Genomic DNA, 86247 nt, shown 5'->3' with positions numbered 1-86247 from the left:
TCGCGCGGATGATCTTGCTCGCGCTGCATCGTCGCCAGAATCGCATCGAGCGCCTTTTGGAAATCGGGCGTGAAAATCGATTCGTCCCCGGTGGTTTTCCAGTAGCTCCACGAGAGGGTGACCGGATAGGCGAGTGAATCCAGTTCGAATTTTTCTTCCCAAACGCGATAATCGAGCGTGAACGCGTTGGCATAGGGGTCGATTTGGATATATTTCACCATTCGGGCGATGATCGCGCGCAGTAGCTTGCGCGTATCGGGATCGTCTTTTGCGAAAAATAGATATGGACGTGCTTGGGCGCTGGCATCACGCAGCCACTCGGCCGGAATGTCGCCGGTCTTGATGTACGCGGTGCCGTCGGGTGCGTACTCGGCCAGTTTTCCGGTATCGAGCAAGGCGGCGCGGAACATCTCGGCCAGATGCGCGTTGGGATTGTTGTAATCGGCCGCGGCGCGCGCGATCGACTGCAACTCGAGCGAGTTTGCACGCAGCGGCAGCATCGCCGCGAGGAGGGCACAAATCAGCGCGCACGCGCGCATCGAGCGGTCAATCACGGCCACGATCCATGAGCATAAAGGGCTTGCAACTCTCGGTAGCGACCGCGGTAGTCGAGTCCGTAGCCGACCACGTAGACGTCGGGAATCTCGAACCCGCGGTACTTGACCTCAATATCGGCAATTCTGCGCGTGGGCCGATCCAGCAAGGTGCACACCGCCAACGAGGCAGGCGACCGAGCGGAGAGCGACTTGACCACGTATTGCAGGGTCATGCCGGTGTCGATGGTATCGTCGACCAGGATAACGTGCCGACCCTCAATAGACGCTGAGGTATCTTTGAGAAATCGTATTCCCTCGACCTCACTGAACTTGGTGACGGCAATCGCGTCAATCTCGCAGGGAATGCGCACCGCGCGCGTCAGATCGGCGAGGAATGTTGCCGCCGCGTTGAGGACCCCGATCAACACCGGAACGCGACCGTCGTAGTCGCGCGATATCTGCTCGCCGAGCTCGTGGACGCGCTCGGCGATCGCCGGTGCGTCGAAGAGCAGCTCGCCGATCACGCCGCCGGAGAGAGGCGCGCAAAGAGCCGCTCGACGTCGCGCCGGGTGAAGAGCTTCACGCGCACCTGCGGATGGTGCCGCGCCATCAAGCGCAGCTTACGGTTTTTGCGTGTATTGAGCGATGGCTTTGCGACGGTCATCTCGATGTACAAATCGTATTCCGGCAAGTAGAAATCGGGCGTAAAAAAAGCGACAGGTCTGCCGCATGTATCCCAAAGAATCGGAAACGAGCGAGGTTCGTATTCCCAGGCGATTCGATAAAAATCGAAGAGCCTGGCGAGAGCCGATTCGCTCTCGTGAGCAAAAACAGTCCGTGACGTCGCCACGGACTACGTTCTACGACGGATCGGGTCTCGATTCCGCTTTGCCGGCGGGAAGACGAATGACGAATCGTGCGCCGCCCAGCGGCGACGATTGCGCGTTCACGCTCCCCGCGGCGCGCTCGACGATCGTGCGCACGATCGTAAGACCGATGCCGGTCCCCGGCGTTGCCCGCGCGGACCCGCCGCGCGCTCGATGCTCGAAGATGCGCTCGCGCTCGTCGGCCGGCACGCCGGGACCATCGTCGTCAACCGTCACCTGAACAAACGGGTCCTGGCGTTCGAGCGAGATCGCGACGCGACCGCCGGGGGACCCGTATTTGATCCCGTTCTCGATGACGTTGAGCAAAACGTGCATGCAGCCGTCGGCGCCGATTCGCGCGAAGAGACCCTCGCCGGCGCGAAGCTGCATCCGCACGCGTGCCTCGCGTGCGATTGGCGCGAGCGCTTCGAGGGCGGCGCGCGTCGCCGCGCCCATGTCGGTGACCCCGGGAGCCGGCTGCGGTCCGAGATCGAGCAGAGAAAAATCGAGCATACCGTCGACCAATCGCCCGAGGCGCAGCGCTTCGTTCCGCGCCACTTGGAGAAATCGTCGAGTCGTGCGCCGGTCCAGACCATCGTCCAGAATGGTTTCGATGTAGCCGCGGATCGAGGTGAGGGGCGTGCGCAGTTCGTGACCGACCATCGCCAGGAATTCGAATCGCTCGCGTTCCCGCGCACCTCGTTCGAGCGCGCGCTCGATCGTAGACTCGAATGAATCGAGGTCGCCTCTCGAAGCGATCGGCCACCATCCGGTCTCCATGCGTCTGCCGATCACCAGCGACATCGTCGCGGCGATGCGCTCGAGTGCCGAACGCGCGTCCAGCGTGAGCTTGGCCGCCCCTCCCCGCGCCGGGGCGAGCATGGCGATCGCGAACCAATTGCTGCCCGGTTCATGGACCAACGGGTCGCCTTTGCGCACGATGCGCTCGGCGGCGCCGAGAAAAGCGTCGAGGGTTTCGCGCTCCGCGTGCTGCGCGCGCTCGGGAATGCGAAGGACCAGCAGGGGAACGTTCGGGCCGTGCTCGAGCGAGCGGAGGACCCTGGGCAAAAGCTGCGCGACCGAGTGGACCGGCCGTTCGCGCACGTTCATGCGCGCACGAACTTGTAGCCGTACCCATGAATCGTTTGCACGATCGGCGGGAGGCCGGCGTCTTCCTCGATCTTGGAGCGCAACCGGCGCACGTGAACGTCCACCGTACGCTCGTCGCCGTCGAAATCGAATCCCCAGACCCGTTCGAGCAAACGCTCGCGCGAGAGCGCGACGCCGGCGTTGACCGCGAGCTCGAGCAGCAGCGCGAACTCTCGCGGCTTCAAATGCACGTCGGCGCCGTCGACACGGGCTTCGCGCGCGGCTTCATCGATCTCCAACCGCCCAAAGCGCAGCGCCGCCGGCGCGGCATCGAGCGTTCGGCCGGAACGCCGCAGCACGGCGCGCACGCGCGCCACGACCTCGCGGGGAGAAAACGGCTTGCAAATGTAATCGTCGGCGCCGAGTTCGAAACCGACGACCCGATCGATCTCGTCGATGCGCGCGGTCAGCATGACGATCGGCACCGCTCGCTCCTCCCGCCGAAGCGCGCGCACGACGTCGAATCCGTCAACGCCGGGGAGCCCTATATCGAGAATCATCAGGTCAGCGCAATATCGCGCACTGCGAAGCGCGGCATTGCCGTCGCAGACCGCGACGACGCTGAAGCCTTCGCGCTCGAGATGATGGGCAAGCAGATCCCGAATAGCACCGTCGTCTTCGGCAACGACGATCGTCGGAGCGGCCATATGCTCCCCAGTGCCCGAACGCTCGCGACGCAGGACGTAGGCCCGAGCGGCCTAATCGAGATCGATTCCGGCCAACACTCCCGAGTTTGCGGCAACATCACGCAGGACCGCATAAATGGTCGAAGCCGGGAACCCCAGACGCTCTAAGCGGCGCGCGGCGGCCGGATAGCTGGGCGCGGCCCGACGCGCGAGTTGATCGAACGCTCGGGCACAGCGCGCGCGCTCGCTCTCTTCGAGCGCGGATACCGCCGCATAAGCGTGGTCGCGGTCGATGCCTTTGCGAACCAGTTCGCCGACCAGGCGGACGTCGCCGATGGCCTTGCGCTTGCGCTCAACGTAGAGTTGGGCGAAGAGTCGATCGTCGATGAAACCTTCGCGTTTGCAGCGTGCGATCACGCTGCGGACGGATTCGTCGTCGTAGCCTTTCCGCTGCAGACGCTCCCACAACTGCGCCTGCGTCAGCCTCCGTCGTGCGAGCAGCCCGAGCGCATACGACCAGGCGCTCACTCTTCCGTGACGACGGCGATGGAACCGCTGCTGTGTCCGTTTTTCGAAACGGCCTTGGACAGCGCTTCGCGAATCTTCGTTTCGATTTCGCCGGCGAGATCGAGATGCTCCTCGAGGAACGCCTTTGCGTTCTCGCGGCCTTGCCCGATGCGCTGATCGCCGTAGGTGTACCACGAGCCGCTCTTGCCGACGATGTTTTGCTCGAGCGCGACGTCGAGGATCGAGCCCATCTTCGAGATGCCGTGACCGTAGGTGATATCGAACTCTGCTTGACGGAACGGCGGCGCAACCTTGTTCTTGACCACCTTGACGCGCGTGCGCGAACCGACGACGTCTTGCCCGATCTTGATTTGCTCGAGCTTGCGCACGTCGAGGCGAATCGATGCATAAAACTTGAGCGCGCGTCCGCCTGAGGTGGTTTCGGGACTACCGAACATCACGCCGACCTTCTCGCGCAATTGATTGATGAAGATCATTACGGCTTTGCTGCGTGAAATCGCGGCGGTGAGTTTACGCAGGGCCTGCGACATCAGACGCGCCTGCAGACCGACGTGCGCATCGCCCATGTCGCCTTCGAGTTCGGCTTTGGTAACGAGCGCCGCGACCGAGTCGATCACGATGACGTCGACCGCGTTGCTGCGGATGAGCATCTCGCCGATCTCGAGCGCCTGCTCACCGGTGTCCGGCTGCGAAACGAGCAAGTTGTCGAGGTCGACGCCGAGGGCGGCGGCGTAATTGGGATCGAGTGCGTGCTCGACGTCGATGAAGGCCGCGGTACCGCCGGTCTTTTGCGCTTCGGCGATCGCGTGCAGCGCGAGCGTGGTCTTTCCACTCGATTCGGGCCCGTAGATCTCCACGATGCGTCCGCGCGGAAATCCGCCGACGCCGAGCGCGAGATCGATCGCGATCGATCCGCTCGGGATGACCTCGAACGCCATGCGTTCTTGAAAGTCGCCCATTTTCATGATCGAGCCCTTACCGAATTGCCGTTCGATCTGGGCGAGGGCATTGCTGAGGGCGATTCCTTTTTCGTCTTGCGCTGCCATTGCGGTCCTTTCTTTTACCGGCCTACCATTTACCGGCCTACCATTTACCGGCCTACCATCACGCTCTCACGCGCGAGTGACAAGTGTGTGGCACGAATATTTCACGTACGCACGGATTCCGGGGCATCGTCGAAGAGGGCTTGGGTGAATTCGGCGGCAACGAACGGGCGCAGCGCGTCCGCGCTCTCGCCCAGGCCGATGAACTTGATCGGAATCTCGAGTGTATCGACGATCGCGACCAGCACGCCGCCCTTGGCGGTGGAGTCGAGTTTGGTCACGACCACGCCCGTCAACTGCGTCGTCTCATTGAAGAGCCGGGCCTGCGAGATCGCGTTCTGGCCGGTCGTGCCGTCGAGGACGAGCAACGTTTCGTCGGGCGCGCGCCCGAGTTCGCGATCGACGACGCGGCGGATTTTTTTCAGTTCTTCCATGAGGTTGGTCTTGGTCTGCAGCCGGCCGGCGGTATCGATCAGGATCACGTCGACGCCGCGTGCCTTTCCCGCTTTGACTCCATCGAAGATGACCGAGGCGGGATCGGCGCCTTCCGCTCCGCGGACGATCTCGCTCTTCGAACGATCCGCCCAGATCGCAAGCTGTTCGGCCGCGGCGGCTCGGAACGTGTCGCCCGCGATCATGAGCACGCGTTTGCCCTCGCTGCGCAACCGCGTCGCGAGCTTGCCGATCGTCGTGGTTTTGCCGCTGCCGTTGACGCCGACGATGAGAATCACCGCCGGCCGGTCGTTGCCGAGCTGCAGCTCCGAGCCCGGAAGGGTGAGAAAGCGCTCGACGTCGCGGTGAAAACGCGCGATCGCTTGATCGGTGGTCGTCCACGCTTCCTGTTTGGCGACGGTCTTGAGCCCGCCGACGATCTTGGCGGTCGTCGGAACGCCGAAGTCGCCCATGATGAGCAGGTCCTCGAGCTCTTCCCAAAACTCTGCGGTCAGCGGCTTGCGCCCCCGCCCGAGATTCTGGACCGCTGCGAAGGTGTCGCGGGCCTTGCCGAGCGATGCCCGCAGTCGTTGCAACCAGCTCACGGACCCTCTACTTTCCTACCCAAGCATCGAACTCCTGTTCGGGTTTGTCCCGACAAAGCTAAAGCTTTGCGGGCCAACCCCCCGCGGCTCGCTCCGCTCGCTCACGGCCCCTCCGTGTCACCCTGCGGTGCGAGGCGCCTGGGTCGTGCCGAGCGCGCAAGGGTTCACGACGCTCACGGCCCCTCGATGTCACCCTGAGGTGCGAGGTGCCTGGGTCGTGCCGAGCGCGCAAGGCTTCACGACGCTCACGGCCCCTCGATGTCACCCTGAGGTGCGAGGGCGAAGCCCGAGCCTCGAAGGGCGCGGTCGGCAGGTTACCCGAACAACGCAGTAATCGCCGATTAGGCGATTCCCACCGACCGCGCGGTCGCCGGTTTCCGATGGATGAAATCGCCTGATAACGTCAATCGTCGGCTTTGCGTTCGCAGCGGCCTCAACGCAGGCCGCCCGCATAGCGACGCTCTTGCATCCGCACATCGCGAATCAGATCCCCCATGTAGAGATTGGCGTCGAACTCGTGCAGACCCCATGCCGGCGGTAGCATCGGGTGGAGCACCGGGCGCGTGTCTCCGGAAACCGCCTGGCGTTCTACGTCGAGCCAAGTCTTTGTCCGATTTGCACGACACCTCGCCGTGTAGAGGTCGCGATATTCCAACCAAGGCGTTGTGATCGTCGCCTCGGGAGGGGAATTACGAAAAAGCGAATCCAGCGAGGCTGTACCGCCTGAAAGTGCTGCGGGGTTGGTGCAGAGCGTCTGAAGATTCGCGCCACCCGGTTGCTTGATGAATATGCTCACGCCGCGCCCCGGTGTCCCGAATGCGCTGTTCGGCGGCGGCACGTGTCGGTAGCTCGAATATGCAATCACACAGTTTACTTGACCGAGCGAGCGGCACGCGGGAATATTCGCGAAGCTGCCCCCGCGATCCGAACCGCGCCGCACGGTCACATTTGCGCCGACGAGGATTGCCGAGACCATTCGCCGGCGCAGCGCCGGGTTCGAATCGATTTGGCTTTGAATCAGCAGTAAGAGATTTGCCGCGCCCTGCGAGGTTCCGACCAAAATGAACGGACGGCCACGATTGTCGTGCGCGAGATAGTCACGCCAAGCCGCAAGGGCGCTCTCGTAAGAAACGCGCGAGGCTGCTTGAAGAGCCGACATGTCGTGCGCAACGAAAGCGCGGCGGATCGCTGCAACGGTGACTTGACGGTACACGGGAGCCCAAACCATACAGAGCTGCGAGAATTGCGATACATCATTCCGAGCGACGTAGCGCATTCGCTCGTCCACGCCTAGGCCGGCATTATCGCCCGGTCCCACAATGAGGGTTGGGTACACGTAGAAACAATCGAAAGGCGAGGCCTCTGCCGCGCGTGCGCGATGAATCGAGAGCGGCCCGTGGGCGCCCACGATCGTTGCGTCGATGTTTTGCGTGCATGGATCGTTTACGATTCCTGGACGGCAGAGCCAGATCGTTGTCGAAGAACCGCTCGCGGAGCAAGGCGCTGCCCCGATCAGAAGGACAGCAATCAGACAAGATGCTAAGGCGAACTTTGCCATCCGGCTCCGATTCAGTTCAGATCATTTCGATCCATTTTTCATGACTTCGTCTTCGTCTTTGAGCTGCGCCTGGACCATCGATTCGAGGACTTCGCGTTCCCGTTCCAGCTCAGCTTGTTCCGCGGCTTCAAGGTTGAACGCGGCCTGCTGGGCTGCGAGCACTTTCTCGGCGAGGGCGTTCGCGGCAGCAAAGAAAAATCCGTATAAAGAAACCCGGAAATGCTTCCATACGCAAACCAACGACAAGAAGCGTAGCGAACAGAAAACATGATGCTTCCGCGGAATAACGTCTCACGAAGCGTCTTCACTTTGCGATGCAGAGTTATATGCTTCGCATCTCGCAGTTATCCGCCGAGCAGCCCTTCGAGGCTCGCTTACGCTCGCACCTCAGGGTGACAAGGGTGGCTTCGGTCCGACTTCGGCGCCTCGCGGCGTGAGCGTTACGCGACTGGGTCGAGGCCGGTGATTTCGGAGGCGTGCATTTTCACCCACGCGGGGGCCGCGCCGTCAACCCGGACGGGATACTCGAACGTCACGTTGTCCTTCCCGATCTGGTCGCGCATGATGTCGGCCAGACGTCCTTCGATGAAGACCCGGCGGCCGTTGCCGAACGGTCCTAGGCCAGGCGCGAAATGAATCTCGAAAACCGCGGCCGAGGGCGCATAGGCGTAGACGCTCGAGGCAAAACAGTCGCGGGTCGCCATCTTCAGAGCCGCAACGATCTGCGAGAAGAGGGTATCGTCGACGCGCGCAGCGCGTTCGTCGAAGCAGCGCTCGCGGTCGATCACGTAGCGCGTCGGCGCAACGCCTTCGATGAATTCGACTGTGAAACGCCGGCCGGAGAGATGCATTTCCAGGTGCCCGCCCATGCGTGATGACCGCACCTCGCGAATCCAATCCTGATGATCGCGCATCGTCTTGGAGAGCCAATTCTTCTTCCACACCGCTAACTTGCGCGCTCCTTGAACGCCGAATCGACGCGATATACGTAGGCGAGCACTTCGGCAACGACGCTATAGAGCTCGCGCGGAATGAAGTCGCTCACGTTCAAGCGCGCGAGCGCCTCGACCAATCCCGGATCCTCGTAGAGCGGGATGTTGTGCTCTTTCGCGATGCGCAGAATCGTCTCGGCGGTAATGCCGCGCCCAACCGCCACGACTTCAGGAGGATCAGAACTCTGCGGATCCCATTTGAGCGCGGCGGCGGCGGGGCGCTTAAAGACCGATTTGCGAAAGTCGAAGAACCGATTCATGCGCGCGTGTCCCAGAACGAACGCCGGTCCGGCGCCGCAGCGGTCTGGTTCGCCGGTGCCGGCGCGCTCTCGGCCGCACCGGCGACAGCGGCGCCGATCGCGGCGACGCGATAGTGCAATCCCTCCAAGCGTGAACGCAAATCCCCCAGCGTCGAACGGAAACGGTCGGCAAACGTCCCCGCCTGCGTCTTCACCTCGACGGTGACCGCTCTGCCGACGGTTTGTAAATCGATCGCCACCGTGCCCAGCGAATTGGTGTCGAGCACGAACGCGATGTGAAAATTATCCGCGTCCAAAACGCTTTTACCCTGCGGCGCATCGCGCGAGATTCGCAGCTGCACCGGCGCGCCGCCGTCATGAAAGTAAGCGGGGAGCGGAATCGCGATCGTGCGCGGATCGCTCGATTGCGCCGAGAGTACGTTGAGCTGCAGCGCAGTGGTTGCGGTGAGCGCATCGCGCAGTGCGCCGGCGATCTGCGGCGAATCGCCGCGCTCGGAGGCTGCGATCATCGTCAAAATCGCCGACTTCACGTCGTAATCCAGCGCGACGGTACGTTCCGCGGCGGTTGCAACCGCGTTGACGGCGACGCCCGCCTCCGGCGCCGGCGGCGCGGCCGGCTCTTGTACCGCAGCTTGCGTTTGCGAGGCCGCCTGCGGCTGCGTGGAGGCCGGCGTTTGCGCCTGAACCGGCGCTTGCGACGGCGGCGCGGATTCTTCTTCGGCCGCAACCGGCAATGGATTTGCGGCTTCCGGAAGCTCGCTCCAGGCCTTCACCAGCTGCACGATCTTCGCTTCCGCACCGTCGAGCACGTCGGAAACGAACGTGGCGATCTGTTCGCGAAGCGCGTCCGCGTTGCGCAAATCCATACGTCCGGCAAAGGCCAGCACCGAGCGCAGCGTCCCGCTCGCTTGCGGCATCAACTTTGAAAGCAAGCTCTCGAGACGCTCGTAGCTCGTGGTGACGTTTTCCGCCGCGGTACTGATCGTGCGCGCCGCCGCGAGCGTTACCGGTGTGATCGGGATCCGCAGGCGCGTCAGCAGCGCGCTTTCCGCCGTTTCGGGAACCGGCGGGCGTGCCGGCGCCGCCGCGCCGGTGTTGGCGCTCGCGCGGACGATCGGCGGCGCGACCGGAAACGACCCCGTGCGCGGCGGAGCGTTCTGTGCCGGCGGCGCTGCGGCCGGCGTGGACGGCATCGCGCTTTGCCGCGGCGTAGCGTTCGATGGTATCGCCGGTGGTGCGGGCTGAGTGCTCGCGCGGTTGAGCGCGATGCGCGCCTCGACGTCATTGCGCGCGATCGCTTCGTCGATTTGGCCTGCCAGCGCGCGCGCCGTTGCGGCGAGATTCGGCCGCACCGATGCCGCGACGAAGACTTCGCGCGGCGGGGCGAGGTTCGCGGGCGGCACGCGCGCAGGTGCAACCGGCGCGCTCTGCGGGGGCCCGCTTTGCACCGGAGCGTTTTGTGCCGGGACGTTTTGTACCGGCACGTTTTGCGGCGAAGTCGGCGCGTTCGTAACCGGCGCGGCTTGCGGCGTGAGGTTCGTCGTGAGAATGGCGCTCTGCGGCCCGTCGGTCGTGACCGGCGGCGGTATCTCGACGTTCACCGTCGGAACCGGGTTGTCGGGATCGAGCGTTCCGAGGTTGCGAACGATCACCGCCGAGTTGGTGAAACCGGTTACTTGCAGGAGCATCGTTTCGCCCGGATTGATGCCGGGCGGAATTTGCGCCGCTACGGTTTGGCCGAGAAACGAGAGCAGATCGGTGCCGCCGGCGGGGGGCAGCACGACGGCCGCGAGCACTTCGCCGACGTTGATTTGCGCTTGGAGGACAGCAACGTCCGCGGCGAGGTTGAGAATCGTCTCGTCCATCGCCGTCTGTGCGTTGGCCACCGCTTGAGCAGCCAGTGCGGCGAGCGGGTCGAGACCGGACATCCGTTAGCCTTTACGCGGTGAAATCGATGAGGTGTTCGTCCCCGCCGGAGAATCCCACCGCCGGCTCATCGGGGGTTTCGTCCGCTTGGGGCGCGTGGCGCCGCCGCCGCTGCGGCGTGTACCCGCGGCCGTCTCCGCCGTCCGGATTGGTGCGCACCTTGGTGCCTTCGGCGTGGTCGGTCTGCGTGACCGTTTCTTCGCGCTTGTGGACCTGGGCGGCAAAGCTCGACTGCGCGGCCTGCTGCGCACCTTGCGCCGCTTCTTGGGCGCTGCTAACCTGGGCCGCGTTTTGCGGGGCGGCCACGTACGCCAGTTGAAGATCCGCTGGCCGAATCGCCATGCTCGGTTATTTCACCTTTTAGCGTCCGTTCTACTTTATTTTCTTTACCTTCCGGGCTAGCCGCAGCGGCCGTCGCGGCCGAAGCGGGGACGGCATCCGGGCTCGGCGCGGGTCGGCGCAGGTATTTTTGCTTGACCGTGGGGTCGTCTTCGCGATAGCCCAAGTCGTTGCGCAGTTCGCGCAGCCGCTGGCGCAGATGGATGACGGCCTGCGCGTGGATTTGCGAGACCCGCGACTCCGAGACCCCGAGCGCGCCTTTGATCTCCTTCAGCGTTTGACCCTCGAAATAGTAGAGCGTGATCACCGTGCGCTCTTGGGGCGGAAGGTTTTCGACCGCCCGCACAAGCTCGGCATGCACTTCGCGCGATTCGACCTCACTTACCACGTCGTTGTCGTCGTCGCGAAGCGTATCGACGAGCGGGATCTCGTAGCCCTTCTCGTTGGGCAAGAACTCCTCGAGCGAGAGCACGGCGGTACCGCGCACGCGCTGGATCAACTGGTCGAGTTCCTTCTTCGAAAGGCCGAGGCGCTGCCCGACCTCGGCCTCGGTCGGGGCGCGGCCGAGTTCGACTTCGAGTTCTTGATAGGTGCGTTCCAGCTCCCGCGCGCGCTGACGCACGGCGCGCGGCACCCAGTCGAGCGAGCGCAACGCATCCAAAATCGCCCCGTTTATACGGGTGATTGCGTAGGTCTCGAACTTCACCCCACGTGCATCGTCGTATTTTTCGATGGCGTCGATCAAGCCCAAAATACCGTCGTTGATGAGATCGTTGATCTCGACGTTCGGTGGGAGATTCACCGAGATTCGACCGGCCACGTATTTGACCAAATGCAAATACTTGTGAACGATCTCTTCCCGCGAGAGTTCGACGCCGCCGATGACGTAGCTGCGTGGACTACGGCCCAGCTTCATGCAACCCTTTTGGACGCGCACTTCGCGTTCCGCATTTCGTATTCAGAATTCCCCACAGGCCTCCTACTGCAATTCGTCAGCCTTTTGAATTGGAGAGGTTAAGACTTTGATACACCCGCGAGGTCCACCAAAATGGGGGAAATCGCGTCGAGCGGCGCCACACGGTCAACCAACCCCTCCTTTGCCGCCGCGCGCGGCATCCCGTACACGACACACGTTGCTTCGTCTTGCCCCAGCACGTAGCCGCCGCGTTCTTTAAGTTTGCGTAAACCGCGAACGCCGTCTTGGCCCATGCCGGTGAGGATCACGCCGATCGCGGCCTTACCATATGCCTGCGCTACCTGGGTGGTCATGTAGTCGACGCTTGGCACGTGCAGGGATGTACCGTCGTCATCAACGAGCCGTACCTCGGTCTCTCCCCCGTTTCGACGGCGCAACTCGACCTGTTTCCCTGACGGTACCACGAGCGCGGTGCCGGCCTCGAGGATCATGCCGTTGAGGGCTTCGTGGACGGCGATCTTGCTCGATGCGTTGAGCCGATCGGCCAGCGGCCGTGTGAAGCCCATCGGCATGTGCTGCACGATCAGCACCGGCAGCGGAAAGTTCCCGGGCAGCATCGGTACCACGCGCGAAAGCGCCACCGGCCCACCGGTAGAGGTGCCGATCGCGACGCATTCGTATTGCGAAGCCGGACGCGGACGCGAAGGCGGAGGCGCAATGATGCGCGGCCGGTCTTCGATCGGCGGCGGAGCGTGGACGATCGGCTGCGCCGGCTGCGCGCCGCGCCGCGAGACCGCTCGAATCTTTGCGATCAAATCGCGCGCGACGTCGGTGATATTTACGTAGGCAGCATCGGGCTTCGCGATAAAGTCCACCGCGCCGAGCTCGAGCGCGCGGAACGTCGTCTCCGCGCCATCGCGCGTCAGCGAGCTGCACATGATGATCGGGATCCGGTGATCCGCGACGATCTGACGCACGGCTTCGAGTCCGCCCATGCCCGGCATCTCGACGTCCATCGTGATGACGTCGGGGTTCATCTGAAGCGCCTTGATGATCGCTTCCTCACCACTGCGGGCCGTCGCGACGACCTTGATGTCGGCTTCGTTCTCGAGCATGGTCGTGATGGCTCGGCGCATGAACGCCGAGTCGTCGACCACGAGCACATTGATCTGTTGCACCTGGTTCATCATTTCCGCCGGTAGTAGATCGCCTTGGGGGTGACGACCGGTTCGTAGCAATCGGTGATGCGCATGATCGACTCGGCGTGACCCAAGAACAAGAAACCTCCCGGGCGCAGCACCTTCGCGAAGGCTTCGACCACGCGCTTCTGCGTCGGTTTTTCGAAGTAGATCAAAACGTTACGGCAGAAGACGGCGTCGAACGTGCCCATCGCGGCTACCGCCCGCTCGTCGAGAAGATTGAGTCGCGAGAACTCCACCATACGCTTGATCTCGTCGTTGATGAAAAATCCGCCTTCAAACGGGCGGAAGTACCGTTGGACCATCTCGGGCGGCGTCGCTCGAAAGGAAAGCTCCCGGTAGAATCCGGTCGCGGCCCGTTCCAGGGCTCGCGGCGAGAGATCGGTGGCTCGCAAGACGACGTGCGAAGGCGCAACCCGGTGCGTCTGCATCAGCATCATCCCGATCGTGTACGGCTCTTCGCCGGTGGAACAAGCCGACGACCATACGCGCAGCGGCGTCCCGGCCTTGTGCGCTTCGTCGAGAACCTCGGCGACGAGCACCTCGAGCTGAGCCCGTTCCCGAAAGAAGTACGTCTCGTTGTTGGAGAGCACGGAGGCCAGTTCGCTCCACTCGGTCTCACGCTCGGGCGACGCGGTGAGATAGCGTTCGTACCCGGCGAAGTCGTTGATCCGGCACTTGAGCAACCGCGTCTGCAAACGGCTTTGCAAGAGAAACTGTTTGGTGTCGTCGTAATAGATACCGAAACGCTCGCGGATCAGATCGCGCAGCGCGTGGAATTCGGTTTCCGATATGGCTATCGTCGACACGCAATCGTTTCCGTAACCGGCCCGTTTCGCCGTCTAGACGTGCGAGGCCCGCATCCCAAAACGCAACGCGTGAAAGGCGAGCACGACCCGATCGAACAGTGAACGCTCGTGATCCTCCCGTTGCAGGGCGTCGGCGAAACGCGGGCTCGCGTGGAGCAGATCGAAGAGCACGCCGTAGCGCGCCGGTCGCGCCTCGAGGAATCGCATCAAGCGGACGCGATGTTCCAGCCGGCGCGAAAAGCGCGCGCGAACGCGTTGCTCGTATGCGCGCGCCGCGCGTTCGGGCGCGTTGCGGTGCTCGCGGATCGCCGCCGCCGCGAAGCGCCCGCTCATCGCGGCCTCGAAGATCCCTTCGCCGTTGGTCGCGTCGACCAGTCCGGCCGCCGTTCCGCCGAGCATCGCCGCGCCTGCGGCATAACTCGCGCGCGGCCACCCGCCGTAGAGCAGGTGTCCCTCCTCTTTTCTCCGCTCGACGGTAACGTCCGGATAGAGGCGCGCTTGCGTACGCGCCGTGAACGCGTCGAGCTCCTCACGCAGACGGCTGCCGTCGAGCTTGCCGACCAAACCCAGACCGATCGCCAGATGATCGCGCTTGGGGAACATCCAGGCGACGATCTGGCGCCCGTCGCGAGCGGCATAATAATGTAGCTCGAGGGTACGATATGCGGCCGGCGCGGCCGGGCGATCGAGATAGACGCGGTATTGCAGCGTCGTCATCAGGCCGGCGCTCCAGCGCTCGTCGGCGAAATCACCGTTGAAGCGCGCGGTTGCACCTTGCGCGAAAAAGACGTTGCGCGCGCGAACGCGCCGCCGCTTCCCAACACGAAGGTCGGCATATTCCACGGTTGCGGCCTCGCGATCACGTTCGAATGAACGCCACAGGCATTGCGTGCGGATTGCCGCGCCTTCGCGCGCGGCCAGCGCGGCGATCGCGCCGTCGAGCTCTTCACGTGTCGTCGTGTGTCCCGGTCCGAAAAAAATTTCATGCTCGCGACCGCTCGCGTCAAAGAGCGCAAGCCGCGGCGTGTTGCAATGGATGAGCTCGCTCGGCAAATCGAAGGTTGCGCAGAACCCCGGGCGCAGGCCGGCGGCGCACACGCGCTTTGCGCCGATCACCGCGTCCTTTTCCAAGACCATCGTCTCGATACCGGCGCGCGCCGCCTCGCGGGCCGCCGTCGCGCCGGCCGGACCGGCGCCCACGACGAGAAACTCGACCTCTTCCACCATATCGAGGTCCTTGGTTGGGGTTGCGAGAACACCCTGCGCCGTCATGAGCCTTCCGGATCCCCGCAATTATTTACTCTTGCCGCTCGGCGAGCGCCAGCCTGAGGAGATCAACGTGGTGATCGAAATTCCGGAAGGATCGCGAAACAAGTACGAATACGATAAGCAACTCGATATTTTCCGTCTCGACCGCGCGCTGCATTCGTCGATTCATTATCCGGGCGACTACGGCTTCGCTCCGCAGACGCTCGCACTCGACGGCGATCCGCTCGACGTGCTCGTGCTGGCGATCGAGCCGACGTTCCCAGGCTGTCTGGTCGCCGCGCGTCCGATCGGCCTATTGGAAATGGTCGACGGCACCAAACAGGACGACAAAATTCTCGCCGTACCGGTGGGTGAGCCGCTCTTCGACGAAGTCCACAACTACACGCAAATCTTTCCGCATCAGCTGCGCAAGGTTTCGCACTTTTTCGAAACCTACAAGGCGCTCGAGGGCCAGTCGACACGAATCGGTGCGTGGCGGGATGCGGCCCATGCACGGCGCGAGGTCGCCGAGTCCTATCAGCGCTTCAAGGAGAAGGACTAGCCGGGCCCGCGCAGTACCCCGCCCTAGATCAAACGGCGCCCCTTGGGCGCCGCAATGCTGCTTCCTCAAGGACCTACAACGTACATGACGGCACAATCTGCGATTTGGGCCGGGCTAATCGGTGGCGCGCTGGCCGTGCTCTACGGTGTCGCCCTCACCTTCTGGGTGCTCCGCCGCCCGGACGGCAATGCCCGTATGAAAGAGATCGCCGCGGCGATCCAAGAGGGCGCGATGGCGTTCCTCAAACGCCAGTACGGAACGATCGCGATCGTGGCCGTCATCCTGGCAATCCTGATCTTCATCGCTCCGCCGCTGGGTTGGGAAGCCGCGCTCGGCTTTCTGATCGGCGCGATTCTCTCGGGCGCGGCCGGTTTCATCGGCATGATCGTGTCGGTTCGCGCCAACGTGCGCACCGCCGAAGCCGCTCGAAGCGGCCTGGGCGCAGCACTCAACGTCGCCTTCCGCGGCGGCACGGTAACCGGCATGCTCGTCGTCGGTCTCGGTTTGCTGGCGACGTCGGGGTATTTTGCATTCTTGCAAACCGTCAACAGCGGTGACACGGCCAAGACGCTGGGCGCGATGGTGGGTCTGGCCTTCGGCTGTTCGCTGATCTCGGTCTTCGCGCGCCTGGGCGGCGGCATTTACACGAAGGCTGCCGACGTCGGCGCCGATCTGGTCGGCAAAGTCGAAGCGGGCATTCCAGAAGACGATCCGCGCAATCCCGCGGTGATCGCCGACAACGTCGGTGACAACGTCGGCGACTGTGCGGGCATGGCCGCCGACCTGTTCGAAACGTACGTGGTCACCAGCGTCGCGGCAATGCTCCTCGGCAATCTCGTCTTCGGCGATAAACTCCGGGGCGCGACGACCTTCCCGTTGGTCCTCGGTGCGGTCTCGATCGTGGCCTCGATCGTCGGCTCGTGGATCGTCGGTCTGGGCAAGGTGTCCAAGACGCGGATCATGGGCTCGCTCTACAACGGCATGATCGTGGCCGGAATCCTCGCGTTGATCGGTTTCTACTTCGTGACGCAGCGTGAGTTTGCCGGTTCGCAAGTAAGCCCGCTCAGCATCTTCTTCTGTGCGCTCGTCGGCGTCGCAATCACCGGTCTGATCACCGTTATCACGGAGTACTACACGGGGACGCAGTTCGCGCCGGTGCGGCGGATCGCACAAGCCTCCGTGACCGGGCACGCCACCAACATCATCGCCGGGCTCGCGGTCTCGATGCAGGGTACGGCGCTCCCGGCGCTGGTGATCGTGATCGGCATTCTGGTAAGCTACGGGCTCGCCGGTACCTACGGCGTCGGCATCGCGGTCATGGCAATGCTCTCGCTCGCCGGTATCGTGGTTGCGATCGACTCGTTCGGTCCGATCACCGACAATGCGGGCGGCATCGCCGAGATGGCGGACATGCCCGAAGACGTGCGCAACATCACCGATCCGCTCGATGCGGTCGGCAACACGACCAAAGCGGTGACCAAGGGTTATGCGATCGGTTCGGCCGCGCTCGCCGCGCTCGTCCTCTTCGCCTCGTTCCTCCAGGAGCTGATCAAGGCCAAGTGTGCCGGAGCGGCCGCCGGCGCGACGTGCGCGAACGGCGTTACGGACCTCTTCGCAATCGACAATCCCTACGTGTTGTGCGGTCTGTTCATCGGCGGCCTTCTTCCGTATCTGTTTGCATCGCTTTCGATGCAAGCGGTGGGGCGCGCAGCCGGCGCCGTGGTCGAAGAAGTCCGTCGCCAGTTCCGTGAGATTCCCGGCATCATGGAGGGTACCGCAAAGCCGAACTACGGCACGACCGTGAGCATCGTCACCGCGGCGGCGCTCAAGGAGATGATTCTCCCCGCGCTCATTCCGGTCGGCGTGCCGATCATCGTCGTGGTGCTCTCGGTCACCGGTCTGCTCAAGGGCGACACGGCCGCGCAACTCATGGGCGGCATCCTGGTCGGATCGATCGTCACCGGGCTCTTCCTCGCGATCTCGATGACGACCGGCGGCGGCGCATGGGACAACGCCAAGAAATACATCGAGGACGGTCATCTGGGCGGCAAGGGTTCGATCGCGCATCAAGCGGCCGTTACCGGTGACACCGTCGGCGATCCGTACAAAGACACCGCCGGCCCCGCGATCAACCCGATGATCAAGGTGCTCAACATCGTTGCGTTATTGCTGGTGGCGTTTCTCGTGCACTAGACTTTATCTCGCAAAGGTGAACCTTTGCGAGCTAAAGCCGCGCGGCTTCGCGCGCGCACGATCCCGAAGGGCGCTGCAGTCGCAGCGTCCTTTGCTTTACCAAAGACTGCCTTCGGCGGCCAAGATGTAGAGAATCGGGCCGAGGCCAGGATTTCCAGTAAAAGCTTCGCGTTCGCGGCTACTCCGCCACGGGGACGTCAGCCTGCAGCGCCTCTTCCAAAGCCGCTACCCGATCGACGGCTTCATGCACGTCGTCGCTTGCGCTCGTTACGCGCCAGGCGACGACCGCTGAAGCGAGCAGCAACACGCCGCCCAGCCCCCAGGCGATACTCGGCGCCTTCCATGCGTGCGCGGTACTCACCGAATAGGCGAACGTTCCGGTAAAGATGGCCGGCCCGATCAGCATCCCAAGGCTGCGCAAGAGGTTGATCGCGCCCTGCAACTCACCCTGTTCCTGCTGCCCGACGCGCCGGGTCATGAGCGCTTGCGACGCGGATCCCGCGATCATCCACAGCATGTTGATCGGAATCGCGATCCAGAACAGCACCTGATTTCCGCCGTACAAGAAGAAACCGATTCCGCCGGCGATCAGCCCTACCAGCAGCGCGCGGCGCTCGCCGATGCGATCGACCACCGGCTGGATCACGAAGGCCGAAATCAAGATCGTGAAGACTCCGACGATCGCGAGCGAGATGCCGACCGTGCTCATCGTCCAACCGTAGACGAGCAGGGTGTAGAGCACAAAGAGCTGCGGCAACGCTTCGTGCGCTACGTATCCGATCAGATTCGTGATCGCAAGTCCCGAGAGTTCCGCATGACGGCGCAACATTTTGAGCGAACCGAGCGGATTGGCGCGCTGCCACGAAAACGGATTGCGATGCTCGCGGGCGAGCGATTCGGGCAACACCAAGAGACCGTAGAGAAAGTTCACCAAGCTGAGCGCACCCGCTACCCAGAACGGCAAGCGCAAGCCGTGCACGGCGAGCAATCCGCCGATCGCGGGTCCGACCACGAAACCGATGCCGAATGCCGCGCTGATCATGCCGTAGGCTCCGGCGCGTTTCTCCTGCGGCGTTACGTCCGCAATGTAGGCGCTGGCAACGGTAATGCTCGAGGTCGTCGCACCGGAGAGCACACGTCCGACGAAAAGCCATGCAAGGTTCGGCGCAAGCGCGAGGATCAGGTAGTCGACCGCGGTGCCGGAGTTCGAGAGCAGCACCACCGGCCGGCGGCCGATGCGGTCGGAAAGAGTACCGAGAATCGGGGAGACGAAGAACTGCACGATCGCAAAGAGCGTGGCAAAGACGCCTGATAGGATCGAAGCGTCCGCGTAGTTGCCGTGCGTAAAGCTCAAGAGCAGCGGTTGGAAGACCGGCACCATGATCCCCAGCGCGATCATGTCGAGCAAGACGGTGACGAAAATGAACGTCATCGCGGCGCTACGCCGATTCAGCATCTGTTCCGTCCCCATTGGAATGTAGCGGGTGCATCGATTCGGCCCATACGTCGAGCGCGCGACCGATCCGCGCGCGATCCCCGGTGGCGGCTAGGTCGAGCATAAAGCCGCGATAGGTGGCGAGGATGATAGTAGCGATCGTACGTGCGCGCTTTGGGGTTGCACCCTCGCTGCACAGAGGCTCAGCGAGAAAGCACAACCAATCCTCGACTGCGCCTTCGAGAAACCCGGGAAACGCTTGCGGATTTCGCAGCGCCAATGCGTAGGTCTCGAAAAAGAGCTTGAGCATCGAGGCACTTCTGCGATCGCTCATGTAGGTCCAGACCGCTTTACAGACGGCGGCGGGCGAGGTGAGGTTATCGCGACGCAACCGGTCGAACAGCGCAAGCTGTCGCTCTCGGATCTCGCGCAGCACCGCCGTGACCATCTCTTCCTTCGACCCGAAATGATACAGGAGCATACGAGGACTCGTGTCTACCGCATCGGCAAGCGGACGCAGCGAGAGCTCGGCCAATCCGTGCTTGAGCACGTAGTTAGCCACGCGCTCGAGCAGCGCGCCGCGCCGCTCCAGGTCGACCGTCCGGCTCACGCCTCAGAATAGCATAAACGTAACGATCGTTTCAAGTATGATGGGGCGCGCTCGGTGCGACCCACGTCAGCGATGAGCGAACGACGCTACGGCTCGGTCAGCCAATTCGCGGCTTTGAACCAGAGCTCCATCGCCGCATTGACGCGGGCGCGCTCGTTCGTCGCACAATAATCCAGCATCGCGCCGCGGAAAACCGCGAGGCTCAGCGTCGCAAACGCCTCCGCTCGGTCGCGCGCGACCCCGCGGCGCTCGAGAGCTTCTTTCAACAGGCCGATCCAGTCGTTGATGCCGTGCAAAAACTCCGCGTAGTGCTCATCATGAAGTGCCAAGCCGTAGGCCTCGAAGAAAAGACGCGAGTCGGCTGCGGTTTCGAGATAATACGCCCACATGACGCGGCGAAACTCGTCGCTGGGCGCGGAAGAATCCAGATTCGCAAATTTCTCGCGCAAACGAATCCGGTTTCGTGCGACGAGCGCGACAATCAAATCTTCCTTGCTTCCGAAAAATTCTTCGAGCGCGTCGAGCGGCATAGCGAGGACCGCGGCAAGATTCTCGAGGGTCAGCGCGTAGAGGCCATGCTCGTCGGCATAGCGCCGGATTCGATCGAGCAGCGCGTCTCGCGCGCGAAGCTCCGCGCCGGGGTCCATCAGTCCGTCTGCGGCAGCGCGTGATCCAGTGCTTCGTACTTGCGATATACCGCGTAGTAGGTCGCGCCGATGATTCCGATCGCGAAGAAGAGCAAACCGTCACCGACCACGTTTCCCACGCCGCTGGTCGGCGGCAACATGAGGCGGATTACCGCCCGCCCGACGAAGGCGCCGACGTAGATCAGCGCGGTTGCCCACGACGGCCCGAGCTGCATGACGCCGTGGCGATCGGTCGCGCTCACCTGCGTGTGATGACCGCGCAGGAGGCCGAGGGGAATCCCGGCGGCAAGGCCCAGTACCACTGCCGCGGCGATCTGCCAAATCGGCGGATTGAACTGGGCGAAACTGCCGTAAATCGAGACGGCCGCGAGCAGAATCAGAATCACGGCAAAGGCCCACATGCGTCCCACGCTCGTGCGCTGGGGACGCGAGGAACGATAGAGCACGATCGCCATGATGACGACGAGGATGAGGAGATTTTCGGGAGTCATATTGATTCGAAATATCTTCCGTCCCAGTTAGGCGACGCCGTTCAAAGTGGTCTACGGACCATGAGACAGCGTCAACGACACTGGGACGGAAGAGATAAAGAATTACTTGATTTCGACCTTTGCGCCGGCCTCCTCGAGCTTCTTCTTGACGCTCTCGGCTTCGTCTCTGGTGACGCCTTCTTTAACGGCCTTGGGTGCGCTCTCTACGAACGACTTCGCCTCGGTCAGTCCCAGGCTCGTGAGTTCGCGAACCGCCTTGATGACCTTGATCTTCTCCGGTCCCGCTTCCGCGAGGATCACGTCGAATTCGGTCTTCTCCGGCGCCGCAGCGGCGGCACCGCCGCCGGCAGCCGGTCCCGCGACCATCGCGACCGGAGCCGCGGCGCTCACGCCGTATTTCTCTTCGAGCTGCTTGACCAGATCCGCGAGCTCGAGCACGGTGAGTTTGTCGATTTGATCGATGAGTTCGGCAACAGCCATGATTGATGAATCTCCTTAAGCGTTCGAACCCGCGGCTTCTTTTTGCTCGCGGATGGCATTGAGTACGCGGACCAGTCCGCTCTGATTGCCCGAGAGTACGGTGACCAAACCGCGCATCGGGCTTGCGAGCGAACCGACGAGTCGTGCGATGAGCTCGAGCTTGGGCGGCAAGGCGGCGAGGGCTTCGACTTGCTTGGCGTCGACGAGCGCGCCGTCGATGTAGGCAGCCTTGATCCCGAGCTTCTTGCGCTCGTCGGCGAATTGTTTGATCGCCTTCGCGGGTGCCACCGGATCGGACCCCGCGAACACGATGCCGGTCGGACCGGCCAGAAAGGCATCAAACTGCCTGGCCCGCTCCTCGCCGGCTGCGATCTTGAAGAGCGTGTTCTTGACGACGGCATAGGTGCTGCCGTCCTTGCGAAGCTCGCCGCGAAGTTTGGTGATCTCCTCGACGGTCAAGCCTTGAAAATCGGTCAAGAACAAGTTCTGCGCTCCGGCAAGCCGTTCGCGCAACTCTTGAACCGCGTTTTCTTTTCGTGCGGTTGGCATGACGTTGTTGCTGCTTTCCTTCTAAAACGCGCATGCTGACGTTGCAGCATGGGCCCCCGAGCAACTAAAAAGCGCTCCATCCGTCCGGAGAGCGCTTCACCAACTCGCACTCATGCGGCGACACAACCTGTCACCCTGAGCCTGTCGAAAGGGTTCGTGCGCACCTCGGCAGGTGTCGGCGTGAGCCTTCATTATCCGCCTTGCGGCGGGCCTACGGTCTTCGGAGCCAAGGGGTAGACTACCATAGGCCCGAGAGCGTTGCAACCCCCGCGGTTCGGTTGTGTAAGCGGTTCGGCTCCCGCGGTTCGGCCCCATGGTTCGGCCGGCTTTCAGCCGGCCGAACCATGGGGGGTCGCGCCTACGAGGAAGCGGCCGCCGGTTGATGCGCCTCCACGTACTCGTGGATCTCATGGACTCGAAGCGGCCGCAGCACGAGCAGCGAAAGCACGGCGGCTACCACGTTGAAGACCGCCGCCACGCTGAGCGCTAGCGTCCAGCTTCCGGTGAGCGCGGTGAGCACGCTCGCCAGCGGAACGATCAGGGCCGCAGTGCCCTTGGCCGTGTACAGCATGCCGTAATTGGTCGTCGCGTATTTCTGCCCGAAGTGGTCGCGTGCCGTCGCCGGGAAGATGCTGAAGATCTCGCCCCAGGCGAAGAACACGACGCCGGATAGCAGCACGAACGTGACCGGAGAGTGCCCAAATTCCATCAACGCGACGATGCCGATGCCCTCGAGCATGAAGGCGAAGAACATCGTGAGCTCGCGGCCGATCCGATCCGAGACCCATCCGAGGATCGGGCGCGTGAAGCCGTTGACCAGATTGTTGATCGAGAGCGCATACGTGAGCGTCGGAAGCGTCCAAAGGAGGATCGTGACCGGCGACTTCGCGATGCCGAAGTCCTTGGCGATCGGTCCGAGCTGCGCGACCGCCATGAGTCCGCCGGCCGCGACCAGCGTGAACATCACGTACATCACCCAGAACACCGGCGAGCGCAACGTCTCCATCGGCTTGTAATCGTGCGTGCCTTGCAGCGTGGTGGGTATCTTGCGATCCGGCACATGGGTCGCCGGAGGCGTCAAGAGGAACATCGCGGCAACCACGACGATCAAGCCCTGAATCAATCCGAACATGAGAAATGCGTGACGGTATCCGCCGTTCGCAACCATCAGCGTCAGCGGAATCACGGTTAGCGCGGCGCCGGCTCCGAATCCCATCGCCGTCAGGCCGGCGGCCAGCCCGCGGTTGCCGGCAAACCATTTGATCGCGTTGCCGATGCAGGTACCATACACGATGCCGGCGCCGATGCCGGCGAGGATCCCGCCGAGGTAGAGCGTCTCGAGCGAGTACGCATACGAGTTGACCACCCAGCCGGCCGCCGCGAAGAGGCCGCCGACGATGACCATTCGGCGCGGGCCGAAGCGATCGGCGAGCGCGGCTTCGAACGGCACGAGCCAGGATTCGACGAGCACGAACAGCGTGAACGAAACCTGAATCGCCGCCCGCGACCAACCCATTGCGGTATGGATCGGATTGACGAAGACGGTCCAGCCGTATTGAAGGTTCGCGATCATCGCCATGCAGACGATGCCGGCGATGAGCTGGACCCAGTGGTTATGAAGAATATTTTCGCGCGGCACGGCCGCACTCGATTGAGCGGAGGACATCCTTTACACCCTTTCTAGCGCCGTAGGCTCACCCAAATCGTCTTTTTGTCGGTGTAGTTGTCGAGTGCGGTCTGGCCGAGATCGCGTCCCATTCCGGAGTCGCCGCCGAGTCCGCCCCAGGGTAGACGTGTGTCGCTCTGACCGTAGGTATTGACCCAAACCGTTCCTGCGTGCAGCCGCTGCGCCATGATGTGGGCACGCGCCACATCCTTCGTCCAAACCCCGGCCGCGAGGCTGAAATCCGAATCGTTGGCGATCCGAACCGCATCGTCTTCGTCCTTGAAGCGAATCACCGCGGCGACCGGGCCGAAGATCTCTTCGCGCGCGATCTTCATCGAGTTGTCGACCTCGGTGAAAACGGTCGGTTCGAGGAAGTAGCCGCGCGAGCCTACGCGTTCGCCGCCCGAACGCAGCGTCGCGCCCTCGCTCTTGCCGGTCTCGATATATCCCATGATCGTGTTCATCTGTTTTTGCGAGATCACGGGACCCATGTAGGTGCTCTCATCGAGCGGGTCGCCGATTTTCAGCGTCTTCGAGCGCGCCACCATCCGCTCGCAGAACTCGTCGTAGATGCTCTCTTGCACGAGCACGCGCGAGCCGGCCGAACAAACCTGGCCGCTGTTGAAGAAAATACCGGCCGAAGAACCCTTGACCGCGGCGTCGATGTCGGCGTCCTCGAAGATCAGGTTGGGCGATTTTCCGCCGAGTTCGAGCGTGAGCCGGGTGACGAACGGCGCTGCGCCCTCCATGATCAGCTTGCCGACGCCGGGCGATCCGGTGAACGAGATCTTGTCGACGTCGGGATTCTTCACGAGCGCCATGCCGGCCGACGAGCCCGGTCCGGGCAGAATGTTCAGCACGCCCGGCGGCAAACCGGCTTCGAGCGCGAGTTCGCCGAGCAGAAGCGCGGTGAGCGGCGTTTCCGTCGCCGGCTTCATCACGATCGCGCACCCGCAGGCGAGCGCCGGGGCGATCTTCCACATCGAGTTCATCAGCGGGAAGTTCCACGGCACGATCGCGCCGACGACGCCGACGGGCACACGCGCGATGTAGGTGAGCGCGTCCGGCCGCACGGGCACGACGTCGCCGGTGATTTTGTCCGGCCAGCCCGAGTAATACTCGATGCAGTCGAGCATCGCCGGATAGTCCTGACGTCGTACCGAGCTGATCGGCTTACCGCCGTCGAGCGATTCGAGCGCGACGATCTCTTCTTGCCGTTCGCGGATCACCTGCGCGAAACGCGACATGATGCGCGCGCGATCAGCTGCGCGCATCGTTCCCCACGGACCCCGCTCGAGCGCGGCACGAGCCGCCTTCACGGCCAGCGCGACGTCGCCGGGGCCGGCCTCGGCAACGTGCGCGATGACTTCTTCGGTCGCCGGATTGCGCGTATCGAACGTCTTCCCGGACTGCGCGTCAACCCATTCTCCGTTGATGAGCAGTTTGGTTTGCGGGACGCGAACCGACTTTGCTGGTGTTGCGATCGCCATGATCAGATTACCCCTTCTTCGTGCAGGCTCTCGACCTGCGAGCGGTCATAGCCCATGATTTCTTGCAAGATTTCCTCGTTATGTTCGCCGAGCAGCGGCGCGCGGCGATAGTCGACGGTCGAGTCGGAGAGTACGAGTGGACAACCGACGGTGTAATAGCTGCCTCGCTGCGGATGCTCCACCGTAGCGATCATGTTGCGCGCGCGCAATGACTCATCTTCGAGCAGTTCTTTCATCGCGAGCACGGGTCCACACGGGATGTCGAGCGCATTGCAGCGCTCGAGCACCTCAAATTTGGTGAGCGTTTGCGTCCATTCTTCGATGATGCCGAAGACCTCCGAAAGGATCGGCACCCGCGCCTCCGGCGTTGCATATTTCGGATCGGTGATGAGTTCCGGCCGCCCTATCTCCTTGCAGAGCGGTTCCCAGATCTGCGTCTGAAGGATCAAATAGACGTAGTCGTTCGGACCGCCCGGCGCGCAGCGCAAGGCGGAACCGGGGTGACCGCCGCCGGAGGCATTGCCAGAGCGCGGCACGACGCCGTTGAAGCTGCGATTGGGATATTCGCTCAGCGGTCCGCGTGCGAGCCGCTGCTGGTCGCGCATCTTGACGCGGCATAGATTCAGCACCGAATCTTGCATCGTACACACGACGCGCTGGCCTTGCCCGGTATGGACGTCGCGCTGATAGAGCGCCGCCAGAATTGCCGCCACCGTATGGATCCCGGTGCCCGAGTCGCCGATCTGCGCGCCGGTCACCAGCGGCGGACCGTCTTCCCAGCCGGTCGTGCTCATCGATCCGCCCATCGCCTGCGCCACCGGTTCGTAGGCCTTGGCGTCGGCGAATTGTCCCGGGCCGAAGCCCTTGATCGAGGCATAGATGATCCGCGGATTGAGTTCGTGGATCGTCTCCCATGAAAAACCCTGACGATCGAGCACGCCCGGGCCGAAGTTTTCGACCAGCACGTCACACTTGCGAATCATCTCGGTGAAGATCTGCTTCCCTTGCGGCGTTTTGGTGTTGAGCGTCAACGAGCGCTTGTTGCCGTTGAGCATCGCGAAATACAAACTATCCGCGTCCGGGATGTCGCGCAGCTGCTGGCGCGTGATATCGCCGCGCCCCGGCAACTCGACCTTGATCACGTCGGCGCCGAGCCAGGCGAGAATCTGCGTGCAGGACGGCCCCGACTGCACGTGCGTCATGTCGAGCACGCGCACGCCGTCCAGCGCCTTTGCTTTCGTCATGGTCTGCGTGCTCATTTGTACATCGTTTGGTTTTCGGTGCCGGGCGCGTATGCGTCGGGATCGAGCCACACGTTGATTACCGCGCAGGTTCCCGCTTCGCGCGCACGCTCGAGCGCCGGGCGAATCTGCCCCGGTTCGCGCACGGCCTCGCCATAGAAGCCCAGCATGTCGGCAAATTTCTCGAAATCCACGTCGCCCAAATAGTTACCGACGTTGCCGCGCTCTTTGCCGTACTTCTGGATCTGGCCGCAGCGGATCTGGTTCATGTAGCTGTTGTTGCCCACGATCGCGATGTACGGCAACCCGAAGCGGACCGCGGTCTGCATGTCGAAGCCGGTCATCGCGAACGATCCGTCGCCAAAGAGCGCGACCACTTCGCGCTGCGGCTGCGCAAGTTTCGCGGCCATCGCAAATCCGGTGCCGACGCCGAGCGATCCGAGCGGACCGGGATCCATCCACAGTCCCGGCGCCTTGGGCTGCACGACGTTGCCCGCGAAGGTCACGACGTCGCCGCCGTCGCCCACGAAGACCGAATTGTCGGTGAGGAAATTATCGATTTCGTAGGCGAGCCGATAGGGGTGAATCGGTACCGCGTCGTTGCGCAGCTTGGGCAGACGAGCCTCAACCGCGGCATTCTCCTTCTCGCGCAGAGCAGCCACCCACGCGTTGCGCGCCGCAGCGTTCTTGGCCCCTGCCGCGCGCGTGACCGCCGCGAGAATCACTCCGACGTCGCCGACCAGACCGAGATCGACGTCGCGATTGCGGCCGACGGTGGCGTACGACATGTCGATCTGCACGACCGTCTTCGCCTTGAGGCTCTTGCCGTAGCGAAGGCGGAAATCGAACGGCGTCCCGACCACGATGATGACGTCCGCCGTTTCGAATGCTTCGCGTCGCGTGAGTTGGAAATGCAGTGGATGACCGGGCGGCAGCGTACCGCGTCCCGCCCCGTTCATATACGCCGGAATGTTGAGCGTCTCGACGAACTCGCGCGCCGCGTCGGTTGCGCGGCAGGTCCAAACTTGCTGGCCGAGCAGCACGCATGGCTTGGTCGCCTTCGAAAGGATATCGGTCAGGCGCGTAATGTCGTTCGGATCGCCCAGGCTCTTGGTCGACGCGCGGTAATGGCCGGCTTGCGGGATCACCGCTCGATCCGGGTCGATTTCATGATCCAGGACCGTGCGCGGAATCTCGAGGTATACCGGACCGAACGAACCGTTGAATGCTTCGCGGGCGGCCATCGTCACGAAATCCGCGACGCGCAACGTCGTGGTGACGCTGGTCGCGAACTTCGTGATCGGCCGCAGCATCTCGACATGCGGCAGATCTTGCAGACCGCCCATGCGGTGCTGCGAGAGCCCGGCTTGCCCCCCGATCAAGAGCATCGGAGATTCGGCGCGAAATGCGTTGGCGACGCCGGTGATCGCGTTGGTCGTACCGGGTCCGGCGGTGACGACCGCGCAGCCGAGGTTGCCCGTCATGCGCGCATAGCCGTCGGCGGCGTGCGCGGCAACCTGTTCGTGACGCACGTCGATGATCTTGATGCCCTCGTCGATGCAGCCGTCGTAGATATCGATGATGTGACCGCCGCAGAGCGTGAAGATCGTATCGACACCTTCCGAGCGCAACGCCTTGGCGACGAGATGCCCGCCCGAGACCTTCTTCTGCGGTGCGGTGCCGTCGGTGGTGTGCCGTTCGCTTGGAACGGAAAGCATCTGAGCCATGGAGATCCCTTCGATCAGCGTAATGATTTAGATGTCATGAACGTGCACGGCGACGTGAGCGGCCAGTCCGAGCGCGTGCTCGCGAACGAGCCGTTCGGCCAGATCGCCGTCGCGGGTTTCGAGCGCCTGAATGATGTGCATGTGATCGACCATCGAACGCTCGAACCGATGATCTTCCGAAATCGTGCGATGCCGGATCGAACGGACGTGCATGATGAGCGTGTCGGCCATCCGCGAGAGCGTTGCGCTCCGCGCGAGATCGATGATCCGGCTGTGAAACGCAAGATTCGCGTCTGAGTACTCGTCAAGCTTGGCCGCGATCGCACCGTTTTCGAACGTCGCGAAAATCGTGCGCAATGATGAAATCTCCTCGTTGCTCGCGCGCTCGGTGATCAATCGCGCCGCCATACTTTCGAGCGCGGCCCACACTTTGATAATCTCGACCAGCTCTTCGCGGCTCTTGCGAACGATGAAATATCCGCGCCGTGGGACGCTTTCGACCAAGCCTTCATGTTCGAGCCGGGCGAGTGCATCGCGAATCGGCGTGCGGCTCACGCCCAAGCGGTATGCCAGATCCCGTTCGTCCAGCCGCAGGTCTTGGTCCGCCCGCTCGTAGATGTTCATCTCGAGCAGCGCGGCGCGCAGCGCGGCGTACGCGCGTTGCGCGAAACTCGCTTCGGATCCGAGCCGCGAGAGACCTAAGGCCAAGGCCGCACCCTCCAGGGCGGGTGGGATATGGTATCTGGTATACCAGTTCCTTCCATGCCGACGCAGCAGCCTCTAGGGCCGCTTTACGTCCTCGAGCTCCTCGAGCGTCCGGGGCCAGTCCGACTTGAGCAGCCGAGAGAGGCTCCGGTCGGCGAGCACTTTGCCGCCGGTCTGGCAACGGGCGCAATAGTTGGTTTCGTTGCCGGCGTAGCGGATGCGCTGGATCGGCGCTCCGCACCGGGGGCACGGCTTGCCGAATCGGCCGTGCACCGCCATCTCCTCACGAAAGGCCGTGACCTTTTCCGGGAAGCCGTCGCCGGCTTTGAGTCGATCGGTCCACGCCGCCAGCGTCCGGCGCGCCGCGTCGAAGAGCACTTCCCACTCCGTTCCGCGGAGTTTTTGGGTCAGCGCGATCGGGGAGAGACGCGCGGCGTGCAGGATTTCGTCCGAGTACGCATTGCCGATCCCGCTCACGATCCGAGGGTCGGTCAGCGCTCGTTTCAACGTCCGGTTCTCGGCGCTGAGCGCTGCCCGAAATGCGTCGAGATCGCTCGAGAAGAGTTCGATGCCGCCGGGATCCTGCGAGCGCAACGCATCCTCGCCCGCCAGCACGGAGAGCGACGCGCGATGTTTCGACCCGGCTTCGGTCAGCACGAGCGTGCCATTCGAGAAGTCGAACGCCGCTAAACTCGTTCGCCCGGAGAGGGCCGTTCCGCGTTCCTTCCAATGCAGCCGGCCGGCGATCATCAGGTGAAGCACGAGCCAACGGTCGTCGTCCATCCCGATCGCAATGCGCTTGCCGACGCGGCGCAGCTCGCGAACGCGGTGCCCGTATTCGTCCTCGAGCGGCGGCTGCGCCGTGCGCAGCAGAAAGGGACTCGCGAGCCGGACGCGTTCCAGCGTCTGCCCTACGATCCGCGTCCGCAGCGCGTGTAAGTAGGCTTCGACGTCGGGAAGTTCAGGCACGGCGCGCGAGCGCTGCCGCCGAGCGCGCGCCGGCGTCCTCGAGCGCAATCGCCCGCGCCCGCGGAAACGCCGCCTGCGCGAGATCGGTCAGCACGTGACCCGGCACCGCCTCGATGAACTCGCTCGTACCCAGTTCGATCATCATCGTCGTTGCATCGTACCATCGCACCGCGTGCGCCACACCGGCGGCCAGGTCGTGGCGCAGCGCCTGCGCATCGCGCACCAGACGCGGCCCGACGCTCCCCACGTAGATCGTGCGCGGGTTGCGAATCTCCATCGGCGCAAGCACGGTTTCGAGATGCGCCTGCACCGGGGCGAGCAGCGGGCAGTGCGAGGGAACGGCGACGTCGAGCCGTTCCGCGCGGCGCGCCCCCGCCGACCGGCCCGCTTCGAGCGCGCGCGCAAGCGCATCGTTCTCGCCTGCGATCACTAATTGCGTCGGTGCGTTGACGTTCGCAATGAAAATTTGCGCCTGCGGTCGCGCGATCGAGCGAACGATCTCCGCGACCACCTGCTCGCGCAGTCCGGCGATCACACCCATGCCGTAACCGCGCGGAAAGAGTTTCTCCATGACACTCGCTCGCTCGCGAACGGCCCGCAGCGCGTCGTCGAAGGCGATGCTTTCCGCGTAGACGGCCGCGGCGAATCCACCCACTGAATGACCGGCAACGGCGTCGGCTTGCACGCCGCGCCGTTCGAGCATCCGTCCCGAAGCGACGCCCGCCACCAGCAGCCCGAGTTGCACGTTGACCGTCGAGGCGAGCGCGGCGGCGTCGTCACGCTCGCGCACGTCGTATCCCAGCACGCGGCTCGCTTGCGCAAACGTCCGCTCCGCATCGAGATCGCCCGCGATCGACGCGAGCATGCCCGGGTGCTGCGATCCCTGTCCCGGGAAGACGAATGCTAACACCGGCCCGTCACTACACCCACGTACCACGCTCGATCGAATCGAGAAAGAGTGCGGCGGCAAGCAGATCGGCCGCGCCGCCCGGCGACGCGCGCCGCGCGAGCAGCGCGCGTTCCAACTCGTTGCACGCGCGCCGGCCGGCCGCGGTGCCGCAGCCGCCCGCAGCGAGCACGGCGCCTGCTCCCGCCTGCGCAACGCGCAGCGCCTCCTCACCGCCGCGGTGCAGCAGACACGTATCCTCGAGCGTGGTCATGACCTCGAGTAATGCGTCGATGCGCGCGACCGCTTCGGACGCACCGCGTTCGCGGGCAGCACGTAACGCGGGAAGCGCGTGGTGTACGACGTGCGGGAAACCGGCCTGCGCTTCGCCGGCCGCACCGCCTACACCGTAGCGGGCGCGTGCGCGCGCGCCGTTGCTGCTCCGCACGGCGGCGACGCCTTCGTCCGGCAGCGCCGCGATCTGCGCGGCGGCGCGCGCGATCGCAGCCGGATCGCGAGAGCCGGTGTGAGCGTGCCCTGCAACGAGCAGACCGAGCGCCCAGATCGCACCGCGATGGGCGTTGGCGCCGCCGGTCGCCGCCAGCATATGCGTTTCGCCGGTGCGGCCGATCGCTCCGAGCCGCGTGCGCAGCGCGCGATCGATCGCGCTCGAACGCGCGGCGAGATCGGCCGCGACGAACGTGTGCTCCAGCGCACGTGCCGAACGCAGCAGCAGGTCGAGCGTGAGATCGTCGTGCGCGCCGCTGCCGCGCCGATCGACCAGTGCCGGTTTAGGCGTGAGTTCGGCCTCGGCGATCAGCGCTTGCACGGCGGCCTGCGGCGGTGAAAACGGCGGCAATATCCGCGGACCGCCCGGCGTCTTCACCATGAGCGCGCCGCCGCGCAGCGTCTCGTCGAGCGCAGCGGCGTAACCGTCACCGAACGCCACCTCGACGTCGACGCGTACCGGCAGATTCGCGATCGCGCACGCAAAGGAATGCAGCGCGCCATCGCCCGATGCCGCGCGTACGATGACGTCGAGATCGCTCTGCTCGTGCAAAGCCGGGACACCGGTGACCAGCTCGTATCCCGCGGCGCCGATCGGCGCAGCGCACAGACCATGCGCGCCGGCCGCACCGATCACCGCCGGCAGCGCGGCAAAGGCGCGGTGCTCGCGCGGCGGAACGACGTTGCGCAGCCGCTCCGGCGGAACGACCCGGTCGATCTCGGCGGCCGCGACGCTGGCGGCAAAGCGCTGCCCGCGGTGCTCGCCGCGAATGCCGATCGGCACGTCTTCCGCTATATAGGCGCGGCGCACGATCGCCCAGGGAGCTCGCCCAAGGCTCGCACGAGCCCACTCCGGCGCATGTGCGGCGAGCCTTGCCACCGCAGGGGGACTTAGCCGGACGAGATCGTGCGCACGGGCGTGCTCATTCATCCCAGCGAGCCGCGAGCTCGTCGCGGACGCGGCGCGCGAGCGCACGCGTTTGCGTTGCCGCGGGCACCGCCAACTTATCGACCGGATTGCGTAATGCGAGAACCGGATTGCGCAGCACGGCGACCAATGCCTCGTGCACGTTCGCAACCTCGGCATCACTCGGCTCGTCGAAATCGGCGATCCGAAAGATGCGATCGATCGCGCCGAAGCGCGCAAAGGTGTGGATGTCGCGCGCGGTCGCCGGAATCTCGCGCGCGATGCGCGCCAAATCTTCGCGCTGCATCCGCGTGACGCGCGCGACGGCTGGCTCCGACATCACGTGAATCTCGATGGCGGAATCGTCGAGCGCGCCGATCCAGCCCGCCTGCAGGCCGTGGGCCAGAAACGCGCCGGAGATCGCCTTGCCGACGACGAGAGCGAGGACGGGATGCCCGCCGCGTCGCGCCCGAATGTACGCGTCCGCCGAGGCTGCCAGGGCGCGCTGCAATCCGACCGCTTCTTCGCGCACGCCGAAGGCCTGTCCGGGAACGTCGACGATCGCGAGAATTGCGCTCTTCTTGGGCGTTCCGTTCACCGCAGCTGCCAGACCAAATCCCTCGTCGATTCCAACTTCGCCCGCACGCGCACGTTCGAAGCGTGCCTGCGGATCGGGAACCACGACGATCGTGCGCACGGGAAATCCGTCGAGCGAAACGTCGGCAGCAAGCACGGATGGCGGCAAGCCCGCCACCGCCGTTCCTTTGTTTGCGAAGCGTTCGTACCACAAGCGCCCGCGTGAGACCACGGTCCTCACGGTTGGATCTCCATGGCATGCAGAAACGCATCGCGTTCCAGCCGCGGATCGGGAAACGGCGGCGGCACCAGCGGACCCAGCGGACGGGGACGTTCGAACGCCCGTTCCACCGCAGCACGAATCGCGCCGACGTCGTCGGCGACCAATTCGGTCGTGAAGTCTTGCTCGAAACGGCGCCGTCCGCCGGTGACGCGCCAGATCAGCGGCCGATCGGATGAATCCATCTCCTCGATACCCGACTCCGTTTCGACGACGTCGGGACCATTGAGCCCGATGCGCGCGCCTTCGCTCACGATGATCGCACTGCACAGCGCGGTCGAAAGCGAGAGCCCGCCGTACACGCCGACGCGGCCGGCGATCACCGCCACCACCGGCATTCGTTCGCGCAGCGCGACGATTGCATCGCAGATCTCGGTGACGGCGAGGATACCGAGGTTTGCTTCCTGCAGGCGAATGCCGCCGGTATCGAGCGCGAGCACGACGCGCGTCGGTCTGCCGTCCTCGAAATCGCGTCGCGCCAGTTCGAGCGCACCGGCGATTTTAGCGCCGCCGATCTCGCCGATCGAACCGCCCAGAAAACGGCCGTCGCTCGCGACCACGCATGCGCGCCGGTTGCCCAGCGTTCCGCGTGCAACCACCACGCCGTCGTCCGCTTGCGGTACTACGTCTTGGGCGGCCAAGTACGGCGAGGCGATGCGAGCGAACGGATCGAGCAGTTCGCGAAAGCTCGCGGGATCGAGCAACGCGCGCGCGCGTTCGCGCGCCCCACGTTCGGCAAAGGACTCGGTCAAGAACGGCGTCATCGCGCGTACTCGAGCGCCTGCTCGAGGCGCAGCGCTACGACCGCTGGTGTCGCTCCGAAGTCGTTGATCTCGATCTGCACCGCAACGGGGTTGCGCGCGAAGAAGCGCGCGAGCACGGCCTGCCAGGTGCGATCGAACCCGGTTACGCTGGTACGCACGACGATCGACGCGCGGCCGTCCGCGGCGGGTTCGAGCAGAACTTCGCAATTCCCGGAAGCGACGACACCCACGTGCGCGCGGTTGGCCACGGGCTCATTCGCCGCAAACTCGTAGCTCAGCGTTTCGATCATCACCAGCTCCTGAAGCGCTTGGGCGGATCGTACAATCCGCCCGACCATTCGACCAGCTCTCGGACCGACCTCGCCGCGAGCAGCGTGCGGTTCGCCTCGCTGCGGCGCACGCCGAGATCTTCCGGAAAGGCGACGATGCCTTCGGCTCGGAGGGCGCGCGTGCGCTCTTCACTCGTTGCCATGCCGATCGGGGTGACGCCGGCAATGGCGGCAAGTGCGGCGCGGCGCTCGTCGAGGCCGCTCGCGCGGTAGAGATAGGCGATGCCTTCCTCGGTCACGACGTGGGTGACGTCGTCGCCGTAAATCATCACCGGCGCGATCGGAAACCCCGCGTTGCGCCCGAGCTCGATCGCATCGAGCCGCTCCACGAACGTCGGCACGCCGCTTTCTTGAAATGTCTCGACCAGCTGGACGACGATCTTGCGCCCGCGCCGCACCTCTTCATCGGACGAGGTCATTTCGAGCCAGGCGGCGCTCGGATGACGGCGCCCGCGCGGATCGCTGCCCAAGTTCGGCGCCCCGCCGAAGCCGGCAATGCGCCCGAGCGTGGCCGTGGACGAGTTGGCGTCGCGATCGATCTGCAGCGTCGAGCCGATGAAGAGATCCGTTGCGTACAGACCGGCGGTTTGGCAATACGCGCGGTTGGAACGCAACGTTCCGTCGCGGCCGGTGAAGAAGACGTCCGGACGCGCTGCAACGTAACGTTCCATTCCGAGTTCGCCGCCGTAGCAGTGCACGCTGCGCACCCAGCCGCTCTCGATCGCGGGGATGAGCGTCGGATGCGGATTGAGCACCCAGTGCGTGCACACCTCGCCGCGCAGCCCCAGGCGTTCTCCGTAGGTGGGAAGGATCAGCTCGATCGCGGCCGTGTCGAATCCGATGCCGTGGTTGAGACTGCGCACGCGATGGCGTTCGTAGACGCCGCGCAGTACGAGCATCGCCATCAACACTTGGACGTCGTCGATCTGTTCCGGATCGCGCGTGAAGAGCGGCTCGATCTCGTACGGCTTATCGGAAACGACGATCAGATCGATCCAATCGCCCGGAATATCGACGCGCTTGACGCGATCGACGATGCGGTTCACCTGCGCGATGACGATGCCGTCGCGAAACGCCGTTGCCTCGGCAATGGTCGGCGTTTCCTCGGTGTTCGGCCCGGTGAAGAGGTTGCCCTCAGCATCCGCCTCGTCTGCCGCGACAAGAGCCACGTCGGGCGTCAGATCGACGAAATAGCGCGCAAAGAGTTCGAGATAGGTGTGAATGGCGCCGATTCGGACGCGACCGTCGGCGACTTGCTGCGCCAATCGCAGCGACTGCGGACCGGCATACGAAAAATCGACCTGCGCGGCGATCCCACGCTCGAAGAGCGCGATGTGCTCCGGACGACCGATGACGGAAATGAGCAGATGGATGTCGTGAACGAGTGCCGGATCGACCGAAGCAAGCACGCGCGAGAGAAAGTCGGCCTGCTTTTGATTGTCGCCTTCGAGGCACACGCGATCGCCCGGCTCGATGAGCGCTTCGAGCACGGCAACCGCGTCAGCCGCCTCGAACCGGCCGTCTTGGACCAGGCGCGTAATACGCTCGAGGCGTTCATCCTTGCGCCGGCGGCGCGTATTCCATGCCGGGATCATCCGGCGGGAGTTGGCCGCGCAGGCGAGCCCGCCCTACGAAGCTACGAATCGGCCCGCGCTGAAAACCGCTCCTGCAGTTGGTCGCGCGTTTCGGTGAGACGCAGGGGAGCTTCCAGACTCGTGATCTTGAAAAGTTTGCGCACCCGCGATTCGAGTGGAACGATCACACCGACGCGCTCGGGTGCGGCGTTGGCGGCGCGAACCAAAACGTTGAGAATGGTCGAGTCGAGATAGGTGCACGCGGTGAGATCGACGATCACCGGACGGCTGCCCTCGAGCTGCTTCTCGATCAGTTCGGCAAACCGGCCCGCGACTGCGATGTCGAGCTCACCGTCGATAACGAGAATCTCGGCCCAGGGCAGAGACTCGTGGGCCACCCCGAAGGTCCCGTTACCTTCCATACCCATCACCATAGACGTACCTGTAGTCAAATACAACCTGGGGGCAATCGCCGTGAAACGCCCTCAACGAGCCGCGAACGCACGCGCGGCGGTCATGATTTCCCCCTGTATTTCGTGTAAGGGTTCGTCCCGCAGCATCAGCGCCGGAACACGATCGGCCAAGTGCGGATTACTCCCGTGGAACCAGGCTCGCACGGCCTCGGGATCGTTTGCACTGCCGATCATCGCGGCGATCTGCAGTGCGAACCGCAGGACGTTCGAGCGCTGCGGAAGCCGGCCAGTGGTCCATTGCGCAACGGCGCGCGTCTCGCCGACGCCGCCGATCGTCGCGACCGTCTTCGCTCCGAGAAGAGAGATGAGCTCGCCGACCGCCTCCTCGATCGGGAGCGACATCGCCCGCTGGTGGGCTTCAGGGGCGGAGAGCTCGCCGCGGTCAATCGCGTCGTTTCGCTTCAGTTCACGCATAGTTCCACGCATATTTTTACCGGTCGAGTCACGCCTTAAATCACGGGCAAAATCCCTAGCAATAGTAATGGCGGAAACACGGCCGATAGTCAAGCCCCAATTTGTTGGACCCCAAAAAAAGGAGCCCAGCCTTCCGGCCGGGCCCTCTGTTCCTGCGCCGCGCAACGTCGGCGCAGCCCACTCTTCCTTGCCCCTCCTACGCGGTGGCTTTGACCCGGTTCGGATCGATTTTGACGCCGGGCCCCATTGTGCTCGCGAGCGTCACGCTTCGCAAGTACGTGCCTTTGGCCGCCGACGGCTTTGCGCGCACGATCGCGTCGAGCAGGGCACTGACGTTCTCGAGCAGCTGATGCTCGTCGAATGCCGCCTTGCCGACGATCGTGTGGATGATGCCGGCCTTATCGAGCCGGTATTCCACCTTACCGGCCTTGATGTCGCGAATCGCGCCGGCGATGTTGGGCGACACGGTCCCGGCTTTTGGATTGGGCATCTTCTGGGCAAGGATGCGCCCGAGTTCCTTACCCACTTGCGCCATCATGTCGGGCGTCGCGACCGCGACGTCGAACTCGGTGAAGCCCGCTTTCAGCCTGTCGATCAACTCCTGATCTCCGACGACGTCGGCGCCCGCCTCTGCGGCAGCTTTCGCGTTGTCGCCCTTGGCGAACGCGATCACGCGAACCGTGCGCCCCGTACCATGCGGCAGCAACACCGTGCCGCGCACGTTCTGATCGCTCTTCTTCGGATCGACCCCGAGGCGGATGTGGATCTCCACCGTTTCATTGAACTTCGCGTTCGCGTTCTTCTTCACGAAGCCGATCGCTTCGGCCGGCGTGTAGAGCGCCTTTTTATCGAAGTTGGCGACGAGATTTTTGTAACGCTTGCCATGATGCTGCGGCATTACTCCACCTCCACGCCCATCGAGCGCGCCGTTCCGGCGATGATCTTCTTGGCGGCATCGATGTCGTTGGCATTGATGTCGGGCATCTTGATCTTGGCGATCTCCTCGAGCTGCTTTTGCGTCAGCTTCCCGACCTTGTTGCGATTGGGTTCTTTCGAGCCCGACTCGATCTTCAGCGCCTGCTTGATCAGAAACGACGCCGGCGGCGTTTTCGTGATGAACGTGAACGTACGATCTTCGTAGACCGTGATCTCGACCGGAATGATCATACCCGCCTGCGAAGCGGTACGTTCGTTGTACTGCTTGCAGAAGTCCATGATGTTCAGCGAATAGGGGCCCAGCGCGGGACCGATCGGCGGCGCGGGCGTTGCCTTGCCGGCCGGGATTTGGAGACCGATTTTTCCTACGACCTTCTTTGCCATGTGTTTGTCTTTCGCTTGGTACGGTACGCCTTTCGTGCACGGCGTTCCGCACTTGGAAGACGCGGGGCAACATCGTGTTGCCGACGGTTATGTGGCCGCGCCTCCCGCCCATCCGGGGCTCCGGCGCGTCCCAAGTCTTCCTTCGTTGCGGAACGCCCTGCGAAAAGCGTCCCTACCCCTAAGAAATCTCATACGTCGGGGTTGTCGCATGAGAAACCGAGTTATTATGTCATCCTGAGGTGCGAGGGCGCAAGCCCCGTCATGCTGAGGTGCGAGCGCGCAGCGCGAGCCTCGAAGCACGGAAGGACGAGGGACCTACTACACCTTTTCCACCTGGAAGAATTCGAGTTCGACCGGGGTTTCGCGTCCGAAGATCGAGATGAGCGCTCGCAGGCGTTCTTTTTCCGGCTGGATCTCGTCGACGACGCCGGTGAAGTCGAAGAACGGACCCGACGTAACTTTGACGCGATCGCCCTTGGCAAAGTCGATCTTGAGCTTGGGCGCTTCGATGCCCATCTGCTTGAGGATCGTCTTGACTTCTTTCTCTTGCAACGGCACGGGTTTCTCGCCCGGACCGGGGCTGCCGACGAAGCCGGTCACACCTTGCGTGTTGCGAACGACGTACCACGATTGGTCGTCCATGATCATCTCGACCAGGACGTAGCCTGGGAATACCTTCTTGGGCGTGATCTTGCGCTTGCCGTCCTTGAACTCGACCTCGTCTTCCATCGGCACGAGCACGCGGAAAATCTTTTCGGCCATGTTCATCGAGTGGATACGACGCTCGAGATTGGCTTTGACCTTATTCTCGTACCCCGAATAGGTATGGATGACGAACCAGTTTCGGTTGTCTTTCTTCGCCGGTGCCGGGGATTCGACCGCATTCTCATCGTCGACGGCCTCCGCCACACCGTCGGCAGTCATGCTGTCAGCGGCAGCGACGTCGTCGGCGATGTCGTCTTCGAGCGGCGGCGGCAGGCTTGCATCCGCCGGCACGTCCTCGTGCACGGCTTGCTCGTCTTTGTATTCTTGGTCGTGGTATACGTGTTCGATATCGGACATCATGATCTTAGGTGCCGGCTGGATGGAGGAAATTGAGCAGCGCACCGATGCCGTTGTCGAGCGCCCAGGTGTACAGACCGATGCCGATGACCAGCGCGAGCGTCAGGATCGTCGCGGAAACCCACTCGTTGCGAGTCGGCCACGTCACGCGGCGCAACTCGGTGAACACGCCGCGCACGAAATTTTCGCCGGCCACGGATCGTGCCTGGCGACTCGTCGTGCTCGTTCCGCGCCCTTGCGCGGTTTTCTTTTGCTCGTTCACCAAACTCTTCGCTCCCGGGATCTAATTTGGCAGGGCGGACAGGACTCGAACCTGCAACCGGCGATTTTGGAGACCGCTACTCTACCAATTGAGCTACCGCCCTCCATTTTTGCCCAGTGCTTCGTTGCGACGACCCTCATGTGCCCTTGCACACATCGGGTCGTCGCGCCTCGCCCCGGCCAAAAACCTATGCTCTATTGCGTCGCGCTTACTTCGTTTCGCGGTGGGGACGGTGGCAACGGCAGAAGCGGCAGTACTTGCTCAGCTCCAACCGGTCCGTCGTCTTCTGCTTGTTCTTCTGCGTGTTGTAATTGCGGCGCTTGCACTCGGTGCAGGCCATCACCACCATCACGCGATTCTCTTTTTTCGCCATCTGTTAGTTTACCACGCGACATGAAATAAACGGCCCGCAGGACCGTTCTTAGCCACAAGACTGTACCACAGCCCCGGCGCCCGTGCAAGGGTACCGCCGGCGGGGTAAGCCGGCGGGACCGCCGCAGGCGGGTCGCTGCGGAGGATGTGGAATTAAGCGCGGGATGAGCGCTCGTAGCTCAATTGGATAGAGCAAGGCACTCCTAAGGCCGAGGTTGGCGGTTCAATTCCGCCCGAGCGCAGGAGTTCTGAACCAGGGCTGCGTTGCGCGCAGCCCCCTTTCAGCCGAGGGGAGCGGGGTTGCCCTCCTCGCGCCAGGCAACGAAGCGGTCGACCAGATCGGGATCGAATTGCGTGCCGGCGCAGCGCTGGAGTTCGGCCAAGGCCGCATCTTCCGTAATTCCGCGATGATACGGCCGGTCGGCAACCATGGCGGAGAACGCGTCGAGGATCGAAATGGCGCGCGCGAGCGGGTGGATTTGCTCGCCGGCAAGTCCGGCAGGATAGCCGGTGCCATCCCAGCGCTCGTGGTGTTGGCCGACGATTTCGGCCACCTCGGCATACCCGGGGTGCTGCATCAACACGTGGCGTCCGTACTCGGCGTGGAGCATCACGGCCTCGTATTCGACCTTGCTCAGGGGGCCCGGCTTGCTCAGCATGCGATCGGCGACCAGCAGCTTGCCCACGTCGTGCATCAGGCTCGCCTGCAAGAGCGTCACCAGCGAGGCATGATCGAGATCGAGGTTGTGCTCCGACCACGACTTGGCCATAGCATTGACCTGTAAGAGGTGCACGCGCGTGAACGGATCGCGGTTGAGCAAACTCTCGACGATCGGTTCGATTCCTTCGAACGCACCGTAAACCGCGTGCGATCCGGAGTCCTCGCTGCAAACCGCGGCACCGCCGAGTTTGCGGCTGTGGCGCGTGCGCTGCTCGCATAGCGCAAGGATCTCGGCACGCGAACCGGCATCGAGCGGTGCGACCGCGTAGCCGCAGGCGATCGTGATCGGCAAGGTCTGGTCGTCGCTCACGTACGCAAGATCCGAGAGTCTTGCCATGACGCGTCCAACGGCGTGGCTCGCCAGATCGCTTGCGCCGTCGCGAAGAATCATCATGAAGATGTCGCCTCCGAAGCGGCCAACCGCAATCGTGTCGTCGGCATCTTCGAACTCGCGCAAGACGGCGGCGATCCGGCGCAATACGTCGTCTCCCTCCGCGTAGCCGTAGAGTTCATTGAATTGCGCGAAATTGATCACGTCGAGCATGATCGCAACGATCGGTTGCGTGGAACTCGCGACCGCCAGCGCCTGATCCAACTGGCGACAGATGCGTGAGTGATTCGCGAGTCCCGTCTGCGGATCGTATTCCGCCGTGCGCTGCAGCGCCTGATACATCCGCTGGTTCTGCACCGCGACACCGAGGAAATGGCCGATCGCTGCAACCGTCTCTACGTCGTCGCCGGTGTACGCGCCCTCGTGAACGCTTTGCACGGAGAGGCATCCCACGACCGTTCCGCCGACGCGCATCGGTACGAAGATCGCCGAATGCGTGTCGTTGGTCCAGGGACGATCCGGATTGATCGGGTACGTCCCCTCCGGCGCCCAAATCTCGCGGCGATTGCCCCAAATGATTTGCGAGGTCTCGAGCACGGCGCGGGCGCGAGAGCGCTCGGTGAGTGGAATATGCGGATATCTGCGAATCTCACCGTGGTCGTAGATATACTCGATCGCGTGCTGCCCGTTTTGATGCGTAAGAGCGATAAAGACGACGGCCGAATCGAGGTATTCGGGCAGCAGCGTCGTGAGACGTTCGAACAGCTCACCGAGCGAAAGATCGGTCGATAAAAGGGATGCCGCCCGCTGCATGAGCAGGCGATCGCTCGTACCGTCCGGGCGTGGCCCGACAAGTTGATCCTTCACAGTCGGCGAGCTCCTAAGGACTTTAGGCCCATGGTTCGCTCGCTTCGGGACGAACTCCGCCGTGATGCGGCGCCGTTTCTCGTAACGAATCGTAAAAAATGTACTACGATCCCCTAATGGCCCGGGCCGTGGCCCGGTCGCCGGTGGGTCCTACGTCTTCTTGAAGTCGAGTGAAAGCGAGTTGATGCAGTACCGCGTCCCGCGCGGACCGGGACCGTCGTCAAAAACATGGCCGAGATGTGAGTCGCAGCGCGCGCAGCGCACTTCGACGCGATGCATGCCGTGGCTAGAGTCGTCGAGCAGACGCACGTTCTGCTGCTCGCGCGGGTGCGTGAACGACGGCCAGCCGCAGTGCGAGTCGAATTTCGCATCGGCCGAAAAGAGCTCGTTTTGGCAGCCTCCACAGACGTACGTGCCGTCTTCCCGCAGGTTGAGCAACGAGCCGGTGAACGGACGTTCGGTGCCGGCTTCGCGCAAAATCGCATAGCGCTCGGGGCCGAGTTCCTCGCGCCATTTCGCTTCGCTCTTGACCACCTCGGGATTGCCTTCGTGTTTCATCGCATTCTAAAGAACGCTCGAGGGCAGGGGACGGATGCGTCGCGCGATAAGAAGCGCTCCCTTGCCTACGACCGCTTCGCGCCCGGAGGAATCGCTATGCGACTGATCACCCGTGCCGACCTCGATGGACTCACCTCGGCCATCCTTCTGCAAGAGGTCGAAGCGATCGACGAGATCGAGTTTGCCCATCCAAAGGACGTGCAGGACGGCAAAGTCGCCGTTACCGACCACGACATCCTCGCCAATCTGCCGTACGACGAGCGCGCCGGACTGTGGTTCGACCACCATGTCAGCCAGTCGGACGCGGCCTGGAATCCCGAGATGCGCGGCAACTTCGAGATCGCGCCCAGCGCCGCCCGCGTGATCGCCGATCACTACAAATCCGATCGGTTCGACAGATTCGCCGATCTTCTCGATGCGACCGACCGCCTCGATGCCGCGCTGCTGACGCGTGACGACATCGTCGATCCGAAGGGTTGGATCCTGGTCGGATACACGCTCGATCCGCGCAGCGGCCTGGGCGCGTTCAAAGAATACTTCCGCCACTTGATGAGCCTGGCGAAAGCACAAACCGTCGATCAGATTCTGCAAGATCCGCAGGTTCGCAAGCAGGTCGATCGCCTCAAAGCCGAAGAGCCCGCGTTTCTCGAGCATCTCAAGGAAACCTCACGGCAAGACGGCAACGTCGTGATCACCGACGTGCGCGGGCGCAAGAACCTTCCCAGCGGCAATCGCTTTCTGATCTACGACCTTTTCCCCAGCGCGAACGTTTCAGCGCGTGTAGCCGACGGACGCAACAACGAGTTCGTCTCGATCCAAGTGGGTCACAATATTCTCAAGCGCGATTGTAAGACGAGCATCGGCGACATGATGGCTCAGTACGGCGGGGGCGGACACACGGGTGCGGGAACCTGCCAACCCGCGCCGGGCGACGCGGATCGTGTTCTCGGCGAAATCGTCACGATCCTGAAGAACAACGGCTAGCGCGAGCGTCTAATATTCCAGGTAAAAACTGACGTTCGGGAGCGTCGTCGGCCACGTTGGGCCGATTTCGACGTCGATCACTTCGTGTGAGTACAGGGGCACCGTCACCGGGTTCGTCCCGTAGAATGTGAGATCGGTTGCCGGAACCAGACCGTTGTTGCTATCGCCCCGGTAGACTTGACCGCTGGTAAAAACGCGAACCGGGCCGGTGAACGGGCCGAAGTGATTCGAGTCCGCGGTGATGCCCCAGACATCGAGAATGTTTTGCACCGTATACATCGTGCCCGTGATCGGAATGTTGTTCGGATCGGGATCTTCGACATGGACGATGCCGCTCGAGTCGTGCGTGTGGATGTGATAGAAGCAGGTCGCGGTGTCGATGAATCCATCATCGGGCGGTCCGGGGTTCTCCATGCCGATCGCGATCGGCAGCGCCGCTTGTTGACCGTTCACGTAAATTCCAAGGTAGACGTGGATGTGGTAGTTGTTCGACATCGTCGGGTCGCACGTGATGCCGTCGACTGGCGAGCCCTGACCCCCGGTTGATGTGTCGCCCTGCGAGGGCGTGAACATGCCGGTCTGACCGCTCACGCTTCCTTGCGAGGTCTCGATCGTAGAGGACGAAGCGCCTGGCGGCGTCGGCGTCGGTGTCGGCAGCGGTGTGGCAGTCGGCGCCGAACTCGCGGCCGGTGCGGGCGGTGTCGATCCGCCACCGCCGCCGCCGCAGGCGACGAACGTGACGGGAACGGCAATAGCGAGGACGGCGGCGAGCCCGAAGCGGAGGCGGTTCTTGCTCATCCCTGGCATCGTAGCGAATGCCGATGGCCGTCTCTAAAGTCGATTTACCCGGTCCCGTTAGGACTTGCGGCCCAAGAAGTAGAGGAAAGCCTCGCAAGCGAGCGAGGCTTTCTTGAAGTGGAGCCGTCGACGAGGATTGAACTCGTGGCCTTTTCCTTACCAAGGAAATGCTCTACCACTGAGCTACGACGGCGCTTACCGGCACGATCGAACCGTCTGGAGCGGGCGGCGGGAATCGAACCCGCGCTGTCTGCTTGGAAGGCAGAAGCACTACCACTATGCAACGCCCGCGCGTCACGCACAAGACAAAATGGTGGGCCGGGCTGGATTTGAACCAGCGTAGCGCTTTCGCGCGCCGAATTTACAGTCCGGTGCCATTAACCACTCGACCACCGACCCACGTCTCAAGCACGGCTAACGACGGTACGATACCACGGGCCCCGAGTCCTCGCAAGGACGGACCCGACCCTTATTACAAGGGCGCGTTGAATTTCACGAAGATGCGCTCGCGCAGCCATCCGGCTCGCTCGTAGACGCTCTGCGCGCGTTGGTTCTCGGCGGCCGTCTCGAGAAACATTGCCGCGGCGCCGTTCTCGCGCGCGTACGCGAGCGCGGCGCCGATCAACGACCGCGCGATTCCGCGCTTGCGCCAACCCGGCTCGACGAAGAGATCTTCCAAGATCAATACCGGGGCGAGGCGCACGGTGCTCCACGACTCGAAGATCTGCACGAATCCAACCGTTTCGCCGCCGGCGTTCGCTACGAACACGGTGCTGGTCGCGTCGCGCAGGTGCTTTGCGACGAACCGGCGTTCGCTCGCCGCGTCCGGCTCCTGCCCGTAAAAGACGCGGTAGGAGCGAACCAGCGGCAGCAGCTGTTCGATGTCATCGGAACGGGCACGGCGCACGGTGACGTCGATGGTTGTGTTCATGGCGGCGAATTACCGCCCGGAGGGGCCGCTTTCCCGCCCGACCAAAGACCGCCCGATGCCCAGAACCTATGATGCGATCGTGATCGGCGGCGGTCACAACGGCCTGGTGACGGCGTGCTATCTTGCACGCGCGAAGCGGCGCGTGCTCGTGGTCGAACGCCGCTACATCGTCGGCGGCGCCTGCGTGACCGAAGAAACATTTCCCGGGTTCAAAGTCTCGACCGCAGCCTACGTCAATAGTCTCTTCCGGCCGGAAATCGTGCGGGATCTCGATCTGAATCGCTACGGCTTCGAAGCGATCGAGCGCGATCCAGCCTCGTTCACACCCTTTATCGACGGCCGCTACCTCATGCTCGGACGCGGTCTCGCACGCGATATCGACGAGATCGCCAAGTTCAGCCGGAAAGACGCGGACGCGTTTGCACGCTATGAAGCGATGTTGCAGCGCGTCGCCTCCGTGATCGAACCGACCCTGACCCAGATCCCGCCCAACGTGCTGCATCCGGCGCTCGGCGATCTGGTGAACCTCGGCAGGATGGGACGCTCGCTGCAAAAGATGGGTCCGGCGATGAACGAGGCGGTCGAAATGCTCAGCGGCGCAGCGCGTCCGATCCTCGATCGCTGGTTCGAGAGCGAGGAGCTCAAAGGTACGCTCGCAACCGACGCGATCATCGGCGCGTTCATGGCGCCCTCGATGCCGGGCACCGCGTACGTGCTCTTCCATCACGTGATGGGCGAGACGAACGGCAAGAAGGGCGTGTGGGCGTACGTGCGCGGCGGTATGGGCGGTCTGACGCAAGCGCTGGCAAGCGCGGCGCGAGACCTTGGCGTCGAGATCAAGACCGACGCCGAAGTCGCAAAGATTCTTCTCAAGAACCGCACCGCGGTTGGCGTTGCCTTGCGCAGCGGCGACGAATATCGCGCGAAAAAAATCGCCAGCGGCGTCGACATGCATCTGACCTTCGAGCGGCTGCTCGATCCGGCAACGTTGCCCCCGGCCTTCCGCGAAGCGGTCGCGCGCATCTCGTACGACAGCGCGTCGGTGAAGATCAACGTCGCGCTCGAGCGTCTGCCGAGTTTCACCGCGTTGCCCGGCCACCAGCCGGGACCGCAGCATCACGGCACCGTGCACTTCTGCCCCGATCAGGACTTTATCGAGCGCGCCTACGACGACGCGAAATACGGCCGTCCCTCGAAGGAGCCGGTCGTCGAATGCTGTCTACCGTCCTCGCTCGACCCAACGATCGCACCGCCCGGGAAACATCTCATGTCGATGTTCGTGCAGTACGCGCCCTATAGACTGAAGGACGGCCCCTGGACGGAGGCGATCAAAAACGAATTTGCCGATCGCTGTTTCGCGATCGTCGAGCGCTATGCGCCGGGATTCACCTCGTCGGTGATCGACCGGCGGATCCTCAGCCCGGTCGACATCGAAGAGACGTTCGGTTTGACGGGCGGCAACATCTTTCAAGGCACGATGCCGCTGCACAATCTCTACGCGCTGCGTCCCGTACCCGGCTATGCGAACTACAAGACGCCGGTGAAGAATCTCTACATGTGCGGTGCCGCCGCGCATCCGGGCGGCGGCGTGATGGGAGCGCCGGGTTGGAATGCAGCGCGCGCCATGCTCCGCGATTAACGGAGCACGACGCGCGCCGGTAGCCGGCGCTACAGTTTGAGCAGCGCCTCGACGTAGATTTGGAACGGCTGTTTTGTCGTCGTGTTCAGACCGGAGATGTCGAACGGTCCGAGCGACGGTTCGTATGGATACTGAAGGAACGGTTGAACCGTATCGCCGGGATTGTAGGTATTCCCGCCTGCCGGAACGATCGGCGCAACGAGTCCGTCGCCGACGACGCCATAGCTGCAGAAATTTCCGTTCGGACTCGTCCAGGCTTCCTTGCTCCCGCCGAAGCACGCGTTGACGATGTTGGTCAAGTCGGCGATGACCGTGACGCGCGGCGAGAGGTCGTAACTGAGCTGCAAGTTGAGCATCATCTGACTGGGCTGGATGAACGACCCAAGCGGATCGAACTGGTGCGTGTACGGGTCGGGAATCGTGATGTTGTCGCCCGTGTCGCACGTCGAATAGTCGACCGTGCCGGTCGACGGGTTTCCGTAGGGATAGCGCGGATCGGCGCCCGTGCCGAAGACGCCTGCGCACTCGTCGGGAGCAAGCCCCGGCGTCGTGTTCGGCGCGCCATAGCGCGTCCCGGCCTGGAATTGCAGTGACGGCGTCACCGCCCACTTATCGTGCTTGTAGTTGAGCACGATGGTTGCAACGTAGGGAGCACCGAAAGCCGAAGCCGAGGTTCCGATTCCCGCCGGGAAGATGTCGTAGGTCGGGAATGACTGATTTGGGTTGATCAACGGCTGCAGCGGTGCGTCCCAGTAGGGGTTGCCGTAATCGCCGGCCGCACATGCCGGGTCGGGCGCCCCGGCCGCAGTGTAGCACGGCGCGGCGGCCACACCGCTCATCGTGCTTCCGCAAACAGCCTGGCCGTACTGCGTCTTGCCTGCATTGGCCGGGTTTGCGCACGCACTCGTGTACGCGTTGTATTGTGCGATACCCGCGTTGAGGGGCGTGATGATGGTTTGGCCGTTGCCCAGGGTCTGGTACTTGATCGTCGAGTACGTGTAGGCGAAGGAGAGAAGTCCCGAGAGGCCGTTTCGGCTGAAATCACCCTTCTGCAGTTGGAACTCGACGCCGCGGCTGCTCTGCGCGCCCACGTTCAGCTCCGAGATGAACCCTTCCGCTTGATTCAGGAAGAAGTTCTGGAGCTGATTCTCGGTGTGGCGGAAGAACGGCGTGAGCTTGAACGAGATGTCCGTACCTTTGAAAGTATGCTCGAGCGAGAGGTCGGCGTTGGTCGACGTTGGTGGATAGATCGGATAGCTCGGTGAGGTACGGCCGAACGGCAAAAACACCGGCCCGAGGACCGTGAACGGTTCGTCGAGCTGCAGCGTGTTGTACTGTTCGGTCGCCGTGTCCGGCGGCTGCGAGTACTTACCGATCGAGCCGCGCCAGACCGTATACGGATTCTGGGTGTACGTGAAGGCAAAGCGGGGTTCGAAGGAGTCGAAGGTTTGCGTCGAGCCGTTGACGTCGTTGTTGAGACTCGCTTGCGCCTGGCCCGCCGCGGCGCAGTCGCCCGGCGCGACCCCGAGCGCGCTAACATCCGTGGTCACGCCGTTCGATACGCACGTGTCGAGATTGTAGGCGTTGTACCAGAACTGACGGGCCGGGCCCTCGTTCGTATTTTGGCCGACGAACCGGTATTCGTTTTCACGCACACCGATGTTGAAGAGCAGTTTATCGGTGGGACGGAACTGATCGGTCAATGAAAGCGCCGTGAATTGCGGCGTGACCTGATTGTAGTAGCCGTATTCACCGTTCTCGGCAGATAGGTAGGTGCATGCGGTCGATGCAACGTTCGGATCCGCGCACGTCGTGGGGAGCGCGGGTACGGTAGAGGACGCGATTTGGCTCCAGGTCGCGAACTGCGCCGGGGGCGCGCCGAGCGTCGGGTTGCACGAGACAGCGGTTCCCCCGGCGCCCGAATAGCAATATCCGCTGTATGGATCGGCCGCGTTGACCGCGACGTAACCGTAGGGCTGCAGGGCGAAGTTGAGCATCTGCTCGTTGTTGTCGCGAATGGCGTTGGAGGTTGTGTACGACCCTTGCAGCGAGATGAGGTTGGCATCGTTGATCTGATCGGCGAAGGTGGCCGAGACGCCGCGCGTGTGCGAAGTCAGCTCGTAATCCGGCGCCGTGTCGCCGAGGCCAGGTCCGACCAGCGCTGCGTAGGTGAGATTTGGACCGTTTAGCAGCCAGTCGCTGTAGTAGGTGTAACCGTAGACGCGCAGATACGCGTTTTCGCCGAAGTTCTTCTGATACTGAACCTTGAGGATCTCCTGATCGTTCTCCGATCCATCGCGTTCATTCGCCGGAACGAACGAACACGGCGCACCGACCGTGTTCTCGGAAGGACACGAGTCGGCGAATCCGGGGATGTTGGCGTAACGCGGCGTCGGCCCGCTCGGATAGTAGTAGGGGCTCACGCAACTTGCGCTCGCATTGGCTTGCGCGGCACTCATCGTCGTCCCGATGTTGCCGGGACAATTGTATGCATAACCGTCGACCCAATACGGCTGACCGTAAGCCGTACTCGTATTTCCGAGGGTAGCGTCGTCGAGGCTTTGATAGAAGCCGTTGAGGATCGCCTCGCTGTCCCAGAGCACTTGGACGTCGTCGCGACCACCGTCGTGTTTGTGCGGCAACGCGAAGTGCACGTTGACGACGACGTCGCGCACCGAAAGCGTCGCCGGTTCGAGATAGTTGAACGGCGCTTGTTGCCAGAGGTTCACATTAGGATCCGACGCTTCCGGTGTCGCGGTGAGCGGGATCCCGAGGTAATCGTAGGCCGGACTTCCGTTGTAATTGTCTACGTACCGTGGGCTCTGATTATAGCCGCCCACACCGGCATAATACGAAAACAGACGGTCCGGCGTCGCACCGCCCGCTTCGACCGAAGCGTGATGGTAGAATGCCGGCGCTCCAATGCCGAGATCGGCGTTGGCGTAGCCCGGATACGTTCCGGACTTGATCACCTGGTTGATAAAACCGGCCAGACCTTGACTTTCGGAGTTCGACGGTGCAGCGCCGGTATAGACCTGAACCTCCGCTTGTCCGAGCGATGACGCCGAGCCGGAGGGATAGTTGTCGAATGACCGGTTGATCGGGACTCCGTCGAATTCGTAGCCGACTTGATCGAAGTCACCGCCGCGAATATGGACGGTCTGGTAGTAACCGCCTTGATTGCCGGCGACGTACGCGCCCGGGATCGTGGCGATCGCCGAGTACGCGCTATTCAAGCCCCCGCCGCCGCCGACTGCCGCGACGCGCTGCTGCGTTGCGGCATTGACGGTGTAAACGTCCGACGTGGTACCCGATTTGACCAGGTTACCTGCCGCGCTGGAGGTCACACGCGCGATCTCTTTGAGGGCCGGCTGCATGACGATCGCGAGCGTCTGCACCGAGTCGGCGAACACCGTCGCGCCGCCCTCGGAGACGGGGTCGTAGCCATCCTTCGACACGCTAACCGTGTACGTGTCCGGGGCAAGGGAAAGAAAATTGAATCGTCCGGCGGCGTCGGTCGTCGTTCTGGCGACCTGCGACGCCCCGCTCGCGACGACGTTGGCGCCGGCAATGGGAGCGCCGGTAGCGGCCGAACTCACCGTGCCGCTCAAACCGCCTGTGGTGCCGGCCAGTGCCCATGTTTCCTGGCCGAGCATCGTCGCGAGCAAAATGATAGCAGTAAAGAACGGCCGCCGAATGGTACCCGTCATTGGCTTGCCTCCTAGCTTGAGGTTAAGGGATTTGATCCGCTGCCAATTCCGCGGCACCGAGCTGAGCACCCGCTGAGAAGCTGAGTATTGCCTGGCATTGAGAGTACCAGTTCCAGATACGGCCGGCCCCGGTTCGAGCGCTGCCCGTCAGCGTGACTCCCCAGCCTTGCAAAGGCGAGCCACGATTTCTATGCGCGAACGTTCGATACTCCCGGCGTCAATCCGAAAAAGTCTCGACCAATCCGCGTACATATCCGCCGCGTTTCCTGCCGTGCTGCGCGCCCGAAATCAGTGACAGGATAGCTACAAGCGGCCCGTTGAACGGAGGGGGTCGCGCTCGTGCCGGAGTCCCATAGCGGTCGATTGGATCGGTTTTGTAAACCGAAGACGAAAGTCCACGTGGGTTCGAATCCCACCTCCGGCTCCATCTGTTCCAGGAATCGTATGCAGCCCGTCAATCCCAAATGGCTCGAAAGCGGACTCGTGCTCGTGTGCGAGCGCTGTTTCAAGGAACGCATTCCCGAAGAAACTCCCGATGCGGCGGAACGTATCGGCGACTTCAACTTGCGAGACTGGCTCAAGTCCGAGCTCAAAGTAAACGGAGAGTGGGGGCCGATTCGCGTCATCTCGACGAGTTGCATGGACGTGTGCGCAAAAGGCAAAGTCACCGTATGCCTCGACCCCAAGAACGGCGATCCCGCGCGCGTCATCGTCGTCGATCCGGTCGAAGACCGACACGATCTTTACCGTGAAATCGTGAAATCCATGAGCCGCACGGGCCGATCCACGTAAAGCCGGGGGCTTGGCCAACCGAATACCCTTACAACCGAGTAGTCTTGGAACGCGGGTGAGTTCGGCTGCTTCCGCCCTTATGGGCAGGGGGTTCTTTTCATGGGCTTTCTCGCGCGCTTTGTCTGCCTCGTTGCCGCCGCGGCGATCTTCAACTCGTTCGCACTGGCCGCGCCGGCCGTTGCGGACACGACGATCCGAATCGGCGGTTCGACCAACGACACTCCGGCTCTGAAGCAGATCGCGGCGATCTATCACAGCGCGAACCCCGGGACGTCGTTCTCGGTCGCCGGGAGCAGTTCGGGCCAAGGGATCGCCGCGCTCAAAGCCGGCACGCTCGACATCGCTTGCTCCGACGTTGCGATCGACGATCCCGCATTCGACGATGCAACGATCGGAGTCGTCGGTTTCGTATTCGTCGTCGGCAAGGGTGCAGGCGTCAAAAATCTCACGCGTCAAGACGTGATCGGAATCTACTCCGGCAAGATCACCAATTGGAAACAGATCGGCGGCAACGACCTCTCGGTCGTGCCCTTCAGCCGGCCGATCGGCGCCGGGACCCGCTTCGTTTTCGAAATGACCGTCGCCAAGACGCTGATTCCGATGACGGTCGAGCCCGATGCCATCGCGGTCGTCAATGCGGTCGCGACGACGCCCGGCGGTATCGGCTACAGCTCGACCAACTACGTCGGTGACCATCAGGACTTGGTCGTCGACTACGAAGGCGTCGCTCCGACCGATCAAAATATCCTCGATCACATCTACAAGTTTTCAACCGACGAACATGCCTATACGTTCAAGGGCGCCGATCCGGCGGTCAAGGCGTTCCTGGCGTTTACCACGACGCAGCGCCAGATCCTAAAATCCTACGGCATCCTCGTTTCGGCCCTAACTCCGCTACGAGCGCACGCCGCGTTTTCGTCCGGAGAGCATCTCCATGTTCGGCGTCTATTAGCGGCGCTAACCGGCGACCAAGCAGGGCTTACGCGCTTCAACGTATCTAATCCAGTCAAACTGGGTGTAAATAAAGGAGCTTCATTATGAGATTGCAGGCTTTTTCCATTTTGGCCTCGCTTTCCACATTTCTACTTCTCGTCGGTCCGGCCGGCGCGGCGCAAACCATTACCGTACGCGGGACGACGAATCTCGCTCCGTTGGTGGCCGTGGCCGCGACCGAGTACCAAAGTTCGCATCCCGGCGTCGCAATCGACGTCAAGGGAAATAGCTCCGGCGCGGGCATCGCGGCGCTCAAGGACCACTCGGCCGACGTAGCGATGTCGGACGTCGCGGTCAGCGATCCCGACTTCGTCGATACCATCCTCGGCGTCGTCGGCTTCGCCTTCATGGTCAATCCCGACGTCGGCATTACGAATCTCACGCAGAAGGAAGCTATTGCGATCTATTCCGGCCAGGTGACGAACTGGAAGCAGATCGGCGGAAACGATCAGAAGATCGTTCTGATCGGCCGCGATATCGGTACCGGAACGCGCTTTGTCTTCGAAGACAAAGTCGCCAAGACGACGGTCCCGCTCACGATCGAACGGAACGCGGTTGCCGTCGTGAAGGCAACGGCCGCAACGCCCGGCGCGATCGGCTACTTGGCGAGCGGGTTCATCGGCGATGAGCAAAAGCTCGTGATCAGCTACGAAGGCATCGCGCCGACGCCTGAAAACATCCGCGACCACACCTACCCCTTCGCGACCGACGAGCACCTCTACGTGCTCAAGGGGGCCGCACCCGAGGTCTCGGCATTCGTGGCGTTCGTCAGAGCCGATACACCGGTACTCCGCAAGAACGGCGTCTTCCGACTCGAACCGTAGTAGTAGCGAAACGGCCGGTCCTCTCGACCGGCCGTTTTTTTACATCACTGGAATTCGAACTCGGCGAGGTTCTTCTCTATCTTCCGCTTGACGCGCTGGAGCGCGTTGTCGATCGATTTCACATGGCGGCCGAGATCGCGCGCCATCTCCTGATAGCTCTTTCCTTCGAGATACGATTCGAGTACCTGCGACTCGAGTTCGGATAGATTCTGGCGGATGCGCTGGCGAATGTCGTCGGAAACTTCCTGGGTGACCACGAGTTCCTCGGGATCGGACGTTTTCTGTGACGCCATGACGTCGAGCAGCGTACGCTCGCTGTCTTCGTCGTAGATCGGTTTGTTCAGCGAGATGTACTGATTGAGCGGAATGTGCTTTTGGCGCGTCGCCGTCTTGATCGCGGTGATGATCTGCCGCGTGATGCACAGCTCCGCGAATGCGCGAAAGCTCGAGAGCTTGTCCGCCTTGAAGTCGCGCACGGCTTTATAGAGGCCGATCATACCTTCTTGGATGATGTCCTCGCGGTCCGCACCGATCAGGAAGTAGCTCTTAGCCTTGATTCTGACGAAGTTCTTGTATTTGTTGAGCAGATATTCCATCGCCAGGTTGTCGCCCGATTTTGCGATGGCAACGAGTTCCTCGTCGGCCCTCTCGTTGTATTCCAAACCATCCGTCGCGGGATGGGTCATAGCCATAGTCGTTCTTGCCTTCGTTGGTCGATGCGCCGCAAAACGCGGGCCGGGGCCTCATCGGGCGCGGCACATCCACGTGATTATAGGAGGGGGTCCTGCCACAGTCAAGGCTTTATCTGGCAAAGCTAAAGCTTTGCCAGCTAAAGCCGCGTGGGTCGCTGCGCTCCCTCACGCTTGCGTTGCCTTAGCACCTCGTAAAGCAGCACGCCGGCCGCTACGGAGGCGTTGAGAGACTCCGTCCGTCCCCGCATCGGCACGCTGACCAGGTAATCGCACTCGCGGCGGACGAGCGGGGCAAGGCCTGAGCCCTCGGCGCCGATGACGAGCGCCAGGTCGCGATCGAAATCGGCCGCACTCATCGGCACCGAGCCCTCGCCAGCGGCGGCGCCGGCGACCCAGATTCCGGCCTTCTTGAGCGCTCGGATCGCCTCGCTGACATTGGCAACCCGCACGATCGGCAGATAGGCCGCGGCTCCGGCGGCGGCTTTGCGCACGGTCGCGTTGATACCGGCCGACCGCCGCTCGGGAAGAATCAGCGCGTCCGCGCCGGCGCACTCGGCGGTGCGCACGATCGCGCCGACGTTGTGTGGATCGGTCAGATGATCGAGGACGACGAAGAGCGCGTGCCCCGTTTTGCGCGATCCGATCACCTCGGAAAGCGCCGCATACGCGAAGGGCGGTGCGATCGCGATCACGCCTTGGTGCGTTTTGAAGGGCAACTGGGTGAAGAAGCCGCGATTCTCGAAACGGACGGCGACGTTGCGTTCCTTTGCCTGAGCGACGATCTTGCGCAGCAACGGGTCGCGCTTGCGATCCTCCGAGATATGAATCGCACGCAGCGGTTCGCCCGCGCTCAGCGCTTCTTCCACCACATGGATACCGTAGATGACGTCGTCGAAATCCAGGCGCGGCGCGCGCGGCTTTACGCGACGACGGTCCACGTCGTACCGTCCTTGGAGTCTTTGATCGCGATGCCGCAGCGTGCGAGCGCGTCGCGCAGACGATCCGACGCGGCCCAGTCTTTGTTCGCACGCGCGCGTGCGCGCGCTTCAATGACCGACGCAATCGCTTCTTCGGGGCTCGCGCCGTTGAACGCGAACTCGCCGGCGAGCTGCGCCCCCAACCGCTCGATGAAATCCGCCGGAACGGCGCTCTCGGGTTCGTGCAGCCAACGCTCCTTCGGTTCGATTCCAAGCAGCCAGAGCGCCCGTTCGAATTCTTCCCGCCCGCCCGCATGCGGCTGCCATGCGATCAGCGCCGCAATGGCGATCGACGTGTTCATGTCCTCGTCGAGCGCCGCTTCGATGCGTTCGATCAGCCCGCTCGATCTCGGCGCAGCATCCGGCAACGCGCGAAGCGCGCGAAACGCTTTCTTGAGCCGCGCAAGCGTCGAATACGCCGCCTCGAGCGATTCATCCGTAAAGTTCATCACCTTGCTGTAGCCGGTCGTCAGGAACGCCAGGCGGATCGCTTGCGGATCGTGACGATCGAGCAGATCGGCGAGCGGTTCGAAGTTGCCCAGCGATTTCGACATCTTGCGGCCGTCGAAATTGAGCAGGCCGCCATGCACCCAAACCTTCGCCATCGGCGGATGCGTCATCAGCGGCTCGCTCTGCGCGATCTCGTTCTCGTGGTGCGGAAAGATCAAGTCGGCGCCGCCGCCGTGGATATCGAAACCTACGCCCTCGGGATCGAGCAGCGTGCGCGACATCGCCGAGCACTCGATGTGCCAACCCGGCCGGCCCTCGCCATAGGGTTCGAAGGGCCATTTCGGTTCGCCCGGCTTCGCGAATTTCCAAAGCGCGAAGTCGAGCGGATCTTCCTTGAACTCCCCGACCTCGATGCGCGCGCCCGCCTCGAGTTCTTCGATGTTGCGATTGCTGAGCTTGCCGTAACGCGGAAAACTGCTGACCCGATAATAGATGCCGTCGGTGACGACGTACGCGTTGCCGCGTTCGATCAGCCCGCGAATCATCGCCTGAATCTGCGGAACGTAGGCCGTCGCGTACGGTTCCTCGTCCGGTTCCGCCACGTCGAGCTTGCGCATCGACGCCTTGAACTCACTGTAGTAGCCGCGCACGATCTCGCGCCAGTCTTCGCCGGTCTCCTTCGCACGGTTGATGCTGCGATCGTCGATATCCGTCACGTTTTGAACGTAGGTGACGCGAAAACCCTTGTGCTGCAAATACCGCCGCAACAGGTCGAAAAACAGAAACGAGCGCGCATGGCCCAAATGGGCTTGCGCCGAGGGGGTGAGGCCGCAGACGTACATGCGCACCGTCTCGCCGCGCAGCGGCGAGAACTCTTCGACCGAACGGGTACGCGTGTTGTAGAGCTTTAGATGACCCACGACCAGGTCTCTTCGCCGTCTTCGCGTTCGACCTGTGCCACACGGGCTTCGAGTTGTTCCAGCCGGCGTTGCAGTTGACTGATGGTGTCGGCATTCGGATCGGGCATTTCGACCTGCGGGCGGTCGGGCACGATGCGCACCGGTTTGCCGTCCTGCGCCACGACGTGTGCCGGAATTCCGACCACCGTCGCATTGGCGGGAACGTCGCGCACCACCACCGACCCGCTGCCAATGCGCGCATCATCCCCCACGACGATTGCACCGAGCACGACCGCGCTTGCACCCACGACGACCCCACGGCCCAGCGTCGGATGCCGTTTCGTGTGGGCGAGGCTCGTACCGCCGAGCGTGACGCCTTGGTAGATCGTGCATCCGTCGCCGACTTCGGCCGTCTCGCCGATCACCACGCCCATGCCGTGGTCGATGAAGACGCGCTGACCGATCGTCGCCGCCGGATGGATTTCGATCCCGGTCAGAAAGCGAGCCACGTGCGAGAGCCAGCGGGCCACGAGCAGCCAGCGCCAGCGCCAGAGCCGATGGGTGACGCGGTACGCGGTGAGCGCATGGAAGCCCGGATAGGAGAGCACCACGTCGAGCCACGTCCGCGCGGCGGGATCGCGCTCGAGCGGCGCGCGCAGATCGCTGAGTAAGGTGCGGATCGGACCGGTCATTCCAATTAGTCTAACCTGCCGGTCAATACGGCGGATTCAGCCATGTGCCGGAGGCTCGCCGGGCCGTTTGGATTCGATCGTCTCGAATGGCTTTCCATCGGGCCCGTACTTGATCGGCTCGAGGCCGCGCCCGTGCAGCAGCCGCGAATTCACCGCGCCGATGCGGATCAGCATGCGATCGTGACCCAGCAGCGGGAAAAGCAGCTCCAGCGGCGGGCCCTCTTTCTCGCCGGTGAGCGCCATGCGCACGGCCGCAAACGCATCCTCCGCGCGAAGCCCGAATTCTTCGGCGATCGCCGGAATATCGTGCGCGAGCGGCAAACCGCGCAACTCCGGCTGATGGTCGATGTACTGTCCGACCGAATCGAGAAAAAAGAGCACCGCGCGGGTGCGCAAGCGTTCGAGTTCGAGCGCCGGGATCACGCAAGCCTCGGCGCGCAGCGCGGCAATGTAGGGATAGGCGTCGTCGACTCTCTCGATTCGGCTGCCGTACGCCTCGATGAATGTATCGATCCAGCGCAGCGCAGCATCGGGCGCCGGGTCTTCCAAAAAACGCCAGCGCTGCATCGCGGTCAAAAGCTGCGCGCGTGTGAATTCTTCGTGTTCCATCAGCGTTCGATCGACGCTACCGCGTACGCAGCGATTCCGCTGCCGTCGCCGGTATAGCCCATGCCTTCGCTCGTCTTGGCTTTGACGCTCACGCATTCGAGCGGCAATCCCAGCCGCGTCGCGAGATGTTCGCGCATGGCCCCAATATAGGGTGCGAGTTTGGGACGCTCGACGACGATGGTCGCATCGAGGTTCACGATCCGATAACCGGCTTCGCGAACACGCGCAGCGCATGCTTCGAGCAAAACGATCGAGTCCGCGTCCTTCCATTGCGGGTCGCTATCCGGAAAATGTCCGCCGAGATCGCCCAGCGCCGCTGCGCCGAGCAGGGCGTCGGCGATGGCGTGCGCCAGCACGTCGGCATCGGAATGGCCAAGCGGACCGCGGTCGTGCGGCACGTCGATGCCGCCCAGCAGCAGCCGGCGCCCCGCGACAAGCCGATGCGCGTCGAACCCGTGCCCCACGCGGGTCATGATAACAAGGCCTGCGCGCGCGCGACGTCGCCGGGATGCGTCACCTTGAAGTTCTCGCCGCTGGCGGGTACCACGACAACCTCTACACCGATCGCTTCGAGCAACGCGACGTCGTCGGTAGCGTCAAACCCGCGCGCTATCGCGGCATCGTGCGCGCGCAGCAATTCGTCGCGCATGGCAAACTGCGGTGTCTGCGCGGCCCACAGCTCGTCGCGATCGAGCGTGCGCCGAACGAGCATCGTCGCGGGGTTGACCGCTTTGATGGTGTCGACGACCGGCGTTGCGAGCACGGCGGCGCGGCCCGGGCGCACCGCCTGCATACCTGCGCGCACGTCGCCGGCTCGGACGAGCGGACGCGCACCGTCGTGCACGAGCACCGCGTCGCCTGGAGCGAGCGCTTCCAATCCGCAGCGGACGCTCGCCTGTCGCGTCGCCCCGCCGATCACCACGCGCACGTCCCGGCCGTGGATGAAGCGTTGCGCAAGTTCACTCACCCGGTCGAGCCACTCGCGCTCGGTGACGATCGTGAGCGCAACGATCTCGTCCAATGCGGCAAAGGTCCCCAGCGACCAGGCCAGCATCGGACGGCCGGAAATCGGAACGAGTTGCTTCGGTCCGCCGAAACGCTTTCCGCGCCCGGCCGCAACGATGATCGCGCCCCATCTCATCGCGTCACCGTGCTTACCGTCTTCGGCCGCGCAAAGATCATGCGGCCCGCGACCGTTTGCAGCACGCTGGTAACGATCACATCGGCGCTCGAACCGATGAGGCGGCGGCCGTTCTCGATCACGATCATCGTACCGTCGTCGAGATAGGCAACGCCCTGCTGGGCTTCTTTCCCTTCACGGATGACGTGAACGTGCAACTCCTCCCCCGGCAGGACGACGGGCTTGACGGCGTTGGCGAGTTCATTGATGTTGAGAACCTCCACGCCTTCTACTTGCGCCACCCGGTTCAGATTGTAGTCGTTGGTCAGCAGACGGCCCTGCAGTTCTTGTGCCAAACGCACGAGTTTCGCGTCGACGTTGCCCATCGGAAGGTCGTCGTATTCTCGCTCGTTGATCTCGATCGCGCGCAGCTCTTGCAGCCGGGCCAGCGCCTCCAGGCCGCGGCGCCCGCGCGTGCGGCGCTGCGGATCCTCCGAGTCGGCGATCGCGTGCAGTTCGCGCAGCACGAAGCGCGGGACGATCAGCGTTCCTTCCAGGAAGCCGCTCTGTACGATCTCGACGATACGGCCGTCGACGATCACCGAGGTGTCGATGATCTTCGCGCTTACGCCGCGCAGGCCCAGCCCTTTGGGCACCGGGACCAGATGCGTCTTTGCGCCGACGCGCGCGCCGAGGTAGGCGAAGAAAATCGTTACGATGAGATACAGCACGATCGCGATATAGCTGCCCGCGCGCCCGGTGACCGAAATGAATTCGAAGAGAATGCTCTTGAGCAGCAGCGCGGCTCCGAGTCCGATCAACAGACCGACGGCCCCGCCGGCGAGTTCGGCCGGAGCGAGACGCTCGATCGCGCGTTCGACCAGGTTGAGTTCGCTCTCGAAGAACGATTGCGCGAGCGGGGCGAGAAGCACGCCGACGACCGCACCGACGACCGGTGAAAGAATGAGCAGCGTCCATTGCAGCGCCTCGCTCGCGAAGTGGAGAGAGAGCACGTTGATATAGACTTCGCGTCCCAGCAGGAAGCCGGTTACGAAGAACACGATCGCGAAGACCGTGCGCAACACGGTCGTGGAGAGGTTATTGCTGGTCACGTACTCACGTAAATGTCACAAACGCTCCGCAGACGTCGTTCGCGAGAAACCGGCCTCGCTTCGTCAATCGAATTCCATGGCCGCTGCGTTCCAGCAGCCCGTCGCCCTCGTAGCGGGCGATAACCGGCGCATAACGCTCCGCAACGTCGACGCCATAACGCTCTTTGAACTCCTCGAGTGCGACACCTTGAGCCGTACGAAGCGCCAGCATCAGCGCCTCGCCGACCGCCGGCAAACCCTCGAGGCGTTCGGACTGCCCGGGAATCGGACGGCCCGCCAGCGCCGAACTCATGTACTGCTCCAGGTCGCGGGTGTGGACACTGCGCTCGCCGCCGCGATACGAAGCGGCGCCAACTCCGAGCCCAAGATACTCCCCGTTGCGCCAATAGTTTTCATTGTGCGCGCAGCGGTGCGAGGGGCGCGCGAAATTACTGATCTCATACTGCTCGTAACCGGCAGCTTCGAGACGGGTGATGGCGATTTCGTACAGCTCCGCCTCAGCTTCGTCGTCGGCAAACGCGGCGGGCTCCGCTTCCCGCCAGCGCTCGTAGGGCGTGCCCGCTTCGACCGTGAGGCCATAGGTCGAAATGTGGTCGACGCCCAGCGCCAGCGCGGCGTCCAGAGAGCGTTCCCAGCTTTGCGCGCTCTGCCCGGGCACTCCAAAGATCAGATCGAGCGAAACCGAACGTGCGCCGGCCCGGCGCGCCTGCTCGACGGCATGCTCGATGTCGGCGCGCGTGTGACGGCGTCCCAGAACGGCGATCTCGCGGGGTTCGAACGATTGCACTCCAATCGAGATACGATCGATCCCGGCCGCCGTGTATTCATCCATCGCGCGCTCTCGAGCGAGCTCGGGATTGATTTCGATCGAAATCTCATGCCGCGCCGCGGCCGCAGGGAAGCGTTCGCGCAGGGTCGCGATCAGCGCCGCGATCGATGCGGGCGGGTACGTGTTCGGCGTGCCGCCGCCGATGAAGATCGTGGATGCGGGCTGCGCCGGCAGCGCCGCGATCTCTGCGTTCAGCGCATCGAGATAGCGCGCGGCGCGCGAGCGCGCAAACGGCCACTTCGCGAAGTCACAGTACGGACAGACGTACGGGCAAAACGGGAGATGGACGTAGATCCCCAGCGGCATCGGTTTGAAAGGGTCTGGCTAGGGCACGATGGCCGAGATGCCGACCGCGCCGGGTCCGACGTTGGCGGCGATGGTCAGCGAGGTTTCGTAGACGAAATCCTGCGCCGGCGGATGGCCGAGCTTGGCTTCGAGCATCCCGCGCAAGTTTTGCGCTCCCGATTCGGCTTGCACGTGTCCGAAGGCGACCCGGGCGTTGGGCGAATGCGCGACGGCGCGTACGACGGCCTCGACCATGATCTCGCACGCTTTATCAAAGGAGAAACTCTGACCGGCCGGGCCGACGGCGCCCTGATCGTTCATCTTGAGTATCAGACTGACGTTGAGCATTGAACCCAGCGCAACCAACGCCTTGGGAAGCCTGCCGCTGCGTCCGAGCATGGTCAGGTCCGGCACGCCGAAATAGATCGTGTGCCTGACCTCGCGGGGGTCGACGCGTTTGGCGATCTCGCTTGCCGGGGCGCCGCTCTTCGCGAGCTCGGCGGCGTACAGCGCCAGCAGCGTTTCCAATCCCGACGCCCCGAGCGAATCGACGACGTGGATACGCCCGCCGAAGGTCTTGGCCGCGTTGGTCGCGAGTTCGTAACTCTTCGAGATCCCCGATGAGACCGAAATCATGACGCCGTCGTTCCCGGCCGATACGACGCGCGCGAACGCTTCGCGAAACTGTTCCTCGGTGGCGGGCTCGGTCTTGGGAGCCTCGCCGTTCTGCAGTCGCTTGAAGAAGGTCGCTCGATCGATGTCGATCCCGTCGCGGAACCGTTCCTCGCCGAAGAGGATCCAGACGGGTACCAGCCCGATGCCCAATCGCGCCGCCTCGGGAATCGAGAGATCGCTTCCGCTATCGGTGATGATCGTAACGGCCATGCGCTGCTTCCTTTCTATACGTCCTGCGCCACGAAAACGCCAACTGCGCCTGGCCCGCCGTGCACCGCGATCACCGGCCCTGCCTCGAGAATATCCAGCATCCGCGGCTGCTCATCGCCCAACCGCGCGCGTAACTGCTCCTTCGCGCCGCGCGCCAAATCCGGCGCGTTGGTGTGCATCACCAAGAAGCGCGCTTTGGAAACGTCGCTGACCGCCGCGAGCGAGAGGTCGAGCATCGCAGCCTGTGCACGCGCAAAGGTCCGGACCTGCGCCTCGGGCACCACGTGCCCATCCTTGAGCCCGATGACCGGTACGATCTTCATCAGGGTTCCGAGCGCCGCCTGGGCGCGACCGATCCGGCCGGTACGCTGGAGATGTGAAAGATCGGAGAGGCATGCATAGAGCCGCTGGGTGGCGCGTTCGTGATCGAGCGCGGCAAGCACATCGCTCCAACTTCCGGCAGAGTTAACGATCTCAAGGGCCCGCTGCACCATCATGCCCAACCCGCCGGCCGCGCTTTGCGAATCATAGATCTCGATCTTGGCACCAGGAAACTCATTCGCCGCGGCGCGCGCCGCGTTGATCGTCCCCGAGAGATGCGAGGAGATCGTAATGCAGAGAATCTCACGCCCGGCCTCCACCAACGGTCGAAACGCGTCCTCGAACATCCTCGCGGTGGGCTGCGAGGTCGTCGGCAGCGTTTTCTCGTTCGCCAGCATCGCGTAGAATTGCGGGCGGCTCAAATCGAGATAATCGCGATAGCTGCGATCGCCGAAGACGACGAAGAGAGGAACGACCGTGATGCCGAGAGTAGCCGCGCGCTGCGGCTCGATATCCGAAGTGCTGTCGGTGACGAGGGCTATGCCCAATTAGGCGCTTTCCGCCGAAGAGGTTTCCCGCGTGAGATGCGGCGTCACCATCTCGCCGATGCAGCCGACCACGTCGTGTTCGACCTCGGCGATCGCGGTCGCAATCGCGCCTTTGACCCCGCGACGTGAAACGCGCCCGTGGGTCACGATGCAGTTGCCGCGCAGACCGAGGAACGGGCCGCCGCCATACGTCTCGTAGTCGAACTTTCGCCGCAAACCGCGCAGCGCGGGCGCGAGCAGCAGCGTGCCGAGCTTGGTGATGAGGCTTCCGCCCAGAAGCGTGTCTTTGATGACGGTCCCGAACGCCGAGACCATTCCTTCGCCGGTTTTGAGCACGACGTTGCCGACGAAACCATCGGCGACGACCACGTCGGCGGCATTATTGAAGATGTCGCGGCCCTCGATGTTGCCGATGAAGTGCACCGGTGCGCGATCGAGCAGCTCGGCTGCCTCGAGCACTTGCGCGTTGCCCTTGGTGCGCTCTTCTCCGATCGAAAGAATCGCGACCCGCGGCCGCTCGATGCCCAGCACGGCGGTCGCGTACGCCGAACCCATGATACCGAACTGTTCGAGCCAGGCCGGACGGCAATCGACGTTGGCGCCGCAGTCGAGCAGCACGAAGTCGCCGCGCAGTCCCGGCCATACGGTCGCGATCGCCGGACGCGCGACGCCCTCGATCTGCCGTAGTTTGACCAACGCGATTGCCAGAAACGCACCGGTGTTGCCGGCCGAGACGACCGCGTCTGCGTCACCGGCTTTCACCGCAGTGACGGCCATGCCGAGCGAAGTGCGGTCGGCGGCCCGCAAGGCGTGCGATGCGTGCTGATCCATCGGCACCGCTTCGGGCGAGTGCACGACCGCGATACGCTCGGCGCCTTTGCCGCGCAAGAGCACGCGAACGCGCGGCTCATCGCCATAGAGCGTGAGCGTGGCATTCGGATATTCGTTGGCCGCCAGAATCGCGCCGGCGACGATCTCTTCCGGCGCGTGATCGCCGCCCATGGCGTCGATCGCAATGCGTGGGCTACTCATCGAGTGAAATCCAGTACTCCGCGTTTTTCATTCCGCCGTAGTAATATTCCACGTCGGTCTTCGCGTAGACGTTTCCTAGCTCTTCGCTCAAGCGTTGCGCATCCTTCTCGCGCTGTGCGCCGCCGTAGTAGAGCGTCACCAGCCCTCCTTTGGACGCCCCCATTGCGTCCAACGCCGCCGAAGCCGCCGTTCCCAGACTCTCCCCCGTAAGCAGGACGTCTGCGGCGATGGCGGCCGGCCGGCCGCGTTCGACCCGCACGCCGCCGAACGTCGTGCTTTTCCCCGCATAGAACACCATCGCGCTGCGCACGCGCGCGGCGGCGTCCATGATCGCCGCATCGGTGGGAACGGCCTGCCCTCCCGAGCGCATCGCGAACAGGCCGGCGATGCCTCCGACGATGTCCGGGGTCGGGAGAACGTGGACGTGCTTGTCGGTCATGGCAGCGACTTCTTTCGCGGCGAGCACGACGTTCTTGTCGTTGGCGAAGAGGTACACCTCGCTGCCGAGCGTCTTGTTGACCGCCAGCAACAAATCACGCACGCTCGGATTGCGATTGCCGTTTACGACCACTTCGGCGCCCAATTCGCGAGCGATGCGCTCGAAACCGGGGCCGGGCACGACCGCAACGATCGAGCGCGCGGTCGCGGGCGCGTCGACCACCAGCAGTTGGTGCTGACGCTCCATGTCCTCGACCTTGACGCGCGTGAGACGGCCCGCTTTTGCGGCAATCTCCTGGACGCGATCGGGATTATCGGTATGCACGTGGACCTTGATCGTCGGGGGCGCGCCGATCACGATCAGCGATTCGCCGCGCGGCTCGAGCTGCGCGCGCAGATCGTGGAGCGTGCAGGTCGCATCCTCGAGCACGAACTCGGTACAGAACTTGTGTTCTCCCACCGCTTGCGCGGCGGTGAAAATGCGCCGGCCGATCTCTCGCCTGGGAAATGCGGTCGCGCGGGTCTTCGACTCGGGTAAGAAGCGCAAGATGCCTTCGATGAAATAGACGAAGCCGGCGCCTCCGGCGTCGACGACTCCGGCTTCTTTGAGCGGCGGCAACTGCTCGGGCGTACGATCGAGGGCCTCGTTTGCCGCGCGCACGATGCCGCCGCCAAGCCGATAGAAATCGCGCTCGTGCAAGGCGAGCCGGTACGCCGCTTCGGCACTCGCCTCAGCCACCGAGAGAATCGTGCCTTCGACCGGCCGGAGCAACGCGGCGCGCGCCGCTGCCGCCGCTTCCCGCATTCCGGTTGCGAGCATGAACGTATCGATCTCACGACGATGACGCACGTGGTGCGCAAAGCCGCGTAACATTTGCGAGACGATCACGCCCGAGTTGCCGCGTGCGCCCATCAGCGATCCGTTGGCGGCGGCAGCGGCGACCTCGGAGAGGGGCGTGCCGCGGGGCAGCCGGCCGGCTTCCAGCATCGCGGCCCGCGCGGTCAGGTACATGTTCGTCCCGGTATCGCCGTCGGGTACGGGGAAGACGTTGAGGTCGTTGAGGACGCTCCGGTACGTGCGCAAAAAGTAGGTCCCCGCCGTTAGGAACTTGGCGAACCCACGGCCATCGAGGCTGGTGACGTCCACGGAGGAGCGGTCTGCGAGCCCCCGCGGCCCGAATCCTTGTCAGCGCCCGCGACCCGTGATATCATCCGTGAGTTCGTCCGGCGGTCCCTCGCGACGCCAAGCCAGGACGGCGGTCCCTGGCGAAGCGAGGGATGGCGATATTTGTCGAATTCTACCCGCTCACGAGGACACGACCCGATGGCGAAGCGCTGCGAAGTATGTGGTAAGGGCCCGATGGCCGGCAACAACGTCAGCCACGCAATGAACAAGACCAAGCGCCGCTGGCTGCCCAACCTGCAGTCGGTCAAAGTCGACGTGCGCGGCACGCATCGCACCGCCAAGGTGTGCACGCAGTGCCTGCGCTCGAAACGCGTCGCTCGCGCCATCTGAACGATCGCGCCGCGCCGGCAAGGACTCAGCGGGACCGCACAGACGCGGTCCCTTTTTCATTTCCCGGAATAGTTTGGCGTCGGTAGAAACGCTGAGCCGCACGATGCGGCTGAAGGTTCGGAGCACAGGATGTGCGACCGGCAAAGCCGGCCGAACCGTCCGTGGATGCGGCGTTTCGAGCGTCTTCCCGAGCGAGGGGTATAGAGCGACGCCGAACTATTCGGCTGCCGCTCGATCCAATGCAGCGAGATCGTTGATGAGTTTGGTGATTTCTTCGGGTTCGAGCGTGACGAGGAATTCGAGGCGGACATGCGCGGCTTCGATGCTCTTGAGGCCCACCGCGCAGAGGACCGGGCCGCGCCGCGTCGGCGCAAACGAGAGGTCGAAGAGTCCGCCCGAGATCGAGACGCCGCCGGGCGGCCCGTTGCCCGAGTTGATCTGTTCGAGGTAGGTGCGCAGCGAACGCAGCTCGTCGACGCGGATCGAGACGGGGAAGGTCGCGTCGACCGGCGGCGCTGCGACGTGCACGAAGCAGTCGAGCAGGTCCATTCCTTCGGGCTCGGCAACCTCGGGGTGCACGTAGCCGGCGATCTGAATTTCGACGTACGGCCCGTTCTCGCCGATGCGAACGGTAGACGAGATCATCGAGAAGGGATTCTACCCGTAGATGATCTTGTGCTTGGGCGGCGCGAATTTGAGCCGCGGGCCATCGTTGGCGGTCGGCTTGAGTGCTTCGATATCGACATTCGATCGTTCGCAGAATCGCATCGTGCGATCGTCATCGACCTGATAGCCCATCGGATTCCACTTCGCCAGCGCCGCAATCGGATCGACGCTTGCACCTGCGTAGTTCGTCGTGTTTGCGACGGCGCGCGAGGCGAGCGCGGTCGCGAGCAGGGCCGAGGCGAACGGCGAACCGCCCAAGCCCATGAAGGCCGCGACCGCGGCGGCGAACACATCGCCCGCGCCGTAAGCGGGGAACTTCGGGAAGAACGGCCCATGGATGCAATAATATGAATACCCGTTGGTGAACAAACTCGTGGTCCGGTGCTTTTCCGGGTCGCGCGCGAACGAGGTGATGATCACCGCCGAGGGGCCGAGATCGAAAACACCGTTGAGGTAGGCGTGCGCGCTGAGCGTACGATCGCCGGTTCCGAGCAAAACCTCGGCCTCGAAACGATTCGGCGTTACGATCTGCGCCAGTGGCAAGAGCTGCTCGCGAATCGCGCGCGCCGTTTCCTCCGAGATGAACAAGCCCTTCTTGTAGTCGCCGATCACCGGGTCCAGGAGAACGACGCCCTTGTAGTCATGCAGCATCGACGCGACGACCTCGACGTGCATGGGTCTGGGCAAGAAGCCGATCAGCAGCACGGCGGGGCGCGCGCGAATCACGAAATCGACGTCGCGGCGGAATTGCGTGGCATCCGCGATCGAGGTGGTTCTTCCGCTCACGCCGCCGTGCGCGTTGGCGAATTGTGATTGCGCGTGAACGAGCCGTGCGCCGAGCGCATTCGCGATGGCAAATGCGGCTTGGTTGCCGAGGAAGCCCATCCCGACGCTGTTCTGAATGCTGCCGATGAGCGGAAACGATTGAACGTCGTCGTCGAACACAGTTCGTGTCAATCCTGTTGCGAAAAGTGATCCCACCCGGTGCGCGCGACCGGATCTTCCCGCCCCTGGTTCACCATGACGATACGCTCGTCCGCTTCGACGGTGCCGAGGCGCTCGAGCGTCCGGCCGAAGCGGGCCCGGAACTGCTGCGCGAGCCGCTCGAAGGAACGGCGCTCCACCGCCACGAGCAACTCGAAATCCTCACCGCCTGCGAGTGCATACGCATCCGGATCGATGCCCTGCGCGGTTGCGGCGGCGCGCGCCTCGGCGGCAACCGGGACCCGCTCGAGCCTCGCGCCGGCGCCGCTTGCCCGCGCCAATCTCGCGAGATCGGTCGAGAGCCCGTCGGAACAGTCCATCATTGCGTGGACCGCTCGGCGCGCCGCGAACCAGCGCCCCTCTTCGACGCGCGGCCGCGGGGTGCGGTGCGCCTGCAAGGCGGTACGCGCGAGCGCGTCGTCCAGCCGCGCGCGTCCTTGCGCAACGTCGAGCCCGGCGCGGCTCGCGCCGAGCGCACCCGTCACCGCGAGTACGTTGCCCGGGCGTGCTCCGTCCCGCGTTTTGAGGTTGCTCGGGCGCACCTCGCCGACGACCGTGATCGCGATCGTCAATACCGGGGCGCGCACGAGATCGCCGCCGACGATCGCAAGCCCGAACGTATGCGCGCAGCCCGTCATGCCCGCATAGGCCGAAAGGACTGCCTCCGGGGTCCAGTCCGCCGGTACGCCGAGCGCAACCGTGCCAAGCCGAGGCCGCGCGCCCATTGCCGCGAGATCGCTCAGGTTGGCGGCCATGGCACGCCATCCGATTTGCTCCGGCGTCATCCAATCGCGCGAGAAATGCACGCCTTCGACGAGTGCGTCGCTCGAGATCACGCTGCGATGCGAACGTGAGGGCTGCCAAACCGCGGCGTCGTCCCCGATGCCGATCAACACGCGCGGCGTGCCGTTCTGCAATGCCGCTATCGCCTGTATCAGCTCATCTTCATTCATTCGGTGGCGAGCCGGCGCATCACGCGCACGGTCGCTGCCGGGTCGGTGGTGCCGAAGATGCTCGATCCCATCACGATGGCGCGAGCTCCGGCTTCTACCGCGCCGCGGATGTTCTCGGTGCCGATGCCGCCGTCTACTTCGAGGATACACGACGGGTTGCGCGTATCGATCAGCGCGCGCGCTTGACGCAGCTTCTCATAGGAACGCGGGATGAAGGTTTGGCCGCCGAAACCCGGATTGACGCTCATGATCAGAACCAGATCGCAATCGTCGATGACGTCTTGCAGCATCGCGACCGGCGTCTGCGGGCACAATGCGATCCCCGCCTTGGCCCCGAGCGAACGGATGTGGGTGAGCAATCGCTGCGCGTGGGGTGTCGCCTCGTAATGAAAGGTGATGTGGTCCGCCCCGGCCCGGCGAAAGTCGTCGACGTACCGTTCGGGTTCGACGATCATGAGGTGCGCGTCGAACGTCAACTGCGAGAGCTTGCGCAGATCGCCGATGATTTTCGGACCCCAGGTGAGGTTCGGCACGAAGCGTCCGTCCATGACGTCGAGATGCAAATAGTCGGCGCCGCCGGCTTCGACCGAAGCGATCTGATCGGCAATGCGCGCAAAATCGGCCGAGAGCAGTGACGGCGCGATAACGACGTTGCGCACTAGTTTCCTCCAGGCGACGGGGAGGGAGAGGTTTTCTCATCATAGATGCGCGCGGGCTCGGTTCCAAGGCGCGTTTCGCCGACGAGCGCGTTGTTCACGTAAAGATCGACGAGCGACGTTCCGACCGCGGTCACGGTGAAGTCGAGCTTTTGGCCTGGCTGGGCGAAGGCGCTGTAGGCATCGTACTGTCCGGTCGCATCCCGCACGCGCAGCACGACCGCAACCGATTGTCCCGGTTGCTGGACGGAGGAAAGAGGAATCGAAGCCAGCACCCGCACCTGGCGGATGATGTAGCCCGACTCATTCGGCCCCGCGCTGACCTGGAGCGAAACCGGTTGATAGGGCGAGATCTTGGTATTGGGCGGAATCGATTGGCGCGCGACCACGCCGTGTGCCGGTCCTTTCTTGCCCAGCGGGGTCCAGACGATCTGCCCAAAGTTGATACCGCTCTTAGCGGCGAGCGCGCGCGCGTCGTCGATCTTCATGCCGATGAACGACGGTACGCGCACGATCGACACGCCGCTGCCCTTGCTGACCACCAGATCGACGCTGTCGCCTTCGACCACGTTCGCGAGCGGAAGCGGATTCTGCGAGATCACGTGGTCGGCCGGCACGACCTCGCTTTTTACGTAGGTAACGTGCCCGACCTGGAGCTTGGTGCGGACGAGATCGTAACTCACCTCGCGCATGGATTGATAGCGCAAGTCGGGCATCAGGCGCGAGATGATGCCGTCGCTGACCACGAAATCCACCTGCCGTCCGGCACGCACGGTCGTTCCCGCCTCGGGACGTTGGCTCATCACGACGCCCTGGGGATAGCGGTCGCTCGTCCCGTGGTCGACCACTTGCGCCGAAAGGTTCATCTGCAGCGCGGCCGCGGTTGCATCGGCCGCCGACTGCCCCACGAACGAGGGGATGGTTATCGTGTCGGCCGGAGGAAGCAGAAATTCGTAGATTTGATGTCCGAACCAGACCAGCACGCCGACGAATGCGGCAAACACGATCGGAAAAACCCAATCGTGCGGGATGTACGCTTTGACCAGTTCTTTCCACTCGCGCGTTCTGTTCAGGTGAGCGCCTCCAGCGCCGCTTCGCTCACTTCGAGATTGCTGAAGGCGTGTTGCACGTCCTCATGTTCGTCGAGCACGTCGAGAAACGCGAGAGCGGCGGCGAGCGCGTCCCCCTCGGGCGCGACGGTCTGCTTGGCACGCACGCCGCGATAAACGTCGAGCAGCTTGAGACCTGCACGCTGCAACGCCTCCCGCGCGGCGGCCAGCTGCGTCGGCTCGGTGTAGATGTACGCACGCTGCGCGCTGTACTCGACGTCGATGACGCCGTCCACCAGCGCCGCTTCGGTGAGCGCGTCCTCGGAGCGCCCTTGCGGATCGACCTCGATCGTCCCGACCGTTTCGAACATCCAGCCGACCGAACCGGTCTCACCGAGCGAGCCCGCGTGCTTGCTGAAAAGGAAGCGCAACTCACCCGCCGTCCGATTGCGATTATCGGTTGCGGCGTCGACCACGACGGCGACGCCGTGCGGACCGTAGCCCTCGTAGCGGATCTCCTCGATCTCCTTCTCGCCCGCCCCGCTCGCCCGTGCGATCGCACGTTTGACGTTCTCGGAGGGCATATTGTGCTCGCGCGCCTTTTCGACCGCGAGCTTTAAACGGTGATTCGATTCGGGATCGGCGGAACCCGACTTCGCCGCGAGCGTGATCTCGCGGCTGAGCCGCGTGAAGAGCGCGCCGCGTTGCGCGTCGGTTTTGCCTTTATCCAGCTTGATGTTCTGCCACTTACGACCCATAGGATTTCCTCTGCTCCAACCCAGGTTATCGGAACCTCCGCGCGACGCCTCTCGTCACCCGTACGGACCGACGATCCACCAGGGGAACCACATCCGCAGATGCCACGCGTTCCACGTCAGGGGGACGGCCGCGAGAATCGGATAGAAGAAAACAAAGGCTGCGGCAATCACCGCGACCGTCGCCGCTATCGCCCCGATGCCCCAGAAGCGGGTGAAATCTCGGCGGTCCTTGACACGCAGCCAAATCTGCTGCAGGACGATCGCGTTGCACAAGCAGATCAGCGGGATGTCCACGTAAAAGTGATAGGCGAAGGTAATGCGCGGGGACTTCATCCACGGCAGCCACTGTAGCAGATACGTGAGCACGATCAGCGCATAGCCTTTGTTCTTTCGCAGCCATGCCAGCACGCCGACCACCGGTACGCAGATCAATCCGATCCACATATTGATCGGATTGGGCATCGACGTGATCTCCTCGACGCCGAAACCGTTCGGATCGTTTTTGTTCTGCCGGTTGTCCTGATAGTAGTAGGCGATGGGAATCGCATCGATCGGCCACTCCCACCAGAACGACGAATAGGGGTGCTTCGCCTTGAGCGTGTCGTGATACATGAACATCGTATACTGCCGGTACACGACGTCGTTGAAGTTGTGGATCTCGTTCGGATCGGGTGACTGCCGGACCAGATCGGGAACCCACGCGAGCAGATAGACGGTCGCACTGATGAAGAGAATCGTCGCCAGCGCGCCGTCCAGCCGGAAACCGCGCGGATTGCCCCAAAGCGCCGGACGTCCGTTCGTGAAGTAACGCTGAAGCCAGACGCAGATCAAGACGACGAAGCTCACGCCGAAGCCCATCACGCCATACCACTTCGAGCTCACCAGGAGTCCGAGCGCAATCGTGAACGTGATCAGCCACAGCTTCGCCGCCGAACCCTGCTCGCGCGCCTCGCCGGTGCGAATCTCGTTGTTCGCATAGGTGGCGGCGGCTTCGGGCGTTTCGTACACGACGCTGGGATCGGTGCGATAGGTAATCGTGTAGTCGTCGCCCGGGTAGACGAGGGCGCCGCCTCGATTTTGCGAGACCGCTCCGGCAACGATCTTCGCCTTCCCGCCGGTGGCTTCGATGCGTCCGCCGTCGGGCGCAACGAGCGCGCGCTTCGGTCCGTCGACCAAGGCATAGGATCCCTCGGGGAACGTATATTCGGTCGCTCCGTCCGCGAACCAGCCGCGGAACATCGCGTAGCGCAACAGTAGGTACACCCCTACCGCAACGTAGAGCCCGACGATGATGCTCGAGGCCACATCGAGATGGCCATGCCACCGCAGCGCGTTCCAGATCGCGTCCCATACACCGACGACGACGGCTCCGGCAATGAGTGCGACCACGCCTGCAACCGCAAACGCCCACGGTGGAACGAGCAGATGCGCCCGCGCCTCGACCTGCGATGCGATCCAGAAACGGTAGAACGCGTAGACGGCGCCAAGCGAAAAGACCACGACGAAGCCTTCGGGAGTGCCGATGCGCGACTGCACGAAATGCATGCCGTCGCAGATCAGGAGGAACGCCGCAATCGCCGAGAAGACGGTCGAGCCCGTGACGCGCTTGGCGAACGCGTACAGCAGCATGACGACGAACGCGCCGAAGAGGACGTCGAGGAACCTCCACCCGTAGGAGTTGTCCCCGTGCGCGAGGCCGCCGAAGAGCATCACCGAGAGCGTCACCAGCAGCTTGGTCAGCGGCGGATGGGTGTTCTCGTAGATGCGCATGTTGCGCAGATACTCTTCCGCTGCGCGCGCGAAATAGATCTCATCGAAGATCTTCGTCGGCGGGTACCAATACCGGACGATGGAGAGCACGAAGCTGACCACACCGAGCGCGCTCATCGTCACGTAATCGACGAGCGTCATCACGCTCAACCCTTCGCGCGGATCGTAGTACGCCTTCGCACGCTTGGGGGTTTCCTCTTCGGCCGCGCCGGCCGGTTTGGGGACGCGTTCGGCCTCGGGCGCCGACCCCAAGAAGATGTATCCCAGGACGAAGAACGTCCCGACCGCGACGAGAGCATAGAACGAGGTGAGGGGCCCCCAGAGATTCTGCGCGTTGACGCCCGCCGCTCCGTTCGTCACGACGTTGATGTACTGCAGCGAGTAGATGCAGTTTGCGAAGAGCACGACGGAGAGAACCAGCGTCGCCCAGAGATAACGGCGCGCGATCGGGATGCAGGCCGTGCAAAACATCACCGCGTCGAAGCTGTAGCGCTCGTGCATGCGGGTGGCGAGAATGAAAAATGCGAGCAAGCCGATCGCGCACGATTCCAGCAGCGCGGCCGGGGTTTTCTCCTGGAGGTAGCGCCAGACTACGAGCGCCAACGCGGCCAGCACCAGCACGATGCCCCATACGTACTGCGGAAACTGCACGCCCCACCATCCGATCGGCGTGGAGTCCTTCTGCCACAACGTTCCCTTGATCGCCCAGAGATTGAACGCGTTGACGCTGTTGTAATCGTAGACGCTCGAACCGAACTTGTAGCGCTCGTAGAGCCACGAGAGCGCCGCGATCGGATTGGCCGTCGGGTGGAACGGGATCACCAGTGCGGCCGCAAAGACGAAGGCGGCCAGAATTCCGATCGCGGTCGCCGCCACCCGCTCGCGCGCGCGCTCGCGGTCGGTAAAGGCGAACGCGATGAACAAGGCGATCAACACCGCGGCTTGCGGTTTGACCAGGAGCGAATAGGCCAGCGCGATCCATGCGGCGGGAATGAGCCACGAGATCTTTCCAACCGGTTCGTCGCCGCTGCGCAAGAGGAGGTACACCGCCAGGAGCGCACACCCGCCGGCGACCGAATCCACTTGGCCCCAATCGGCCGAGATCAGAATCGTCGCGGGGTTGAGCAGGTAGATCGCCGCGGCGGTCAGTGCGAGCGCCGGGGGCGCGAAGCGGCGGCCGATGACGTAAATCAATGCACCGACGCCGAGATCGGCCAGGATCGCCGGCAGTTTCACGACGACGCGCAAGATCGCCAGATTCGGATCGTGCGCGCGGAAGAGCGCCCACACGTGCCCGAAGACGGCAAGGATATAAAAGTAGCCGGGCGGATAATCGGCAAAGCCGGTCTTGGCGTAAAAACTCGAGAGACCGTGATCGACGAGCGAGATCGTCCATGCCTCGAACGTGCCGACGTCGACCTTGAAGCCGGTGGCATTGACGAAAATCATCCGTACCGCGAATCCGGCGAGCAGCAGGATCGGCAACGCGTACGGGAGCGTGCGCTCCCAGACGGACGTTCGTACGTTCGTCCTGGCGTTCACGATAAGATTGGCCTCCGGTCAGCCGACAGGTTCGGCGAGTGTTTCGAGCAGATAATCGCGCAGCAGACGATTAGGACAACGTTCCACGACCGCCATAGGTTCTTCAACGGCACGCGTTGCCGCCTCTCGGGCCCCGACGCTCTCGAGTGCGGCCGCGACGCGTTCGGCCTCCGCCGAGTCGAGCGGCCGCTGCAAACGATAGGCATCGGCGATGACCGCTCGCGCCGGCGACGGCGGTCCCGCCAAAGCCCACGCGATCGGGAAGGTCCACTTCCGGCGGAGCAGATCGCCGGCCACGGCCTTGCCGGTGCGGTCGGCGGAAGCCCAGATGCCGAGCGCATCGTCGCGAATCTGGAACGCGATCCCGTATGCATGCCCGAGTTCGGCGTAGGCGTCGGCAGCGTCCGGAACCCCGGCCGCGCATGCGCCGAGCGCGCACGCGGCTTCGAATAGCGCGGCCGTCTTGCCGCCGATCATTTCGTAGTACGCCGAGAGTTCGACGTGTCCGGCCCGTTCGAATTGCAGATCGAGCGACTGCCCGTTGCACATCGTCCGGTGCGCGCGGTGCAAGCGCTCAACCATCTCGAGCGTGCGGGCGGCACCGAGAAATGAACGCACGCGAACGAGCGCGAGAACGCTCAGCGCACACATCGCGTCACCGGCGTTGATCGCCTGGGCGATGCCGTAGACGCTCCAGAGCGTGCGGCGACCGCGGCGAAATTCGTCGCGGTCTTCGATGTCGTCATGAGCCAGCGAGTAGTTGTGCAGAATCTCGACCGCCGCGGCAGCGTCGAGCGCGCGCTCGAGCGTGCCGCCTTCGGTTTCGCAGACGCTCATCAGCATTTTCGGCCGAAGGCGCTTACCGCGCCGGGCCGGACCGTGGGGAGGATAACCGAAGTGGTACGCGAGCATGTCCGCCACCGCGGGCGATCCGGCGTAATCGCGAATCCGCTGCGCCAGATGTTCTTCGAAGACCTCAGACGGGTTGACGAGCCAATTCCTCCATGCGCGCATGCACCTGATCGACGAGCCATCCCGGCGTCGAGGCGCCGGACATCAGCCCCGCGACCTTTACACCGTCGAACCACTCGGGCTGCAGCTCGTCGGGTCCTTCGATGTGGTACGAATGCGCGCCGTGCAGCTCGGAGAGCTCGGCAAGATGCTTGGTGTTGGCCGAGGTCTTTCCGCCCACGACCACCATCACTTGCACCTCCTCCGCCAGACGCAGCGCTTCGCTCTGACGGTTGTTGGTGTCGGTGCAGATCGTATTGACGGCGCGCACTTCGTAATATTTTTCGCTGAGCGCCTTGACGATGTCGGTGAAGCGTTCGCGTGAATAGGTCGACTGCACCACCACACCCATCTTGCTTCCGCGCGGAAGTGCGGCCACGTCTTCCACCGTTTCGATGCACCATGCGCCGGGAACGTGGCTGAGCGTCCCCTTCACTTCCGGATGCTTCGGATCGCCGACGACGATGATCTTATAGCCGTCGGCCCGCAAGCGCTCGGCCTGGACGTGGATCTTGGTGACCATCGGACAGGTTGCGTCGATGATCTCCAGACCCTTGGTCTTGGCTTTCTCGAACACCTCGACCGGCAGGCCGTGCGCGCGAACGAAAAGCGCGCCGCTTTCCACCTCGTCGACGCTGGCCGCATTGCGCAGCCCGTTCGATTCGAGCTCGGCGACGGTCTGCGGATTGTGCACGACGTGGCCCAGCGTCGTGACGTCGCTGCGCCCCGCGATCGCCTCTTCGGCCTTCTTCACCGTGATGGCGACACCGAAGCAGAACCCTTGAACCTTAGCCTTCCGAATCTCCATCGATACTTTCCCGTACGGCCGCGATCGCGGCCATGACGTCGTCGGTGAACTTCGCCAGCTCCTCGCGTGTTGCTTTCCGGTCGGCCGGCAGAAGGAGCGGTTTGCCGAATGCGACTTTGATCTGAGCCAATTTCGCGGTATGGGCGCTTCCCACGATACATGCCGGCACGACCGGGGCCTGCGCCAGCGAGGCCAGCAGCGCGACACCGGGTCGAGGCTCCTTGTCTCCATGCACGTTGCGTCCGCCTTCCGGAAAGATACCCACGCACCCGCCCGCGCGCAGCACGTCGACGGAGCGCTTGATCGCTGCCCGCGCGCTGCCTTGACGATCGACCGGATACGCACCGACCTGCGCGATCAGGGCCCCAAAGAGCGGGATCGCGAAGAGCTCCTTCTTCGCCATATAGCGGATCCGGCGGGGGCAATACGCGCCCAGCAGCGGCGGATCGAAGTTCGAGACGTGGTTGCAGGCGACGATCAGCGGACCCGCGAGCGGCACGTTTTCGGTTCCGTAGGAGCGCACGCGCCAGAGCACGGCCGAAATCACGCGGATCAGCGCCTTGGCGATGTCGTAGACGATCACCGCGAGCGCTCCACGATGCCCGCGATCAGCTCGAGGACCTCGTCGATGCCGAGCGCGCTCGAATCGATCACGTGCGCGTCGGGGGCCGGAACGAGCGGCGAAACGGCACGCTCGCGGTCGAGGCGATCGCGCTCGTCGATCTCCTGCGCCAGTTGATGTTCGCTGATGTCGACGCCGGCGGCGAGCAGCTGCGCCCGGCGGCGCTCGACGCGCGCGTGAACCGACGCGGTGAGGAAAATCTTGACGGGCGCGAGCGGAAGCACGACCGTCCCGATGTCGCGTCCGGCCATCACAACCGGCCCCTCCTGCGCAATCTCACGCTGACTACGAACCATCGCTTCGCGCACCCTTGCGTGCGCAGCGACGGTCGAAACGATTGCCGTGACTTGGTTCGATTGCAGCGTTGCCTCGTCGAGTTCGGTCCGCCCGGCGATGATGTGAAATCCGAGCGGTGCGGCGCCATCCAAGCGGACTTCGACGTGCGCGCCCTCCCACAATCGCACGAGCGCGCTCTCGTTGTCGGCGTCGATGCCGCTGCGCAGTGCGAGATACGCGAGCGTGCGATACATCGCCCCGGTATCGAGATAGAGAATGCCCAGACGTTCCGCGAGCCGGTGCGCGACCGTCGTCTTTCCTGATGCAGCAGGACCGTCGATCGCAATTTGAAGGTGCGGTGGCGCGCTCATCGTCGAGCCGCCGTTCGCCGAGGAGTTCGGTTCCACCCGGCGGTACAACACACGGACATGGCCAAAACGCGGTCGGTCTTCTTCTGTAATGCGTGCGGTTTCGAATCGACGCGATGGCTGGGCCGCTGTCCGCAGTGCGAGGCCTGGAACTCCTTCGACGAGCGTCCGTTCGCGGTTCCGGCTCGCTCCGCCGGCGCGAGCGCCGCGCGAACCGCCGCGCTTGCACCGGTCGAACTCGGCGCGATCGACAGCACGAAAGTCGCCCGCATCCGCAGCGGAATGAGCGAATTCGACGCGGTCCTGGGCGGCGGCATCGTTCCGGGCAGCGTGACGCTGATCGGAGGACCGCCGGGCGCCGGCAAATCGACGCTCTTGCTGCAAATCGCGGCGCGCCTGTGCGCAAGCGGACGCGTGGTATACGTGTGCGGCGAGGAATCCTCGGCGCAGGTGAAACTCCGCGCGCAGCGGCTGGGCATCGACGCACCGCTGCTCGTGCATGCCGAGACCAATCTGCGAGCGGTGCTCGATGCGCTCGCGCGCACGGACCCGATCGCCGCGATCGTCGACTCGATTCAAACCGTGTGGCTCCCGGATGCGCAATCCTATGCCGGCAGCATCACGCAGATTCGCGATTGCACGCAGGCTTTGATGGAATTCGCCAAACGCAGCGGTTGCGCTACGTTCATCGTCGGACACGTCACCAAGGACGGCGCAATTGCCGGCCCGCGGCTCCTGGAGCATCTCGTCGACACCGTGCTCTATTTCGAAGGTGAGACCAGCGGCGAGCATCGCATTCTGCGCGCGTACAAAAACCGCTTCGGCTCGATCGACGAGATCTGCGTCTTCTCCATGCACGACCGCGGGCTCGATCAAGTGCTCAACCCTTCGGAACTCTTTCTCGCGGGGCGCGAAGATCGCCCCAGCGGCTCGTGCGTCGTGGCTTCTATCGTGGGCTCGCGACCGGTGCTGATCGAAGTGCAGGCCCTCGTCGGCGAGAGCAGCTACGGCACGCCCCGGCGTCTGGCGAACAACCTCGATCAGGCGCGCCTTGCGATGATCCTGGCGGTCCTCGAGCGCCGCGTCGGCATGCACCTGGGCACACACGACGTGTACGCATCGGTGGCGGGCGGCTTGCGCGTGAGCGAACCCGCAGCGGATCTCGGTATCGCGCTCGCGATCGCGTCATCGTTTCGCGACCGTCCTCTCCCTCCGCACGCGGTCGCCTTCGGCGAACTTGGACTCTCGGGTGAGCTGCGCAGCGTGAACGCAAGCGCGCGGCGCGAAGCCGAAGCGCGCAAGCTCGGCTATCGGACGATCTTCTCGCCCGAAGCGCATCGCGACGTCGCTTCGGCGATCGCCGCCGCGCTTTCCTGATTCGTCGTGGCACTCTTCGAGATCGTTCCGAATCTTTCTGAGGGGCGATCGGCCGAAACGATCGACGCCGCGGTAGCGGCCGTGCATTCCGCCGGCGCGCACGTGCTGCACCGCACCAGCGATCCGGTGCATCATCGCAGCGTGCTCACGATCGCGGGAGGAGCGGCAAGCGTGCTCGACGCCGCGGTCGCGTTGGCCGGCGTGGCGGCGCAGCATATCGACCTGCGCGAGCATCGCGGCGTGCATCCGCGCATCGGTGCGCTCGACGTACTGCCGTTCGTGCCGCTCGACGGTGCGACGCTCGACGATGCCGTAAAGCTGGCGCACGAAGCGGCCGCGCGCATCTGGCAGACGCATCGTATTCCTTCGTTTTTCTACGGTGCCGCCGCCCGATCGCAAGACCGGCGGCTGCTCGCCGACGTGCGCGCCGGAGAATTCGAAGGGCTGGAGGCGCGCTTCGTGCGCATGCCGCCCGACGTCGGCGAGATCGCCAAACACGAGCGCGCCGGCGCGATCGCGGTCGGAGCGCGTCCACTCTTGATCGCCTTCAACGTCGAGCTGGCGACCGGCGATCTCGCCGTCGCCAAAGCCATCGCCCGTGCGCTACGCGAACGTTCGGGCGGGCTGCGCACGCTGCGCGCACTGGGTTTGCGCTTGAGTGAGGGGGTCGTGCAAGTATCGCTCAACGTCACAGATGCGCAGGCTACGCCGCTCTATCGTATCGTCGAGTCGATCGCGCGCCTGGCCGCCATGAACGACGTAACCATTCGCCGAAGCGAGCTCGTCGGTCTAATTCCGCGAGCCGCGGTCGAAGCGTCGGCTCGCTACTATTTGGGGACACCTTGAGACGACTGGCTATCCTCCTTACCTGCGGGCTCGCGCTCATCGTAAGCGCGAGCGCTCGCGCGCAACAGACCGGCGGTCCGGGCGACGCCGGCATCTACGAGACGACGCTGAAGAACGGATTGCGGGTGGTGGTGGTCGAGGATCACGCCGCACCCGTCGTCCAGACCGCGATGTGGTATCGCTTCGGTTCGCTCTACGAAACACCGGGCAAAACCGGTCTCGCGCACGCGACCGAGCACATGATGTTTCGCGGCACGGACGATATGAGCGCGGGCGGCCTCGATGACATCGTCGCTCGGCTCGGCGCGCAGATGAACGGGCAGACCTCATACGATTACACCGAGTTCTATTTCATGATGCCCGCGGATAAGGTGGACGTTGGTCTGCAGATCGAGGCGGATCGCATGCAACACGCGGCGATGCGGCAAGCCGACTGGGATATCGAGCGCGGTGCCGTCCTCAACGAACTCGAAGGTGACGAAGGCTCGCCGTTCTTCAATCTCCTCGAACGCGTTCGCGCCGCCGCGTACCCCGGCCAGCCGAACGGTCGCACGCCGACCGGATATATCAGCGACGTGCGGCGCGCGACCGCCGCCGACATCGCCAAGTACTATCACGAGTGGTACGCGCCGAACAATGCGACGCTCGTCGTGTCGGGTGACGTCGACCATACCGTGATCTTTGCCAAAGCCGAGCGCGATTTCGGCGCGATTCCGCGCAAGGTGCTGCCGCCGTTTCGCCCCGGCGATCCGACGCCGGTTTCCCACACCGTGTCGGTCACCTCGGATCTGCCGTTTCCGTTCGGCGTGATCGATGTCGCCTACGCCGTGCCCGGCGACACCGAAAAGGGTGAACCCGCGATTAGCACGCTCGCCACGCTGATCGAGAACCAGCTCTCTCCCTTTTATAAGGCGCTGGTGCAGAGCAACGTCGCGATCGCACTCGAGACCGAGGAAGACACGCAGCTCAAGGGCGGACTGCTCGACGTCTACATCGTGCTCAATCCGGGACACACCGCGCAAGAGGCGACGCGCATCTTCGAGAGCACGATGGCGAAAACGCTGGCCGCCGGCTTCTCGCCGGATTTGGTCGATGCATCGAAGCGCCTCACCATCGCCGAGCGGCTGTACGCGGCCGATTCCATCGACGGCATCGGCGATCTCGCCGGCTACACCTACGGGGTCGTGGGCGAACGAATCAGCGACGAAGACGATCGTCTCGCCGCGCTGAACGGCTCCTCGCTGCTCGCGGTGGCGCGTCAGTATTTGAGCCGTCCGACGGTGATCGGCCACCTCGATCCGAACACGCAGCCGCCGCTGAGCAACTCGCAAAAGAGCAACGCGACGATCACCGACGATTTCTCCAAACGCGTGCCGAACGGTCCGATCATCGAACCGCCGGCGCTGCGCGAGGAAACCCGTACCCCCACGACCGCGCGCAGCACGCTGGATCCGACCACCTTCACGCTGCCCAACGGCATCAAGGTGCTCGTTCAGGAAAAAACGGATCGTTCGACCTTCGTCTTGGCCGGTCAAATTGCGTCCTCGGCTGCGTTCATCCCCGCGGGCGAGGAAGGCGTCAGCGATCTGGCATCCACGCTGGCCGACTACGGCAGTGCGTCGTATCCGTTCGAGGCACGGCGCAAAGCGATCGACATGATGGGTGCGGTGGTGAGCAACGGCCAAGACTTCCTCGCACGCGGGCTTGCGCGCGACTTCGCAAAGATCGTTGCGATCGCCGCCGACGGCGAGATGCATCCGACCTTTGCCGAGCCGTGGTTTACGCTCGAGCGCAATCAGCTTGCGAATAGCTTGCAGTCGAACGACACCATTTCGGGCGTGATCATCGATCGCTTGTACCTGCGCCTGCTCGCCTCACCGCTCGATCCTTCGCTGCGTCACGCGAGCGAGAGTACCGTCAGCGCGCTGACGCAAGCCGACCTCATCGACTATACGCGAACGTACTGGCGTCCCGACCTCACCACCATTGCCGTCGTTGGCGACGTGACGCCGGACCAAGTGCGCAGCGTCCTCGAGAACGCCTTCGGCGGTTGGAGCGCCCAAGGGCCCAAGCCCGATCCGCGCGCGATGCCGTTTCCGGCGGCGCATTCGGGCCACGAATACGTCGGGACGGCCGCCAACCAGGTCTACGTGCGCCTGGGCGAACCTGCGGTCGGGCGCAACAATCCCGACTACGACACGTTCCTGGTCCTCAATCAAATCCTCGGTGCGGGCGGCGATTTCGAATCGCGGCTCTGGCAAGAGCTGCGTCAGAAACGCGGTCTGGTCTACAGCGTCGCCAGCTCGGTCGACGCCGGCCGCGATCGGGGCGATTTCAAAATCGAAATGAACGCGTCACCCGACAAGGTGGTCGAGGCGGTCAACTTCGTGCGCTCGGAGTTGCGAACGCTGCAAACGCGTCCGGTCACCCAGACGGAGCTCGACGACGCGAAGCTGCGTCTGGTCAGCGACGCGCTGCTCGACGAAGCCTCGGCCGACGGTCAGGTGCAGCAGCTCCTGGACATCGGGACCAACGATCTACCGTTGGATTATTATCGAACGCTCAACGAACGGTTTGCGAGCATCACCGCCGCCGATGTCGAGCGTGTGGCGCAGAAGTATCTCGATCCCGCGCAGCTCGTTGAAATCTACGCCGGTCCGCCGGGTCCGTGGGGGTACTAGCCCGGCTGAAGCGGTAATCTAGGGGAGGCCTCATCATGACTGCGACCCTACCTTCTTACAACGAATTGTATCTGCAGGTTGCGGGCGAACGCATCGGCGCGGGCATGCGCGCAACGCGGCCGGTGCTCAATCCGGCGACGGGCGCGATTCTAGCCGAACTCCCGATCGCGACCGACGACGATTTGGCGCGCGCGCTCGCTGCGGCTGCGCGCGGCTTCGAGCATTGGCGCGCGACGAGCGCGTACGATCGCGCCAAGGTCCTGCACCGAACGGCCGAGCTGATGCGCGAGCGCGTCGATTCGATCGCGCGCACGATGACCCTCGAGCAGGGTAAGGTGCTGGCCGAGGCGCGGCTGGAGGTGTTGGCTGCCGCCGACATCTTCGATTGGAACGCCGAAGAGGGCCGGCGCGCCTACGGACGCGTGGTGCCCGCGCGTTCACCGGCAGTTCGTCAGATCGTGATGCAAGATCCGGTCGGCGTCGTGGTCGCCTTCACGCCGTGGAACTTTCCGGCGCTCACCCCGGCACGGAAACTTTCGGGCGCACTGGCCGCCGGCTGCTCGATCATCATCAAGCCCGCCGAGGAAACACCCGGAACTGCGCTTGCGTTGATGCAAGCCCTGCTCGATGCCGGCTTGCCCGAGAATGCGGCCCAGATGCTCTTCGGCGATCCGGCCCATATCTCGTCGACGTTGATCCTCTCGCCGATCGTGCGCAAGGTCTCGTTTACGGGATCGACCGCGGTCGGTAAACAACTCGCCGCGCTTGCGGCGCAGGGCGTCAAGCGCGCGACGCTCGAGCTCGGCGGGCACGCACCGGTCGTCGTAACCGAGCGTGCCGACCTCAATCGCGCGGTCACCGCGTCCGTAGCCGCGAAATTCCGCAACGCCGGACAAGTCTGCGTTTCGCCCTCGCGTTTCATCGTCCAAGAAAGCATCTACGATCAATTCGCCGAGCGTTTCATTCGCGCGGCCGCGGATCTTCGCGTTGCGCCGGGCTTGGAAGAGGGCGCGCAGATGGGTTCGCTGGCCAACGAGCGGCGCCGCAGCTCGATCCACGGGATGGTGCAAGATGCGCTCGCGCGCGGTGCAACGGTGCAGCTGGGGGGCGCACCGCTCGAGCAACCGGGCTTCTTCTACCCACCGACCGTGCTCACCGATATTCCGGCCGATGCGCGCGTTCTCAACGAAGAGCCCTTCGGTCCGGTCGCCGCGATCACCACGTTCCGCGAAATCCCACAGGCGATCGCGGAAGCGAATCGGTTACCCTACGGGCTTGCAGCGTACGTCTTCACGCAGGATGTTTCCGAGCATATCGCGCTTACCGGCGGCATCGAGTCCGGTATGATCGGCGTGAACCACTTCGGCGTTTCACTGGCCGAGATTCCGTTCGGCGGCGTCAAGGAGTCGGGTTATGGTTCCGAGGGCGGCACCGAGGGAATCGAATCGTATCTGGTCACCAAATCGGTTACGACGATGTGAGGGCGCCTTCCGCGCTCATACGTACTCCTTGCAATATTTCGCGATGCGTTTGATGCCCTCGCGCACGCGATCGAGCGGCGCGACCCAGCTCAGGCGCAACCAGCCCTCGAACGACTCGCCGAACGCGACGCCGGGAATCGCCAGGACCTCGTACTCGTCCGCGAGCTGCATCGACGCATCGAACGAACGCACGCCTTCGGGTAATCGCACGCACGCGTAAAAACTGCCTTCGGGGCGAATGAAGCGCAGGCCGCTGCGCTCCAGCGCCTCGAGCACGCCGGCCCATTGCGCGCGATACCACGAAACGTGCTCGTTGACGCCGCCGAGTTCGGTGAAGACGTGCAGCGCCACTTGCTGCGCAAAGGTATCCGTGCACGAGGTGAGCCAGGCATGCGTCTTGATCGCGTTGACGACGAACGCTTCCGGTCCGATCAACCAGCCAAGACGCAGACCCGTGAGCGCATTGCTCTTGCTGATCGAGTTGGTTGCGATCGTATGCGGATAACGTTCGGCCAAATAGGCTTCGTCTTCGATGAAGGTTTGCTCGCGATAGATCTCGTCATGGATCAGCCAGACCGGGTCGCTGGCGCGCGTCTCGAGCCCGCGAACGAGAGCGCCGGCTTGGTCGGCGTGCAGAACGCGCCCCGTCGGGTTGTTCGGCGAGCAGATCACGATCGCGCGTGTGCGTTCACCGATTGCGGCGAGAACGCGCTCGGCATCGAGCGCGAAATCGTCCGATTCGCGCATCGCGACGCTGCGCGTCGTGATTCCTTCGAGCCGCGCCATCTTGGCGTACGACGGAAACGTCGGCTCGACGATCAGCAATTCGTCGCGGGCAGGATCGAGCAGCGTCTTGATCGTTACGTACATGGCCTCTTGCGAGCCGGTCGTGACGCAGACGTTCTGCGCCTCGTGCATGCCCGGGTAGTCGTAGTGGCGTGCAATCGTCTCGCGCAGCGCGGGGTCGCCGGCGTTGGCCGTATACTTGATCCCGTGCTTTTCGACATACCTCATCGCGTAGGCGAAATGCTCCGGGTTGGGGCTCAGCGAGGGCTCGCCCAGACCCAAATCGATCGAGCCGGATCGCCGCTTCGCTGCCACCTCGCGAATCATCGAGGTCGAGATCTCCAGGACGCGAGGATTCACACCGCTACCTCGAAGTCGCGCAGCACGGAGTTGAGCGAGGTCTTGCGATCGGTCGATTCGCTGCGCGTACCGATGATCAGCGCGCACGGAACGGTGTATTCGCCGGCCGCGAAGCGCTTGGGAACCGAGCCCGGAATCACGACCGCCCGCGCCGGAATGCGGCCCTTCGTCGTTACCGGCTGCCCGCCGCGTACGTCGATGATCGGCGTGCTTGCGGTGAGGACGACCCCCGCACCGAGCACCGCTTCGCGTTCGACGCGCACGCCCTCGACGACGATGCAGCGCGAACCGACGAACGCGCCGTCTTCGATGATGACCGGGGTCGCCTGCGGCGGCTCCAGCACACCGCCGATTCCGACGCCGCCGGAAAGATGCACGCCCTTACCGACCTGCGCGCACGAACCCACCGTCGCCCAGGTATCGATCATCGTGTCTTCGTCGACGTACGCGCCGACATTGACGAAGGCGGGCATCAAGATCGCGTTGCGCCCCAAAAAGCTGCCGTAGCGGGCAACGCCCGGAGGCACGCAGCGGACACCGAGCTTCTTATAGTTACGCTTGACCGGCAGCTTATCGAAGAATTGTAATCCGTGCGCGTCACCCATGACCGTTACCTCGCGCCGCGTGAAGTAGAGCAGGATCGCCTGCTTGACCCACGCGTTCACGACCCAGTCGTCACCGGACGGCTCGGCGGCACGCAGCGCGCCGACATCCAGCGCATCGATGACCTCGTCGATCGCGCGTCCCTGCGGGCCGCGCACGTTGCCCTTTCCGGCGGCGAGCGACTCGATACGCTCGCGCAATTTGTCGATCTTCATGCCGGGCGTACCGTTAGCCCCGGCGAAGAACCAATCATGCTCGCATACCGGCTCTTTGACGACGGTCCCAGGCTGATCCGCGACGCGCCCGTCCCCGAACCGGCGGAGGGCCAAGTGCTGGTAAAGGTTGCCGGCTCGGGCGCGTGCCATTCCGATCTGCACGTGATCGCGGCGACTGCCGCCGGGACCAGCTTCTTCAAACCGCCGTTCACACTCGGCCACGAGAGCACGGGCTGGGTCGAGGCGGTCGGCGCCGGTATCCATCGCGTCAAAGCCGGTGACAAAGTCGCCGTGTATTGTGCCCTGGGTTGCGGAAAATGCCGCACCTGCCTCGCCGGCTTTGAAAACTACTGCATGACGTTTCGCAGTATGAACGCCTGCGGTCTCGGTGTTGACGGCGGCATGGCGGAATATCTCCTGGTTCCCGCGGAGCGCTATCTCATTCCGCTCGGCGATTTGGATCCGGTCGAAGCCGCGCCGCTCACCGACGCGGGTATGACGCCCTATCATGCAATCAATCGCTCCCGCGCGCTGCTGACACCCGATGCGACCGTGGTCGTCATCGGCATCGGCGGCCTCGGCCACCTCGCGTTGCAAATTCTGCGTTCGACGACCGCGGTGCGTGTAATCGCGATCGATATCTCCGACGACAAACTCGCGCTGGCCAAGGAACTCGGTGCGGATGCGACCGTGCGCTCCGGCGAAAACGCCCTGCGCGAAGCAATGGAGCTGCTCCACGGCGAGCAGGCCGACCTCGTGCTAGACTTCGTCGGATTGCAACCGACGATCGATCTGGGCCGCAAACTCGTTCGCCCGGGCGGCGACCTCACGATCGTCGGCCTCGGCGGCGGCACGATGACGTACGGACAAGCGCGGATCGCCCGGGGTGCGCGCGTCTTCACACCGTACTTCGGCGGCATGGGCGAGATGCGGGAATTGATCGCGTTGGCGGCGCGCGGCGGGATTCGCGCGCACGTGACCCGCTATCCGCTCGATCGCGTTGCCGAGGCGTACCAGGCACTGCACGACGGGTCGGTCGACGGCCGCGCGGTGATCGTCCCGAACGGCTAGGGAAGCTCTGAAGAAGTCCATGCTCCGATCGTTATGGCCCCGATGGCCGCAGACCCGAGGAGTCGGCGAGGGAGCATAGCCGGGGTGTTCTGTGACCGAGCCGACGACGATGGAGATGCGCCATCGCGGCCATAACCCTTCGGGCATGGGCATTTTCCGGTGCGGGTCTTCGTTGCATCCTCGGTCACAGAGCGCGTTGCTATGCTCCCTCGGATGCGCCTCGATTCGCACCGGAAAATGCTCCTTGCGATCGGTACAGCGACTTTTTCAGAGCTTCCCTCGTTTCCT

General features: G+C 63.6%; 87 protein-coding genes and 6 tRNA genes. 15 read left to right on the top strand and 78 right to left on the bottom strand.

Features of this window, described 5'->3' with window-relative positions:
- From VMF11_12265 to VMF11_12180, 18 genes are all read right to left on the bottom strand, one after another.
- Positions 1-554: glycoside hydrolase family 125 protein (locus tag VMF11_12265; protein ID HTU71079.1), on the bottom strand; the 554-nt coding region annotated here is incomplete at its 3' end.
- On the bottom strand, positions 551-1060 hold the full coding sequence (gene hpt / locus VMF11_12260) for a hypoxanthine phosphoribosyltransferase (GenBank protein HTU71078.1): 510 nt from the start codon (positions 1058-1060) through the stop codon (positions 551-553). The genes hpt and VMF11_12265, both read right to left, overlap by 4 nt.
- Positions 1057-1386 (bottom strand): hypothetical protein, encoded by a 330-nt coding sequence (locus VMF11_12255; protein ID HTU71077.1) that lies wholly within the window; start codon positions 1384-1386, stop codon positions 1057-1059. The genes hpt and VMF11_12255 overlap by 4 nt, the downstream gene beginning before the upstream one ends.
- Positions 1387-1396: 10 nt before the next feature.
- Positions 1397-2512 (bottom strand): HAMP domain-containing sensor histidine kinase, encoded by a 1116-nt coding sequence (locus VMF11_12250; protein HTU71076.1) that lies wholly within the window; start codon positions 2510-2512, stop codon positions 1397-1399.
- The gene (locus VMF11_12245; protein HTU71075.1) at positions 2509-3198 is read right to left on the bottom strand and encodes a response regulator transcription factor; all 690 of its coding nucleotides are present in this window, start codon (positions 3196-3198) and stop codon (positions 2509-2511) included. The genes VMF11_12250 and VMF11_12245 overlap by 4 nt, the downstream gene beginning before the upstream one ends.
- 51 nt (positions 3199-3249) lie before the next feature.
- Positions 3250-3705, bottom strand: coding sequence for a regulatory protein RecX (locus VMF11_12240; GenBank protein ID HTU71074.1), 456 nt, complete (start codon positions 3703-3705; stop codon positions 3250-3252).
- Positions 3702-4751 (bottom strand): recombinase RecA, encoded by a 1050-nt coding sequence (gene recA, locus VMF11_12235; GenBank protein HTU71073.1) that lies wholly within the window; start codon positions 4749-4751, stop codon positions 3702-3704. The genes VMF11_12240 and recA overlap by 4 nt, the downstream gene beginning before the upstream one ends.
- Before the next feature lie 101 nt (positions 4752-4852).
- The gene (gene ftsY / locus VMF11_12230; GenBank protein ID HTU71072.1) at positions 4853-5785 is read right to left on the bottom strand and encodes a signal recognition particle-docking protein FtsY; all 933 of its coding nucleotides are present in this window, start codon (positions 5783-5785) and stop codon (positions 4853-4855) included.
- Positions 5786-6218: 433 nt separating this feature from the next.
- Positions 6219-7343 carry a DUF3089 domain-containing protein gene (locus tag VMF11_12225; protein ID HTU71071.1) on the bottom strand — a complete coding sequence of 375 codons (1125 nt, stop codon included), beginning with the start codon at positions 7341-7343 and terminating at the stop codon, positions 6219-6221.
- A gap of 21 nt (positions 7344-7364) precedes the next feature.
- Positions 7365-7505, bottom strand: a complete 141-nt coding sequence (locus tag VMF11_12220) for a hypothetical protein (GenBank protein ID HTU71070.1) — start codon at positions 7503-7505, stop codon at positions 7365-7367.
- A 278-nt stretch (positions 7506-7783) separates the two neighbouring features.
- Positions 7784-8287: a hypothetical protein gene (locus VMF11_12215; protein ID HTU71069.1), complete on the bottom strand. Its 504-nt coding sequence runs from the start codon at positions 8285-8287 to the stop codon at positions 7784-7786.
- Positions 8288-8289: 2 nt separating this feature from the next.
- Positions 8290-8595: an EscU/YscU/HrcU family type III secretion system export apparatus switch protein gene (locus tag VMF11_12210; protein ID HTU71068.1), complete on the bottom strand. Its 306-nt coding sequence runs from the start codon at positions 8593-8595 to the stop codon at positions 8290-8292.
- Positions 8592-10523, bottom strand: a complete 1932-nt coding sequence (locus tag VMF11_12205) for a hypothetical protein (GenBank protein ID HTU71067.1) — start codon at positions 10521-10523, stop codon at positions 8592-8594. Before VMF11_12205 ends, VMF11_12210 begins: the two co-directional genes overlap by 4 nt.
- A 10-nt stretch (positions 10524-10533) precedes the next feature.
- The gene (locus tag VMF11_12200; protein ID HTU71066.1) at positions 10534-10827 is read right to left on the bottom strand and encodes a hypothetical protein; all 294 of its coding nucleotides are present in this window, start codon (positions 10825-10827) and stop codon (positions 10534-10536) included.
- Positions 10796-11776, bottom strand: coding sequence for a FliA/WhiG family RNA polymerase sigma factor (locus VMF11_12195; protein HTU71065.1), 981 nt, complete (start codon positions 11774-11776; stop codon positions 10796-10798). Before VMF11_12195 ends, VMF11_12200 begins: the two co-directional genes overlap by 32 nt.
- A gap of 98 nt (positions 11777-11874) precedes the next feature.
- Positions 11875-12954 carry a chemotaxis response regulator protein-glutamate methylesterase gene (locus VMF11_12190; protein HTU71064.1) on the bottom strand — a complete coding sequence of 360 codons (1080 nt, stop codon included), beginning with the start codon at positions 12952-12954 and terminating at the stop codon, positions 11875-11877.
- An 8-nt stretch (positions 12955-12962) separates the two neighbouring features.
- Positions 12963-13784, bottom strand: a complete 822-nt coding sequence (locus VMF11_12185; protein HTU71063.1) for a protein-glutamate O-methyltransferase CheR — start codon at positions 13782-13784, stop codon at positions 12963-12965.
- Positions 13785-13817: 33 nt separating this feature from the next.
- Entirely contained in the window at positions 13818-15056 is a 1239-nt protein-coding gene (locus tag VMF11_12180; GenBank protein HTU71062.1) for an FAD-dependent oxidoreductase, read from the bottom strand.
- Between VMF11_12180 and VMF11_12175 the strand changes: the two genes are divergently transcribed.
- Entirely contained in the window at positions 15055-15594 is a 540-nt protein-coding gene (locus tag VMF11_12175) for an inorganic diphosphatase (protein ID HTU71061.1), read from the top strand. The genes VMF11_12180 and VMF11_12175 overlap by 2 nt on opposite strands.
- Before the next feature lie 84 nt (positions 15595-15678).
- Complete coding sequence (locus VMF11_12170; GenBank protein HTU71060.1) at positions 15679-17787, top strand: sodium-translocating pyrophosphatase; 2109 nt, start codon at positions 15679-15681, stop codon at positions 17785-17787.
- A 178-nt stretch (positions 17788-17965) separates the two neighbouring features.
- On the opposite strand, the gene VMF11_12165 is transcribed toward VMF11_12170, so the two are convergent.
- The 26 genes from VMF11_12165 to rpmG form a co-directional block, all read right to left on the bottom strand.
- Complete coding sequence (locus VMF11_12165; GenBank protein ID HTU71059.1) at positions 17966-19219, bottom strand: TCR/Tet family MFS transporter; 1254 nt, start codon at positions 19217-19219, stop codon at positions 17966-17968.
- Positions 19220-19226: 7 nt separating this feature from the next.
- A complete protein-coding gene (locus VMF11_12160) occupies positions 19227-19832 on the bottom strand; it encodes a TetR/AcrR family transcriptional regulator (protein ID HTU71058.1) in 606 nt (201 codons plus the stop codon).
- An 86-nt stretch (positions 19833-19918) separates the two neighbouring features.
- Complete coding sequence (locus tag VMF11_12155) at positions 19919-20479, bottom strand: TetR/AcrR family transcriptional regulator (protein HTU71057.1); 561 nt, start codon at positions 20477-20479, stop codon at positions 19919-19921.
- Entirely contained in the window at positions 20479-20970 is a 492-nt protein-coding gene (locus VMF11_12150) for a hypothetical protein (protein HTU71056.1), read from the bottom strand. Before VMF11_12150 ends, VMF11_12155 begins: the two co-directional genes overlap by 1 nt.
- A 102-nt stretch (positions 20971-21072) precedes the next feature.
- Positions 21073-21450, bottom strand: a complete 378-nt coding sequence (gene rplL / locus VMF11_12145; protein ID HTU71055.1) for a 50S ribosomal protein L7/L12 — start codon at positions 21448-21450, stop codon at positions 21073-21075.
- Between the two features lie 15 nt (positions 21451-21465).
- Positions 21466-21999, bottom strand: coding sequence for a 50S ribosomal protein L10 (rplJ, locus tag VMF11_12140; protein ID HTU71054.1), 534 nt, complete (start codon positions 21997-21999; stop codon positions 21466-21468).
- Positions 22000-22357: 358 nt separating this feature from the next.
- Entirely contained in the window at positions 22358-23665 is a 1308-nt protein-coding gene (oxlT, locus tag VMF11_12135) for an oxalate/formate MFS antiporter (protein HTU71053.1), read from the bottom strand.
- A 14-nt stretch (positions 23666-23679) separates the two neighbouring features.
- Positions 23680-25155 (bottom strand): aldehyde dehydrogenase family protein, encoded by a 1476-nt coding sequence (locus VMF11_12130; protein ID HTU71052.1) that lies wholly within the window; start codon positions 25153-25155, stop codon positions 23680-23682.
- A gap of 2 nt (positions 25156-25157) precedes the next feature.
- Positions 25158-26414, bottom strand: coding sequence for a formyl-CoA transferase (gene frc, locus VMF11_12125; GenBank protein ID HTU71051.1), 1257 nt, complete (start codon positions 26412-26414; stop codon positions 25158-25160).
- Complete coding sequence (locus VMF11_12120) at positions 26411-28123, bottom strand: thiamine pyrophosphate-binding protein (GenBank protein HTU71050.1); 1713 nt, start codon at positions 28121-28123, stop codon at positions 26411-26413. Before VMF11_12120 ends, frc begins: the two co-directional genes overlap by 4 nt.
- Before the next feature lie 27 nt (positions 28124-28150).
- Positions 28151-28831, bottom strand: coding sequence for a GntR family transcriptional regulator (locus VMF11_12115; GenBank protein ID HTU71049.1), 681 nt, complete (start codon positions 28829-28831; stop codon positions 28151-28153).
- Positions 28832-28903: 72 nt separating this feature from the next.
- Positions 28904-29797, bottom strand: a complete 894-nt coding sequence (locus tag VMF11_12110; GenBank protein HTU71048.1) for a DNA-formamidopyrimidine glycosylase family protein — start codon at positions 29795-29797, stop codon at positions 28904-28906.
- Positions 29790-30707 (bottom strand): acyltransferase domain-containing protein, encoded by a 918-nt coding sequence (locus VMF11_12105; protein HTU71047.1) that lies wholly within the window; start codon positions 30705-30707, stop codon positions 29790-29792. Before VMF11_12105 ends, VMF11_12110 begins: the two co-directional genes overlap by 8 nt.
- A gap of 10 nt (positions 30708-30717) precedes the next feature.
- Positions 30718-32121, bottom strand: a complete 1404-nt coding sequence (locus VMF11_12100; protein HTU71046.1) for a triphosphoribosyl-dephospho-CoA synthase — start codon at positions 32119-32121, stop codon at positions 30718-30720.
- Complete coding sequence (locus VMF11_12095) at positions 32114-32914, bottom strand: biotin-independent malonate decarboxylase subunit gamma (protein ID HTU71045.1); 801 nt, start codon at positions 32912-32914, stop codon at positions 32114-32116. Before VMF11_12095 ends, VMF11_12100 begins: the two co-directional genes overlap by 8 nt.
- Positions 32911-33717, bottom strand: a complete 807-nt coding sequence (locus tag VMF11_12090; protein ID HTU71044.1) for a biotin-independent malonate decarboxylase subunit beta — start codon at positions 33715-33717, stop codon at positions 32911-32913. The genes VMF11_12095 and VMF11_12090 overlap by 4 nt, the downstream gene beginning before the upstream one ends.
- Positions 33714-34007, bottom strand: coding sequence for a malonate decarboxylase subunit delta (locus VMF11_12085; GenBank protein HTU71043.1), 294 nt, complete (start codon positions 34005-34007; stop codon positions 33714-33716). Before VMF11_12085 ends, VMF11_12090 begins: the two co-directional genes overlap by 4 nt.
- Positions 34007-35641, bottom strand: coding sequence for a malonate decarboxylase subunit alpha (gene mdcA, locus VMF11_12080; GenBank protein HTU71042.1), 1635 nt, complete (start codon positions 35639-35641; stop codon positions 34007-34009). Before mdcA ends, VMF11_12085 begins: the two co-directional genes overlap by 1 nt.
- A 41-nt stretch (positions 35642-35682) precedes the next feature.
- Complete coding sequence (locus VMF11_12075; protein ID HTU71041.1) at positions 35683-36042, bottom strand: STAS domain-containing protein; 360 nt, start codon at positions 36040-36042, stop codon at positions 35683-35685.
- A 63-nt stretch (positions 36043-36105) separates the two neighbouring features.
- Positions 36106-36507, bottom strand: a complete 402-nt coding sequence (locus tag VMF11_12070; GenBank protein ID HTU71040.1) for a hypothetical protein — start codon at positions 36505-36507, stop codon at positions 36106-36108.
- Positions 36508-36703: 196 nt separating this feature from the next.
- Positions 36704-37405 (bottom strand): 50S ribosomal protein L1, encoded by a 702-nt coding sequence (gene rplA, locus VMF11_12065; protein HTU71039.1) that lies wholly within the window; start codon positions 37403-37405, stop codon positions 36704-36706.
- Positions 37405-37827: a 50S ribosomal protein L11 gene (gene rplK, locus VMF11_12060; protein ID HTU71038.1), complete on the bottom strand. Its 423-nt coding sequence runs from the start codon at positions 37825-37827 to the stop codon at positions 37405-37407. The genes rplA and rplK overlap by 1 nt, the downstream gene beginning before the upstream one ends.
- A 318-nt stretch (positions 37828-38145) precedes the next feature.
- Complete coding sequence (gene nusG / locus VMF11_12055) at positions 38146-38658, bottom strand: transcription termination/antitermination protein NusG (protein HTU71037.1); 513 nt, start codon at positions 38656-38658, stop codon at positions 38146-38148.
- Between the two features lie 238 nt (positions 38659-38896).
- Positions 38897-39151 (bottom strand): preprotein translocase subunit SecE, encoded by a 255-nt coding sequence (secE, locus tag VMF11_12050; protein ID HTU71036.1) that lies wholly within the window; start codon positions 39149-39151, stop codon positions 38897-38899.
- Positions 39152-39178: 27 nt separating this feature from the next.
- Positions 39179-39254, bottom strand: a tRNA-Trp gene (locus VMF11_12045).
- A gap of 105 nt (positions 39255-39359) precedes the next feature.
- Positions 39360-39524, bottom strand: coding sequence for a 50S ribosomal protein L33 (gene rpmG, locus VMF11_12040; GenBank protein HTU71035.1), 165 nt, complete (start codon positions 39522-39524; stop codon positions 39360-39362).
- 167 nt (positions 39525-39691) lie between these two features.
- Between rpmG and VMF11_12035 the strand changes: the two genes are divergently transcribed.
- Positions 39692-39765 (top strand) — tRNA-Arg (locus VMF11_12035).
- Between the two features lie 39 nt (positions 39766-39804).
- Here the strand turns inward: VMF11_12035 and VMF11_12030 are convergent.
- Entirely contained in the window at positions 39805-41442 is a 1638-nt protein-coding gene (locus tag VMF11_12030) for an HD domain-containing phosphohydrolase (protein HTU71034.1), read from the bottom strand.
- Positions 41443-41592: 150 nt separating this feature from the next.
- Positions 41593-42000 (bottom strand): peptide-methionine (R)-S-oxide reductase MsrB, encoded by a 408-nt coding sequence (gene msrB, locus VMF11_12025; GenBank protein HTU71033.1) that lies wholly within the window; start codon positions 41998-42000, stop codon positions 41593-41595.
- Positions 42001-42096: 96 nt separating this feature from the next.
- Here msrB and VMF11_12020 point away from each other — a divergent pair, with 96 nt between their 5' ends.
- Positions 42097-42984, top strand: a complete 888-nt coding sequence (locus VMF11_12020; protein ID HTU71032.1) for an exopolyphosphatase — start codon at positions 42097-42099, stop codon at positions 42982-42984.
- A 9-nt stretch (positions 42985-42993) separates the two neighbouring features.
- Here VMF11_12020 and VMF11_12015 read toward each other — a convergent pair whose 3' ends face one another.
- From VMF11_12015 to VMF11_11995, 5 genes are all read right to left on the bottom strand, one after another.
- Entirely contained in the window at positions 42994-43782 is a 789-nt protein-coding gene (locus tag VMF11_12015) for a hypothetical protein (protein ID HTU71031.1), read from the bottom strand.
- A 118-nt stretch (positions 43783-43900) separates the two neighbouring features.
- Positions 43901-43975 (bottom strand) — tRNA-Thr (locus VMF11_12010).
- A gap of 24 nt (positions 43976-43999) precedes the next feature.
- Positions 44000-44073 (bottom strand) — tRNA-Gly (locus VMF11_12005).
- Positions 44074-44093: 20 nt separating this feature from the next.
- Positions 44094-44181, bottom strand: a tRNA-Tyr gene (locus tag VMF11_12000).
- Positions 44182-44254: 73 nt separating this feature from the next.
- Positions 44255-44713, bottom strand: coding sequence for a GNAT family N-acetyltransferase (locus VMF11_11995; GenBank protein HTU71030.1), 459 nt, complete (start codon positions 44711-44713; stop codon positions 44255-44257).
- Between the two features lie 55 nt (positions 44714-44768).
- On the opposite strand from VMF11_11995, the gene VMF11_11990 reads away from it, so the two are divergent.
- Entirely contained in the window at positions 44769-46352 is a 1584-nt protein-coding gene (locus VMF11_11990; protein ID HTU71029.1) for an NAD(P)/FAD-dependent oxidoreductase, read from the top strand.
- Positions 46353-46381: 29 nt separating this feature from the next.
- Here the strand turns inward: VMF11_11990 and VMF11_11985 are convergent, their stop codons facing one another.
- On the bottom strand, positions 46382-50062 hold the full coding sequence (locus tag VMF11_11985) for a TonB-dependent receptor (protein HTU71028.1): 3681 nt from the start codon (positions 50060-50062) through the stop codon (positions 46382-46384).
- Between the two features lie 341 nt (positions 50063-50403).
- Between VMF11_11985 and VMF11_11980 the strand changes: the two genes are divergently transcribed.
- The 4 genes from VMF11_11980 to VMF11_11965 all read left to right on the top strand — a co-directional run bounded on the left by VMF11_11980 (position 50404) and on the right by VMF11_11965 (position 52671).
- Positions 50404-50489 (top strand) — tRNA-Thr (locus VMF11_11980).
- Positions 50490-50506: 17 nt separating this feature from the next.
- Complete coding sequence (locus VMF11_11975; GenBank protein HTU71027.1) at positions 50507-50854, top strand: hypothetical protein; 348 nt, start codon at positions 50507-50509, stop codon at positions 50852-50854.
- 99 nt (positions 50855-50953) lie between these two features.
- Positions 50954-51895, top strand: a complete 942-nt coding sequence (locus VMF11_11970) for a substrate-binding domain-containing protein (GenBank protein ID HTU71026.1) — start codon at positions 50954-50956, stop codon at positions 51893-51895.
- On the top strand, positions 51892-52671 hold the full coding sequence (locus VMF11_11965) for a substrate-binding domain-containing protein (GenBank protein HTU71025.1): 780 nt from the start codon (positions 51892-51894) through the stop codon (positions 52669-52671). The genes VMF11_11970 and VMF11_11965 overlap by 4 nt, the downstream gene beginning before the upstream one ends.
- Positions 52672-52715: 44 nt before the next feature.
- Here VMF11_11965 and sigH read toward each other — a convergent pair whose 3' ends face one another.
- The 13 genes from sigH to VMF11_11900 all read right to left on the bottom strand — a co-directional run bounded on the left by sigH (position 52716) and on the right by VMF11_11900 (position 64707).
- Positions 52716-53363, bottom strand: coding sequence for an RNA polymerase sporulation sigma factor SigH (sigH, locus tag VMF11_11960; GenBank protein HTU71024.1), 648 nt, complete (start codon positions 53361-53363; stop codon positions 52716-52718).
- A gap of 137 nt (positions 53364-53500) precedes the next feature.
- Positions 53501-54301 carry a 23S rRNA (guanosine(2251)-2'-O)-methyltransferase RlmB gene (gene rlmB / locus VMF11_11955; protein HTU71023.1) on the bottom strand — a complete coding sequence of 267 codons (801 nt, stop codon included), beginning with the start codon at positions 54299-54301 and terminating at the stop codon, positions 53501-53503.
- Complete coding sequence (gene cysS, locus VMF11_11950; protein ID HTU71022.1) at positions 54283-55710, bottom strand: cysteine--tRNA ligase; 1428 nt, start codon at positions 55708-55710, stop codon at positions 54283-54285. Before cysS ends, rlmB begins: the two co-directional genes overlap by 19 nt.
- Positions 55698-56381, bottom strand: a complete 684-nt coding sequence (gene cysE / locus VMF11_11945) for a serine O-acetyltransferase (GenBank protein HTU71021.1) — start codon at positions 56379-56381, stop codon at positions 55698-55700. Before cysE ends, cysS begins: the two co-directional genes overlap by 13 nt.
- A 36-nt stretch (positions 56382-56417) precedes the next feature.
- On the bottom strand, positions 56418-56990 hold the full coding sequence (locus VMF11_11940) for a hypothetical protein (GenBank protein ID HTU71020.1): 573 nt from the start codon (positions 56988-56990) through the stop codon (positions 56418-56420).
- Entirely contained in the window at positions 56990-57463 is a 474-nt protein-coding gene (gene ispF, locus VMF11_11935; GenBank protein ID HTU71019.1) for a 2-C-methyl-D-erythritol 2,4-cyclodiphosphate synthase, read from the bottom strand. The genes VMF11_11940 and ispF overlap by 1 nt, the downstream gene beginning before the upstream one ends.
- Complete coding sequence (ispD, locus tag VMF11_11930; GenBank protein HTU71018.1) at positions 57460-58131, bottom strand: 2-C-methyl-D-erythritol 4-phosphate cytidylyltransferase; 672 nt, start codon at positions 58129-58131, stop codon at positions 57460-57462. The genes ispF and ispD overlap by 4 nt, the downstream gene beginning before the upstream one ends.
- Positions 58128-59222, bottom strand: coding sequence for a PIN domain-containing protein (locus VMF11_11925; GenBank protein HTU71017.1), 1095 nt, complete (start codon positions 59220-59222; stop codon positions 58128-58130). The genes ispD and VMF11_11925 overlap by 4 nt, the downstream gene beginning before the upstream one ends.
- Positions 59223-59226: 4 nt before the next feature.
- Positions 59227-60357, bottom strand: a complete 1131-nt coding sequence (gene hemW / locus VMF11_11920; GenBank protein HTU71016.1) for a radical SAM family heme chaperone HemW — start codon at positions 60355-60357, stop codon at positions 59227-59229.
- Between the two features lie 18 nt (positions 60358-60375).
- Positions 60376-61221 carry a DegV family protein gene (locus VMF11_11915; GenBank protein ID HTU71015.1) on the bottom strand — a complete coding sequence of 282 codons (846 nt, stop codon included), beginning with the start codon at positions 61219-61221 and terminating at the stop codon, positions 60376-60378.
- 14 nt (positions 61222-61235) lie between these two features.
- The gene (locus VMF11_11910; GenBank protein HTU71014.1) at positions 61236-62090 is read right to left on the bottom strand and encodes a DegV family protein; all 855 of its coding nucleotides are present in this window, start codon (positions 62088-62090) and stop codon (positions 61236-61238) included.
- A complete protein-coding gene (gene plsX / locus VMF11_11905) occupies positions 62091-63122 on the bottom strand; it encodes a phosphate acyltransferase PlsX (protein ID HTU71013.1) in 1032 nt (343 codons plus the stop codon).
- The gene (locus VMF11_11900; protein ID HTU71012.1) at positions 63115-64707 is read right to left on the bottom strand and encodes a DAK2 domain-containing protein; all 1593 of its coding nucleotides are present in this window, start codon (positions 64705-64707) and stop codon (positions 63115-63117) included. Before VMF11_11900 ends, plsX begins: the two co-directional genes overlap by 8 nt.
- A 177-nt stretch (positions 64708-64884) precedes the next feature.
- On the opposite strand from VMF11_11900, the gene rpmB reads away from it, so the two are divergent.
- Positions 64885-65076 (top strand): 50S ribosomal protein L28, encoded by a 192-nt coding sequence (gene rpmB / locus VMF11_11895; protein ID HTU71011.1) that lies wholly within the window; start codon positions 64885-64887, stop codon positions 65074-65076.
- 216 nt (positions 65077-65292) lie between these two features.
- On the opposite strand, the gene VMF11_11890 is transcribed toward rpmB, so the two are convergent.
- The 11 genes from VMF11_11890 to cmk form a co-directional block, all read right to left on the bottom strand.
- The gene (locus VMF11_11890; protein HTU71010.1) at positions 65293-65721 is read right to left on the bottom strand and encodes a hypothetical protein; all 429 of its coding nucleotides are present in this window, start codon (positions 65719-65721) and stop codon (positions 65293-65295) included.
- A gap of 12 nt (positions 65722-65733) precedes the next feature.
- Positions 65734-66687 (bottom strand): bifunctional hydroxymethylpyrimidine kinase/phosphomethylpyrimidine kinase, encoded by a 954-nt coding sequence (locus VMF11_11885; GenBank protein ID HTU71009.1) that lies wholly within the window; start codon positions 66685-66687, stop codon positions 65734-65736.
- An 8-nt stretch (positions 66688-66695) separates the two neighbouring features.
- Positions 66696-67679, bottom strand: a complete 984-nt coding sequence (thiL, locus tag VMF11_11880) for a thiamine-phosphate kinase (GenBank protein HTU71008.1) — start codon at positions 67677-67679, stop codon at positions 66696-66698.
- A complete protein-coding gene (gene rpe / locus VMF11_11875; GenBank protein ID HTU71007.1) occupies positions 67676-68338 on the bottom strand; it encodes a ribulose-phosphate 3-epimerase in 663 nt (220 codons plus the stop codon). Before rpe ends, thiL begins: the two co-directional genes overlap by 4 nt.
- The gene (locus VMF11_11870; GenBank protein ID HTU71006.1) at positions 68338-69339 is read right to left on the bottom strand and encodes a PASTA domain-containing protein; all 1002 of its coding nucleotides are present in this window, start codon (positions 69337-69339) and stop codon (positions 68338-68340) included. The genes rpe and VMF11_11870 overlap by 1 nt, the downstream gene beginning before the upstream one ends.
- Positions 69340-69404: 65 nt before the next feature.
- Positions 69405-70142 carry a YebC/PmpR family DNA-binding transcriptional regulator gene (locus VMF11_11865; protein ID HTU71005.1) on the bottom strand — a complete coding sequence of 246 codons (738 nt, stop codon included), beginning with the start codon at positions 70140-70142 and terminating at the stop codon, positions 69405-69407.
- A gap of 54 nt (positions 70143-70196) precedes the next feature.
- Positions 70197-73454 carry a phospholipid carrier-dependent glycosyltransferase gene (locus VMF11_11860; GenBank protein HTU71004.1) on the bottom strand — a complete coding sequence of 1086 codons (3258 nt, stop codon included), beginning with the start codon at positions 73452-73454 and terminating at the stop codon, positions 70197-70199.
- Between the two features lie 18 nt (positions 73455-73472).
- Positions 73473-74468 (bottom strand): polyprenyl synthetase family protein, encoded by a 996-nt coding sequence (locus VMF11_11855; GenBank protein ID HTU71003.1) that lies wholly within the window; start codon positions 74466-74468, stop codon positions 73473-73475.
- Positions 74431-75273 carry a 4-hydroxy-3-methylbut-2-enyl diphosphate reductase gene (ispH, locus tag VMF11_11850; protein HTU71002.1) on the bottom strand — a complete coding sequence of 281 codons (843 nt, stop codon included), beginning with the start codon at positions 75271-75273 and terminating at the stop codon, positions 74431-74433. The genes VMF11_11855 and ispH overlap by 38 nt, the downstream gene beginning before the upstream one ends.
- A complete protein-coding gene (locus VMF11_11845) occupies positions 75254-75856 on the bottom strand; it encodes a lysophospholipid acyltransferase family protein (protein HTU71001.1) in 603 nt (200 codons plus the stop codon). The genes ispH and VMF11_11845 overlap by 20 nt, the downstream gene beginning before the upstream one ends.
- Complete coding sequence (gene cmk / locus VMF11_11840) at positions 75853-76542, bottom strand: (d)CMP kinase (GenBank protein HTU71000.1); 690 nt, start codon at positions 76540-76542, stop codon at positions 75853-75855. Before cmk ends, VMF11_11845 begins: the two co-directional genes overlap by 4 nt.
- Positions 76543-76599: 57 nt before the next feature.
- Here cmk and radA point away from each other — a divergent pair, with 57 nt between their 5' ends.
- The 4 genes from radA to VMF11_11820 are packed head-to-tail and all read left to right on the top strand — an operon-like array spanning position 76600 to position 82924.
- Complete coding sequence (gene radA, locus VMF11_11835; protein ID HTU70999.1) at positions 76600-77916, top strand: DNA repair protein RadA; 1317 nt, start codon at positions 76600-76602, stop codon at positions 77914-77916.
- A 6-nt stretch (positions 77917-77922) separates the two neighbouring features.
- Entirely contained in the window at positions 77923-78762 is an 840-nt protein-coding gene (ftcD, locus tag VMF11_11830) for a glutamate formimidoyltransferase (GenBank protein ID HTU70998.1), read from the top strand.
- Positions 78759-81443, top strand: coding sequence for a pitrilysin family protein (locus tag VMF11_11825; GenBank protein ID HTU70997.1), 2685 nt, complete (start codon positions 78759-78761; stop codon positions 81441-81443). Before ftcD ends, VMF11_11825 begins: the two co-directional genes overlap by 4 nt.
- Before the next feature lie 35 nt (positions 81444-81478).
- Complete coding sequence (locus VMF11_11820; protein HTU70996.1) at positions 81479-82924, top strand: NAD-dependent succinate-semialdehyde dehydrogenase; 1446 nt, start codon at positions 81479-81481, stop codon at positions 82922-82924.
- Positions 82925-82939: 15 nt separating this feature from the next.
- On the opposite strand, the gene VMF11_11815 is transcribed toward VMF11_11820, so the two are convergent.
- On the bottom strand, positions 82940-84070 hold the full coding sequence (locus tag VMF11_11815; GenBank protein HTU70995.1) for a pyridoxal phosphate-dependent aminotransferase: 1131 nt from the start codon (positions 84068-84070) through the stop codon (positions 82940-82942).
- Positions 84067-84888 carry a 2,3,4,5-tetrahydropyridine-2,6-dicarboxylate N-succinyltransferase gene (locus tag VMF11_11810; protein ID HTU70994.1) on the bottom strand — a complete coding sequence of 274 codons (822 nt, stop codon included), beginning with the start codon at positions 84886-84888 and terminating at the stop codon, positions 84067-84069. The genes VMF11_11815 and VMF11_11810 overlap by 4 nt, the downstream gene beginning before the upstream one ends.
- Before the next feature lie 36 nt (positions 84889-84924).
- Here VMF11_11810 and VMF11_11805 point away from each other — a divergent pair, with 36 nt between their 5' ends.
- Entirely contained in the window at positions 84925-85959 is a 1035-nt protein-coding gene (locus VMF11_11805) for an NAD(P)-dependent alcohol dehydrogenase (protein ID HTU70993.1), read from the top strand.
- The last annotated feature ends 288 nt before the right edge of the window (positions 85960-86247 follow it).

This window comes from Candidatus Baltobacteraceae bacterium (genome assembly GCA_035502855.1).
In the GTDB taxonomy this organism is placed as follows: domain Bacteria; phylum Vulcanimicrobiota; class Vulcanimicrobiia; order Vulcanimicrobiales; family Vulcanimicrobiaceae; genus Aquilonibacter.
This window is presented reverse-complemented; position numbering and strand designations above follow the sequence as displayed.

What these genes read in the sequence shown, in the direction of transcription:
- VMF11_11865 (HTU71005.1), bottom strand. Translation starts at nt 70,142, where the DNA reads ATGGGTCGTAAGTGGCAGAACATCAAGCTGGATAAAGGCAAAACCGAC.
- VMF11_12195 (HTU71065.1), bottom strand. Translation starts at nt 11,776, where the DNA reads ATGAAGCTGGGCCGTAGTCCACGCAGCTACGTCATCGGCGGCGTCGAA.
- VMF11_11805 (HTU70993.1), top strand. Translation starts at nt 84,925, where the DNA reads ATGCTCGCATACCGGCTCTTTGACGACGGTCCCAGGCTGATCCGCGAC.
- VMF11_11975 (HTU71027.1), top strand. Translation starts at nt 50,507, where the DNA reads ATGCAGCCCGTCAATCCCAAATGGCTCGAAAGCGGACTCGTGCTCGTG.
- rplL (HTU71055.1), bottom strand. Translation starts at nt 21,450, where the DNA reads ATGGCTGTTGCCGAACTCATCGATCAAATCGACAAACTCACCGTGCTC.
- VMF11_11985 (HTU71028.1), bottom strand. Translation starts at nt 50,062, where the DNA reads ATGACGGGTACCATTCGGCGGCCGTTCTTTACTGCTATCATTTTGCTC.
- VMF11_11970 (HTU71026.1), top strand. Translation starts at nt 50,954, where the DNA reads ATGGGCTTTCTCGCGCGCTTTGTCTGCCTCGTTGCCGCCGCGGCGATC.
- VMF11_11965 (HTU71025.1), top strand. Translation starts at nt 51,892, where the DNA reads ATGAGATTGCAGGCTTTTTCCATTTTGGCCTCGCTTTCCACATTTCTA.
- ispF (HTU71019.1), bottom strand. Translation starts at nt 57,463, where the DNA reads ATGACCCGCGTGGGGCACGGGTTCGACGCGCATCGGCTTGTCGCGGGG.
- VMF11_11990 (HTU71029.1), top strand. Translation starts at nt 44,769, where the DNA reads ATGCCCAGAACCTATGATGCGATCGTGATCGGCGGCGGTCACAACGGC.
- thiL (HTU71008.1), bottom strand. Translation starts at nt 67,679, where the DNA reads ATGAATGAAGATGAGCTGATACAGGCGATAGCGGCATTGCAGAACGGC.
- VMF11_12100 (HTU71046.1), bottom strand. Translation starts at nt 32,121, where the DNA reads ATGAATGAGCACGCCCGTGCGCACGATCTCGTCCGGCTAAGTCCCCCT.
- VMF11_12225 (HTU71071.1), bottom strand. Translation starts at nt 7,343, where the DNA reads ATGGCAAAGTTCGCCTTAGCATCTTGTCTGATTGCTGTCCTTCTGATC.
- oxlT (HTU71053.1), bottom strand. Translation starts at nt 23,665, where the DNA reads ATGTCCTCCGCTCAATCGAGTGCGGCCGTGCCGCGCGAAAATATTCTT.
- cmk (HTU71000.1), bottom strand. Translation starts at nt 76,542, where the DNA reads ATGAGCGCGCCACCGCACCTTCAAATTGCGATCGACGGTCCTGCTGCA.
- VMF11_12070 (HTU71040.1), bottom strand. Translation starts at nt 36,507, where the DNA reads ATGCGTGAACTGAAGCGAAACGACGCGATTGACCGCGGCGAGCTCTCC.
- VMF11_12205 (HTU71067.1), bottom strand. Translation starts at nt 10,523, where the DNA reads ATGTCCGGTCTCGACCCGCTCGCCGCACTGGCTGCTCAAGCGGTGGCC.
- cysE (HTU71021.1), bottom strand. Translation starts at nt 56,381, where the DNA reads ATGACCGGTCCGATCCGCACCTTACTCAGCGATCTGCGCGCGCCGCTC.
- VMF11_11995 (HTU71030.1), bottom strand. Translation starts at nt 44,713, where the DNA reads ATGAACACAACCATCGACGTCACCGTGCGCCGTGCCCGTTCCGATGAC.
- hemW (HTU71016.1), bottom strand. Translation starts at nt 60,357, where the DNA reads ATGCCGCTGGGGATCTACGTCCATCTCCCGTTTTGCCCGTACGTCTGT.
- VMF11_12075 (HTU71041.1), bottom strand. Translation starts at nt 36,042, where the DNA reads ATGGAAGGTAACGGGACCTTCGGGGTGGCCCACGAGTCTCTGCCCTGG.
- VMF11_12245 (HTU71075.1), bottom strand. Translation starts at nt 3,198, where the DNA reads ATGGCCGCTCCGACGATCGTCGTTGCCGAAGACGACGGTGCTATTCGG.
- radA (HTU70999.1), top strand. Translation starts at nt 76,600, where the DNA reads ATGGCCAAAACGCGGTCGGTCTTCTTCTGTAATGCGTGCGGTTTCGAA.
- VMF11_12015 (HTU71031.1), bottom strand. Translation starts at nt 43,782, where the DNA reads ATGAGCAAGAACCGCCTCCGCTTCGGGCTCGCCGCCGTCCTCGCTATT.
- VMF11_12250 (HTU71076.1), bottom strand. Translation starts at nt 2,512, where the DNA reads ATGAACGTGCGCGAACGGCCGGTCCACTCGGTCGCGCAGCTTTTGCCC.
- VMF11_12090 (HTU71044.1), bottom strand. Translation starts at nt 33,717, where the DNA reads ATGACGCCGTTCTTGACCGAGTCCTTTGCCGAACGTGGGGCGCGCGAA.
- VMF11_12085 (HTU71043.1), bottom strand. Translation starts at nt 34,007, where the DNA reads ATGATCGAAACGCTGAGCTACGAGTTTGCGGCGAATGAGCCCGTGGCC.
- VMF11_11820 (HTU70996.1), top strand. Translation starts at nt 81,479, where the DNA reads ATGACTGCGACCCTACCTTCTTACAACGAATTGTATCTGCAGGTTGCG.
- rpmB (HTU71011.1), top strand. Translation starts at nt 64,885, where the DNA reads ATGGCGAAGCGCTGCGAAGTATGTGGTAAGGGCCCGATGGCCGGCAAC.
- VMF11_12175 (HTU71061.1), top strand. Translation starts at nt 15,055, where the DNA reads ATGAGCCTTCCGGATCCCCGCAATTATTTACTCTTGCCGCTCGGCGAG.
- ispD (HTU71018.1), bottom strand. Translation starts at nt 58,131, where the DNA reads ATGAGATGGGGCGCGATCATCGTTGCGGCCGGGCGCGGAAAGCGTTTC.
- sigH (HTU71024.1), bottom strand. Translation starts at nt 53,363, where the DNA reads ATGGCTATGACCCATCCCGCGACGGATGGTTTGGAATACAACGAGAGG.
- VMF11_11855 (HTU71003.1), bottom strand. Translation starts at nt 74,468, where the DNA reads ATGCGCGCATGGAGGAATTGGCTCGTCAACCCGTCTGAGGTCTTCGAA.
- VMF11_11915 (HTU71015.1), bottom strand. Translation starts at nt 61,221, where the DNA reads ATGGCCGTTACGATCATCACCGATAGCGGAAGCGATCTCTCGATTCCC.
- mdcA (HTU71042.1), bottom strand. Translation starts at nt 35,641, where the DNA reads ATGATCCCGGCATGGAATACGCGCCGCCGGCGCAAGGATGAACGCCTC.
- VMF11_12155 (HTU71057.1), bottom strand. Translation starts at nt 20,479, where the DNA reads ATGGACCCCGGCGCGGAGCTTCGCGCGCGAGACGCGCTGCTCGATCGA.
- VMF11_12020 (HTU71032.1), top strand. Translation starts at nt 42,097, where the DNA reads ATGCGACTGATCACCCGTGCCGACCTCGATGGACTCACCTCGGCCATC.
- msrB (HTU71033.1), bottom strand. Translation starts at nt 42,000, where the DNA reads ATGAAACACGAAGGCAATCCCGAGGTGGTCAAGAGCGAAGCGAAATGG.
- VMF11_12170 (HTU71060.1), top strand. Translation starts at nt 15,679, where the DNA reads ATGACGGCACAATCTGCGATTTGGGCCGGGCTAATCGGTGGCGCGCTG.
- rplA (HTU71039.1), bottom strand. Translation starts at nt 37,405, where the DNA reads ATGCCGCAGCATCATGGCAAGCGTTACAAAAATCTCGTCGCCAACTTC.
- rplJ (HTU71054.1), bottom strand. Translation starts at nt 21,999, where the DNA reads ATGCCAACCGCACGAAAAGAAAACGCGGTTCAAGAGTTGCGCGAACGG.
- recA (HTU71073.1), bottom strand. Translation starts at nt 4,751, where the DNA reads ATGGCAGCGCAAGACGAAAAAGGAATCGCCCTCAGCAATGCCCTCGCC.
- VMF11_12130 (HTU71052.1), bottom strand. Translation starts at nt 25,155, where the DNA reads ATGGCGATCGCAACACCAGCAAAGTCGGTTCGCGTCCCGCAAACCAAA.
- VMF11_12150 (HTU71056.1), bottom strand. Translation starts at nt 20,970, where the DNA reads ATGACTCCCGAAAATCTCCTCATCCTCGTCGTCATCATGGCGATCGTG.
- VMF11_12210 (HTU71068.1), bottom strand. Translation starts at nt 8,595, where the DNA reads ATGAATCGGTTCTTCGACTTTCGCAAATCGGTCTTTAAGCGCCCCGCC.
- VMF11_11940 (HTU71020.1), bottom strand. Translation starts at nt 56,990, where the DNA reads ATGGAACACGAAGAATTCACACGCGCGCAGCTTTTGACCGCGATGCAG.
- VMF11_12165 (HTU71059.1), bottom strand. Translation starts at nt 19,219, where the DNA reads ATGACGTTCATTTTCGTCACCGTCTTGCTCGACATGATCGCGCTGGGG.
- frc (HTU71051.1), bottom strand. Translation starts at nt 26,414, where the DNA reads ATGAGCACGCAGACCATGACGAAAGCAAAGGCGCTGGACGGCGTGCGC.
- VMF11_12180 (HTU71062.1), bottom strand. Translation starts at nt 15,056, where the DNA reads ATGACGGCGCAGGGTGTTCTCGCAACCCCAACCAAGGACCTCGATATG.
- ispH (HTU71002.1), bottom strand. Translation starts at nt 75,273, where the DNA reads ATGGAGATTCGGAAGGCTAAGGTTCAAGGGTTCTGCTTCGGTGTCGCC.
- plsX (HTU71013.1), bottom strand. Translation starts at nt 63,122, where the DNA reads ATGAGTAGCCCACGCATTGCGATCGACGCCATGGGCGGCGATCACGCG.
- VMF11_12120 (HTU71050.1), bottom strand. Translation starts at nt 28,123, where the DNA reads ATGGCTCAGATGCTTTCCGTTCCAAGCGAACGGCACACCACCGACGGC.
- VMF11_11810 (HTU70994.1), bottom strand. Translation starts at nt 84,888, where the DNA reads ATGAAGATCGACAAATTGCGCGAGCGTATCGAGTCGCTCGCCGCCGGA.
- rplK (HTU71038.1), bottom strand. Translation starts at nt 37,827, where the DNA reads ATGGCAAAGAAGGTCGTAGGAAAAATCGGTCTCCAAATCCCGGCCGGC.
- VMF11_11890 (HTU71010.1), bottom strand. Translation starts at nt 65,721, where the DNA reads ATGATCTCGTCTACCGTTCGCATCGGCGAGAACGGGCCGTACGTCGAA.
- rpmG (HTU71035.1), bottom strand. Translation starts at nt 39,524, where the DNA reads ATGGCGAAAAAAGAGAATCGCGTGATGGTGGTGATGGCCTGCACCGAG.